119 protein-coding genes (2 of these 119 running past the window's edge) are annotated in these 111365 nt (G+C 72.2%); 61 read left to right on the top strand and 58 right to left on the bottom strand.

The window, feature by feature from the left end; genetic code table 11:
• Positions 1-291 carry the 3' portion of a hypothetical protein gene (locus tag RH861_RS04880; RefSeq protein WP_310520015.1) on the top strand. 303 nt of this gene lie to the left of the window's left edge, so only the last 291 of its 594 coding nucleotides appear in the window; its start codon lies beyond the left edge, outside the window; its stop codon occupies positions 289-291.
• Between the two features lie 72 nt (positions 292-363).
• On the opposite strand, the gene RH861_RS04875 is transcribed toward RH861_RS04880, so the two are convergent.
• A complete protein-coding gene (locus tag RH861_RS04875; protein WP_310520014.1) occupies positions 364-582 on the bottom strand; it encodes a hypothetical protein in 219 nt (72 codons plus the stop codon).
• 310 nt (positions 583-892) lie between these two features.
• Between RH861_RS04875 and RH861_RS04870 the strand changes: the two genes are divergently transcribed.
• The gene (locus RH861_RS04870; protein ID WP_310520013.1) at positions 893-1801 is read left to right on the top strand and encodes an alpha/beta fold hydrolase; all 909 of its coding nucleotides are present in this window, start codon (positions 893-895) and stop codon (positions 1799-1801) included.
• 110 nt (positions 1802-1911) lie between these two features.
• Entirely contained in the window at positions 1912-2466 is a 555-nt protein-coding gene (locus RH861_RS04865; protein WP_310520012.1) for a TetR/AcrR family transcriptional regulator, read from the top strand.
• A 64-nt stretch (positions 2467-2530) separates the two neighbouring features.
• Here RH861_RS04865 and RH861_RS04860 read toward each other — a convergent pair whose 3' ends face one another.
• Positions 2531-3955, bottom strand: a complete 1425-nt coding sequence (locus RH861_RS04860; protein WP_310520011.1) for an APC family permease — start codon at positions 3953-3955, stop codon at positions 2531-2533.
• Positions 3955-4818: a carbon-nitrogen hydrolase family protein gene (locus tag RH861_RS04855; RefSeq protein WP_310520010.1), complete on the bottom strand. Its 864-nt coding sequence runs from the start codon at positions 4816-4818 to the stop codon at positions 3955-3957. Before RH861_RS04855 ends, RH861_RS04860 begins: the two co-directional genes overlap by 1 nt.
• Before the next feature lie 86 nt (positions 4819-4904).
• Here RH861_RS04855 and RH861_RS04850 point away from each other — a divergent pair, with 86 nt between their 5' ends.
• Positions 4905-5513 carry a TetR/AcrR family transcriptional regulator gene (locus RH861_RS04850; protein WP_310520009.1) on the top strand — a complete coding sequence of 203 codons (609 nt, stop codon included), beginning with the start codon at positions 4905-4907 and terminating at the stop codon, positions 5511-5513.
• Positions 5514-5532: 19 nt separating this feature from the next.
• Here the strand turns inward: RH861_RS04850 and RH861_RS04845 are convergent, their stop codons facing one another.
• Positions 5533-5886, bottom strand: a complete 354-nt coding sequence (locus tag RH861_RS04845; RefSeq protein WP_310520008.1) for a SpoIIAA family protein — start codon at positions 5884-5886, stop codon at positions 5533-5535.
• Positions 5887-6041: 155 nt separating this feature from the next.
• Here RH861_RS04845 and RH861_RS04840 point away from each other — a divergent pair, with 155 nt between their 5' ends.
• The 3 genes from RH861_RS04840 to RH861_RS04830 all read left to right on the top strand — a co-directional run bounded on the left by RH861_RS04840 (position 6042) and on the right by RH861_RS04830 (position 8998).
• Positions 6042-6398 carry an iron chaperone gene (locus RH861_RS04840; protein ID WP_310520007.1) on the top strand — a complete coding sequence of 119 codons (357 nt, stop codon included), beginning with the start codon at positions 6042-6044 and terminating at the stop codon, positions 6396-6398.
• A gap of 239 nt (positions 6399-6637) precedes the next feature.
• The gene (locus tag RH861_RS04835) at positions 6638-7225 is read left to right on the top strand and encodes a PadR family transcriptional regulator (RefSeq protein WP_310520006.1); all 588 of its coding nucleotides are present in this window, start codon (positions 6638-6640) and stop codon (positions 7223-7225) included.
• A 39-nt stretch (positions 7226-7264) separates the two neighbouring features.
• Positions 7265-8998: an ABC1 kinase family protein gene (locus tag RH861_RS04830; RefSeq protein WP_310520005.1), complete on the top strand. Its 1734-nt coding sequence runs from the start codon at positions 7265-7267 to the stop codon at positions 8996-8998.
• Positions 8999-9254: 256 nt separating this feature from the next.
• Here the strand turns inward: RH861_RS04830 and RH861_RS04825 are convergent, their stop codons facing one another.
• The gene (locus RH861_RS04825; RefSeq protein ID WP_310520004.1) at positions 9255-10196 is read right to left on the bottom strand and encodes a LysR family transcriptional regulator; all 942 of its coding nucleotides are present in this window, start codon (positions 10194-10196) and stop codon (positions 9255-9257) included.
• 72 nt (positions 10197-10268) lie between these two features.
• Here RH861_RS04825 and RH861_RS04820 point away from each other — a divergent pair, with 72 nt between their 5' ends.
• The 5 genes from RH861_RS04820 to RH861_RS04800 all read left to right on the top strand — a co-directional run bounded on the left by RH861_RS04820 (position 10269) and on the right by RH861_RS04800 (position 14579).
• Entirely contained in the window at positions 10269-11210 is a 942-nt protein-coding gene (locus RH861_RS04820; RefSeq protein ID WP_310520003.1) for an EamA family transporter, read from the top strand.
• Entirely contained in the window at positions 11207-11572 is a 366-nt protein-coding gene (locus RH861_RS04815; RefSeq protein ID WP_310520002.1) for a cupin domain-containing protein, read from the top strand. The genes RH861_RS04820 and RH861_RS04815 overlap by 4 nt, the downstream gene beginning before the upstream one ends.
• Before the next feature lie 766 nt (positions 11573-12338).
• Entirely contained in the window at positions 12339-12905 is a 567-nt protein-coding gene (locus RH861_RS04810) for a dihydrofolate reductase family protein (RefSeq protein ID WP_310520001.1), read from the top strand.
• 13 nt (positions 12906-12918) lie between these two features.
• Positions 12919-13299 (top strand): YciI family protein, encoded by a 381-nt coding sequence (locus RH861_RS04805; RefSeq protein ID WP_310520000.1) that lies wholly within the window; start codon positions 12919-12921, stop codon positions 13297-13299.
• Positions 13281-14579, top strand: coding sequence for an RNA polymerase sigma factor (locus tag RH861_RS04800; protein WP_310519999.1), 1299 nt, complete (start codon positions 13281-13283; stop codon positions 14577-14579). The genes RH861_RS04805 and RH861_RS04800 overlap by 19 nt, the downstream gene beginning before the upstream one ends.
• 37 nt (positions 14580-14616) lie before the next feature.
• Here RH861_RS04800 and RH861_RS04795 read toward each other — a convergent pair whose 3' ends face one another.
• The 4 genes from RH861_RS04795 to RH861_RS04780 all read right to left on the bottom strand — a co-directional run bounded on the left by RH861_RS04795 (position 14617) and on the right by RH861_RS04780 (position 20022).
• Positions 14617-15459 carry an alpha/beta hydrolase gene (locus RH861_RS04795; RefSeq protein WP_310519998.1) on the bottom strand — a complete coding sequence of 281 codons (843 nt, stop codon included), beginning with the start codon at positions 15457-15459 and terminating at the stop codon, positions 14617-14619.
• Positions 15460-15501: 42 nt separating this feature from the next.
• A complete protein-coding gene (locus RH861_RS04790; protein ID WP_310519997.1) occupies positions 15502-16326 on the bottom strand; it encodes an alpha/beta fold hydrolase in 825 nt (274 codons plus the stop codon).
• 117 nt (positions 16327-16443) lie between these two features.
• Positions 16444-19194, bottom strand: a complete 2751-nt coding sequence (locus tag RH861_RS04785; RefSeq protein ID WP_310519996.1) for a LuxR C-terminal-related transcriptional regulator — start codon at positions 19192-19194, stop codon at positions 16444-16446.
• A 153-nt stretch (positions 19195-19347) separates the two neighbouring features.
• A complete protein-coding gene (locus RH861_RS04780) occupies positions 19348-20022 on the bottom strand; it encodes a LysE family translocator (RefSeq protein ID WP_310519995.1) in 675 nt (224 codons plus the stop codon).
• 81 nt (positions 20023-20103) lie between these two features.
• Between RH861_RS04780 and RH861_RS04775 the strand changes: the two genes are divergently transcribed.
• The gene (locus tag RH861_RS04775; protein ID WP_310519994.1) at positions 20104-20556 is read left to right on the top strand and encodes an Lrp/AsnC family transcriptional regulator; all 453 of its coding nucleotides are present in this window, start codon (positions 20104-20106) and stop codon (positions 20554-20556) included.
• Between the two features lie 24 nt (positions 20557-20580).
• Here the strand turns inward: RH861_RS04775 and RH861_RS04770 are convergent, their stop codons facing one another.
• The 4 genes from RH861_RS04770 to RH861_RS04755 all read right to left on the bottom strand — a co-directional run bounded on the left by RH861_RS04770 (position 20581) and on the right by RH861_RS04755 (position 22947).
• A complete protein-coding gene (locus RH861_RS04770) occupies positions 20581-20949 on the bottom strand; it encodes a nuclear transport factor 2 family protein (RefSeq protein ID WP_310519993.1) in 369 nt (122 codons plus the stop codon).
• Between the two features lie 88 nt (positions 20950-21037).
• Positions 21038-21997, bottom strand: a complete 960-nt coding sequence (locus RH861_RS04765) for an alpha/beta hydrolase (protein ID WP_310519992.1) — start codon at positions 21995-21997, stop codon at positions 21038-21040.
• Entirely contained in the window at positions 21994-22593 is a 600-nt protein-coding gene (locus RH861_RS04760; protein WP_310519991.1) for a helix-turn-helix domain-containing protein, read from the bottom strand. Before RH861_RS04760 ends, RH861_RS04765 begins: the two co-directional genes overlap by 4 nt.
• Positions 22594-22596: 3 nt before the next feature.
• Positions 22597-22947 (bottom strand): hypothetical protein, encoded by a 351-nt coding sequence (locus tag RH861_RS04755; RefSeq protein ID WP_310519990.1) that lies wholly within the window; start codon positions 22945-22947, stop codon positions 22597-22599.
• Between the two features lie 106 nt (positions 22948-23053).
• On the opposite strand from RH861_RS04755, the gene RH861_RS04750 reads away from it, so the two are divergent.
• Entirely contained in the window at positions 23054-23404 is a 351-nt protein-coding gene (locus tag RH861_RS04750; protein ID WP_310519989.1) for a Fe-S protein, read from the top strand.
• An 11-nt stretch (positions 23405-23415) separates the two neighbouring features.
• Here the strand turns inward: RH861_RS04750 and RH861_RS04745 are convergent, their stop codons facing one another.
• Together RH861_RS04745 and RH861_RS04740 are read right to left on the bottom strand one after the other, a co-directional pair.
• On the bottom strand, positions 23416-24066 hold the full coding sequence (locus RH861_RS04745; protein ID WP_310519988.1) for an SGNH/GDSL hydrolase family protein: 651 nt from the start codon (positions 24064-24066) through the stop codon (positions 23416-23418).
• Positions 24067-24107: 41 nt separating this feature from the next.
• Positions 24108-24353: a zinc-ribbon domain-containing protein gene (locus RH861_RS04740; RefSeq protein WP_310519987.1), complete on the bottom strand. Its 246-nt coding sequence runs from the start codon at positions 24351-24353 to the stop codon at positions 24108-24110.
• A gap of 154 nt (positions 24354-24507) precedes the next feature.
• Here RH861_RS04740 and RH861_RS04735 point away from each other — a divergent pair, with 154 nt between their 5' ends.
• The 8 genes from RH861_RS04735 to RH861_RS04700 all read left to right on the top strand — a co-directional run bounded on the left by RH861_RS04735 (position 24508) and on the right by RH861_RS04700 (position 30347).
• A complete protein-coding gene (locus tag RH861_RS04735; RefSeq protein ID WP_067946253.1) occupies positions 24508-24846 on the top strand; it encodes a PadR family transcriptional regulator in 339 nt (112 codons plus the stop codon).
• A 1-nt stretch (position 24847) separates the two neighbouring features.
• On the top strand, positions 24848-25216 hold the full coding sequence (locus RH861_RS04730) for a DUF1048 domain-containing protein (protein ID WP_310519986.1): 369 nt from the start codon (positions 24848-24850) through the stop codon (positions 25214-25216).
• On the top strand, positions 25213-26034 hold the full coding sequence (locus RH861_RS04725; protein WP_310519985.1) for an ABC transporter ATP-binding protein: 822 nt from the start codon (positions 25213-25215) through the stop codon (positions 26032-26034). Before RH861_RS04730 ends, RH861_RS04725 begins: the two co-directional genes overlap by 4 nt.
• On the top strand, positions 26031-26795 hold the full coding sequence (locus tag RH861_RS04720) for an ABC transporter permease (RefSeq protein ID WP_067946246.1): 765 nt from the start codon (positions 26031-26033) through the stop codon (positions 26793-26795). The genes RH861_RS04725 and RH861_RS04720 overlap by 4 nt, the downstream gene beginning before the upstream one ends.
• Positions 26796-26912: 117 nt before the next feature.
• The gene (locus RH861_RS04715; RefSeq protein WP_310519984.1) at positions 26913-27476 is read left to right on the top strand and encodes an HPP family protein; all 564 of its coding nucleotides are present in this window, start codon (positions 26913-26915) and stop codon (positions 27474-27476) included.
• 142 nt (positions 27477-27618) lie between these two features.
• Positions 27619-28644, top strand: a complete 1026-nt coding sequence (locus tag RH861_RS04710; RefSeq protein ID WP_310519983.1) for an NADPH:quinone reductase — start codon at positions 27619-27621, stop codon at positions 28642-28644.
• 45 nt (positions 28645-28689) lie between these two features.
• Complete coding sequence (locus tag RH861_RS04705) at positions 28690-29322, top strand: HD domain-containing protein (protein ID WP_310519982.1); 633 nt, start codon at positions 28690-28692, stop codon at positions 29320-29322.
• A gap of 68 nt (positions 29323-29390) precedes the next feature.
• On the top strand, positions 29391-30347 hold the full coding sequence (locus RH861_RS04700) for a hypothetical protein (protein ID WP_310519981.1): 957 nt from the start codon (positions 29391-29393) through the stop codon (positions 30345-30347).
• On the opposite strand, the gene RH861_RS04695 is transcribed toward RH861_RS04700, so the two are convergent.
• Positions 30344-31411 carry a winged helix DNA-binding domain-containing protein gene (locus RH861_RS04695; protein WP_310519980.1) on the bottom strand — a complete coding sequence of 356 codons (1068 nt, stop codon included), beginning with the start codon at positions 31409-31411 and terminating at the stop codon, positions 30344-30346. The two genes, RH861_RS04700 and RH861_RS04695, sit on opposite strands and share 4 nt — an antisense overlap.
• A gap of 142 nt (positions 31412-31553) precedes the next feature.
• Here RH861_RS04695 and RH861_RS04690 point away from each other — a divergent pair, with 142 nt between their 5' ends.
• Entirely contained in the window at positions 31554-32504 is a 951-nt protein-coding gene (locus RH861_RS04690; protein ID WP_310519979.1) for a DUF1214 domain-containing protein, read from the top strand.
• Positions 32505-32510: 6 nt separating this feature from the next.
• On the opposite strand, the gene RH861_RS04685 is transcribed toward RH861_RS04690, so the two are convergent.
• Together RH861_RS04685 and RH861_RS04680 are read right to left on the bottom strand one after the other, a co-directional pair.
• Positions 32511-33008 carry a recombinase family protein gene (locus RH861_RS04685; RefSeq protein WP_310519978.1) on the bottom strand — a complete coding sequence of 166 codons (498 nt, stop codon included), beginning with the start codon at positions 33006-33008 and terminating at the stop codon, positions 32511-32513.
• Between the two features lie 50 nt (positions 33009-33058).
• Positions 33059-33607: a CGNR zinc finger domain-containing protein gene (locus RH861_RS04680; protein WP_310519977.1), complete on the bottom strand. Its 549-nt coding sequence runs from the start codon at positions 33605-33607 to the stop codon at positions 33059-33061.
• Between the two features lie 110 nt (positions 33608-33717).
• Here RH861_RS04680 and RH861_RS04675 point away from each other — a divergent pair, with 110 nt between their 5' ends.
• Positions 33718-34551, top strand: coding sequence for an alpha/beta fold hydrolase (locus RH861_RS04675; protein WP_310519976.1), 834 nt, complete (start codon positions 33718-33720; stop codon positions 34549-34551).
• 90 nt (positions 34552-34641) lie between these two features.
• Positions 34642-35340, top strand: a complete 699-nt coding sequence (locus RH861_RS04670; protein ID WP_310519975.1) for an alpha/beta hydrolase — start codon at positions 34642-34644, stop codon at positions 35338-35340.
• Positions 35341-35387: 47 nt separating this feature from the next.
• Here the strand turns inward: RH861_RS04670 and RH861_RS04665 are convergent, their stop codons facing one another.
• Positions 35388-36263, bottom strand: a complete 876-nt coding sequence (locus RH861_RS04665; protein WP_310519974.1) for an RNA polymerase sigma-70 factor — start codon at positions 36261-36263, stop codon at positions 35388-35390.
• A gap of 10 nt (positions 36264-36273) precedes the next feature.
• Positions 36274-36861 carry a carboxymuconolactone decarboxylase family protein gene (locus tag RH861_RS04660; RefSeq protein WP_310519973.1) on the bottom strand — a complete coding sequence of 196 codons (588 nt, stop codon included), beginning with the start codon at positions 36859-36861 and terminating at the stop codon, positions 36274-36276.
• 267 nt (positions 36862-37128) lie between these two features.
• Here RH861_RS04660 and RH861_RS04655 point away from each other — a divergent pair, with 267 nt between their 5' ends.
• The 3 genes from RH861_RS04655 to ectB all read left to right on the top strand — a co-directional run bounded on the left by RH861_RS04655 (position 37129) and on the right by ectB (position 40884).
• Positions 37129-38490 carry a hemolysin family protein gene (locus RH861_RS04655; protein ID WP_310519972.1) on the top strand — a complete coding sequence of 454 codons (1362 nt, stop codon included), beginning with the start codon at positions 37129-37131 and terminating at the stop codon, positions 38488-38490.
• Positions 38487-39518, top strand: a complete 1032-nt coding sequence (locus RH861_RS04650) for a hemolysin family protein (protein WP_310519971.1) — start codon at positions 38487-38489, stop codon at positions 39516-39518. The genes RH861_RS04655 and RH861_RS04650 overlap by 4 nt, the downstream gene beginning before the upstream one ends.
• 79 nt (positions 39519-39597) lie before the next feature.
• Positions 39598-40884, top strand: coding sequence for a diaminobutyrate--2-oxoglutarate transaminase (ectB, locus tag RH861_RS04645; RefSeq protein ID WP_310519970.1), 1287 nt, complete (start codon positions 39598-39600; stop codon positions 40882-40884).
• Here ectB and RH861_RS04640 read toward each other — a convergent pair.
• Together RH861_RS04640 and RH861_RS04635 are read right to left on the bottom strand one after the other, a co-directional pair.
• Complete coding sequence (locus RH861_RS04640) at positions 40881-41510, bottom strand: GyrI-like domain-containing protein (RefSeq protein ID WP_310519969.1); 630 nt, start codon at positions 41508-41510, stop codon at positions 40881-40883. The two genes, ectB and RH861_RS04640, sit on opposite strands and share 4 nt — an antisense overlap.
• Before the next feature lie 25 nt (positions 41511-41535).
• The gene (locus tag RH861_RS04635; protein WP_310519968.1) at positions 41536-42645 is read right to left on the bottom strand and encodes a hypothetical protein; all 1110 of its coding nucleotides are present in this window, start codon (positions 42643-42645) and stop codon (positions 41536-41538) included.
• A gap of 104 nt (positions 42646-42749) precedes the next feature.
• Between RH861_RS04635 and RH861_RS04630 the strand changes: the two genes are divergently transcribed.
• The 4 genes from RH861_RS04630 to RH861_RS04615 are packed head-to-tail and all read left to right on the top strand — an operon-like array spanning position 42750 to position 45203.
• Positions 42750-43217: a VOC family protein gene (locus RH861_RS04630; protein WP_310519967.1), complete on the top strand. Its 468-nt coding sequence runs from the start codon at positions 42750-42752 to the stop codon at positions 43215-43217.
• Positions 43218-43262: 45 nt separating this feature from the next.
• Positions 43263-43898 carry an NAD(P)-dependent oxidoreductase gene (locus RH861_RS04625; protein ID WP_310519966.1) on the top strand — a complete coding sequence of 212 codons (636 nt, stop codon included), beginning with the start codon at positions 43263-43265 and terminating at the stop codon, positions 43896-43898.
• Positions 43895-44335, top strand: coding sequence for a MarR family winged helix-turn-helix transcriptional regulator (locus RH861_RS04620; RefSeq protein ID WP_310519965.1), 441 nt, complete (start codon positions 43895-43897; stop codon positions 44333-44335). Before RH861_RS04625 ends, RH861_RS04620 begins: the two co-directional genes overlap by 4 nt.
• A 7-nt stretch (positions 44336-44342) precedes the next feature.
• The gene (locus RH861_RS04615; protein ID WP_310519964.1) at positions 44343-45203 is read left to right on the top strand and encodes an SDR family oxidoreductase; all 861 of its coding nucleotides are present in this window, start codon (positions 44343-44345) and stop codon (positions 45201-45203) included.
• A gap of 213 nt (positions 45204-45416) precedes the next feature.
• Here RH861_RS04615 and RH861_RS04610 read toward each other — a convergent pair whose 3' ends face one another.
• A complete protein-coding gene (locus tag RH861_RS04610) occupies positions 45417-46094 on the bottom strand; it encodes a response regulator transcription factor (RefSeq protein WP_310519963.1) in 678 nt (225 codons plus the stop codon).
• The gene (locus tag RH861_RS04605; RefSeq protein WP_310519962.1) at positions 46087-48150 is read right to left on the bottom strand and encodes a sensor histidine kinase; all 2064 of its coding nucleotides are present in this window, start codon (positions 48148-48150) and stop codon (positions 46087-46089) included. The genes RH861_RS04610 and RH861_RS04605 overlap by 8 nt, the downstream gene beginning before the upstream one ends.
• A 193-nt stretch (positions 48151-48343) precedes the next feature.
• Here RH861_RS04605 and RH861_RS04600 point away from each other — a divergent pair, with 193 nt between their 5' ends.
• Both RH861_RS04600 and RH861_RS04595 read left to right on the top strand, forming a co-directional pair.
• Positions 48344-48814 carry a hypothetical protein gene (locus RH861_RS04600; protein ID WP_310519961.1) on the top strand — a complete coding sequence of 157 codons (471 nt, stop codon included), beginning with the start codon at positions 48344-48346 and terminating at the stop codon, positions 48812-48814.
• Positions 48798-50285: a multicopper oxidase family protein gene (locus RH861_RS04595; protein ID WP_310519960.1), complete on the top strand. Its 1488-nt coding sequence runs from the start codon at positions 48798-48800 to the stop codon at positions 50283-50285. The genes RH861_RS04600 and RH861_RS04595 overlap by 17 nt, the downstream gene beginning before the upstream one ends.
• A 10-nt stretch (positions 50286-50295) precedes the next feature.
• On the opposite strand, the gene RH861_RS04590 is transcribed toward RH861_RS04595, so the two are convergent.
• Positions 50296-50613, bottom strand: a complete 318-nt coding sequence (locus RH861_RS04590) for an ArsR/SmtB family transcription factor (RefSeq protein WP_310519959.1) — start codon at positions 50611-50613, stop codon at positions 50296-50298.
• Positions 50610-51092 carry an SRPBCC family protein gene (locus RH861_RS04585; RefSeq protein WP_310520284.1) on the bottom strand — a complete coding sequence of 161 codons (483 nt, stop codon included), beginning with the start codon at positions 51090-51092 and terminating at the stop codon, positions 50610-50612. The genes RH861_RS04590 and RH861_RS04585 overlap by 4 nt, the downstream gene beginning before the upstream one ends.
• 154 nt (positions 51093-51246) lie before the next feature.
• On the opposite strand from RH861_RS04585, the gene RH861_RS04580 reads away from it, so the two are divergent.
• Positions 51247-51732, top strand: a complete 486-nt coding sequence (locus RH861_RS04580) for an ASCH domain-containing protein (protein ID WP_310519958.1) — start codon at positions 51247-51249, stop codon at positions 51730-51732.
• A 72-nt stretch (positions 51733-51804) separates the two neighbouring features.
• Here the strand turns inward: RH861_RS04580 and RH861_RS04575 are convergent, their stop codons facing one another.
• The 4 genes from RH861_RS04575 to RH861_RS04560 all read right to left on the bottom strand — a co-directional run bounded on the left by RH861_RS04575 (position 51805) and on the right by RH861_RS04560 (position 55235).
• Positions 51805-52161, bottom strand: a complete 357-nt coding sequence (locus RH861_RS04575; protein WP_310519957.1) for a putative quinol monooxygenase — start codon at positions 52159-52161, stop codon at positions 51805-51807.
• Complete coding sequence (locus RH861_RS04570) at positions 52158-52976, bottom strand: ATP-binding cassette domain-containing protein (RefSeq protein ID WP_310519956.1); 819 nt, start codon at positions 52974-52976, stop codon at positions 52158-52160. Before RH861_RS04570 ends, RH861_RS04575 begins: the two co-directional genes overlap by 4 nt.
• Positions 52973-54013 (bottom strand): ABC transporter permease, encoded by a 1041-nt coding sequence (locus tag RH861_RS04565; protein ID WP_310519955.1) that lies wholly within the window; start codon positions 54011-54013, stop codon positions 52973-52975. Before RH861_RS04565 ends, RH861_RS04570 begins: the two co-directional genes overlap by 4 nt.
• A gap of 118 nt (positions 54014-54131) precedes the next feature.
• On the bottom strand, positions 54132-55235 hold the full coding sequence (locus RH861_RS04560) for a substrate-binding domain-containing protein (RefSeq protein ID WP_310519954.1): 1104 nt from the start codon (positions 55233-55235) through the stop codon (positions 54132-54134).
• A gap of 117 nt (positions 55236-55352) precedes the next feature.
• Here RH861_RS04560 and RH861_RS04555 point away from each other — a divergent pair, with 117 nt between their 5' ends.
• From RH861_RS04555 to RH861_RS04505, 11 genes are all read left to right on the top strand, one after another.
• Positions 55353-56414, top strand: coding sequence for a LacI family DNA-binding transcriptional regulator (locus RH861_RS04555; protein ID WP_374760946.1), 1062 nt, complete (start codon positions 55353-55355; stop codon positions 56412-56414).
• 2 nt (positions 56415-56416) lie between these two features.
• Entirely contained in the window at positions 56417-57358 is a 942-nt protein-coding gene (locus tag RH861_RS04550; protein WP_310519953.1) for a PfkB family carbohydrate kinase, read from the top strand.
• Positions 57359-57484: 126 nt separating this feature from the next.
• Positions 57485-60427, top strand: a complete 2943-nt coding sequence (locus RH861_RS04545) for a GH32 C-terminal domain-containing protein (RefSeq protein ID WP_310519952.1) — start codon at positions 57485-57487, stop codon at positions 60425-60427.
• 140 nt (positions 60428-60567) lie between these two features.
• A complete protein-coding gene (locus RH861_RS04540; protein ID WP_310519951.1) occupies positions 60568-61236 on the top strand; it encodes an HAD family hydrolase in 669 nt (222 codons plus the stop codon).
• 79 nt (positions 61237-61315) lie between these two features.
• Positions 61316-61606 carry a DUF4287 domain-containing protein gene (locus tag RH861_RS04535; RefSeq protein ID WP_310519950.1) on the top strand — a complete coding sequence of 97 codons (291 nt, stop codon included), beginning with the start codon at positions 61316-61318 and terminating at the stop codon, positions 61604-61606.
• A gap of 152 nt (positions 61607-61758) precedes the next feature.
• Positions 61759-62331, top strand: a complete 573-nt coding sequence (locus RH861_RS04530) for a TasA family protein (protein ID WP_310519949.1) — start codon at positions 61759-61761, stop codon at positions 62329-62331.
• Positions 62332-62369: 38 nt separating this feature from the next.
• Entirely contained in the window at positions 62370-62993 is a 624-nt protein-coding gene (locus RH861_RS04525) for a signal peptidase I (RefSeq protein ID WP_310519948.1), read from the top strand.
• Positions 62990-63424 (top strand): hypothetical protein, encoded by a 435-nt coding sequence (locus RH861_RS04520; protein ID WP_310519947.1) that lies wholly within the window; start codon positions 62990-62992, stop codon positions 63422-63424. The genes RH861_RS04525 and RH861_RS04520 overlap by 4 nt, the downstream gene beginning before the upstream one ends.
• A gap of 76 nt (positions 63425-63500) precedes the next feature.
• Positions 63501-65318 (top strand): Ig-like domain-containing protein, encoded by a 1818-nt coding sequence (locus RH861_RS04515; protein ID WP_310519946.1) that lies wholly within the window; start codon positions 63501-63503, stop codon positions 65316-65318.
• An 86-nt stretch (positions 65319-65404) separates the two neighbouring features.
• Positions 65405-66121 (top strand): response regulator transcription factor, encoded by a 717-nt coding sequence (locus RH861_RS04510; protein ID WP_310519945.1) that lies wholly within the window; start codon positions 65405-65407, stop codon positions 66119-66121.
• Complete coding sequence (locus RH861_RS04505; protein ID WP_310519944.1) at positions 66114-67358, top strand: histidine kinase dimerization/phospho-acceptor domain-containing protein; 1245 nt, start codon at positions 66114-66116, stop codon at positions 67356-67358. The genes RH861_RS04510 and RH861_RS04505 overlap by 8 nt, the downstream gene beginning before the upstream one ends.
• On the opposite strand, the gene RH861_RS04500 is transcribed toward RH861_RS04505, so the two are convergent.
• Complete coding sequence (locus RH861_RS04500; protein ID WP_310519943.1) at positions 67345-68100, bottom strand: 5'/3'-nucleotidase SurE; 756 nt, start codon at positions 68098-68100, stop codon at positions 67345-67347. The two genes, RH861_RS04505 and RH861_RS04500, sit on opposite strands and share 14 nt — an antisense overlap.
• Positions 68097-69077: a 1-phosphofructokinase family hexose kinase gene (locus RH861_RS04495; protein ID WP_310519942.1), complete on the bottom strand. Its 981-nt coding sequence runs from the start codon at positions 69075-69077 to the stop codon at positions 68097-68099. The genes RH861_RS04500 and RH861_RS04495 overlap by 4 nt, the downstream gene beginning before the upstream one ends.
• A gap of 175 nt (positions 69078-69252) precedes the next feature.
• Here RH861_RS04495 and RH861_RS04490 point away from each other — a divergent pair, with 175 nt between their 5' ends.
• The 3 genes from RH861_RS04490 to RH861_RS04480 all read left to right on the top strand — a co-directional run bounded on the left by RH861_RS04490 (position 69253) and on the right by RH861_RS04480 (position 72078).
• Positions 69253-69918 carry a DUF6518 family protein gene (locus tag RH861_RS04490; protein WP_310519941.1) on the top strand — a complete coding sequence of 222 codons (666 nt, stop codon included), beginning with the start codon at positions 69253-69255 and terminating at the stop codon, positions 69916-69918.
• Positions 69919-69973: 55 nt separating this feature from the next.
• Complete coding sequence (locus tag RH861_RS04485) at positions 69974-70549, top strand: GNAT family N-acetyltransferase (protein ID WP_310519940.1); 576 nt, start codon at positions 69974-69976, stop codon at positions 70547-70549.
• A 200-nt stretch (positions 70550-70749) separates the two neighbouring features.
• Positions 70750-72078: an MFS transporter gene (locus RH861_RS04480; RefSeq protein ID WP_310519939.1), complete on the top strand. Its 1329-nt coding sequence runs from the start codon at positions 70750-70752 to the stop codon at positions 72076-72078.
• An 82-nt stretch (positions 72079-72160) separates the two neighbouring features.
• On the opposite strand, the gene RH861_RS04475 is transcribed toward RH861_RS04480, so the two are convergent.
• Both RH861_RS04475 and nhaA read right to left on the bottom strand, forming a co-directional pair.
• Positions 72161-72640 (bottom strand): GNAT family N-acetyltransferase, encoded by a 480-nt coding sequence (locus RH861_RS04475; RefSeq protein WP_310519938.1) that lies wholly within the window; start codon positions 72638-72640, stop codon positions 72161-72163.
• A complete protein-coding gene (gene nhaA / locus RH861_RS04470) occupies positions 72637-74493 on the bottom strand; it encodes a Na+/H+ antiporter NhaA (RefSeq protein WP_310519937.1) in 1857 nt (618 codons plus the stop codon). The genes RH861_RS04475 and nhaA overlap by 4 nt, the downstream gene beginning before the upstream one ends.
• Before the next feature lie 93 nt (positions 74494-74586).
• On the opposite strand from nhaA, the gene RH861_RS04465 reads away from it, so the two are divergent.
• Complete coding sequence (locus RH861_RS04465) at positions 74587-74934, top strand: cupin domain-containing protein (RefSeq protein ID WP_310519936.1); 348 nt, start codon at positions 74587-74589, stop codon at positions 74932-74934.
• Between the two features lie 15 nt (positions 74935-74949).
• On the opposite strand, the gene RH861_RS04460 is transcribed toward RH861_RS04465, so the two are convergent.
• Positions 74950-75516, bottom strand: coding sequence for an NADPH-dependent FMN reductase (locus tag RH861_RS04460; RefSeq protein ID WP_067946094.1), 567 nt, complete (start codon positions 75514-75516; stop codon positions 74950-74952).
• Positions 75517-75543: 27 nt separating this feature from the next.
• Positions 75544-76491 carry an oxygenase MpaB family protein gene (locus tag RH861_RS04455; protein ID WP_310519935.1) on the bottom strand — a complete coding sequence of 316 codons (948 nt, stop codon included), beginning with the start codon at positions 76489-76491 and terminating at the stop codon, positions 75544-75546.
• 95 nt (positions 76492-76586) lie between these two features.
• Between RH861_RS04455 and RH861_RS04450 the strand changes: the two genes are divergently transcribed.
• Complete coding sequence (locus RH861_RS04450) at positions 76587-76949, top strand: CHY zinc finger protein (RefSeq protein ID WP_310519934.1); 363 nt, start codon at positions 76587-76589, stop codon at positions 76947-76949.
• 4 nt (positions 76950-76953) lie between these two features.
• Here RH861_RS04450 and RH861_RS04445 read toward each other — a convergent pair whose 3' ends face one another.
• The 9 genes from RH861_RS04445 to RH861_RS04405 all read right to left on the bottom strand — a co-directional run bounded on the left by RH861_RS04445 (position 76954) and on the right by RH861_RS04405 (position 86960).
• On the bottom strand, positions 76954-77256 hold the full coding sequence (locus RH861_RS04445) for a DUF7882 family protein (protein ID WP_310519933.1): 303 nt from the start codon (positions 77254-77256) through the stop codon (positions 76954-76956).
• A gap of 160 nt (positions 77257-77416) precedes the next feature.
• A complete protein-coding gene (locus RH861_RS04440; protein WP_310519932.1) occupies positions 77417-77836 on the bottom strand; it encodes a DUF6098 family protein in 420 nt (139 codons plus the stop codon).
• Between the two features lie 141 nt (positions 77837-77977).
• On the bottom strand, positions 77978-78778 hold the full coding sequence (locus tag RH861_RS04435) for an alpha/beta fold hydrolase (protein ID WP_310519931.1): 801 nt from the start codon (positions 78776-78778) through the stop codon (positions 77978-77980).
• Positions 78779-78798: 20 nt separating this feature from the next.
• Positions 78799-80154 (bottom strand): class I SAM-dependent methyltransferase, encoded by a 1356-nt coding sequence (locus tag RH861_RS04430; RefSeq protein ID WP_310519930.1) that lies wholly within the window; start codon positions 80152-80154, stop codon positions 78799-78801.
• Positions 80151-81530: an FAD-binding oxidoreductase gene (locus RH861_RS04425; protein ID WP_310519929.1), complete on the bottom strand. Its 1380-nt coding sequence runs from the start codon at positions 81528-81530 to the stop codon at positions 80151-80153. Before RH861_RS04425 ends, RH861_RS04430 begins: the two co-directional genes overlap by 4 nt.
• A 55-nt stretch (positions 81531-81585) precedes the next feature.
• Positions 81586-82491: a potassium channel family protein gene (locus RH861_RS04420; RefSeq protein WP_310519928.1), complete on the bottom strand. Its 906-nt coding sequence runs from the start codon at positions 82489-82491 to the stop codon at positions 81586-81588.
• A gap of 30 nt (positions 82492-82521) precedes the next feature.
• Positions 82522-83862 carry a serine hydrolase domain-containing protein gene (locus RH861_RS04415; RefSeq protein WP_310519927.1) on the bottom strand — a complete coding sequence of 447 codons (1341 nt, stop codon included), beginning with the start codon at positions 83860-83862 and terminating at the stop codon, positions 82522-82524.
• A 34-nt stretch (positions 83863-83896) separates the two neighbouring features.
• Positions 83897-84415 carry a bifunctional nuclease family protein gene (locus RH861_RS04410; RefSeq protein ID WP_310519926.1) on the bottom strand — a complete coding sequence of 173 codons (519 nt, stop codon included), beginning with the start codon at positions 84413-84415 and terminating at the stop codon, positions 83897-83899.
• A 103-nt stretch (positions 84416-84518) separates the two neighbouring features.
• Positions 84519-86960 carry a M14 family metallopeptidase gene (locus tag RH861_RS04405; protein WP_310519925.1) on the bottom strand — a complete coding sequence of 814 codons (2442 nt, stop codon included), beginning with the start codon at positions 86958-86960 and terminating at the stop codon, positions 84519-84521.
• A gap of 480 nt (positions 86961-87440) precedes the next feature.
• On the opposite strand from RH861_RS04405, the gene RH861_RS04400 reads away from it, so the two are divergent.
• Both RH861_RS04400 and RH861_RS04395 read left to right on the top strand, forming a co-directional pair.
• Positions 87441-88160 carry an IclR family transcriptional regulator gene (locus RH861_RS04400; protein WP_310519924.1) on the top strand — a complete coding sequence of 240 codons (720 nt, stop codon included), beginning with the start codon at positions 87441-87443 and terminating at the stop codon, positions 88158-88160.
• Between the two features lie 82 nt (positions 88161-88242).
• On the top strand, positions 88243-90633 hold the full coding sequence (locus tag RH861_RS04395; protein ID WP_310519923.1) for a glycoside hydrolase family 65 protein: 2391 nt from the start codon (positions 88243-88245) through the stop codon (positions 90631-90633).
• Positions 90634-90639: 6 nt separating this feature from the next.
• On the opposite strand, the gene RH861_RS04390 is transcribed toward RH861_RS04395, so the two are convergent.
• Complete coding sequence (locus RH861_RS04390; RefSeq protein ID WP_310519922.1) at positions 90640-92553, bottom strand: FAD-binding monooxygenase; 1914 nt, start codon at positions 92551-92553, stop codon at positions 90640-90642.
• A gap of 166 nt (positions 92554-92719) precedes the next feature.
• Between RH861_RS04390 and RH861_RS04385 the strand changes: the two genes are divergently transcribed.
• The 3 genes from RH861_RS04385 to RH861_RS04375 are packed head-to-tail and all read left to right on the top strand — an operon-like array spanning position 92720 to position 94422.
• The gene (locus RH861_RS04385; RefSeq protein WP_067946072.1) at positions 92720-92902 is read left to right on the top strand and encodes a hypothetical protein; all 183 of its coding nucleotides are present in this window, start codon (positions 92720-92722) and stop codon (positions 92900-92902) included.
• 38 nt (positions 92903-92940) lie between these two features.
• A complete protein-coding gene (locus RH861_RS04380; RefSeq protein ID WP_310519921.1) occupies positions 92941-93645 on the top strand; it encodes a YdeI/OmpD-associated family protein in 705 nt (234 codons plus the stop codon).
• Between the two features lie 27 nt (positions 93646-93672).
• Positions 93673-94422 (top strand): TSUP family transporter, encoded by a 750-nt coding sequence (locus tag RH861_RS04375; protein WP_310519920.1) that lies wholly within the window; start codon positions 93673-93675, stop codon positions 94420-94422.
• 62 nt (positions 94423-94484) lie between these two features.
• Here the strand turns inward: RH861_RS04375 and RH861_RS04370 are convergent, their stop codons facing one another.
• The 5 genes from RH861_RS04370 to RH861_RS04350 form a co-directional block, all read right to left on the bottom strand.
• Positions 94485-94667 carry an antitoxin gene (locus tag RH861_RS04370; RefSeq protein WP_310519919.1) on the bottom strand — a complete coding sequence of 61 codons (183 nt, stop codon included), beginning with the start codon at positions 94665-94667 and terminating at the stop codon, positions 94485-94487.
• A 56-nt stretch (positions 94668-94723) separates the two neighbouring features.
• A complete protein-coding gene (locus tag RH861_RS04365; protein WP_310519918.1) occupies positions 94724-95218 on the bottom strand; it encodes a YdeI/OmpD-associated family protein in 495 nt (164 codons plus the stop codon).
• Positions 95208-96326: a glycoside hydrolase family 5 protein gene (locus RH861_RS04360; protein WP_310519917.1), complete on the bottom strand. Its 1119-nt coding sequence runs from the start codon at positions 96324-96326 to the stop codon at positions 95208-95210. The genes RH861_RS04365 and RH861_RS04360 overlap by 11 nt, the downstream gene beginning before the upstream one ends.
• A complete protein-coding gene (locus RH861_RS04355; protein WP_310519916.1) occupies positions 96323-97375 on the bottom strand; it encodes a mechanosensitive ion channel family protein in 1053 nt (350 codons plus the stop codon). The genes RH861_RS04360 and RH861_RS04355 overlap by 4 nt, the downstream gene beginning before the upstream one ends.
• A gap of 105 nt (positions 97376-97480) precedes the next feature.
• On the bottom strand, positions 97481-100246 hold the full coding sequence (locus tag RH861_RS04350; RefSeq protein WP_310520282.1) for an ATP-binding protein: 2766 nt from the start codon (positions 100244-100246) through the stop codon (positions 97481-97483).
• A gap of 208 nt (positions 100247-100454) precedes the next feature.
• On the opposite strand from RH861_RS04350, the gene RH861_RS04345 reads away from it, so the two are divergent.
• From RH861_RS04345 to RH861_RS04335, 3 genes are read left to right on the top strand one after another with little or no spacing between them, the layout of a single operon-like run.
• Entirely contained in the window at positions 100455-101444 is a 990-nt protein-coding gene (locus tag RH861_RS04345; RefSeq protein WP_310519915.1) for an alpha/beta hydrolase, read from the top strand.
• A 15-nt stretch (positions 101445-101459) separates the two neighbouring features.
• Positions 101460-102488, top strand: a complete 1029-nt coding sequence (locus RH861_RS04340) for a bile acid:sodium symporter family protein (RefSeq protein ID WP_310519914.1) — start codon at positions 101460-101462, stop codon at positions 102486-102488.
• Entirely contained in the window at positions 102404-104119 is a 1716-nt protein-coding gene (locus RH861_RS04335; RefSeq protein ID WP_310519913.1) for a lipase family protein, read from the top strand. Before RH861_RS04340 ends, RH861_RS04335 begins: the two co-directional genes overlap by 85 nt.
• On the opposite strand, the gene speB is transcribed toward RH861_RS04335, so the two are convergent.
• Complete coding sequence (gene speB, locus RH861_RS04330; RefSeq protein ID WP_310519912.1) at positions 104103-105059, bottom strand: agmatinase; 957 nt, start codon at positions 105057-105059, stop codon at positions 104103-104105. The two genes, RH861_RS04335 and speB, sit on opposite strands and share 17 nt — an antisense overlap.
• A gap of 190 nt (positions 105060-105249) precedes the next feature.
• On the opposite strand from speB, the gene RH861_RS04325 reads away from it, so the two are divergent.
• Positions 105250-105924, top strand: coding sequence for a type 1 glutamine amidotransferase domain-containing protein (locus RH861_RS04325; RefSeq protein WP_310519911.1), 675 nt, complete (start codon positions 105250-105252; stop codon positions 105922-105924).
• 9 nt (positions 105925-105933) lie between these two features.
• Here RH861_RS04325 and RH861_RS04320 read toward each other — a convergent pair whose 3' ends face one another.
• From RH861_RS04320 to RH861_RS04305, 4 genes are all read right to left on the bottom strand, one after another.
• A complete protein-coding gene (locus RH861_RS04320; RefSeq protein ID WP_310519910.1) occupies positions 105934-106821 on the bottom strand; it encodes a LysR family transcriptional regulator in 888 nt (295 codons plus the stop codon).
• Between the two features lie 38 nt (positions 106822-106859).
• Entirely contained in the window at positions 106860-107603 is a 744-nt protein-coding gene (locus tag RH861_RS04315; protein ID WP_310519909.1) for a formylglycine-generating enzyme family protein, read from the bottom strand.
• 9 nt (positions 107604-107612) lie between these two features.
• Complete coding sequence (locus tag RH861_RS04310; protein WP_310519908.1) at positions 107613-108503, bottom strand: lytic transglycosylase domain-containing protein; 891 nt, start codon at positions 108501-108503, stop codon at positions 107613-107615.
• A 173-nt stretch (positions 108504-108676) separates the two neighbouring features.
• Complete coding sequence (locus tag RH861_RS04305) at positions 108677-109255, bottom strand: TetR/AcrR family transcriptional regulator (RefSeq protein ID WP_310519907.1); 579 nt, start codon at positions 109253-109255, stop codon at positions 108677-108679.
• A 52-nt stretch (positions 109256-109307) separates the two neighbouring features.
• On the opposite strand from RH861_RS04305, the gene RH861_RS04300 reads away from it, so the two are divergent.
• Complete coding sequence (locus RH861_RS04300; protein WP_310519906.1) at positions 109308-110297, top strand: SDR family NAD(P)-dependent oxidoreductase; 990 nt, start codon at positions 109308-109310, stop codon at positions 110295-110297.
• A gap of 33 nt (positions 110298-110330) precedes the next feature.
• On the opposite strand, the gene RH861_RS04295 is transcribed toward RH861_RS04300, so the two are convergent.
• Positions 110331-110807 carry a DNA alkylation repair protein gene (locus RH861_RS04295; protein ID WP_310519905.1) on the bottom strand — a complete coding sequence of 159 codons (477 nt, stop codon included), beginning with the start codon at positions 110805-110807 and terminating at the stop codon, positions 110331-110333.
• A gap of 43 nt (positions 110808-110850) precedes the next feature.
• Positions 110851-111365 carry the 3' portion of an aldo/keto reductase gene (locus RH861_RS04290; protein ID WP_310519904.1) on the bottom strand. The gene runs 334 nt beyond the window's last position, so the window shows 515 of its 849 coding nt (coding positions 335-849); its start codon lies off the right edge, out of view; its stop codon occupies positions 110851-110853.

The following is a 111365-nucleotide window of genomic DNA, read 5'->3' as shown; positions in this document are numbered from 1 at the left end:
ATTGCTCGTGAGCCCGGCGAAGTCTGGTACTTCGGCATCGCACGGCTTCTGTCGTCCGAATCAGAGGGTGCATCGACTATAGCGCGTTGGATCGAAAGCGAGTTCAGACTGCTCTATTCGGGCGACATGTACGACGGCAGCCAACCAGATGACCTGAGGGCTCGGCGACTTGCTGCGCCCGAGAGCCTGAACGAAGTCGTGACGACGTGGGCGCGCGATGGTGCGCTAACACCTTCGATTGAAGAGCGGCTGCGCGCGAACCTCGAGCGGATCGCCTCGCTCAGCCTCTAGCTCAGGTTCGGGTCGGCAGGGCTCCGTCCGGACCGGCTCGTCAGCGTCAAGGAATCGAACGGAAGTAGAGGACTAATCGCTCAGGGAGATGGGCAGGCCAAGGCCGCGACATCCGCTGCCGCCCCCGTTGCGTGGGCGCCGGCAAGCCGCGCCGGAGAGCAGGCACTGGGCGATCGCGACGCGGGCGTGGTGGCCGCCGGAGAGGGTGCCGATCTTCCGCTGCAGGTCGGCCTCCGAGAACTGCAGCATCGACAGGAACCGGTTCACGTTCTTCTTCGTCGCCGTGCACACCAGCGAAGCCGCGTAGGCGTCGACCGCGTGGCCGAAGCGTCGTCGAGAGATCCAGTTCGGCGTAGACCGGGTTGCGCGAGACGAACCTGACGCCCTTGGCACAACGCACGGTCCCGGCATCCGCTTCGGTCTCACCGTTCAGCACGTCGAGCAGCGTCGCGTTGCCCGACCAGCTCGAACCGCGCACCGTGACCGCTCGCCGCGCTACAGGTTTAACAAAGCGGCCCGCAACTCTGAACAGCGAGTCTGGCGAGCGCGCGCCATCCGCGGTACTATAAACGTAGTAAACCGCACCGACGAAGGAGTCGTCATGCGTGCACCTGAACCTCACCGTCACTCGATCGCCTCACCGGCTGATCTCGCACCGCCGCTGCCCGCGGCATCCGGGTTCGATCACCTCATCGTCGAGACTCCGGGCCTGCGCACCCACGTCGCCATCGTCGGCGACGGTGAACCCGTCGTCATGCTCCACGGCTTCCCGCTGCATTGGTGGCAGTGGCATCAGGTCGCGCCGCTGATCGCCGAGCAGGGCTACCGCGTGATCTGTCCAGACCTTCGCGGTGCCGGCTGGACCGAAGCCGACGACCCCGGCATCGAGCGCGAGACGCGACTGCACGACCTGCTCGCGCTCTTCGAGACGCTCGGCGTCGAACGTGCGCACGTCGTCAGTCACGACATGGGTGCGATCACCGGGATGCAGCTCGCCTACGCCCACCCCGAACGCGTGGGGAGGGCGGTTCAGCTCTCGGTGCCGCCCGGATTCATCTCGTTCAGCCCCAGGCTCGTCGCCGCCTTCCGGCACATGCCGAAGCTGCTGTGGCATCGCCCCGGGAGCTCGCTACGCGGCGTGTGGGCCGATCAGTACAACGCAAGAGGGACGCCGGAGTCGGAGATCGACGCCCACCTCGCGCCCATGCAGCGCCCCGCCATCGACCAGGCGGTCCGCACGCTCTACCGAGGCATGGTGATCCCCGAGTCGATGCGGCTGAGCCGTGGCGTGTACAAGCGGATGCGACTGACCGTCCCGACGCTCTTCGCCTTCGGGCGGGTCGACACCAGGTTCGACGAGGAGCTCATCCGCCGCCTCTGCGCGAACCCCGAGCGGTTCGCCGACGACGTCGAGTTCGCGTTCATCGACGACGGGGGCAAGCTGCTCCCCGCCGAGGCACCTGACGCGGTCGCGAACCTCACGCTCGACTGGATCCGGCGAGCCGACTGAGCCCGGCCCGCCGACCCCGACCCGGTCTGCGAATGCCACGGCGAGCGGATGCCACGGCGCCATGCGTGCGCGTGCGAAACTCGTCGACGTACGCGAGGTGAGAGGCGCCGATGGCTGCAGCAACCAGGGAGCGAGCCCTCGAGGCGGCGGTCGAGGTTCTCGGCACCGACGGCGTGCGGGCACTCAGCCATGCGCGCGTCGATCAACGGGCCGGGCTGCCCGCAGGGTCGACCTCGAACTGGTTCCGCACCCGGCGGGCACTGCTGGCCGGCATCATCGACTGGATGGCCGAACTCGAGCGCGCCGACTTCACGCCCGAGTTGCTCGAGCAGCCGACACCCGACTCGATCGCTGAGGGGCTCTGTGCCGTGCTGCTCGTGCAGACCGGCCCGGCCGCGACCCGCACCCGCGCGCGCTACGCGCTCTTCGTCGAACTCGCCGCCGACCCCGAACTCCTCGAACCGCTGCGCCGGCAGCGCCGCGAGTTCGAGGAGTGGACCGACCGGCTCGTGGCCGCGGCCGGCATCCCCGACCCCGTGCCGGCGGCGCGCGCGCTCATGGCCCTCGGCGACGGGCTGGCCCTGCACCGACTCACGGTCGACCCCGAACTCGACGTGCGCCCTGCGGTCGAGCGCGCCGTGCTCGCGCTCGCGGCGACGGGCTGAGCCGAGCAGCGAACAGCACCGGCCGGATGCCGGCTGCCGCGACATCCGACCGGCCGATGCTCACTCAGGGTGCGGTCTTCACGCCCTCCGGCAGATCGACCGCCTCGTCGGCGAGCTCTTGGTCGAGCGACGGCACCGGCCGCCGGAACCAGCGGGTCGCGAAGGCCAGGACGACCACTCCGAGCGCCAGCCACGCGCCGCCGAGCACGAACGCGATGTCGTGTAACTGCGAGAAAAGGAACAGGTCGACGGCGACACCGACCGCCGGCACCAGGCTGAGCAGCGAGGAGGCGACGGAGCTCCGACGGTCGCGCGTGCGCCAGATCCACACGAGGAACGACAGGTTGACGAGTGCGAAGGCGAGGAACGCGCCGAAGTTGATGAGCGCGGTCGCCTGCGCGATGTCGAGCAGCATGCCGATGAGGCCGATGCCGGCGATGATCAGGATGTTCACCCACGGCACCCTGAACATGTTCAGCCGCCCGAACACGGTGCGGGGCAGCACGCCGTCGCGTCCGATGACGAACAGCAGACGGCTCGACGTCGCCTGGATGGCGAGGCCCGAGCCGAACGCGGCGATGACGGCGATCAGGTTGTTGATGTTCGCGAACGTCTCGCCGCCGGCGATGACCTGCAGGGTGTACCCGGCGATGTCGGGGTTGTCGAAGTCGCCGCCCGGGTGCATGCGCTGCATGAGGAACGACATGAGCACGAAGATGCCGCCGCCGATGAGGACCACGAGCAGGATGGCGCGCGGGATGTTCCGACGGGCATCGCGGGCCTCCTCGCTCAGCGTGCTGACGGCGTCGAAGCCGAGGAACGAGTAGGCGGCCACCGCAGCGGCGGCGCCGATGGCGAGCACCGACGTGTCGCCGTTCCAGAACGCCTCGCCGGGCTCGACCGCCGGGGCGGAACCGCTCACCAGGTACCCGACGATGACGACGGCCGTGACCGCGACCGAGCCGAGCGCGACGATCGTGAACCACTTGTTCACGCGGTCGGCCAGGGTGATGCCGAGCAGGTTGATGATCGTGGTCGGCACGATGTTGATCAGCACCCATCCCCAGAGCGGGATGCCCGGGAACTGCGCGTTCAGGTAGATCGACTGGATGAGCCACGCCACCATCGGCAGGAACAGGTAGTCGAGGAGGATCACCCATCCGGCGAAGAAGCCGAGATGCCGTCCGAGGATCTTCCCGACGTAGCTGTAGGACGAACCCGCGGTCGGGTAGTTGCGAGCCAGCACCGCGTACGAGACGGCCGTGAGACCCATCGCGATCGTCGCAACCAGGTAGGCCGTCGGCGCGACGCCGCCGCTCTCGGCGGAGACGACGCCGAACGTCGAGGTGACGATCCCCGGCGCCATGTAGGCGAGCCCGAAGAAGATGAGGCCGGCGAGACCGAGGCGCGGCAGGAGGCGGCGCGCAGACGGGTGCGCCGCCCCGGATGCGGGTGGCGCCGAGGCGGATGAGGTGGACGGTGCGGACATCAGCTGTTCTCCTTCGAACGGGGGTGCCAGGTCGACGGCTCGATGCGGCCGCCGTAGAGGGGAAGCGGGATCGGGGCGTCGTCGCCCCGGAACTGCGACCAGGGGCGCGAGACCCCGGCCGTGCCGAGCGCCCGGGTCTGCGCGGTGGCGGCGAAGTCGACGACCGCGGTCAGGATCTCCTCGGACGCGTCGGGCGAGCTCGCCCGCACCGAGCCGTTCGGATCGACGACGAGGGAACGGCCGCGCCCGGTCGGGGCGGCGGCGTTGACCGACGCGATCCAGACCTGGTTCATGATCGCGTTGCCGCGAACGATCGCGAGTTCCTGTTCCCGATCGGATGTCGCGGTCTGCACGAGGTTGAGCACGAGGTCGGCGCCGAGCCACGCGAGGTGCCTCGTGTGCTCGGGGAACCAGATGTCATAGCAGATCGAGATGCCGACCCGGCCGTAGCCGGGCATCTCGAAGACCTCGAACCGGTCGCCGGGCACGGTCTGCTCGAGCGGTCGCCAGGGGAACATCTTGCGGTAGGTGGCGACCCGCTCCCCCGACGGCGAGAAGACGAGCGCCGTGTTGTGGATGGCACCGTCGTCGCCGCGTTCGTAGATCGAGCCCGGCACGAGCCACACGCCGAGTTCCCGGGCGAGCGCGGCCAGCTCGGCGACGGCGACGTCATCGATCGCGCGGGCACCCGACTCGGGGTTGTGATGGGTCGACACCGGCTCGAGGTGGAACTCGGGCAGCACCCAGAGTGCAGCGGATGGCACGCGGTGCACCAGTTCGCGCATACGGGCGCCGAACGCGGCCACATCGAACCGTTCTTCGGCGGCCGCCTGCACGAGCGCCACGATGAGGCTCTGCGTCATCACAGTGATCCATTCGTTCAACAAACTTTGAAGAAAGAATGCACGTGGATCGCGGATTCGTCAAATGAACGTGGAAGAATCGCCCCGTGGCTCGACCCAAGAACCAGGCGCTCAGGCGCGGCGAACTCGTCGCCGCGACATCCAGGCTGCTGATCGAGCGAGGCGCCGCGGGCGCGCGATTGACCGACATCGCCGAGGCCGCCGGCCTGACCCCGGCTTCGGTCTCGTACTACTACCCCGACCTCGTCGAGCTCTACGCCGAGACCCATCAGACGGCGGCGATCGAGTACATCACGGGTCGACGCGCGCGCGTCGAGGCCCGCACCGGGCCCGAGCAGCGGATGCGCGAATGCCTGCGCCTCGGCATCCCGATGGAGGGCGAGCCGTCGTTCGACGCGACCGTGCTGCTGATCGAGCTCGGAGCCCTGAGCACGCGCAACCACGGGTTCGACGCGGCCGCAGACGAGTTCGAGCGCGCGCAGGTCGAGCTGTTCGAACAGCTCGTCGACGAAGGCGTCGCGGCCGGCCTCTACACGCCGGCCACATCGACCGCCCACGTCGCCCGAACGCTGCTGGCCATCGAGGACGGCTTGGCGCTCTCGGTGATCCGAGGCCGCCTCGCACCCCACGACGCACTCGAGCTCATCTCGGATGCGGCGAGCGCGCTACTCCGTCACCGGATCGGGACCGACTGAGCCACTCCGGGCGGGGGGGTCAGCTCCGGAGCCAGGCCCAGGCGGCATCCGGATCTTCGAAGTACGCCGCCTCCCGCGCGTAGAACGGCGAAGCGAGAAGCGCCAGGCGCTCCTCCCACTTCTTGTGGCCGACGATCGCCATGCGCGCGACCTTCTCGTGGAACTCGTGACCGAAGCGCAGGTCGGCACCCCACGCCCCGACCTTTTCCCACCGGAAGTCGGTGAGATCGAGCATGAGCTTCACCTCGCCGTGCTCCTCGACCGCGGCCTCGACCGCGGGCGTCAGGACGTCGTAGTCGGCCTTCGTCACATCGCCGGACACGACGAACCCGAGGATGTCACCGCTGCTGCGGTCGGACTGCGTGATCGTCATCGGAGTACTCCGCTCTGTCGTCATGCTCATCCTCGCGCGGTGTCGCGCCGGAGTCGAGGGCGGTCGTTCCGCGAGCGCGCGGCGAGCGCGCGTCGCAGGGGTGGCGCGCGTCGCAGGGGTGGCGCGGAGGCATCCGCACTGGCACCATTCCCCTCATGACCGCCCAGAGCGTCGATGAGTACGTGGCGTCGTTCCCCGACGAGATCGCTGCGCGGCTCGCGCAGGTGCGCGCGGCGATCCGGGCCGAGGTTGCCGATCCCGAGGAGCGGATGCGCTACGGCATCGCCGCGGTGATGCTGGGCGGGCGGTACGCGCTCCACTTCGCCGGATGGAAGCGGCACATCGGGGTCTACCCGGTTCCCCCGCTGCCGGAGCCGCTCGAGTCGGAGGTGGCGCCGCACCGGTCGGGCAAGGACTCGGTCACGTTCCCGCACGCGGACCCGCTCCCTCTCGACCTGATCACGCGGATGATCCGGGCGATCGTCGCCGAGCGGCGGGGCGAGGCGGGCTGACGCGCCCCTCCGGCGCTGACGGGGAGTCGCGCACTCCTCCTCCACAGGCACCGGTTCCGGCGATTCATCCACAGTCAGAATGCCGGGCCCGAGTTCGGGGAAGTCGGTTTCGCGAAGGCGCAGGGCTTCCACAACCCGGCGCTTCTTCCCAGCGAACTCACGACCACCCCGACCGCTCACCGATATATCGTTGACATATCGTCGAGACCCGATCAGGGCCCCGGTTCAGGGAGGTCATCATGAGCGATCCATTCGGCAGCGCGTTCGGCAGCGGCTCGAGCAACTGGGGCGGCAAGGGCGGCCCCGGCCAGGGACTCTGGGATGCGATGGAGCAGCTGCGCGGCATGTTCGAGCAGAAGGTCGCGCCGCGCATGGGCAAGGGCGACGTCCGCACGGCGGTGCTCGCGCTCCTCGCCGAGAAGCCGATGCACGGCTACCAGATCATCAGCGAGATCTCCGAGCGCAGCGGCGGCGTATGGAAGCCGAGCGCGGGCTCGGTGTATCCGACGCTGCAGCTCCTCGCCGACGAGGGGCTGATCACCGCCGAGGAGGAGCGCGGCCGCAAGACGTACACGCTCACCGAGATGGGCCGGGCCGAGGCCGCGTCATCCGCCGACCGCGCGCCGTGGCCGACCGGCAGCAGCAGCGGCAGCAGCAGCAGCCGTCGCGACTTCGGCCACGCCGGGCCGCTCGCGAAGTCCGGTATGGAACTCGCCCAGGCCGCAGCCCAGGTGGGACGCACGGGCACCCCCGAGCAGGTGCAGCAGGCGGTCGACATCCTCGACGAGGCGCGTCGCCGGCTCTACTCGATCCTCGCCCAGGACTGACGCTCGGTGGCCTCGACACGTCGGCATCCGACAGGCAGGATGCCCGATGTGGGGAACACGCGCGCCCGCTACCGGAGGATCCTGCGGTTCGCCGCGCGCTACATCGTCCAGACGTGGTGGTACGAGCTCGTCCTGACCCGCTTCGGGCTGACGAAGTTCGTCGCTCGCGGGCGCACGGCACGGATGACGCGCATCGCGCAGCGCTTCCACGTGCTCGCCGTCGACCTCGGTGGGCTCATGATCAAGGTCGGCCAGTACATGTCGTCGCGGCTCGACGTGCTGCCGCCCGAGATCACGCGTGAGCTCGCCGGGCTGCAGGATGAAGTGCCGCCCGTCCCGTTCGACGACATCCGGCGCCTCGCCGAGGCCGAACTCGGGGTGCCGCTCGAGCGGGCGTACGCGTCGTTCGACCCGACGCCGCTGGCCGCGGCATCCCTCGGCCAAGCCCACCGCGCCCGGCTCGCGCCCGTCGACGCCGGCGACATGGGCTACGACGAGGCCGTCGTCAAGGTGCAGCGGCCGGGCATCGAGGTGATCGTCGACGTCGACCTCGCGGCGCTGCGCCGGGTCGCCGGATGGCTGAGCCGCGTGCGGTTCGTCGCGAGCCGCGTCGACCTGCCCGCGCTCGTCGAGGAGTTCGCCACCACGAGCCTCGAGGAGATCGACTACCTGCACGAGGCGCAGAACGCCGAGCGGTTCGCCGCGAACTTCGCCGACGACCCGCGCGTGGCCGCCCCCGAGGTCGTCTGGGAGCGCACCACCCGCCGCGTGCTCACGCTCGCCGACGTCACCGCGATCAAGATCAGCGACCGCGCGGCGCTCGTCGCGGCGGGCATCGACCCGAAGCAGGTCGCGCACCAGTTCGCGGCCGTCATGTTCGACCAGCTGTTCCGCGACGGGTACTTCCATGCCGACCCGCACCCGGGCAACATCTTCGTGACGCCGGTCGCCGGGCCCGCGGCATCCGCTTCGGCTTCGTCATCGCTCGGGGCGACGGATGCCGCGGCGCCGGCCTGGCAGCTCACCTTCATCGACTTCGGCATGATGGGCGAGGTGCCCGACGGCCTGCGCCGCGGCCTGCAGCAGCTCATGCTCGCGGTCGCCGCGCGCGACGGGAAACGCCTGGTGCAGGCCATCCAGGGCGTCGGCTTCCTGCTGCCGACCGCCGAGACGTACGAGCTCGAGCGGGCCATGACCGAGCTGTTCGCGCGGTTCGGCGGCATGGGCTTCGCCGAGCTCGCGCAGGTCGACGAGCGCGAGCTGCGCAGCTTCGCGATCGAGTTCGGCGAGGTCGTGCGGTCGCTGCCGTTCCAGCTGCCCGAGAACTTCCTGCTCATCATCCGCGCCATGTCGCTGACCTCGGGCATGTGCAGCACCCTCGACCCCGAGTTCAACCTCTGGGACGCCGTCGAGCCCTACGCCGCCCAGCTGCTGCGCGACCAGCGCGGCGGGCTCGTGCAGACCGTCGGGCGCGAGGCACTGTCGGTGGCCGGCACCGCCTGGCGACTGCCGGGCCGCCTCGAAGGGCTGGTCGACCGCGTCGAATCCGGGCGCCTCGTCGCGCAGTCACCACGCATCGAGCAGCGGATGACGCGCCTCGAGCGCGTCGCCGGCCGCATCGTGTCGGCGGTGGTGTTCGTCGGGCTGTTCGTGGGCGGCATCCTGCTGCGGGACGACGAGCCGGGGTGGGGTGCGGCGCTCGTCGTGGCATCCGTCGTGCCGTTGCTGCACGCGGTGTTCGCGGGGGTGTTCGCGCGGCGCGGGCCCGGGTGAGTCGTCGATCCGCCGATCTCCCGTTCGATGAGCGCCATGCGCCGCTCGAGAGTATGCCGAATGCACCCTTCTGGCAGCCAGACGGTGCGTTTGGCATCATCTCGTCGTCTCGGGCGACTGGGTCGCAGTCACCCCGGATCGAGCAGCGGATGGTGCGTCTCGAGCGGGCCGCCGGAAGGGTCGTCTCGGCGGCGACCGAACGGCTTCCTCATTTCGTGGCTCCACTTCTCGGAAGGGTCTGAGTGCCCCTTGGACGCTACCGAGGCGCGCCCTCGCGCGCCTGCACCGCCGCTCGCACCGCGTCGAGCACCGCCTGCAGCGCCGGCGAATCGGCCTGGCTGCGGCGGTGCACGGCAGCGATGTCGCGCACCGATGCGGGGCCGGTGGTGGGGATCGCCACGAGGTCGTCGGGCAGCGCCGACCGGCCGAGGCGCGGCACGAGCGCGACCCCGAGGCCCGCGCGAACGAGTTCGAGGTGGTTCTCGAACTCCATCGACTCGTGCACGATGCGCGGCGCGTTCGAGACGCCGTCGAACAGGCGGCGCAGCCACTGGCGGCAGATGGTCGAGTCGAAGGTCGCGATCCAGCGCTCGTCGGCGAGGTCGGCGGGCGTCAGCTCGGTGCGGTCGGCGAGCGGGTGCTCGCGTCGCAGGATCACGTCGGCGACATCCGTGAACAGGGGCGTCTCGACGAGGTGCCCGGGCATCGCGAGTGCGACGCCGCCCCAGCGGTGCACGATGCCGAGATCGCGCTGACCGGATGCCACGAGTGCGACGGTCTCCCACGGTTCGCTCTCGCGCAGCGGCACGCGCAGGTCGGGGTGCGCGTCCTGCAGGTCGGCGAGGACGTGGACGAGCAAACCGCGCACCGCGGTGGAGAACGCGCCGACGCGCACCTCGCCCGCGATCCGACGCTCCGCGCTGTCGGCGCGCGACCCGCCGGCGAGCTGCAGGTCGGCCTCGATGCGTTCGAGGTCGGCGAGCACGCTCGCGGATGACGTGACGAGCTGACGACCGGCATCCGTCAGCACGACGCCGCGACCGGCGCGCTCGAGGAGGGCGACCCGGGTGCCGCGCTCGAGGCGCTTGATCTGCTGCGACACGGCCGACGGCGTGAAGCCGAGCGCGTCGGCCGCGGCGGCGACGCTGCCGTTCGTGGCCACCGCACGAAGCGCGACCACGCCTTCGAGATCGATCATGCAGCGATGCTACCGATTCAGGTGAAGAAATCAACGCTGGTGCTTCCGGATGCGACGCGCTGGAGTAGTGCCATGACGAGACGCGACATGCTGCTGGCTGCGCTGGTGGCGACGATGTGGGGCTTCAACTTCGTCGTGATCGACTGGGGCATGGCCGGCATCCCCCCAGTGTTCTTCGTCGCCGTGCGCTTCGCCGTCGTCGCACTCGCGGTCGTGGTCGTGCCGCGCCCGCTGGCGAGCTGGCGCACCGTCGTGGGCGTCGGACTGTTCATGAGCCTCGGGCAGTTCGCGCTGCTCTACACGTCCATCGCACTCGGGCTGCAGCCCGGCATCGCCGCGCTGCTGCTGCAGGCGCAGGTGGTGCTGACCATCGTCGTCGCCGCGCTGGCGCTGCGCGAGCGGCCCACGCGACTGCAGGCCGCCGGCGTCGCGATCGGCACCGTCGGGCTCGGCGTCGTGGCGTTCGGACGCGGTGGCGACGCGCCGGCGCTGGCCGTCGTGCTGTGCCTGCTCGCCGCGCTCTCGTGGGCGGTCGGCAACGTGATCGCGCGCCGCGCTGGGCCCGTCGCACCGGCTCGACGGTTCGGGGCGTTGTCGCTCACCGTCTGGTCGGCACTCGTCGTGCCGCTTCCGGCGCTCGGCCTGTCGGCGGTCATCGAGGGCCCCGACGCGATCGCCGCCGGGATCGCGGCGTTCGGCTGGCGGCCCATCCTCTCGACGCTGTACACCGCGGGGCTCTGCACCCTCATCGGCTACGCGATCTTCAACGGGCTGCTCGCCCGCAACCGCTCGGCGTCAGTCGTGCCGTGGGTGCTGCTCGCCCCCGTCGTGGCCATGGCCTCCGCGGCGCTGCTGCTCGGCCAGGTGCCGAACGGGTGGGAGTCGGTCGGCGGCGCGGTGCTCGTGGCGGGCGTCTTCATCGCGAACGCGCCGGCCCGCCGACGGATTCGCGCCGCCGAACCCGACGCCGAGCATTGCGAACCGGCGCCGCCCCGCGCGACGATCGGACGATGAGCGCTCAGGTCCGCAACGTCTACGCCGCCCTCGACTCGTTCTCGGAGCACTGGCAGCCCCGCCGGCTCGCGAGCGTGAACGACTACGACGTCAAGGTCGTGAAGGTCCTCGGCGAGTTCACTTGGCATTCGCACCCCGACACCGACGAACTGTTCATGGTGCTGTCGGGTCAGCTCGTGATCCAACTGCGGGACGGCGACGTGCAACTCGGCCCCGGCGACGTCTACGTCGTGCCGCGCGGGGTCGAGCACTGCCCGAGGGCGGACGGCGAGGTCTCGGCGATCCTCATCGAACCGCAGGGCGTCGTGAACACCGGCGACACCCCGAGCGAGCGCACCACCGTGCTGCGCGAGCTCGACTGACCAGGCTGCTTGCCGAGTCGCTCGCACCTCTCCTCCACAGGGCCGGCCGCGGAGCCGGGCAGCACAACCAGGCTCCCTGATCAATAGCCGGGTATCTGGATTTCCATCGTCCTCGCCCTCGGGTTCGCATCGCTGGGCGTATGGGTTGCCGTGACGGGAGACCTCGTCTGGGCCCTTGGCTGCGGCGTTCTCGCTATCGGATGGGTAGTGATGGCGGTGCTCGCTCCGCGACGCACGCATCCTCGTGAGGTCAAGAGCTAGACCGGCCAGCCGGACGCCGACGGCGGTCGCCCCCCGGGTGGGGCGACCGCCGTCGGTACGTCGAACGCCCCTGAGGGACACAGCACGGCCCGATAGGTTCGGGCTTCCGACCTTGTGCGCCGTCGACTCGGATGCGAAGCGAGCCGCCGACGCGGACATGGTCGTGGGGCCAGTTGCCCGGTACTTCGGTACCGACCTCGAGGAGCGTGAGCTGCTTCCCTGCCCCGACGCGGAGACCGCGCCGGCCCGGTTCCGAGACCGGACGCCACAACTGATCCGGACGACGTCGGTCCTCACGGGTACCTGACCGAGCATGCCGTCATGGCCGGGCGGTAGCCTGGGGAACCCCGATGAGTTCGGCGGCGAGCACCGCGGCATCGGGGCGGGTCGGCGCCTCCGCCGCGACGGGGGCGCGGGAACATCAGCCCGAGCTGTCGATTCCGCTCGCCCTCGATCGTTCATCCCGTGACGGCCGCACACGGCGGCCGCGGAAGGGAACGAGACGATGGCCACGATCAGCCTGTTCGAGAGCGTGACGCTCGACGGCGTCATGCAGGCACCCGGACGACCCGACGAGGACACCCGCGGCGGCTTCGCCGACGGTGGTTGGGCGGCGCCGTACCGGGACGGGGTCGCCGAGGGCATGGCGCAGGGCGACGGCGTCCTCCTGTTCGGCCGCCGCACGTACGACGACGTGCTCGGGTACTGGACGTCGACGCCCGATCCCAACCCGTTCACGCAGGTGCTCGTCGACACGCCGAAGTACGTCGTGTCGCGGCAGCGCGACATCCGGCTCGCCCACCCGAACTCGACCCCGCTGATCGGCGAGGCCGTCGACACCGTCGCCGCGCTGCGTCGCGACCTCGACGGCGGCATCACGGTGATCGGCAGCGGCGAGCTCGTGCGCACCCTGCTCGCGGCGGGGCTCGTCGATGAGATGGTGCTGCTGCACCATCCGCTCGTGCTCGGAACCGGCACGAAGCTGTTCGGCGACCACCGGGTCGCGCTCGAGCTGGAGCGCGCCATCCCGACCACGACCGGCGTGGTCATCGGCCAGTACGCTGTGCGGTGAGCGGGGGTTCACGATGCGCTACACGCTGCTGCTGCACTACTCCGAAGGGTCGGCCGAGACGCTCGGCGACCAGGCGATCGCCGAGGGCCAGAGGCGGATGTCGGCCTACGCGGCCACGCTGCACGATGCCGGGGTGCTGCTCGGCGCCGAGGTCCTGCAGCCGAGCGAGGTGACCACGACCGTCCGGCGCGGCGGCGACCGCCTGCACGTTCAGGACGGACCGCTCGTCGACGCCAAGGAGCAGCTCGGCGGCACCATCGTCATCGACGTGCCCGACCTCGACGCCGCGCTCGAGTGGGCGTCCCAGGCGCCCGCGCTCGACTGGGGCGGTGCGGTCGAGGTCCGACCCGGCGCGGTCCACACGGTCGACGGGTCGTGGGTGCCCAACCGGTGACGGATGCCGCCGGACCGCCCGCGGACGACACCGCCCGCGCGTCCGCCCGCGCGCACGCGTACGGCGCCGCGGCGCACGCCGCTCGCGAGTCCTACGCGAAGCTGGTCGCCGTCCTCGCCGCGAGCACCGGAGACCTCGCGCTCGCCGAGGACGCGCTGGCCGACGCCTTCGCCGCTGCGCTCGAGCGGTGGCCGACGAGCGGCATCCCCGACAATCCGGAGGGCTGGCTGATCACCGTGGCTCGCAACCGGCAGCGCGACGCGTGGAAGTCCGCGGCGGCACGCACGAGTGCGCCGCTCGACGACGCGGCGGAGGCCGAGGCCGCCGCGTCGGTGACCGGACGGGGCGGTGTCCTGCTCGATCCGTTCGACGACGTCGACCCGCTCCGCATCCCCGACAAGCGCCTCGAGCTGTGCTTCGCGTGCGCGCACCCGGCCATCGACCCGGCCGCACGCACTCCCCTCATCCTGCAGGCCGTGCTCGGGTTCGATGCGGGGCGCATCGCTGCCGCGTACGCGATCCCGACCGCCACCATGGCCCAGCGGCTCACACGGGCGAAGCGTCGCATCGCGCGAGCACGTATCCCCTTCGCCGTGCCCGATCGACGCGACCTGTCCGAGCGGCTGCCCGCGGTGCTCGAAGCGGTGTACGGCTGTGCGGCGATCACCTGGCGCGACGACGCCGACTCGCTCGCCGGCGAGGCGCGGCACCTGGCGCTGACCCTCGCACGCCTGCTCGAACGCGAGCCCGAGGCGTGGGCGCTCGCCGCGCTCGTCACCCTGTCGCTCGCGCGCCGCCGATCGGGGCCGTACATCCCGATCGACGAGCAGTCGCCGACGTCGTGGGACGACCGGCTCATCGACGAGGGCGAGACCCACCTGCGGCGCGCCGCCGCCCTCCGCGGCTCGGACCGGCCGGGACGATTCGAGCTCGAGGCCGCCATCCAGGCCGCGCACCTCGACCGCCGCCGCACGGGATCGACCGACTGGGCGGCCCTCCGCACCCTCTACTCCGCCCTGCTCGTGGTCGCGCCGAGCCTCGGCGCACGGGTCGCCGCCGCTGCCGTCATCGGGCGAACGGATGGCACGTCCGCCGGGCTCGCCGCGCTACCCCCCGGCGGCGACGCGTTCCAGCCCTGGTGGGCGACGCGGGCCGACCTCCTGGGCCGGGCCGGACGGGACGCCGAGGCCGACGCCGCCTACGTCCGGGCGATCGAACTCACGCAGGAGCCCGAGCTGCGGACCTTCCTCGAGGGCCGCCGACGCACGATTCGGACGTGATCGACGACGGCGCGCCGCCGGCTCCCGCCGCAGCAGCTCACGCCGGCCGCATCGCCCGCTCACCAGCGTGCGCCAGCGCCCACTCGAGGGCGTGATCGGCGACTTCCTCCCAGCCGGGCTCCGCGCAGATCCAGTGCGACCGGCCCGGGAACTCGACGTACTCCGTGATGGCCGGCGACTTCGAGTAGTGCTTCGCGTTCGAACGGTTCACCGCCGGGGGCATGATGTGGTCCTTCTCGCCGCCGATGAACAGCAGCGGGGCACGGTCCTTCGAGTAGTCGACCCAGGTCTCCTGGTGGCCGGGCTGGAAGTTCGCGATCAGGCCGTACGCCCACACCCAGTTGCCGGGCGCGGCGATCGCGTACTTCTGCCAGACCGCGTCCGACTCCTCGCGTGTGAGCGTATTGGCGAACGCGTAGTGGAACTCCTCCGGCGTGAAGCCGACCGCCTTGTGCCGGTTCGCCGGGTTCTTCAGCGCAGGGAACAGCGACCGCGCCTGCGACAGCGGCGTCACCCGCACGCCCTCGGTGGGCGCCGAGTCGACGACGACGGCCGCCGCGCCCAGCCCGCGCGCGAGGAGCAGCTGGGTGAGCGTGCCGCCGAAGGAGTGACCCATGATGATGGGGGGCTTCGGCAGCGCCTCGATGACGCCGGCCAGATGGCCGACCGTTTCGGGCACGGTGAGCTTCGCGATGACGTCGGGGTTCTCGCGCAACGCCTCGACCTCGATCTCGAACCCGGGGTAGGCGGGGGTCAGCACGGTGAAGCCCTTGGCCTCGAAGTGCTCCTTCCAGCCCTCCCAGCTGCGAGGGGTCATCCACAGGCCGTGCACGAGCACGATCGTGTCGGGTGCGTCGGGGTCGGTGGTCCGGTCGGTCATGATCGGGGTCCTTTCGGTGGGGCGGATGCCGCGGCATCCGGTTCAGGAATCGATGAAGGCGAGCAGGTCGGCGTGCAGCCGATCCCGCTCGGCGTCGGGCAAGCCGTGGGCGCCGTTCTCGTACACGAGCAGCCGGGCGCCGGCGACCATGGCGGCGGAGCGCTGGCCGCCGACTTCGAACGGCACGATCTGGTCGTCGTCGCCGTGGATCACCAGCGTCGGCACGTCGACCTTCGCGAGGTCGTCGCGGAAGTCGGTCGCCGAGAAGGCCGCGATGCATTCGTAGGCGGCGCGGTGGCCGCAGGCCATGCTCTGCAGCCAGAACGCGTCGCGCGTGCCCGGCGAGACGTCGTTGTTGCGGTTGTTGCCGAAGAACGGTCCGTCGGCCAGGTCGCGGTACAGCTGCGACCGGTCGGACGCCTCCCCCGCGCGGATGCCGTCGAACACGTCGATCGGCAGCCCCTCGGGGTTGTCGTCGGTGCGCAGCATGAGCGGCGGCACCGCCGAGACGAGCACCAGCTTCGCGACGCGCCCGCTGCCGTGCCGGCCGAGGTAGCGGACGAGTTCGCCGCCCCCGGTCGAGTGGCCGACGAGCGTGAGGTCGGTGAGGTCGAGGTGGTCGATGAGCACGGCGAGGTCGTCGGCGTACGTGTCCATCTCGTTGCCGTGCCAGGTGCGGCTCGACCGGCCGTGGCCGCGTCGATCGTGCGCGATGGCCCGGTGTCCCTGCTCGGCGAGGAACCGAGCGGCGGCCGCCCATGCGTCCGAGTTGAGCGGCCAGCCGTGACTCAGGATCACGGGCGAGCCGTGGACGCCCCAGTCGGTGTAGAAGATCTGGGCGCCGTCGTCGGTCGTGACGTAAGGCATGCGGGCCTCCTCGTGGCGTGAACGGATGCCACGATGGTGCTGCCGCGACCCGGTTCACCGAACCACGTGGCGTGCGTAGTCGTGAGGTCCTGGCGCCGCGGCGCGGCGCGCCCGTGCTCAGCGGTCGCCGAGGCGTTCGGCGAGCTGCTTGCGCGACGTCACGCCGAGCTTCCGGAACACCTTGCGCAGGTGGTAGTCGACCGTGTTGGCGCTGATGAAGAGGGTCGCACCGATCTCGGCGTTCGTCTGTCCCTCCGCGGCCATGCGGGCGATCGTCGCCTCCTGCGGGGTGAGCGTCTCCGCGCCGTCATCGCCCGGGAGGTGGTGGGGTACGTGCTCGCCGGTCGCCTCGAGTTCGCGACGGGCGCGGGCCGCGAACGCAGGTGCCCCGACCCGGGTGAAGATGGCGAGCGCGGTCTTCAGTTCCTCGCGGGCCTCGCGTCGGCGCTTCATCCGCCGGAGCCACTCGCCGTAGACGAGATGCGCTCGGCCGAGGTCGCCGGGAGCCGTGGCGTGCTTGAGGTGTCCGATGGCCTCGAGATACCGCGGCTCGGCGTCGGCATCGTCGGCGAGCAGGGCGTGGGACCGTGCGGCGACGCCCCGCACCCACGGTGTCCCGCTCTCCGCGGCGAACCCGGCGAGGCGCTCCGCCGACGGCCGGACCACGTCCGCATGTCCGCTCCGCACCCCGGCCTCGACGAAGTCCGGCAGCTGCTGATAGGTCACCTGCAGGAAGTTCCGCGCCACCAGCGGCGCGAAGCGCTCGAACGCGTCACGGTAGTGCCCGTCGGCGATCTGGCGGATCCCGAGACCGGTCATCGCGATGGTCCACGCCCCAGCGAACCCCGTGGGCAGCACCGCGTCGGCGATCTGCGCGACCACCTCGGTCGGGGCGCCCGACCAGGCAAGGTGGGAGGCGTTGACCACCTGCTCGGCGTCGTACCCCATCGCGCGGCGCAACTCGCGCACCTGCTCGATGTAGCGCCCGGAGGACGCCGGGTCGCCGCGGACCAGCTCGATCAGCCCGAGCAGCCAGAGGGCGCTGTCGACGACTCGCAGCACACCGCCGTCCCGCGCGCCGCTGAGCATGCGCTCGAGCAGTTCGACGCAGACCTGCTCCTCCCACAGGGCCATGGTCAGCGCGACGCCGACGGAACCGAGGTCGAGGAGTTGCGCGTCGTCGAATCCGCGGATCGTCGCGACGGCCTCGCGCATGAGAGGTACCGCCTCGCCGTACGGCTGCAGGACGTGCGCGGCGAGGGCTCGCAGCTGCACCGACATCGGCCCGTCGGCGACGGTCGCGCCGTCGGCGAGCCGGCGCCCCAGCTCGGGCAGGCTCACCCCCTCGGCCGCCCACTCCGCCATGAGGACGTAGTCGAACGCGCGCAGGAGCGCCCGCTGCTCGAGTTCCGGAGATCGACCATGGAACAGTGTCGCGGCGCGCAGCATCATGGCCGAGCCGCCGACGACGCCGTCGTGGTCGGCGACGAACAGGGCGAGCATCGCGCGCAGCGTGAGCACCCGTCCGAGCCCGACCGGGTCGAGGCGGTCGTCGTCGAGCCGTGCCACCATCTCGAGCGCGAGACTGACGGCGCCGGCCGATGCGGCGGCCTCAGCGGCTGCGATGATCCGCAGGTCCCGCTCCGGCCCGTCCGTCGTCAGATCGGCCGCGCGCGTGAGCAGTCGCGCGCGGGACAGCGAGCCGCCGCGGACGCCTGCGGCATCGGCCACCTCCTCCATCCGAGCCGCCAACCCGTCGTCCGGGCCGACCGCCGCGGCCGCGCTGTGCCACACGGCGAGCTCGGCGCGTCCGCGTTCGTCGGCGATCGCGGCGAGCGCCTCGTGCGCGCGGCGGCGATCGTCGGCCGGCACGCCGTTGTAGACCGCCGAGCGAACGAGCGGATGGCGGAATTCGATCGTTCGGCGCACCGAGACGAGCCGGGCGTACTCGGCCGGTCCTGCCGCGTCCGCCGGCACTCCGAGTCGCTCGCTCGCGGCGCGGACGAGCTCACCGTCGCCGGTGGACTCGGCCGCTGCGACGAGCAGCCACCGCCGGGACTCGGGCGGGATCGCGTCGACCTGCCTCAGGTAATGCGCCTCGAGCCGCTCACCCAACGGTACGGGCGTGCGGGCGACGGAGGACTCCGTGAGCTCCTCGGCGGTGAACTCCCGCCCGAGGTCGATGAGGGCGAGCGGGTTGCCTCCGGTCTCCTCGGCGATGCGGGTCGCGAGCAGCGGGTCGACGACGCCGCGCATCGAGCCGTTCAGCAGCCGCACCGCGTCAGCCGGTTCGAGCCCGCCGAGCTCGAGCGCGGGAACGCCCGCCGCGACGAGGTGCACGCGCGGGTCGGGACGCGAACTCAACAGCAGTGCGACCCGCTCCGCTGCCAACCGCCGTGCGACGAACGCGAGCACATCGAGCGACTCCGGATCGATCAGGTGCGCGTCGTCGACCACCCACGCGATCGGCTCGACCTCGCCCGCCGCCGCGAGCAGGGACAGGAGTCCGAGGCCCACCAGGAAGCGGTCGGGCGGCAGGCCCTCGTCGATGCCGGCGGCGATCCGAAGCGCCGCGGCCTGCCGTGGCGGTACGCCGCCGAGGTGCTCCGCGAGCGGCGCGCCGAGGCGCTGCACTGCGGCGTACGGTATGGCCGACTCCGCTTCGTACCCGTCGGATCGCAGCACCCGGATGCCGCGAGCGCGGTCGACCGCGGCATCCAGCAGGGCGGTCTTGCCGATGCCCGGTTCGCCTACCACCGCCAGGCCTCCGCCGACGCCGTTCCGGGCGCTCGCGAACAGGGCACCGAGACGGTCCAGCTCGCCGGTGCGTCCGAGGATCGCGGGGGGTGCGGGGTCGATGAGGGTCACCGTACTCCGGTGCTCGCCTGCGGTCCAGCGTGCGGTGCCGGCTGCCGCCTCGTGATCTCGTTCGCACGGTGCGACCCGGTCGGCTGCGGGGACGCCCACGGTCTTCGCACGGTGCAGCGTGCCGGGCTCCCGGTGCCGCGGCGCCCCGGCGACTCACGCCACGAGGTGCGCCGCCTGCTCCACGACGAGCACCACGGCGAGCACGATCATCGCTGCCCCCGAGACGCGCGAGACGAGCCGCATCGCCGACGGGCGCAGCCGCAGCACCGTGCGGGCGCCGTAGCCGACGAGCGAGTACACCAGGGCGCAGGCGCCGACGAAGATCAGGCCGAGCACCGCGAGTTGCACCGGGATCGGCCAGGCGCCCGCGGCATCCGTGAACTGCGGCAGCAGCACCACGAGCACGAGCAGCCCCTTCGGGTTGAGCCCGCTGACGCCGGCGCCCTGCAGCACGCGCAGCCACGGTCGAGCGGATGCCGCGGGCACGTCGCCGCCGGCGGACGCGACCGCTCCCCCCATCCCTCCGGCGCCCGCGACCGCGACCGCCACGGGCGGCTGCCGCAGTACGCGCACGCCGAGGTGGGTGAGATAGATCGCCGCGGCGAACGTCAGTCCGACGATGAACCCGGGCAGGGCCGCGACGGCGGCACCCACGCCGATCGCGACTGCCGCGACCGTGGCGAGGTAGCCGAGGAGGATGCCGGCGAGCGACGGCAGCACGCTCCGCTCGCGCATGCCCGACGCGATCAGGTACGCCCAGTCGGGGCCGGGCAGCACGACCATCAGCACCATCATCACCGCGGCGGCGATCAGCAGTTGCGTGTCCACATGAGAACGGTACGGATGCCGCGGGAGAAGCCGCTGCCGGGTTCCGCTCCGCCACGCGGCATCCGTGGAAGAATTCACGTCGTGGACGCCATCGACCGGAAGATCCTTGCCGAGCTGCAGCGCGACGGCCGGCTGAGCCTGACCGAGCTCGCCGAGCGGGTGAACCTCAGCATGTCGCCGACGCACCGCCGGCTGCGGGCGCTCGAGGCGTCCGGCGCGATCACCGGGTACCGGGCGGTCATCGACCCGAACGCGGTCGGCATGGGCTTCGGCGCGCTCGTGTTCGTCACGATGGCGCAGGCCAACCGCGACACCGTGCCCGCGTTCGACGCGGCGGTCGCCGAGATCCCCGAGGTGATCCAGGCGTTGCGCCTCTTCGGCGACCCCGACTACCTGCTGCAGGTCGCGGTCGCCGACCTGCGCGCGTACGAGCGCCTGTGGGACGAGAAGCTCTCGGCGCTGCCGGGCGTCGCGCGCGTGCAGTCGACCCTGGTCATGAAGACCGTCGTCGACGACCGAGCACTGCCGCTCTGACCGAGCGGCGCCCGCGGAGCGCGATCAGCTGGGCAGTTCGATCGTGTACGACACGATCTCGGTGATGCACCCGTCGCCGTCGAAGTCGTAGAGGTCGCAGGATGCCACGATCGACACGTCGCCCGCGGCATCCGTATACCGCGCCAGGCTGTCGACCACCACGCTGTCCTCGCCGACGACGCTGCGGAACCGCTGGAACTCGGTCGTGACGTCGGCGAGCTGCGCCGCCGTGCGCTCGACGGCCTTCTTCACCTTCTTCCGCCCCACGATCGGATCGGAGCCGACGACGGTCCAGATCACGTCGTCGGCGAGGCGGGGCAGCGCGACGTCGAAGCGGTGGCTCGAGAACGCTCGGGCGATCTTCTCGGTCGATTCCTCGGTCATGACGTCCATGCAGGTCGCTCCCTCCCGTGTGATCCGCGCCTTCGCGGATGACGGATGCGATCAGCCTCGACCCGGCGGCGGCGATCGTCAAGAGCCGTCAGGCGCCGGCCGCGCCCCCGTCGGTCGCGCGGCCGCGCGCCGCGACCCACGACGAGACCCGGTCGAGCAGCTCGCGGTCCACCGGCTGCTTGACGAGCGACCGGTACGCCGCGAAGGAGGCGGTGTCGCCGGCGTCGCGTCGCAGCAGGTGCGTGAGACGCTCGGGCCGCTCGATCTCGACGGGGCCGGCGACCGTCGCGGCGATGCGGTCGAGGTCGTCGGGGTCGACCTGGAGGTCGTGGTCGCCGGTGATCGCGAGGACGGGCATCGACAGGCGCGCCAGGTCGGGTGCCGGGTCGTAGGCGATGAGCTCGCGATGCCACTTCGCGTTCATGCGGCGACCCTCGAGCCGGATCACGTCGGTCGTGCTCTGCCGGAAGCGCTCGACGTTGCGGCGCTGCTTCTCGACGAGGTCGATGCGAAGCAGCCGCAGGATGCCGCGGACCAACCTCGGCATCGTCGGCACGATCTGCCGGGTCTGCCAGGCGAGCATCCGCTCCCCCACGACCGCCGGGGCGGCGAGCAGCACGGTGCCGGCCAGATCCGGCTCGTTCGCGGCGAGGCGGGTCGCGATGATCGCGCCCTCACTGTGGCCCACCAGGACGACGGGCACCCCGGGCAGGCGCTCGCGGAGCGCGGAGAGGGCAGCCGCGGCATCCGTCGTGTTGTCGCTGAGCCCGGCGCTCAGGAAGTCGCCGCCGGACGCGCCGACGCCGCGCTTGTCGTAGCGCAGGGTCGCCACGCCGGCACCGGCGAGCGCGTGCGCGAGTTCGCGGGTGATGCCGAGGCGCATGCGCGGGTGGTCGCTGTCGCGGTCGACCGGTCCAGACCCGGGAACGAGCAGTGCGGCCGCCCGCGGGGCGCCGGCGGGAAGGGCGAGGGTGCCGGCGAGGCGCACGTCGCCGACGGCGACGTCGAAGGCGGTCTCGGTGAGGGTGGGGGTCGAGGCGGTGATCATGTCGTTCCCGTCGAGGTCGAAGAGGCGGAGGAGGTGTGCGCGGGTGCCGGGGCGGCAACCGTCGCATCGGGGATGAGCACGGTCGACAGCACGCGTCGCACCCGGCCGTCGCCCGGGCGGTTGCCGACGAAGCGGGCCGCGAGATCGCGGAGGCCGGCGATGAACTCGTCGGTCTCGTCGTCGGTCATCCACAGCGCGACCTGCCGGTAGCCGACGCGGTCGCGCTCGAAGTCGACGTCGCCGCGGGCGAGGTACCCGTCGAACCCGGCGAGCAGCCCGGCGACGTACGCGGCGAACGCGCGGCGGTGCTCCTCGGGCGTCATCGCGGCGAGGTCGTCGCCGGTGATTCGGGCGGCGTCGAGTTGCAGTTCCCACGTGCGCTCGACGGCGCCGCGGACCCGGCGTTCGTCGACGGCGACGAGCACGCCCGACTCTGCGAGGGTGGCGACCTGCCGGTAGAGCGTCGCGGTCGTCACGCCCGGCAGTTCGTCGCCGAGCTGGGCGGTCGTGAGCCGGCGCCCGCCGAGCAGGGCCTGGATGATGCGGAGCCGGACCGGGTGCAGGACCAGCTCGACGGTGTCGGTGGGGCCGGCCATCGCTCAGCGCACCGCCGCCCGGAGCCGGTCGCGGAGCGACGCGGCATCCGTCGTCGAGAGCACCAGCCGGTCGTACCGCTGCCCCGCGAGGTCGACCACGAGCGCCGGCTGCCCGGCCCGCGCGACCACGAAGGTGCGGCGACCGCGACCGCGCCACGTGCCGACGCGCGTGAGCCCGGGAATCGCGAGCCCCGGAGCCCGAAGCCCCCGGACGGCGTCGAACGCGTTCTCGACGACGGCGACGTGGCCGATGGCGGCCATCGGAACGCGGAGGTTACCGAGCAGGCCGGCGATCTTCTCGCGGCGCGTGAGTGCCACCTCGAGGCGTCCGTCGGTGAGGCGGATGTCGGCCATGGCGGAGTCCTTTCGTCGTGGATTCCATTATTCTCACTGGTGCGAACGATGTCAAACGCGCGAACGATGGACCGCGTCGCCCGCGCGTTCCCGGTAGCCTGCAGGTATGGAGACCCTTCGCGATATCGTCGTGCTCATCCACCTCGTCGGCTTCGCCGTCCTCTTCGGCGCCTGGGTCGTCGAACTGGTCAACGGCAAGCGGGGCATCACGCGGGTCATGCACTGGGGTCTCGCGATCGCCGCCGTCGCCGGCCTGGCGCTCGCCGCGCCGTGGGGACTCGACGGCGACCTGAACTACGCCAAGATCGGCACGAAACTCGTGATCCTGCTGGTCATCGGCGCGCTGCTCGGCATCGGCGCCGCCCGCCAGCGCAAGAGCGGATCGGTCTCGCCGGCGATCTTCTGGCCGATCGGCCTCCTGACGCTCACCAACGCGGCCATCGCCGTCATCTGGTAGCGGCCTGAGGCTCAGCCGGCGACGAGTTCGTCGGCGATCGCCTCGCCGAGCACGCGGGCTCCATCCTCGGACGGGTGGAGCCCGTCGAACGACAGCCCCGACCGGAACGTGCCGTCGGAGGTGCGCAGGCCTGCGGCGGCGTCGACGAAGCGCCAGCCGCGCTCATCCGCGAACTCCGCGAGCTGCTCGTTGAACTCGACGGGCCCCTGCGGGAAGGCGTCTATCGGCGGGATCGAGGAGACGACGACGTCGTCGATCCCCACCGCGTCCACGATCCGCTCCAGGTTCGCCGACGTCTCGGCGAACGGGATGCCGAACGCCACGTCGTTCGTGCCCGCGAGGACGACGAGCGTGTCCGCGTCGACCTCGGCGGCCGCGTCCGCCATGCGCGCGGTCGTCGCACCCCACTCCGCCCAGCCGCCGGCGAACACGAACCCGGCGTCGACGACGCAGGCCGCCCACGAAGCCGGGCCGATCTCACCGGCGGCGAAGTTCCGGCTGTCGGCATCCGTGATCGAGTCGCCGACCGCGGCGAACGTGCCGCCGGCGCGGTCGGGATCGTCGGTGTCGGATGCCGCAGGGCGGTCGGGCGACGCATCGGACCCGCTCGGCGCCGACCCGCTCGGCGCGCACCCGAGCAGCACCCACGCGGTGGCGGCCACGGCGAGGACTCCCCCGCGTCGCGTCATCCGCTCGCCCACGCTCAGTGCGCCCCGGTCACCGCCGCTGCGCGCATCGCCGCGTCGCGGCTGAGCTCGGTCGCCCAGCCGCAGTTCGTGCAGACCATCACGTAGGTGCGGCCGAACGTGAACAGGGGGATGAAGAACACCCAGAGGCGACTGCCCGCCTCGAGGAATCGCTGCTGCGCCACCTCGTGGCAGTGCTCGCAGCGCAGGGTGGCGGCCGCGATCTGCCGCTCACGCGGAAAGACGCCGGCGAAGAAGAACATGCCCCGATGCTAGGCGGGCCGCCTGATCGCGGGCAGGGGCTTGCGGATCCAACCGACGACCGAACGGATTCGGTATTCAGTCTTGCTATCTACCGGTACTCCGTCTTACTATCTACCAGTACCCAGTGACACCGAGTACCGAGAGGAGGCGCTGATGGGCAAGCAGATGACCGAGATGCTGAAGGGCACGCTCGAGGGCATTGTGCTCGCGCTGCTGGCCGACCGGCCGGCGTACGGCTACGAGATCACCGCTCGACTGCGCGAGCAGGGGTTCAGCGACATCGTCGAGGGCACCGTGTACGCGCTGCTCGTCCGCGTCGAACAGCGCGGACTCGTCGACGTCGAGAAGGTGCCCTCCGAGAAGGGGCCGCCCCGCAAGGTGTACTCGCTCAACCCGCAGGGGCGCGCGTACCTCGACGAGTTCTGGAGGACCTGGAGCTTCCTCGCAGAGCGCATCGGACAGCTCCACGACGACACCGAAGGAGACGACTGACATGGCCGCCAAGTGGATCGAAGCCCTCACGGGCTCGCTCGAGCAGAAGAAGCAGTACAGGCAGGCCAAGGCCCGCATCGACGGGCTTCCCGAGCCGTACCGCGGCGCCGCGCAGGCCCTGCACCGGTACTTCATGTACTACGGCGGCATCACCGAGGGCGACACGCTCGTGACGATGTTCGTCGACCTCGCCGACCTGTTCGAGCGGGCCGCGACCGACCGGATGCCGCTCCGCGAGATCGTCGGCGACGACCCCGTGGAATTCGCCGAGACCTTCGCCCAGGCCTACGGCGGCACCCGCTGGATCGACAAGGAGCGCGCTCGCCTCGTCACGGCGATCGACGACGCCGAACGGAAGGAAACGCGATGACCACCGCAACCGCCACCGCCCCCGCCATCCGTGTGCAGGGCGTCGAGAAGTCGTTCGGCGAGGTGCCGGTGCTCCGCGGCGTCGACTTCGACGTGCAGCCCGGGAGCATCTTCGCGCTGCTCGGCTCGAACGGCGCCGGCAAGACGACGCTCGTCCGAATCCTGTCGACGCTGCTGAAGCCCGACGCGGGGACCGCGTCGGTGCACGGGTTCGACGTCGGCGCGGCGCCGGGCGACGTACGCGAGTCGATCAGCCTCACCGGGCAGTTCGCCGCCGTCGACGAGGTGCTGACCGGGCGCGAGAACCTCGTGCTCGTCGCGAAGCTGCGGCACCTGAAGGACCCCGGGGCGATCGCCGACGACCTGCTCGCCCGGTTCTCGCTGACCGACGCGGGCGACCGCCGCGCCGGCACCTACTCCGGCGGCATGCGCCGCCGGCTCGACATCGCCATGAGCCTCATCGGCGACCCGCCCGTCATCTTCCTCGACGAACCGACCACCGGGCTCGACCCGCAGGCGCGCATCGAGGTGTGGCAGTCGATCACCGGGCTCGCGGCATCCGGCACCACCGTGCTCTTGACCACGCAGTACCTCGACGAGGCCGAGCAGCTCGCCGATCGGATCGCGATCCTCCACCGCGGGGTGATCATCCAGAACGGCACGCTCGCCGAGCTGAAGCGGCTGCTGCCCGCCGCGAAGGTCGAGTACGTCGAGAAGCAGCCCACGCTCGAGGAGGTGTTCCTGGCGCTCGTCGGAGAGCCGGAACCCGCCGAGCGCGCGACATCCGAGCGCGCGACATCCGAAGGAGACCCGCGATGACCACCCACGTGATCCGCGACACCGGTGTGCTCACCGGTCGGTCGCTCACCCACATCCTCCGCAGCCCCGACACGATCATCACCACCGCGGTCACGCCGATCGCGCTCATGCTGCTGTTCGTGTACGTGCTCGGCGGGGCGATCCAGACCGGCAGCGGCGAGTCGTACGTGAACTACCTGCTGCCCGGCATCCTGCTCATCACGGTCGCGTCGGGCGTCGCCTACACCGCGTACCGGCTGTTCCTCGACCTGCAGGGCGGGATCTTCGAACGGTTCCAGTCGATGCCGATCGCGCGGTCGAGCGTGCTCTGGGGGCACGTGCTCACCTCGCTCGTCGCGAACCTCGTGTCGCTCGCGATCGTCGTCGGCGTCGCGCTGATCATGGGATTCCGCACGGGAGCGTCGGTCGGGGCGTGGCTCGCGGTCGCCGGCATCCTGACGCTGTTCACGCTGGCCCTCACCTGGCTGGCCGTGATCGCGGGGCTCTCGGCGAAGACCGTCGACGGGGCGAGCGCGTTCAGCTACCCGCTGATCTTCCTGCCGTTCATCAGCTCGGCGTTCGTGCCGACCGACTCGATGCCCGGGCCGGTCGCGTGGTTCGCCGAGAACCAGCCGGTGACCGCGATCGTCGACTCGCTGCGAGCGCTGTTCGCGGGCGAACCGGTCGGCAGCGACCTGTGGGTCGCGCTGGCCTGGCTCGTCGGGATCCTCGTGGTCGCCTACGTCGGGGCGGTCGCGATCTACCGGCGGAAGATGAACTGATCCCGGAAGCCGGGCCGCGGACCACCCAGTCGATGTCGTCGTCCGAGATCGCGATCACGTGCCGATCGTCGACGCAACCCAGTGTTCCGCGGTCCGGCAGGCGCGTACCGTCCAGCCATGACTGCGAACTCGCCGGAGAGCCGACCCGTGCTCGACCGAGTGGCCGAACGAGCCGGACCCCTGGGCACCGGCGCCTACGTCGGCGTCCTGAGCCTCGTCGCGATCGCCGCGGCCGGGGCCATCGGCCTCGCCCTGCGCAGCCCGTGGCTGTTCCCGAGCCTCGGTCCGACGGTGATGCTCATCTTCGCGTCGCCCAGGGATTCGTCGTCGCGCCCGATCAACGCGATCGTCGGTCACGCCGTCGCGATCGGCGCCGGCGTGCTGTGCCTGCTCGCGTTCGGCATGTACGGTCAGCCCTCAGCACCCGATCAAGGCCTCACCGTCGGGTACCTGCTCGCGGCGGCGTGCTCGGTCGCGATCACGGCGTTCGCACTCGGTGCGCTGAGACTGCCGCACCTGCCGGCGGGTGCGACGACGCTCATCATCAGTCTCGGCGTGATCGCCGACCCGGTCGGCATCCTCTCGATGGCGGCGGCCCTCGCGTTCACGATCGCGGCGGCCTGGGGCATGAACGTGCTGCTGCGCACCCACCCCGCACCTCGCACCGAGAACGCGAAATGATGCCATCCGCACCGCTGGGGGCGGACAGCGGTGCACATGGCGTGCACTCGCAGGCGGCGAGCGCGCGCTGCGCCGCGGGCGCGCCGGGGCGTCCGCTGCCCGCGCTCGGAAGGATCCCCGCGCGTCGCACGTTTCACCACGCATGAGAGCGATCGCCTATTCCGAGACCGGCCCGTCGTCCGTACTTCGGCTCGTCGAGCGCGACCTGCCGCAGCCCGCCGCCGGCGAGGTGCGCGTGCGCGTCGTCGTCTCGGGCGTGAACCCGACCGACTGGAAGGCGCGCGGGGGCGCGTCGCCCGGCCGGTCGACGCCGTTCGACGAGGTCGTGCCCAATCAGGACGGCGCGGGCGTCGTCGATGCGGTCGGCGACGGGGTGACGGGCTTCGCGGAGGGCGACCGGGTGTGGGTGTTCCTCGCGGCGCACCAGCGTCCGACGGGCACGGCGCAGGAGTTCACGGTGCTGCCCGCGAGTCGCCTGGTGCACCTGCCGGATGCCGCGGGCTTCGACCTGGGCGCGTCGCTGGGGGTTCCGGCGATGACGGCGCACCGGGCGCTGACCGTGCACGAGGGTGGGCCGTCGCGGCTCGCGCCGGGCGCGCTCGAGGGGCGCACGGTGCTCGTCGCGGGTGGGGCGGGCGCAGTGGGGCACGCTGCCATCCAGCTCGCACGGTGGGCGGGCGCCCGCGTGATCACGACGGTGAGCTCCCCCGAGAAGGCGGCGCTCGCGACCGCGGCGGGTGCTCACCATGTCGTGAACTACCGAACGGATGACGCGGCGCGCGCCATCCGCGCCATCGCCCCCGACGGGGTCGACCAGGTGGTCGAGGTCTCCCCCGCCCGCAATGCGGCGTTGAACGCGCAGGTGCTCGCGAACCACGGCTCGGTCGCGGTGTACGCGACGGATGGCGGCGGGGAGATGTCGCTCGACGTGCGGCATCACTTCGCGCTGAACGTGCGGTACCAGTTCCTGCTCCTGTACACGGTCGGCGATGCGGCGCTTGCGGCGGCGGCCGAGGATGTCTCCGCCGCCGTCGCGGACGGGGCGTTGCCCGTCGGCGAGGAGGCGGGGCTGCCGATCACGCGCTTCCCGTTCGAGCGCGCGGCAGAGGCACACGACGCGGTCGAGGCGGGCACGGTCGGCAAGGTGCTCATCGATGTGGCGGACTGATCCCATCCTGATCGCCTGGGTGGAACTCGACGCGACGACGACACCGTGACGCAACCTCGCTCCGACGCAACCTTCGGCGCCGCCCTGCTCGACATCGCCCGGCACGCGCCGACGCCATCCGAGGCGCTCCGCGCCGCCGGGATCATCGACGCCGTCCCCGAGCTCGCGGCACTCGCGACCACGCCGCAGGACCCCGTCTGGCACCCCGAAGGCGACGTGCTCGTGCATTCGCTCTGGGCGGCCGACCTCGCCGCGATCGACGCCGACGACCGCGGACTCGACGCCGACCGGCGAGCGCTCCTCGTGCTGGCCACGATGCTGCACGACCTCGGCAAGCCCGACAGCACGCAGACGCGTGACGGGCGCATCATCTCCCACGGCCACGCCGAGCGCGGCGCCGAGCTGATCCGGTCGCTGGGCGAGCGACTCGAGCTGCCGGGCTCGCTCGTGCGGGCGGTCGCGGCGATCGCAGAGACCCACATGGCGCACGTATCGGTGCGCGGCGAACCGTCGCGCCGCGCCGTCCGCCGGTTGCGCGACCGCCTCGAGGCGGCGGGCACCTCGCTCGACGACTGGGGCGTCGTGGTCCGGTGCGACGGCGAGGCGCGCGGTGCGGCGGCGCGGCCCGACGCCTCCGTGCCGTGGCGCCGCGTGGCGCGCCACCTCGACAGCCGCTGAAGCGCAGCACTGAGCGACGGATGCCGCGGCTCCGCCGCCATGTCGGTGGCCTCGGGCACGATGCTCGAATGGACGACGGAGTCATCGACTGGCTGCTCGACGCCGACCCGGCGATCACCTGGCAGGTGCGACGCGACCTGCCCGACGAACCGGCCGACGCGGTTGCCGCCGACCGCGCGCGCGTCGCGACCGAGGGCTGGGGCGCCGACCTGCTCGCGCTGCAGGCCGCCGACGGGTACTGGGGTGGCGCGGTCTACGGCGAACGCCTCGAACGCGACTCGGTGATGTGGACCCTGCAGGTGCTCACCCGGTTCGGCATCGACCCCGAGGCATCCGCCGTCGTCGAGGCGATCGCGAGGGTGCGCGACGGCGTGCGCTGGCCCGACGACGTCGGGGGCCGGCCCTTCTTCGACGGCGAGGTCGAGGAGTGCGTGAACGGCGGCGTCCTGACGTTCGGCGCCTACTTCGGCGTGCTCGGCGAGGGCGCCGACCACATGGTCGAACGCCTGATCTCGCAGCGGCGCGGCGACGGCGGATGGAACTGCGCCGAACCCCGGCCCACTACGCGCTCGTCGTTCGACAGCACCCTGTGCGTGCTCGAGGGCCTGCGCGCGTACCAGCGCGCCACCGGGTCGACGGATGCCGCACTCGCCGACGTCATCCGCACCGGCGAGGAGTACCTGCTCGACCGGCACCTCCACCTGCGCAAGTCGACCGGCGAAGTCGCGAACGAGCGATACACCGACTTCGCGTTCCCCACCTACTGGTACTACGACGTCCTCCGCGCGCTCGAGCACTTCCGCGGCAACGGCGTGCCGGCCGACCCTCGGCTCGACCCCGCCCTCGACCTGCTCCGGTCACGGCGAGCGCCGGACGGACGATGGCCCGCCGGTCCGCAACGCCCCGCCCTGCGCGGCTGGGTGCTCGAGGAGGCCAAGGGCGACCCGAGCCGGTGGACGACGCTGCGCGCGCTCCGGGTGCTGCGCTGGGCCGGCGCCGACGCCGACGCCGCGGAGGGGCGCTAACCCTCGACGACCACGCGCGGCTCCAACCCGAGGTAGGCGCCGTAGCGGCCCGCCGCCGCGTCGAGCGCCGCGCGCTCCGACGACCGCAGGGGCCGGAGCGGGCGCAGCGTGAACGTGACGGACTTCGCGCCGACCGTGCGCCGCATGTCCGCCACGAACTGCCCGTCGACGAGCGCCATGCCGATGGCCGTCTCCCGCCCGCGGCTGAGGAGCCGGTCGGCGTCGATCACGAGGCGCGAGTCCTGGTACCCGCGGTACATCTCGTCGAGCAGTTGCAGCAGGTGCCCCGCCGGCTCCGCCGTCGTCGGCACCGCTCCGCCGACGTGCCGGTACGTGCGGTCGTCGTGCTCGAAGGACTCGAGCCGGTCGCTCGCCTCCGCGATCCCGCGCCGCACGTCGGTGAGGGTCAGCGTGGCCCAGTACGCGAGGTCGCGCTCGGTGGCCGGACCATGGGAGGTGAAGTAGCGCACCGCCAGCTCGGCGAGCGCCTCGTCGCGATCCAGCCGCCGGGGGTTCGGCACGCGGTCGGCGAACAGCGCGTACGTGTGCTCGCCGTCGCGCGGGGCGCCGCTGCAGATCAGGGCCCGCAGCTCGAGGCCGGCGAGGAGCAGCATCAACTCCATGCCGACGAGCTCGAATCCGCGCGCGGCGAGTTCCGCGGCGAGGTCACCGCGGGTGCGGTCGGGCGTGCCGGCGAGGATCGACGTGACCGCGTCGGTGAGCTGCGTCATCCGCTCGCCGTGCGCTCGCAATTGCGCATCGACCACCGGCAGGACTCGCGGGGCGGTGAGGTCGAGCAGCCAGGCCGCGTCATCCGCGTCGACGTAGTGCCAGGTCGGCCGCAGCACGTGCGTGCGCAGCACGCGTCCGGCGGCGAGCTCGTCGGCGAGGTCCTCCTGCCGCGGGTTCGTCGTACGCGTGGCGACCGCCCACGCCGACTGCGACGGGTTCTCGGCCTGCACGCCCAGCAGCCGCGACACCACCTGCCGGGCGCCGTCGACCGGGGCGGCGAGCAGCTGCGAATGCAGCCGCCATCGGGCGAGGTCGCGATCGCTGGTCACCACCCTCGTCACCATAGCGATCAGGCCCGGCGCCGGACACCGCCCGGTCCGCGAGCCCGCGTCGAGGGGGTTCCGGCGACGGCCGCCGGTTGGAACACTGGTTCCGGTGGCCGCGACCGGCGGCGGACCGAGGGGGAAGACGCCGATGTCGAACAAGGTCACGTCCAGGAACTTCGTGCAGGCCGAGACCGCGCACAGATTCCGAGCCCAGCTCGGGCGCGCGCCCGTCAACGCGTTCCACCACGACCGGGTGCCGGTCCACGAGGCCCACCCGGGCGCCGTCCGTCCCAACGTCGACGTGCTCTACTCCCACGCGGTCGTCGACGTGAGCGAGGCGGCCACGTTCGCGCTCGAGCCGTCCGACGAGTTCCAGGTCGACCAGGTCATCGACGAGCAGCACTACGTCGTCGGCGTCGTCTACCCGGGCGAGCGGCTGACCCTCACGCGAGCCGACCTGTCGAGCGGCACGCACGTCTACGTGCTCGGCCGCACCTCGCTGGCCGGTGGGCGCGACCGCGCCCACCGCCTGCAGGACCTGCGGCGCGTCGAGGCGCTCACCGCGAACGCGTACCGCCCCGTCGACTACGACGACGCGAGCCGCCGCACCGTGGGCACGAAGCTCGCGCGCCGGGCCGGCGCCGCGCCCGACCTCAGCCGGGCGTTCGGCACGCCCGCGACGACGGATGCCGAGCAGCACCTGCTCGGCACGCGCCTCGGCTGGGGCGGGCTGCCGCCCGAGCACGGCCAGTACCACGAGGGCGTGGCCACGAGCAGCGGATGCGACATCTGGACGTTCGACGTGCCGCCGGTCGATCCCGAGCGCGGGTTCTACTCGGTCGTCAAGTACGACCAACGCGGTCGCGCCGGCGGCGACCACACCGCGATCGACGGGACCGAGATGATGCGCAACGGCGACGGGACCGTCAGCGTCTACTTCGGCGACGACACGTGCGTGGCCACGGGCAACGTCATCCGCACCGGCCCGCGCGAGCGGTTCCGCTACGCGATGCGCGTGTACCGGCCGCGCGACGTCGACGAGACCCGGCAGTACCTCGCGCGGCTCGACGCGCGGGGGCTGGAGACCGTGCTGCGCTGACGCGGCTCAGCCGACCGCGGCCTCGCCCCGGGCGTCCTCGAGGTGGGGCGCGCCATGGCTCAGCACCTTCACCACGAGGTCGTGCCGTCGCAGCGTGCGGATGGTGCGGGCCACCTCGTCGGGTGTGCGCCCGAGGGCGCGCTCGTTGACGACGACGAGCACGTCGCCCGCGCGGAGCGTCTCGAAGAGGCGCGCGAGCCGCTGCTCCCACGACTCGGGCGCGTCGGGCGTCGGGTAGCGGAAGTCGAGGATCTGCACGCCGAACCGGGTCAGGTCGGTGCGCTGCTCGAGGATGGGCGGCATGTCGTCGCGCGGAACGACGAGCCCGACGAGCCGCGACCCCTCGGGGCGGGCCTTCCACCAGTCGCGGTTGCGCTGCAGCTCCTCGAAGCACTCGGGGCAGCCGATCGCGTGGTGGCCGGGCTCGTGCGCGAGCCGCGCGGCGCCGGTCGCGGCGGGTGTCGCCGCGGCATCCGTCGTCGAACCGCTCGTGTGGTCAGCCATGTCGAACCCCTTCGTGTCGGGTTCCATTCTCGCCGACGCGCCGGCGCACCTCACGCGCCCCGGGTGCGCGCGTAGTGCCGACGGGCCTTCGCGCGGTTGCCGCAGGTCTCCATCGAGTGCCACTGGCGCGTGTTCGCGCGGCTCGTGTCGATGAAGAAGTGCTGGCAGTCGGATGCCGCGCACGGGCGGATGCGCGACCCCTCGGGGCCCTGCAGGCTCGCCCACTCGAGCATCGCTCGTGCGCCGATGCGGCGGCCGGGGTCGAGGTCGTCGTGCCATTCGAGGCCGCCGGGACCGAGGGCGGGGCGGCGGGTCACGGCGCCGACCCACGGCGCGAGCTCGTCGACGGGGCGCTCGCCGCGCAGCACGTCGACGAGCAGCGGGCGCACCGCACGCGCGTCGGCGATCTCGGCGGGGTCGCCCGTGCCGCCGTGCGCGATGAGCCAGGCGGATGCCGCGGCGTCGTCGCCCAGCTCGTCGTCGACCCGGTCGGGGTAGCGGAGGCGCGAGTTGACGAGGTCGAGCAGCAGCGAGTGCTCGGCGAGGGCGCGCGCGGCATCCGTCGTCATCTGGTCACCCCCGTGTTGCTGGATCGTCATCGGATTCTAACCCCCTTGGAATACTTTCGCGGTTGGTTGCGCTACAGTCGACAACGCCCTAACCATCACGAACATTTCATCCGGTTAGGCACCTCGATGAAGGAGCACGCATGCCGTACATCACCGTCGGAACCGAGAACTCGGCGAACATCGACCTCTACTACGAGGACCACGGCGCGGGGCAGCCCGTGCTGCTCATCCACGGCTACCCGCTGAGCGGCGAGTCGTGGGAGAAGCAGTCCGCCGCACTGCTCGACGCGGGCCACCGCGTCATCACGTACGACCGCCGCGGCTTCGGCCGCTCGTCGAAGCCCACCGTCGGCTACGACTACGACACCTTCGCCGCCGACCTGAAGGTCGTGCTCGACACCCTCGACCTGAACGACGTGATCCTCGTCGGCTTCTCGATGGGCACCGGCGAGGTCGGCCGCTACCTCGGCACCTACGGCAGCGCCCGCGTCGCCAAGGCCGCGTTCCTCGCCTCGCTCGAGCCGTTCCTGCTGCAGACCGACGACAACCCCACGGGCGTGCCCGCCGACGTGTTCGCCGGCATCGAGCAGTCCGCGAAGTCGGACCGCTACGCCTGGTTCGACCAGTTCTTCCAGGACTTCTACAACCTCGACGAGAACCTCGGCACCCGCATCGGCGAGGCCGCGGTCCGCGCGAGCTGGAACACCGCGGCATCCGCCGGCTCGTTCGCCTCGTCGGCCGTCGTCCAGTCGTGGCTCACCGACTTCCGCGGCGACATCGAGAAGGTCGACGTGCCGTCGCTGATCCTCCACGGCACCGCCGACCGCATCCTGCCGATCGACGCCACCGCACGCGAGTTCGCGAAGCGCCTGCCGTCGGCCGAGTACGTCGAGATCGAGGGCGCGCCGCACGGCCTGCTCTGGACCCACGCCGACGAGGTCACCCGCGCCCTGCTCGCCTTCGTGCAGAAGTAGGCGCGCTTCGGCACATCACGGTTCCGAACGAGGGGCCCGGGGCGACCCGGGCCCCTCGTCGCATCCGCGCGCCTTCGCTACCATCGCGGGATGCCGGACCTCGTGCTCCTCGGGAGCGTCTTCCTCCCGGCCGCGGCGTTCGACCCGCTCGCCGAGGTGCTCGAGAATCGTGGACACGCGGTGCGCATCACCGACCCCGGCCCGGCGGCCACGGCCGAAGACGTCCTGTCCGCCCACCGCGCCGCCATCGGCGAGCGCGGCGACGTCATCGGCGTCGCGCACTCGAACGCGGGCACCTACGTGCCGGCGCTCGTGGCGGACGGCGCGCCGACCTCGATCGTGTTCATGGATGCCGTCCTCCCCGCTCCGACCGGCGGGGTCGTGCCCGCCGTACGCCCGGACCTCGGCGGGCTGCTCCGCCCGCTCGTCGTCGACGACGCCCTCTCCCGCTGGACCGAGTGGTGGCCGCCGGAGACCGTCCGCGCCCTGTTCCCGGACGAGGCGACGTTCGAACGGGTGCACGCGGCGACGCCGCGCGTGCCGGCGTCGTACCTCGGCGCGGCCGTGGACGTGCTGGCCGGATGGACGGACGGGCTCCGGGCGGCGTACCTCGCCTTCGGCGACGCCTATGCCGACGAGCGGCTGCTGGCCGAATCGCTCGGCTGGGCCACGCAGACCATGGAGCTCGCGCACCTCGGCCACCTGCAGCGCCCCGCGGAGGTCGCCGACGCCCTCGAGGTCTTCATCGAGGCGGCGGGCAGCGGCGGATTGCCGCCGCGGCGACCATGAGCGGATGACGCAGCCCACCGTCGCCGGCGGCGGCGGCGCGGCATCCGTCAGCGCGCGAGCGCCGCCTCGGCGTCCAGCCGCGCCAGCTTGTCGGGGTTCGCGACCGAGTAGATGCGGGTCACGAGCCCGCCCTCGATGGTGACGCTGAGCGCCCCGACGAGCTGCCCGTCGACCTCGACGAGCGCGCCCGGTCCGCCGTTCACCCACGCGGGCACCGCCCGGTACGCCACCGCGTACTTGCGGATGGAGCCCGCGAGGTAGGCGACGAGCTTCTCCGCGCCGACGATCGGCCGCCGCGCCGCGCCGCGCACCTTGCCGCCGCTGTCGGCGACCGACACCACGTCGGGTGCGAGCACGTCCATGAGTCCCTGCAGGTCGCCCGTGTTGAACGCGTCGAGGAACCGTTCGAGCACGCGCTCCTGCTCCGCCCGCTCCACCTCGACGCGGGGCCGGCGGGCGGCGACGTGCTGCTTGGCCCGGTGCGCGATCTGGCGCACCGCCGCGGGCGTCTTGTCGACGGCATCCGCGATCTCGTCGTACGGCACGTCGAACACCTCGCGCAGCACGAACACCGCCCGCTCGGCGGGGCCGAGGGTCTCGAGCACCGTGAGGGTCGCCATCGACAGCGACTCGGCGAGCTCGACGTCGTCGGCGACATCCGGGCTCGTCAGCACCGGTTCGGGCAGCCACTCCCCGACGTAGTCCTCGCGGCGGCGCGAGAGCGCGCGCAGGTGGTTCAGCGCCTGGCGGGTGACGATGCGCACGAGGTAGGCGCGCGCGTCGCGCACCTCGGCGCGATCGACGCGCGACCAGCGCAGCCACGACTCCTGCAGCACGTCCTCCGCGTCGGCGGCCGACCCGAGCAGCTCGTACGCGACCGTGAACAGCAGGTTCCGGTGCGTGACGAACGGGTCGGCGCTCATGCGCGTCACCCTACGCCGCCCCCGCCACGACCGGGCGCTCCGCGAGCGGCGGCAGGCCGCACGCGTCGGCGTAGTGGTCCGAGCGGATGCCGAGCGCGAGGTTCATGCGCGCCGTCGCGTTCATGAGCGCGACCTTTGCCGCGAGCTCGAGCAGCGCCGCCGGACCGAGGTCGGCGAGCAGGGCGTCGGACAGCTCGTCGGTCACGGCCGGCGGGCTCTGGCACATCGCCTCGGCGTACTCCATCACGCGCCGCTCGAGCGGGCTGAAGACGGACACCTCCCGCCATCCGGGCACCTGGCGCACCTTCTCCTCGTCGAGGCCGCGGTGGTGCGCCATGAAGTAGTTGAAGTCGAGGCAGAAGCTGCAGCCGACCTCGGCCGCCGCGGCCATGCGGGCGAACACGGCGAGGTGCTCGTCGAGCGCGTCCCAGCGCTCCGACTTCCGGCCGATGCCCATCAGGTCGGTGAACACCCGCGGGTTGTGCCAGAGCACTCCGATCGAGTCGGGCACGTCGCCGACCATGCGCCGCATCGCCATCTTCACCAACGCGCCGTACGGCCCGGTGACCTCGGTCGCGGGAATCCTCGTGGTGGTCATGTCTCCTCCTACGTTCGTTCGTCGTGACATGGAGACACCGGCCGCGCACCCGTCGTGACATCCCTCGGACGATCACCGCTCGGTCCGTACAGGCGCCTTCAAGCGTCCGCTCCTACGCTGGACCGCACACCGTATTGGAGGCGACGAGCACACCGTGCCCACCACCACCGAGGGTCCCGCCGCGACGTGCGGACCCGCGACCGCTGACACACCCCCGGCCGACGATCCCAGCCATAGATCCGAGCACGGGTCTCCGGCGGTGACGCGATGATCACCGCGCTGCTGCTCCTGCTGCTGGGACTCCTGCTCACCGCTGCGATCATCGCGGCGAACGGCTACTTCGTCGCCCAGGAGTTCGCGTACATGTCCGTCGATCGAGCCCGGCTCCGCGCTCGGGCCGAGGCCGGCGACGCTCAGGCCGCGCGTGCCCTCGCGGTGACGAAGCGCACGTCGTTCATGCTGTCGGGGGCGCAGCTCGGCATCACGGTCACCGGCCTGCTCGTCGGGTACGTCGCCGAGCCGTTCATCGGCGAGTCGCTGGGCGTGCTGCTCGGCGGGGTCGGCGTTCCGACCGCCGCGGGCATCGCCGTGGGCACGGTGTTCGCCCTCGCGCTCGCCACCGTGGTGCAGATGATCTTCGGCGAGCTCTACCCGAAGAACCTGGCGATCGCGAATCCGGAACCCCTCGCTCGCGCGCTCGCGCGATCCACGCAGGCCTACCTCGCGGTGTTCGGATGGCTCATCGCCCTGTTCGACCGCGCCTCGAACGCGGTGCTCCGGCTGATCCGGGTCGAGCCCGTCCACGACATCGACATCAGCGCGACCGCGGCCGACCTCGAGCACATCATCGACGATTCGCGCGCGAGCGGCGACCTGCCCGCGGAGTTGTCGATCCTCCTCGACCGCGTCCTCGACTTCCCCGACCGCGACGTCGAGCACGCCATGATCCCACGCGTGCGAGTCGACGTGGCCGGACCGGAGACGACGATCGCGCAGATCCGCACGCGCATGGTGAGCGGGCACACGCGCTACCCCGTGCTGGGCGAACGCGAGGAGCCGGTGGGCGTCGTGCATCTCGCCGACGTGCTCGCCGCCGAGCGCGACGACATGCGCCCGGTCACCGCCGTCATGCGCGAACCGCTCGTGGTGCCCACGCTAATGCCGCTGCCCGACGCACTCGCCGCGCTCACCGGAACGCGAAACGAACTGGCCTGCGTCATCGACGAGTACGGCGGCTTCAGCGGCATCGTGACCATCGAGGACCTCGCCGAGGAGCTCATCGGCGAGATCGACGACGAGCACGACACCCCCGCCGGGGTCGGCGCGGAACTCGACGCCGACGGCGCCTGGGTGATGGATGGCGACCTGCACCTCGACGAGGTCGAGCGCATCATCGACCGCGACCTGCCGCGCGGCGACTACGAGACGATGGCGGGCCTCATCATCGCGCAGGAAGGCAGCCTTCCCGATGTCGGCGAGACCGTGCGCGTCGACCTGCCGACGACCGGTGCCGAGCTCGCGGAGGACGAGCCCGGGCGCCGCCACCTCCTCATCGAGGTCGCGGAGGTCGACCGTCACGTGCCCTCCGTCATCAAGGCGAGGGTCGTCGAAGAGGAGGGCGAGCGATGAGCGCCGGGGCCGTCGTCGCGATCACGATCGCGCTCATCGCGCTCAGCGCGTTCTTCGTCGTCATCGAGTTCTCGCTCATGGGGGCACGCCGCCACTGCCTCGAACAGGAGGCCTCGGGCAGCCGATCCGCGCGGGCGGCGCTGCGCGGCATGAACGAGCTGACCATCATGCTCGCCGGCGCGCAGCTCGGCATCACGGCATGCACGTTCGCGCTCGGCGCGGTCACGAAACCCGCAGTCGACGGATGGCTCGGCCCGGTGTTCGCCTCGTGGGGCGTGCCCGACTGGCTGGCCGGCAGCGCAGCGTTCGCGCTGTCGCTCCTGTTCGTGACCTTCCTCCACCTCGTGATCGGCGAGATGGCGCCCAAGTCGTGGGCCATCGCCCATCCGGAGCTCGCCGCGAAGGCGATCGCCCTGCCGTCGCGGGGCTTCATCTGGGTCTTCCGCCCGTTCCTCGTCTGGGTCAATCGCATCGCCAACCGCCTCGTCGCCCGCTCTGGCGTCGAGCCGGTCGATCGCGCCGCCGTGGGCGGTCGGGATGCCGACACCATCCGACAGCTCGTCGAGCATTCGACCCAGGCGGGCGTCCTCGAGCCCGAGCTGCGCACGCAGATCACCGAGGTCATCGGATTGCAGGAGCTCACCGTCGGGGAGATCGCGAACCCGGACGCCGAGCCCGCCGCGGTCGGGGCGGACGCCACGGTCGCCGACGTCCGCGCGGCCGCGCTGGCCTCGGGGCATCTGCGCATCCTCGTCCGCGACCCCGACGGTCGCGTGACGCGGTTCGTCCACGTCCGCGACACGCTGCAGGCGGCCAATGGCACGCGGGTCGACACGTTCGCGAGGCCGGCGTACCGGGTCGACGCGGCGACCCCGGTGTACGAGCTCCTCCGCGAGCTGCGCGAGCAGCGGGTCCAACTCGCGGTCGTGGAGCGCGCGGGCACGCTGCTCGGCATCGTCACGCTGACGGATGTCGTTTCGCGGCTGCTTCCCGTAGTGACGGCTGAGGCGGAGTTGCGCCCCCGCTGACCCCCTCCCACACCGCACTCCCGGACTGAGGCCGTAGGGTCGATGCACCGCCCCCTTCCTCGAGAGGAGACCGCCTGCCATGAGCAGCGTCACGACCAGCGCCACCGACCTGGACGTCTTCGACCGCCGCGAGTCGGAGGTGCGCGGATACGTGCGTGCGTTCCCGACCGTGTTCGACCGCGCGACGGGCTCGACCCTCGTCGACGCCGACGGCCGCGAGTACCTCGACTTCTTCGCGGGCGCGGGCGTGCTGAACTACGGGCACAACAACCCGGCGTTCACGCGGGCACTCATCGAGTACCTCGAGCGCGACGGCATCATCCACGGCCTCGACATGGCCACCTCGGCCAAGCGGGCGTTCATCGAGGCGTTCGAGCGGTTCATCCTCGAGCCGCGGGGCCTCGACCACAAGCTGCAGTTCACCGGTCCGACCGGCGCGAACTCCGTCGAGGCGGCGCTGAAGGTCGCCCGCCAGGCGACGGGCCGGTCGACGGTGGTCGCGTTCACGAACGCCTTCCACGGGCTGAGCATGGGTGCGCTCGCGGTCACCGGCAACAGCCACTACCGTTCGGCGGCGGGCGTCGGCCTCGACGACGTCGCGCGCATGCCGTACGACGGCTACCTCGGTGCCGACGTCGACACGCTCGACCTGCTCGAGAAGCAGCTCGACGACCCGGGCTCGGGTCTCGACCTCCCGGCGGCGGTCATCGTCGAGGCCGTGCAGGGCGAGGGCGGCATCAACGTGGCCCGCGTGGAATGGCTCCAGCGGCTCCGCGCGATCACCGAGGCCCGCGGCATCCTGCTGATCCTCGACGAGATCCAGGCGGGCGTCGGCCGCACCGGCCGCTTCTTCGCGTTCGAGCACGCCGGCATCGTGCCCGACATCGTCACGGTCTCGAAGTCGATCTCCGGTTCCGGACTGCCGATGTCGCTCGTGCTCCTCCGTCCGGGCGTCGACGTGTGGAAGCCCGGCCAGCACACGGGCACGTTCCGCGGCAACAACCTCGCATTCGTGTCGGCCCGGGTCGCGCTCGAGACGTACTGGGCGGATGCCGCCTTCGCCGAGGCGGTCACCGCCAAGGGCGAGCTGCTGCGCACCGAGCTGGAGCGGATCGCCGACGAGCACCCCGACCTCGACTTCGTCGTCCGCGGGCGCGGCCTCATGATGGGCATCGCCTGCGACGCCGACCGCACCCTCGCGGGCCGCGTGTCGAAGGCGGCGTTCGAGCGTGGACTCGTCATCGAGACGTCGGGTGCGCACGACGAGGTGCTGAAGTTCCTGCCCGCGCTCACGATCACCGAGGACGAGCTGCGTCGCGGGCTGGCCATCGTGCGGGAGAGCCTCGCGGCGGTGCGCGCCGCCTAGGCCGGCTTCACCGGCTGGCGCAGCACGGTGCGGAGCTTGTCGGGCGCCGTGCGGCGGGCGTCGCTCAGGTAGATCTCGTGGTGCGCACCGTTGAAGGTGAGCCCGTGCTGCGGCATCCACTCGTCGTGGAGCCGCGCGAGGGTCGGCGCCTCCTCGTCGTACGAGCCGACGTGCAGGATCTGCACGGACCGGCCCTCGTGGCGGCGCTCGAGCCGGAGCCGGTCCAGCGCGGGGTTCGGCGTCTTCGCGCGCGCGACCTCGATCGCGGCGGCGACCGCGTCGTCGTCGATCCAGTCGGGTTGGGCGATGAGCATCGTCCAGCTCCACGCGGCCTTGTCGCGCGCGGTGAACGCGGTCGGGTCCTCGGCCCACCAGAGTCCCTCGAGCGGCGCGACCACGAAGTCGCGCGCGAGGCGGCGCTTGCTCGCGAACTTCGTGGCGTACGCGACGCCGAAGAGCGCTTCGACCGCCTCCCGGTAGGCGGCCGCCGAGTTGGGGTCGCCGTGCCCGTCGACGGCGAGGAACCGCAGCGGCGGCACGTCGACGAACGAGAAGTCGCGAGCGGATGGCGCGTACAGTTCGGCGTGCTCGCGCTTGAGGTCGTACTTGTCCCCTGCACCCGCCATGCGGCGAGCGTACTCCGGGCCGCGGTCATCCCGACTGGGTGACGATCGCGCGGACGACCCCCTCCACGCGCTGGCCGCGCACGTGGTACAGCGCATCGCCCACGGCGACGACGGCGACCGCCGCCGGGTCCTCCGCGGGCCGTTCGACCACGGCGGAGGCCTCGACGCCGGCCGGCGCCCCGTCGAGCGGGAGCACGTCGAACGCGACGTCGGCGTCGGGGGCGCGGAAGGCGTCCATGAGCGGCCCGAACTCGGGCGCGGCGGTCACGGTCACCACCGTTCCGCCGTCGACCCGCAGTTCGCAGTCGAAGGTGCGCGCGGCGGCGTGCACGGCGGCCGCGAAGTCGCGGGGCGGCTCCGCGGCGGCATCCGTCACCAGGTACTCGACGGTCGTGCCGGTCCGCAGCTGCGCCGCATCGACGATGCCGTCGCGGTCGAGCGCGCCGGTGCACGCGGCATCCGTTGCACGCAGCTCGACCGTGGGCCGCTCGAGCTGGTCGGGCGTCGCAGCGCCCAGCGTCGCGAACGCCGCCTCGGCGACGTCGGCGAGGCGGTCGAGCATCCGCTCGGCATCGATGCCGTCGAACCGGCTGCCGGTGCCGGCGAGGCCGGCGGCGGTGATGGACGCGACCGCCCAGTCCTCCCCCACCGGCGCCGACAGGAACCAGCCCGCATCACCTGCTGCGACGGAGGCCGCGACGCCCGCCACCTCCCGGGTGTCGGGTGACGGCGTATCGCCGAGCTGCAGCGGGATCCAGTCGCCCGCGGCATCCGGAAGCACGTCGAATCGCAGGTAGGCCCAGTCGCTCGGCGCCTGGTACTCGGGCATGCCGGAACCGACGCGCCAGGAGCAGGCGAACCCGCCCACTCCCTCGAGCAGCACGCCGGTGAACGCGTCGGTGCCGTTCGCCGCGGGAACCGGGTCGACCGGGTCGCCGTCCGCGCCGGCGAGGGCGGCGGCCACGAGTTCACCGGAGACGAGGTCGTCGCAGGACAGCGGCCCCGAGGCATCCGCCGACGGCGACGGACTCGCGCCCGCCGTGGGCGTCTGCCCGGCCTGCGGCTCGCCGGCGCATCCCGAGAGGGCCGCGGCCAGCGCGGCCGCGGACGCGAGCCACCCGAGCTTCGCCCCCACGGCTCGACTCTAGCCACGCACGGCGCGTTCCCGAAGACCCGCGCGGATGGGACGCGGGAGGCGTACCGTGGCCCCGAGCACCGTTCCGAACGAGGGGGTTCCCGATGGCCGAGCTCGCACCGATCCAACCGTGCCTGTGGTTCGAGGACCAGGCGCGCGCGGCGATGGACTACTACGTCGACGTCTTCCCGAACTCGCGCATCGTCGAAGTCGTCGAGTATCCCGCCGAATCGCTCGACGAGCACTTCCGGGGCATGGCGGGCAAGGTGGTGAACGGGCGGTTCGTCCTGAACGGCGTCGAGTTCACCTGCCTCGACGGCGGTCCGCTCTTCACGTTCAACGAGTCGATCTCGTTCATCGTCTCGTGCGCCGACCAGGCCGAGATCGACCATTACTGGTCGCGCCTCTCGCACGTGCCCGACGCCGAGCAGTGCGGGTGGTGCAAGGACCAGTTCGGCGTCAGCTGGCAGATCCTGCCCGCGAACATGAACGAGCTCACCCGGCGGCCCGAGCAGATCCAGGTGATGATGCAGCAGAAGAAGGTCGTCATCGCCGAACTCGAGCAGGCCTGATGAGCGGATGCCGCAGGCAGTTGCTTTAGCGGCTAAACTGTCTGCATGACCACCCTCGCTCTCTTCGGCGCGACCGGGAAGACCGGTCGCCGCGTCCTCGACCGAGCCCTCGCCGAGGGCTTCGACGTCCGCGCCCTCGTGCGCGACCCCGCCCGCCTGGCGGTGCAGCACGAGCGGCTCACCGTCATCCGCGGCGATGTGCTCGACGCCGCCGCGGTCGACGAGACCGTCGCCGGGTCGGACGCCGTGCTCAGCCTGTTCGGCCACGTGAAGGGGTCGCCCGCGTCGCTGCAGGCCGACGGCACCCGCCACATCGTCGCGGCCATGCAGCGCCACGGCGTCAGCCGCATCGTGTCCCTCTCGGGCGGCGGCCTGCGTGCCGAGCAGCACGATCGCCCCAAGGCGGCCGACCGGGTCATGCGCCTGCTGCTCAAGACCCTCGCCGGCGACGTCCTCGCCGACGCCGAGGCCCACCTCCAGGTGCTCCGCGGCAGCGGCCTCGACTGGACCATCGTCCGCGGCCCGCGACTGCTCGAGACGCCCGGCACGGGCACGTACCGGGTCGGCTGGGTCGGCGTCGGCACGGGCATGCAGATTAGCCGCGACGACCTGGCCGACTTCATCCTGAGCCAGGTCGAGGACCGCACCTACGTGCACGAACTGCCGTTCGTCAGCGCATGAGCGACGGCTCCTCGCGCCGCGAGCACGTCGCCCGCGTCATCGAGCGGACGGTCGCCCTCGGTCGTTCGCTCCGCAGCGGACGGCGCACGCCCTTCCACGGTCGGGTGCTCACCGGCTCGCAGCTCGAGGCCCTGTTCCACCTCGCCCACGGCCCTGCACCGGTCACCCCGAGCGCCCTCGCCGCGGCGCTCACCCTGACCCCCGGCGCGGTCACGCAGCTCGTCGACGGCCTCCGCGCGGAGGGCCTGGTCGAATCGGCGCCGCACCCCGACGACGCCCGGTCCCGCGTCATCCGCCTCAGCCCGGAGGCCGCGAAGCAGGTCGACGCCTTCGAGCAGGAGCTCGTCGCGCACGCCCTGCCGACGTTCGACGCCCTCGACGATGCCGAGCTCGAGACGCTCGCCTCGCTCCTCGACCGGGTCGGCCGGCGACCGTGAGCGCGCGATGAGGAGCGACGCCGTCTTCGTCACGGGCGCCACCGGGATCGTCGGGTCGGCCGTGGTCGACCACCTGCTCGAGCGCGGCGAGCCGGTCGTGGCGGGCGTGCGAACCGAGGCGGATGCGGCGCAGTTGCCACGCGGCATCCGTCACCGCCACTTCGACTTCGGCATGCCCGCGCACCGGCTCGATGCGGTGCTCGACGGATGCGACCGGCTCTTCCTGATGCGCCCGCCGCCCATCGCCGACGTGGAGCGGTACCTGTTCCCGCTGATCGACGCGGCGATGCGCCGCGGCATCCGCCAGATCGTGTTCCTCTCGCTGCAGGGCGTGCAGGCGAACCGCTCGACCCCGCACCACGTCGAGCGGTACCTGCGCGAGGTCGATGCGCCGTTCACCTTCCTGCGGCCGAACTTCTTCATGCAGAACCTCGCGACGACGTATCGGGACGACATCCGCGACCACGACGAGATCTTCGTACCGGCCGGCCGATCGCGCACGGCCTTCATCGATGCGCGCGACATCGGCCGGGTCGCGGCGGCGGTGTTCACCGTGCCGGGCCACCTCCGGGCGGCGTACACCCTGTCGGGCGAGCAGAGCCTCACGTACCGCCGGGTGGCCCGGATCCTCTCCGACGTGCTCGGCCGGGAGATCCGTTACGCGCGCCCGAGCGAGCGGGAGTACCTCGCGCGTCTCGCCGCGTACGGGGCGCCCGAGGACTACCTCGCCGTGCAGCGCATGATCCACCGCGTCGTCCGCTGGAACGTCTCGGCCCTGCCCAACCGCGCGGTGCGCCGGTTGACCGGCCGGCCGGCGACGACGTTCGCCGAGTTCGCGGCGCGGGAGCGCGCCGCCTGGGAGCGCTGAGCGCCCCGGCCGACGTGAGCCGGCACGCCACGGCCCTCGCGGAGGAGGCCATCGGCATCGTCGAAGTCGTCGCCGATGTCGCCCGTCGCCGCGTCGAGGATGGTGCCGATCGAGCTGCTCATACCTCGATCCAAGCAGCACCCACCGACACCCCACGGGGCCCGACGGGAACCCGGAAACGGCCGGACAGCGGCCGTTTCCACCGGCCGCCGACTACCCCTCGGCGCTCCTCAGGAACGCCAGCACCGCGGCCACCCGGCGGTGCACGCCCGACTCCGGCAGCCGCAGCTTGGTGAAGATCGCGTTGACGTGCTTCTCGACGGTCGACGACGACAGGAACAGCGCCTGCTCGATGCCCGCGTTCGTCTTGCCCGCCGCCATCTCGCGCAGCACCTCGAGCTCGCGCGGCGACAACGCGGCGAGCGGACTCGCGGCGTTCGCGCTCCGCCGGCGCACGAGCGTGTCGACGATCTGCGGATCGATGACCGATCCGCCCGCGCGCACCTCGCGCAACGCGTGCACGAGGTCCTCGAGGTCGCCGATCCGGTCCTTCAGCAGGTAGCCGAGGCCGGCCGACCCGTCGGCGAACAGCGCGAGCGCGTAGCTCTCGTCGGCGTGCTGCGAGAGCACGACGACCCCGGTCGAGGCCGCCGTCGCACGGACGGCGTGCGCGGCCTCGATCCCCTCCATGTGGTGGCCCGGCGGCATCCGGATGTCGGTGAGCACCGCGTCGGGACCGAACCGTCGCACGGCGTCGAGCAGTTCGGTCGCGTTGCCCACCGAGGCGAGGACCTCGACCTCCCCCGAATCCTCCAGCAGCCGACGGAGCCCCTCCCGCACGAGGTAGTTGTCCTCGGCGATGACGACGCGCAGCGCGCTCCCGTCAGCCACCCGACGCTCCCGCCGTGCCGAGTGGCAGGTCGACGACCACGGTGGTCCCCGTCGGCGACCCGGGCGACACCTGCACCGTGCCGCGGAGCGCCGCCACCCGGTCGCGGATGTTCGCGAGTCCCCCGCTCGTCGCCGACGCGGGCGACACGTCGCCGATGCCGCATCCGTCGTCGCTGATCGAGATGCGCAGGTGCCCGTCGTCGCGCACGAGCCCCACCGTGGCGCGCGACGCGTGGGCGTGCTTCGCGGTGTTCGCGAGCGCCTCGCGCACGACGTAGTACGCGGTCGTCTCGACGTCGTCGGGGTAGCGCTCGGCACGCACCGCGGCATCCGCGTCGACCGTCAACGGGATCGGGTACCGGGCCACACCCGATTCGACCGCCGCGACCAGCCCGTTGTCGCTCAGCACCGGCGGGTGGATGCCGCGGGCGAGCTCGCGCAGGTCGGTGAGCGTCTCCCGGGCCTGGTCCTGCAGCTCCGCCAGCACGTCGGCGGTGAGCTCGCCGCGCTCCAGGCGGTTCCGGGCGAGGCGAAGCCCGGCGATCTGCGCGACGACGTCCTGCTGGATGCCGTCGTGCAGGTCGCGCTCGAGGCGGCGCCGCTCGTCGTCCTGCGCGGCGACGAGCCGTTCGCGCGAGGCGGTGAGTTCGTCGAGCCGCGCGGCGAGCCGGGCGGTGAGGCGCAGGTTGGCGACGGATGCCGCAGCCTGGCCCGCCACGGTGCGGAGCATCGTCCGCTCCTCGGCGGAGTACTCGCCGCGGCGTCGGCGTCCGAGTTCGATCCGGCCGAGGGTCTCGTCGGCGTGCACCAGGTCGACCGACTCGACCGGCTCGCTGCCGGCGGTCTCGCCGGCGATCGCGGCGACGCCCGCGGGAGCGTCGACGAGCGCGCCATCCGTCGCCGCCAGCCGGATGCGGACCCACGTCGCGTCGAGCCCGGCCCGCACCGCCTCGGCGAGCCGGGTGAGCAGCTCGCGCGGCTCGCCCGCCTGCTCGAGGCGCGAGCCGAGCTCGCTCAGCATGCCGAACTGGCGGTCGCGGTCGCCGAAGAGCGCGCGGTGCAGGCGCCGCAGCATCCAGGCCCGGACGGGCAGCAGCACGACCGCGACGAGCGTCGTGAGGAGGATCGCGGGGACCACCCGGAGCGGCGGTGCGAGCAGCAGTGCCGGCGTGGCGACGCCGACCGCGTACACGACCGTGATGAGCAGGTTGGACGACACCTCGACGCTGGAGCTGCGATCGCCCGGGTCGATGTCGAACGCGCCGTAGCGGAGGATCCCGTGGATCGCCGCGACGACGATCGCGAGCATCGACCCGTACACGAGCAGTTCGATGCCCGGCAGTGCCGGCAGGAAGGTCCACAGGCCGAACGCCACCATGGCAGCGCCGACCGTCAGGGCCATCACGCGGGTCCGGGCGCGGACCGCCGGCGCGCCGAACGCCGCCCGGGAGACCAGTACCGCGAGCCCCAGCGCGACGGCCGGCCACGACTGGGTGATCAGGTACTGCACCGGCACCGCGGCCCACTCGAGCCACGGCACCGCGAACGGGTTGGGGATGGTCTCGCCGCTGATGCCGATGTACGGCGACATGACGACGTGGGGCGTGGTCAGCAGGGTGAGCGGTCCGACGAGCACCGGCGTCCACAGGAAGACGACCGCGATCCGCTCCCAGCGCCGCTCGGGCGTGCCGTCGGGGAAGGTCGCGAACACGATGAGCAGCGCCGACGTGGCGATCGCGTCGGCGGTGATGCCGAGGAGGTTGAACAGCGGGAACCACGGCTGCGCGAGCAGGTCGAGGTTCTGGTGCACGACCGTCTCGTAGGCCGAGCCGACGAGCATCGCGGTCGCCCCGAGCGCGATGAGGAGCGCGATGCGCGACGACGACACCGTGAGCAGCCACATGCCGAAGACGAACAGCGGCAGGATACCGAGCAGCGGCCAGGCGAGCCCGTGGTCGGCGTCCGCCTCGACGAAGCCCCGCACGATGACGACGTAGACCAGGGACGCGACCCCGATGGGGCCGAACGTCGCGAGGCACACCCACCTGCGGTCCACGGTTCCATGGTGCTCCTGTCGCGGCGATCGCGGGAGGGGGCGAACCGGGACGCCCCTTGGCGGCTGGCCTCCATCACGCGTCCGGCGCTCCGCCATGCGGCATCCGGCGGGCTGCGTTCCGGCGCGGGCGGCGCCGGGCGAACGTGGGGTCGAGCGGATGCCGCGACGAGGCGCCGCAGGAGGAGAAGGCATCATGCGCACCCTGTACACCGGGCTCGCCTGGACCGTCGCCGGCGCGGTCGTCGTCCAGGCCGCCGCGATCGCGTTCGCGTTCAGCGGCATGCTGAACCTCGTCTCCGAGGGGGGCGTGGTCGACAAGGCGCTGCTCGAGGGCTTCCAGGCGGCCGGCGTCGGCGAGGCCGGGTTCCTGGTCCACGGGCTCGTCGGCGGCGTCGTGATCCCGCTCGTCGCGGTCGCGCTGCTCATCGTGTCGTTCTTCGTCCGCGAGCGCGGCAGCACCATGTGGGCGGCGATCGTCCTCGGCCTCGTCGCGCTGCAGGTCACCCTCGGCTTCTCGGTCACCGACCTGCCCTACCTCGGGCTCGTGCACGGCGCGAACGCGCTCGCGGTCGTCGCGGCGGCGTCCGTCGCCGCCCTGCGGATGCGGCGCAGCCGCGGCGAGTCCGCCACGGAGGAGGCGACCTCGCGTGCGGTCGCGGCGTGAACTGCTGCGCCGCGTCGCCGTCGGCGTCGCGGTCGCGACCGGGCTCGGCGCGGCGGGGCTCGCGTGGAGTTCCACGCTGCTCGGCGAGTACTCGGTCATGGACCTCGGCGCCGAGCAGGCGGGGCACGGCGCGCACGCGGCAGGCGGAGCGGCATCCGTCGCCGGCGGCCCGGGCACGACCGACGTGACCGCGCTGACCGCCGACCCGGATCGGCCGGCCGACGTGCGGGTCGAGTTCGTGGCGCGGCAGGAGCGCATCGACGTTCCCGGCGGACGCACGGTCGACGGCTACACCGTGAACGGCACGTCGCCGGGGCCGGAGTTGCGCGCCCGGCAGGGCGACCTCGTCGAGGTGACGTTCGTGAACGAGTCGGTGGTCGACGGCGCGACGCTGCACTGGCACGGCATCGACGTGCCGAACGCGGCCGACGGCGTCGCGGGCATCACGCAGGACGCCGTGCCCGTGGGCGGGCGCCACGTGTACCGCTTCGAGGCGACGGATGCCGGCACGTACTGGTACCACTCCCATCAGGTGTCGCACGTGCAGGTCGAGCGCGGGCTGCTCGGCGCCATCGTGATCGAACCCGCCGACCCCCCGGAGGTCGCGGCCGACGCCGAGGCCACCGCGCTGCTGCACGTGTACGGCGGGCGGCACACGGTGAACGGCCGCGCCGAGGACGCCCGTGTCGCCGCCGAACCCGGCACGACGGTGCGCGTGCGCGTGATCAACACCGACCAGGGCACCGCCGCCGTGTGGTCGGCGATGCCGTTCCGGGTCGTCGCGACCGACGGGCACGACGTGCACGAGCCGACTCCCATCGACGGCGAGCGCGTGCTCATCCCCGCCGGCGGTCGAGCGGATGTCGCGGTCCGGGCACCCGACGACGGCTCCGCCGTGCGCCTGCACACCGGCGGGCGCAGCGTGATCGTCGGCGGCCCCGCGGCATCCGCGCCCCCGCCCGCCGCGCAGCCCTCGCGGACCCTCGACCTGCTCGCGTACGGCAGCCCCGAGCCGCTCGCGTTCGGCACCGACGACCCGGACCGCGAGTTCGACTACGTCATCGCCCGCCGCTTCGGCATCGTCGACGGCCGGCCCGGCAACTTCTGGACCGTCAACGGGCGCATGTTCCCCGACATGCCGATGTTCCACGTGCGCGAGGGCGACGTGGTCGTCATGCACGTCCGCAACGACTCCGGCGACGTGCACCCGATGCACCTGCACGGGCACCACGTCGTGGTCCTCTCGCGGGACGGAATCGCGGCATCCGGCAGCCCGTGGATCGTCGACTCGCTCGACGTGCACCCCGGCGAGGCGTACGACGTGGCATTCGTCGCCGACAACCCGGGCATCTGGAGCGACCACTGCCACACGCTGCGGCACGCGGTCGACGGACTCGTCGCCCACGTCATGTACGAGGGCGTCACGACCCCGTTCACGATCGACGGTGAGGCGGGCAACCGCCCCGAGTGAGCGCTCGCGCTCAGAGCCCCTCGGCGATCCGCTTGATCGCGGCGAGGCGGCGGTCCCACTCGGCCCCGATGGCGTCGAGGCGACGGGCGGCGTCGCTCAGCTGCGCGCCGAGCACCCGGTAGCGCACCTCGCGGCCGACCCGCTCGGACTCGACGAGGCCGACCTCCTGCAGCACGGCGAGGTGCTTCATGATGGCCTGCCGCGTCACGGGCAGGCGTCCGGCGAGGGCCGACGCCGAGGCGTCGCCCTCGCCGAGTGCCGCCAGGATGCTCCACCGGGTCTCGTCGCCGAGCGCGGCGAACACCGGAACCAGCGTTCCGGCGGTCACGCGCCGCCCTCGGCACGTTCGAGCACGGCGACGAGCTTGTCGAGCTCGGAGACCCAGCCATCGCCGTGGGACGCGAGGTTCGCGGCCGGGTCGGACGTGCGGTCGAAGCCGGTCTCGACGACGGTGAGCCGCGTGCCGTCGGCCACCGTCTCGAGGGTGAACGTGAAGACGGTCGAGGTCTCGTCGTCGACGGTGTCGGGCAGGTGGCCGAGGGCATCATCGTTGCCCCAGCGATACGTCACGGTGTGCGGGGCATCCATCGCCTCGACGCGGATCGGCACGGCGCCGTAGTCGGGGAACGTCATGGTGCCCTGCGCGCCCGCGCCGGAGCCGTCGAGCACGGTTCGCCCGAACCACTGCGACATGTGCTCGGGTTCGGTGACGGCGCGCCACACGCGCTCGATGGGCGCGGCGATGCGGATGGTACGGCGCACGGTGTACGTGCCCTCGTCGATGACGGATGCCGGGTTGTCGGTCATGGTCACGATGATCTCTCCTTCTCGGGCTGCTGACGTGGAACGGGATGCCGCAGCATCCGCGTCTTGCAACCATAGGATTGCATTTCCACGGCTTTAGCGCAACTACTTGGTTGCACTAGCTGAGGCGGCAGCAGCACGCTGCCAGACTGAGCGCATGCCGAACGCACCCGTCGACCACGCCGCCGCGAACGCCCTCTGGGAGGCCTACCGGAGTGCGCACCCCGACCGCGCGACCGACCCCGAGCCGCCGTCCGTCGAGGTGTTCGGCGATCACCCCGAACTCACCGACGAGCTGCTCGGCCTCGTGCTCGACGGCACCAAGCGGGCGACTGCAGCCCTCGTCGCGGAGTTCGCGGCCGAGGGGCAGCCGCTCCCCCGCATCGGCGGCCACTGGATCGCCTGCGACTCGACCGGCCGGCCACGCGTCATCCTGCGCAGCACCGAACTGCGCCTTGCCGCCTTCGACGAGGTCGACGACCGGTTCGCGTACGACGAGGGCGAAGACGACCGCTCGCTCGCGTCATGGCGCGAGAACCACCGCCGCTACTGGCAGCGGGTCACGGCGACCCTCGGCTTCGAGTGGACCGAGCAGCACGAGATCGTGCTCGAACGGTTCGAGGTGGCCTGGCGCGCCGACTGATGGGCGCGGCTGCGCGCCGCGCCACGGAAGCGCGGCCGCCGCCCGACCGAGCCGGACGGCGGCCGCATCCGCTCACACCACTCGACGCAGGAACCGCAGTTCGGAGCCGTTCGCCTCGGCGATGAGCGGCCCAAGGGCGGCGTTGAAGACCGCACCGTGCGGCTGGGCCAGGTGCTCCGCGAAGGCGGCCGCGTTGCGGTACGCCTCGACGACGACGAAGCGGGTCCCGACCGCCGTCCAAGCGGGGTCCGCTTCGGCGACGGCCGGTGGATCGGTCAGGACGTAGGCGTCGAACACGAGGCATCCGGGTTCGGCCCGCACCGCGATCGTGAGATCGCGCAGCAGCCTCTCCACCTCGTCCTCGCAGCCGGGCAGCGCGGTGAATTCGGCGACGAGTTCCACCGCGGTCGAGGTCTCGGTCAGGGTCATCCGGCGCTCGCTCCCGTCATGATCGCGACCGCGTCGGTCATCGAGTGCGACTGCGGCGTGATCGTCGCGGCGCGCTTGCCGAGCCGCTGCACGTGGATCCGGTCGGCGACCTCGAACACGTGCGGCATGTTGTGCGAGATCAGGATGACGGGGATGCCCCGATCGCGAAGGCTCATGATGAGCTCGAGCACCTGATTCGACTCTCGTACGCCCAGCGCGGCGGTCGGCTCGTCGAGCACGACGACCTTCGAGCCGAAGGCCGCCGCCCGGGCCACCGCGACCGCCTGGCGCTGGCCGCCCGAGAGGTTCTCGACGGCGACGGTGACGTCCTGCAGGGTCGAGATGCCGAGTGCGTTGAGCTCGTCCCGGGCGCGCTGGCGCATGCCCTTCTGGTCGACCATGCGGAACACCGAGCCGAGTACGCCCTTCCGGCGCACCTCGCGCCCGAGGAACAGGTTCGACGCGATGTCGAGCGCCGGCGAGACCGCGAGGCCCTGGTAGACCGTCTCGATCCCCGCAGCCCGCGCATCCTGCGGTCGCTTGAAGTGCACCGGCCTGCCCTCGAGCCAGATCTCGCCCTCGTCGGGGATCTCCGCACCGGTGAGGCACTTGATGAGCGTCGACTTGCCCGCACCGTTGTCGCCGATGACGGCGAGGACCTCGCCCGGGTAGAGCTCGAGGCTCGCCCCGTCGAGGCCGACGACGCGACCGTAGGTCTTCACGAGGCGGCGGGCCCGGAGGATCGGCTCCCGACCGTCGGCCGAGGTGACCGGCGCCGGGGCAGCGGTCGTGGCCGTGGCGTCGTTGGGGGTCATGCGCGTACCTTCCTGATCCACTGGTCGACCGAGACGGCGATGATGATGAGCACGCCGACGGCGAATGTCTGCCACAGCACGTCGAGTCCGGCGAGCGCGAGGCCGTTGCGGAACACGCCCACGATGAGCGCGCCCAGGAGCGTCCCCCAGACCATGCCGCGACCGCCGAACAGGCTGGTGCCGCCGATCACGACCGCGGTGATCGAGTCCAGGTTGAGGTCGGCGCCCGCGTTCGGCGATGCGGCGTTGGAGCGGCCGATCTGGATCCACGCGCCGAGGGCGATGATCGCACCGGCCGCGAGGTACACGCTCATCAGCACGCGGTTGACGCTGATACCCGCGAGGCGCGCGGACTCCCGGTCGTCGCCGACGGCGTAGACGTGCCGACCCCAGGCCGTCTTCTGGAGGATGAAGGCGACCGCCACGTAGAGCAGGAGCATCATCACGACACCCACCGTGAAGTTCACGCCGAACACGGGGAACGTCGCGCCCGTCCAGGTGAGCAGCTCGGGCATCTCCCGTCCGCGCACCGTCGCCCCGCCGGAGTACAGCAGCGTGAGGGCGAGGAAGATGCTCAACGTGCCGAGCGTGACGATGAACGGCGGCAGCTTCAGCCGGGTGACGAGTGCGCCGTTGAGGGCGCCCGCGGCGAGGCCCACGGCCAGGCCGGCGGCGAGCCCCAGCACGGCGGGCAGGCCGGCCTGCACCGTGGACTGGGCGATGACCATCGAGCTGAGGACCATGACCGCGCCGACGGACAGGTCGATGCCGGCGGTCAGGATGATGAGGGTCTGGGCGACGGCGAGTGTGCCGACGACGGCGACCTGCTGGGTGATGAGCGAGAGGTTCGCGGGGTTGAGGAATCGCTCGTTGAGCAGCCCGAACACGATGACGGCGACGACGAGCACGATGGCCGGGCTGATCGCGGGGTACCGGTGCAGCGTGTTGCGGATGCGGCTGAGCGGGGTGGTTCGGTCGAGGAACTCCTCGGCCAGGTCGAGCGCCGAGGTCGGCGGCTCGGTCGTGTGCTGAGTCACGTGGGCTCCGTTCGGAAATGGCGGTTCGGGTGCGATCCGGGCATGAGCAGGGCGGGTGGTCGAGACGACCGGGCACGAGTCATCCGTGGCGGCCCGCCCCGCTCATGGGGTCACCGGATCAGCCCCAGCAGATCTCGCTCGCCTCGGCGGTGTCGATCGACTCGACGCCATCCTGAGGCTCGTCGGTCACGAGCGCGACGCCGGTGTTGTAGAAGTCGAGCCCCTCGCTGACCTCGGGGGTCTCGCCGGTGGTGACGAGATCGTGGATGGCCTGGACGCCGAGCTCGGCCATCTTCAGCGGGTACTGCTGGCTGGTGGCGCCGATGACGCCGTCGGTCACGGCCTCGATGCCGGCACAGCCGCCGTCGACCGAGACGACGACGAGGTCGTCGGTCGCGCCGGCCGCCTTGAAGGCCTCGTACGCGCCGTATGCGGCCGGCTCGTTGATCGTGTAGACGACGTTGATGTCCGGGTTCTTCGACAGGAGCGTCTCGGCGGCGGTGCGGCCACCGTCCTCGGCACCCTGCGATGCCTCGTTGCCGACGATCTCGTACTCGCCGCCCGAGTACTCGCCCGTCTTCGCCTCATCGCCGTTCTTCGCCTCGTCGGCGAGGTCGATGCCCATGCCGTCGAGGAAGCCCTGGTCGCGCGCGACATCGACCGAGACGATCTTGTCGTCGAAGAGGTCGATCATGGCGATGGTGGCCTTCTCGCCGTCGAGCTTGGCCGCGGCCCACTTGCCGATCTCCTGACCGGCCAGGTAGTTGTCGGTCGCGAAGGTGATGTCGACCGACTCCGGGTCGCCGGGCGGGGTGTCGAGCGCGATGACGTACAGGCCCGCGTCCCGGGCCTTGATGAGCGCATCCTCGACGGCCGGGCCGTTCGGGGTGATCAGGATCCCCGCGTCACCGCGCGAGATCGCATTCTCGACGGCCTGGATCTGGGTGTCCTCGTCGCCGTCCTCCTTGCCTGCGGCGAGCGTGATCTCCACGCCGAGGTCCTCGGCGGCCGTCTTGGCGCCCTCCTGCATCGCGACGAAGAACGGGTTGGTGTCGGTCTTCGTGATGAGCGAGACGCTGATGCTCTCGCCCTCGGCGCCGCTCGCGCTCTCGCCGGAAGCGCCCGACGAGGCGCATCCGGTGAAGGCGAGCGCCGCGCTCGCCATGAGCGAGCCGGTCAGGACCAGTCGGCGGCGGATCGCGCCAGGGCTTTCGTGATTCATCCGGGAATCTCCTCTTGGTGTGGGGCATCGTCACCCTCGGTGACAACGATGTCACGGAAGGTCTAGTGCATGCCGATGTGTATAGTCAAGACACAACCCGTCGATGGAGATACAAACGTGACACCGTTGTCAAACGGCGGCGCGGCGCCCGAGGCCGCCCGCGCACGGCCGACCATGCGGCATGTCGCCGCGCTTGCCGGCGTCGGCGTGAAGACCGTCTCGCGCGTCATCAACGGCGAGCCCAACGTGTCCCCGGCGACCACGGCGAAGGTGCTCGCCGCAGCGCGCTCCCTGGACTACGAGCCCGACCTGCACGCGGGCAACCTGAGGCGCTCCGACGGCCGGTCGCGAACGCTCGGCCTGCTCGTCGGCAGTGTCGACAACCCGTTCGCCGGGGCAGTGCACCGGGCGGTCGAAGACGTGGCTCTCGGCCGGGGCGTCGCGGTGTTCGCCTCGAGCCTCGACGACGACCCGGCGCGCGAACAGGCCGCCGTATCGGCGTTCCTCCGTCGCCGCGTCGACGGCCTCATCCTCACCACGGTCTCCGAGAGCCAGTCCTACCTCGCGCCCGAGCTGCGTCGCGGCACGCCCGTGGTCTTCGTCGACCGGGAGCCCGCCGGCGTCACCTCCGACACCGTCGTGAGCGACAATCGCGACGGCGCCGCCATGGCCACCCGGCACCTACTCGAGCGCGGACACCGCCGATTCGCCTACTTCGGGGACCGTTCGACGATTCGCACCGCTCAGGAACGCCGGCGCGGATTCCTCGACGAGCTCGGGTCCGCCGGGGTGGCCACTCGCGACATCCCTGTCGTGGAGGACCTCCACGACGAAGCGGCCGCCCAACGCGCCGCGATCGAGCTCTTCACCCGCCCGGACCCGCCGACGGCGATCTTCTCCAGTCAGAACCTCGTCACGATCGGCGTGATCCGGGCGCTCCGCGAACTCGGCCGACACCGCGACACCGCGCTCGTCGGCTTCGACGACGTGCCGCTCGCCGACCTGCTCGAGCCGGGGATCACCGTGGTCGCGCAGAACCCCCAGGAGATCGGGCGGATCGCTGCGGAGCGCGTCTTCGCGCGCCTCGACGGCGACGACTCGCCCGCTGGGCGCTCGGTCGTGCGAACCCGCCTCATCGCGCGCGGCTCCGGCGAGATCACACCCCGACACGAAGGATGACCGTGCCAGCCACCTCCCCCGCCCTCACCCCCGCCCGGATCACCGTCGTCGGCGACGCCCTGATCGACGAGCTCCGCGACGCCACCGGCTCCCGCGAATTCGTCGGTGGTGCCGCGTTGAACGTCGCGGTGGGACTCGCGGTCCTCGGACACCGCCCGACGCTCATCACGATGCTGGGCGACGACGAACCCGCCAGCCGGATCCGGACGTTCCTGAACGACCACGGCGTCCGGCTGGTCGAGTGCGGCTCCGCGCACGGCACCGCGCGCGCGATCTCCGACCGCACCGACGGCGAGCCCAGGTACGAGTTCAACCACGCGGCACGTCATCGCCGGTTCCGGTTCGACGATGCGGCACGCGCAGCGCTCGACGAGGCCGATGTCGTCGCCGTGAGCTGCTTCCCGTTCGACGACGACCACCAGGTCGCCGACCTCCTGGAGGCGATCCGCGATCCCGAGCAGCGGCTGGTCGTGGACGGCAATCCCCGCTCGGGCATGCTCCACGACCGTGCCCGCTTCCAGTCGAACTTCGAACGCATCGCCGCCCGCTCGCTGCTCGTGAAGGTCGGCGACGAGGACGCGGCGCTGCTGCTGGACGCGTCGCTCGGAGAGCTCGTCTCCCGGCTCCGCCCCGGCTCGGCAGCGCCGCCCGCTCACGAGACCGCCGTCCTCGCGACGGCGGGCCGCGACGGCGCCGCCGTGCACCACGGCCGGCTCGAGGTGCAGGCCGGGATCGTGGACCTGCCGGGACCCGTGATCGACACGATGGGCGCGGGCGACGCGACGCTCGCGGCCGTGATCGACGAAATCGTCCGAAACGGGATGCCCGGTACCGCGGACGCATGGTCGTCGGCCCTCGCAGGAGCGATGACCGTCGCCGCGGCGACCGTGCGCCACGAGGGCGCGCTGCTGCGCACGGCGACCGACCAGCCTCGGGTCGCCTGACGCGGAATGTTCATCCCGCGTGCGGGGTGGTTGATTTGTCCGCTGGACACTGCGTAGCATCGCCCGCGTTCTGACAACGATGTCACCCGTGAGGCGTGACCCGCGCAACGAAGGGCGAACCAGTCGATGACGACGGTATCAAGATGGAGAACGATCGCGATCGTCGCCGCCACGGCGACAGCCACCACGCTCGGGGGCGTTCCGCCCGCCGCGGCGGCGGATCCCGAGGTGCACCCGGCGGACGAGCCGTACCGGCCCGCCCTGCACTTCTCCCCGCAGGAGAACTGGATGAACGACCCGAACGGAATGGTGTACGACGACGGCACCTGGCACCTGTTCTTCCAGCACAACCCGTACGGCACCCGCTGGGGCAACATGAGCTGGGGCCACGCGACGAGCACCGACCTCGTGCACTGGGAGGAGCAGCCGATCGCCATCCCGCAGACCTTCGATGAGGACGGGACCGCCATCGAGGACATCTTCTCGGGGTCCGCCGTGATCGATGAGGGCAACACGAGCGGGTTCGGCACGGCCGAGGACCCGGCCATGGTCGCGATCTACACGAGCGCCTACACGCCTGCGCACCCGACGCACGCGGGCAAGCAGGCGCAGTCGCTTGCTTACAGCACCGACGGCGGCATGACGTGGACCAAGTACGAGGGCAATCCGGTGCTCGACCGCGACTCGGCGAACTTCCGCGACCCCAAGGTGTTCCGGTACGAGGACCCGGAGACGGGCGAGTCGTACTGGGTCATGGTCGCCGTCGAGGCGCTCGACTACAAGGTCGTGATCTACCGCAGCGACGACCTGAAGAACTGGACCCACCTCAGCGACTTCGGCCCCGCGAATGCGACAGGCGGCATCTGGGAGTGCCCCGACCTCTTCCCCCTGGCGGTCGACGGTGACCCGTCGAACGTGAAGTGGGTGATGGTCGTGAACCTCAATCCCGGCTCGGTGGCGGGCGGGTCCGGCGGCCAGTACTTCGTCGGCGACTTCGACGGCACGACGTTCACGTCCGAGAGCACCGTATCGGATGACGCGCTGCCGGCCGGCGAGCTCTTCGCCGGCTTCGACGACGGCACGTACGAGGGCTGGAGCGTCGCGAACGAGCCCGGCAACTGGGCGAACGGCCCGTGGACCGACGCGCCGGCGACGGGCACGCTGCCCGGCCAGAACCCGGTGACGGGATTCATCGGCGCCGGTCTCGTGAACGGCTTCGCCGATCACGACTGGCCGGTCGGCACGATGGAATCGCCGACGTTCACCGTCGACGAGCGCCGCATCAACCTGTTGGTCGGCGGCGGCAACCACCCGCACGTCGAGGGGACGCAGCTCGGCAACGAGCCGCCGGCGGGCCGCTTGCTGTTCGACGGCTTCGAGTTCGCCGACGGCACCACGCTCGCCGACACCGGCTGGGAGCTGACGGGCGACTTCGCGACCGACCCCGCGCGCAACCCGTCGACGGCCGGCGGCGACTACTACCTCGGCGCGAAGCGCCTCAACACGTGGGAGGGCGGCCCGAAGGGCGACGACAACCTCGGCGACCTGACGTCCCCGGCCTTCACGATCGAGCCGGGCGAGGATCACCTGTCGTTCCTCGTCGGCGGCGGCAAGCGCCTCAACGGCACTCTCGAGGTGCGCCTCCTCGTCGACGGCGAGGTCGTGCGCACGGCCACGGGCCCCGAGGCCGGTCAGCTGAATTGGCAGTCGTGGGACGTCTCGGAGTTCGCCGGGGACGAGGTGCGCTTCCAGGTGCACGACGACGCGACCGGCGGCTGGGGGCACCTCACGGTCGACCACCTCGTGCTCGGCGCGGAGCCCGCGACGCCCCGCTCGGACGAGACCTCCGTCAACCTCGTGGTCGATGGTGAGGTCGTGCGCAGCGCCACGGGCCGCAACAGCGAGAACCTCGACTGGGTCAGCTGGGATGTCGCCGAGTTCGCCGGGCAGGACGCCACGATCAGGATCATCGACAACAACCGGTTCGGCTGGGGTCACATCCTCGTCGACCAGGTCATGTTCTCGGACGTCGCCGCCGCACCCCGGCTCGAGGGATACGACTGGCTCGACTGGGGCCGCGACTACTATGCGACCGTGTCGTTCGCGAACGCGCCCGACGACCGCCGGGTGATGCTCGGGTGGATGAACAACTGGGACTACGCGAACGACATCCCCACCGGGACCTGGCGCAGCGCGATGACCCTCCCCCGCGATGTCGAGCTCGTGAGCACCGATCGCGGGCCGCGCCTCGCGCAGCGAGTGGTCCCGGAGTTCGCCGAACTCGAACGACCCGACGTGGCGTTCACGGATGGCGGGCGCGACATCGTCGAGGGCGCGGAGACGCTGCCCGTTTCGGGCGACGTGGTGCGCATCGACGTGGTCCTCGACCCGGGCGATGCCGACGCGGTGGGCCTCAGCGTGCTGGGCGACGACGAGTCGGCGACGCGGATCGGCTGGGACGCGGCATCCGCTCGCCTCTACGTCGATCGTCGCGATTCGGGGAACACGGCCTTCCATCCGGCGTTCGCGTCGTTCGACGACGCGCCGATGGAGCTCGAGGACGGCCGGCTCGCCCTCACGGTCTACGTCGATCGCGCCTCGGTCGAGGTGTTCGCCGACGACGGGCGCACGACCATCACCGACCAGGTGTTCCCGAACGCGGGCGCCGACGCCATCGGCCTGTGGGCCGAGGGGGGTGACGCGCGGCTCGACTCGCTCACGGTGACGCCGATGCACGGCGCGATGTACCGCGAGGCCGGTGCCGACGGCGCGACGGCCGCGCCGTCCGCGGCAGAGGTCACGGCGCTCACCGGCCCCCGCAAGACGCCCGACGCCGACGGGGATTACGAGATCAAGGTGAAGGTCGGCAAGGGCGAGCCGACCACGGTGGTCCGGCTCCTCGAGGACGACCGGGTGATCGACCGCGTGTACCGCACCGCCGATTCGGAGCGGACATTCGCGTTCCGGGTCACGGGCGCGGCGCCGGGCGAGCACCGCTACCGGGTCGACGTCGAGAACTCGGCCGGGGTCACACAGGGAACCGAGTTCCTCGTCACGGTCGCCGGGTGAGCCGCGCGGGTGGGGTGCGGCGATGCTGAGCGCCGCATCCCACCCGCGACCGGACGCATCGCCTCCGAGGGCGTCACCGCGTCGTTCACCATCGGCGCGGTCTCGGGCAACCGGCCGGAATGAGGCGTAGAACGGGACGCATGACGCCCACGGCCCGACCGAGCACCATCCTGTTCGACATCGACGGAACGCTCGTCGACTCCAACTTCCTGCACGTCGACGCATGGCAGCGCGCGTTCGCCTTGCAGGGCGTCCACGCCGACGCCTGGCGGATCCACCGCGCCATCGGACAGGACGCCTCCAGGCTCGTGACGGAACTCGCGGGCGAACGCGACGAGGCGTGGACGGCGGAGGCAAAGCAAGGGCACTCCCTCTTCTACCGCGAGCTCGCCCCGCGGCTGCGGGCCTTCGACGGCGCCACGGACCTGCTCCGCGCGGTCGCCGACCGTGGCATGCGCGCCGTGCTGGCCACCTCCGCCCCCGACGAGGAACTCGAACTGCTGCTGCGGGCGCTCGACGCCGGCGACGCCGTGCACGCCACGACGTCGGCCGACGACGTCGACCGCGCCAAGCCGGACCCCGACATCCTCGCCGTCGCGCTCGAGCGCGCGGGCACGGACGCCGCCGACGCCGCCTTCGTCGGCGACTCGACCTGGGACATGATCGCCGCCGCACGTGCCGGAGTCATCGCCTACGGCGTGCGATCGGGCGGCACCTCGGCCGGGGAACTGCGCGAGGCCGGGGCGCGCGAGGTGTTCGACGATCCGGCCGACCTGCTCGCCCGCCTCGACGAGCTCGTGCTCGGCTAGACCTCCGACCGCATCCACGCGTCCGACACCATCGTCCAGATCTGGGCCGACGGGCCCGCCGACCGCTGAGGAGCAGCGCATGTCCTTCCAGGCGTATCTCGACAACATCGAGGCCAAGACCGGCCTCACCCCGCGGCAGTTCATCGAGCTCGCGACCGAGCGGGGCTACGGCCCGGGCACGAAGGCGACGCCGATCATCGCCTGGCTCGCCGAGGACTACGGCCTCGGCCGCGGCCACGCCATGGCGCTCGTGCACGTCATCACCAAGGGGCCGCAGATCAGCGCGAACCACGTCGAGAGCGGCGGCGCCCACAGCGACCCCGCCGACACGCTGTGGCTCGACGGCGCGGCCACGAACCCGAACGGATGACGCGACTCCGGGTTTCCATACCGTTGCATTGATCCCCAGTTGTGGCCCAGACCTGTCCGGACGGTGGATCGGGCGTGGGGTTCCTGTTGCCGACGCCTCCATAGCGTTGCCATCACAGACGTTCACACGAACAGAACAGGAACCCCATCCCCATGGACGCCATCACCCCCCAGGCCCCCCGGGCCACGGAGAAGCCCCGCTCGCGCAAGCGCATCCTGGTCCCGCTCGCCGGCCTCCTGGTCGCCGCCGCGGTCACCGCCGGATCGGGTGCGGACTTCATCTCCAACTCGGTCAACTCGGCCAACGCGTTCAACGCGGGCACGCTGACACAGTCGAACTCGAAGGCCGGCAACGCGATCTTCAACGTGAGCAACCTCAAGCCGGGCGACGTCGTCAACGGCAAGGTCACCATCACCAACACCGGCTCGCTCGCCTCGAACATGAAGCTCACCGAGGACGCGGTCAACAACTTCGTCACCAAGTCGAACCTCACGCTCGTCATCACCCAGACCGGCTCGCAGACCCCCGTGTGGTCCGGCACCTTCGGCGCGCTCACCACCTCGGGCCCGATCGACCTCGGCACCTTCGCCGCCGGCGAGGCGCGCGAGTACACCTTCAGCGTCACGCTCGCCCAGGCCGCGACCAACGCCGAGCAGGGCAAGACCGCGACGGCCACGTACACCTGGAACGGCACGCAGACCGCCGCCACCACCTACGACCAGTGACGACCTGACGACCACGAGACAGGGACGGGAGCAGCAGCATGAGCGCCACGCGCACGGCGAAGACCATCGGCAACGCGATGATCACGGCGGTCGCCCTCATCGCCACCGCCATCGCAGCGCTCATGCTGCTCCCCGGCCTGCTCGGGCTGGACCGCTACGTGATCACGGGCGGCTCCATGTCGGGCACCTTCGAACGCGGCGCCCTCGTGTTCGAACGCCAGGTGCCGGTCGCCGACCTCCGCGTCGGCGACGTCATCACCTACCTTCCCCCCGCCGAGTCCGGCATCACCGAGCTCGTCACCCACCGGATCATCTCCATCGAGCCCGCCCCCGCCGGCACCGACTCCCCGATCTTCCAGACCCAGGGCGACGCCAACGAGAGCGCCGACCCGTGGACCTTCGCCCTCGAGGATGCGGTGCAGCCCCGGGTCGAGGGCTGGCTGCCCGAGGTCGGCTGGATCTTCATCGGCCTCGCCGAACCGCTCACCAGGGTCCTCGTGATCGGCATCCCCGCCGGCATCGTCGCCCTCCTCTGCCTCCGCGACGTGATCAGCGCGCTCCGCGGCTCCAAGACCACCGGGACGCCTGTTCCCCCCGACCCGAACGCGGGCGTCCCGGTTCTCACTCCCGCCCCCACCCCCTCCGGGCAGGTCGTCACGTGACCACCGCGCCCACTTCCCCCCGGCGACGCCGCCCACTCCGGTGGGCGGCGGTCGCCGCGCTCACCGCCCTGTCGCTCCTGCACCTGGCGATCGGCCCGATCGGCGAGATCACGGTCGACCCCTACCTCCTGCTGTCGGTGCTGCTCGGCCTGATCGGGCTCGGCGCTGCCGCCAGGTTCGGCACGGCGGGCTGCATCGAGTCCCGCGTCGGCATGGCGATCGTCGCCGGCGCCTCGCTGCTCGGGGCGGGACTCGCGCACCTCATCGGTCTGCCCGGCGGTGCACCCCAGCCCTGGTCCGCCCGCGACATCGCGATCGTGGTTCTCGCCACGGGCCTCCTCGTCGCCCTCCGCGTCGGGCTCAGCAGCGAATGCGAGCCGGCGCCCACCCGCGCCGGCGTGGGCGAACGGGAGCGTTTGTTGCGCCGGTGAGGTGCTCTCGTGGGGTGGCTGTAACCCACTGCCGCGTAGCGTCGGAACCGACCCCCGCCCCTGAAGGGACCACCCCATGATCCACGCTGCCGCCCGCATCGCGATCGGCGCCGCACTCGCGGTGCTGCTCGTCGCCGGCGTCGGCGCGAACGGACCGGGATTCTCCTCGGCGGCGTTCACCTCCCAGACCTCGAACGGATCGAGCGCCGTCGGCGCCGCCGTCGACTGGACGCCGCCCACCGTCTCGATCCAGAACCCGGGCACCGGCCTGAAGGACACCGTGTCCATCACGGCCGCCGCGTCCGATGCCGAGACCGGCATCCGCGACGTCGTCGTCCAGGTGCAGGCCGCGGGCGCGACCACCTGGACCACGCTGTGCACCGCGACCGCGTCGCCGTACCGCTGCAGCTGGGACACGCGGACCGTCCCGGACGGCAGCTACGACCTTCGCGCGATCGCGACCGACAACGCCGGGTACGCCACCACCTCCGCCCTCGTCCGCACCACCGTGGCCAACGCGTTCGCGGTGCTCCTCGCCGACCCGGGCGACGTGGTCCGCGGCACGGTGCCGCTCGCGACGACCCTCCAGAACGCCGGGACCGGTACCTACTCGGTCCGTGTCGAGTACGCCGCCGCCGGCTCCGGCACCTGGCGGACGCTGTGCAGCAACCTCACGGCGCCGTACACCTGCAACTGGAACACCGCGTCGTTCGCCAACGACTACTTCGACCTCCGATCGGTCGCCACGCTCAACGGCATCACGATGACCTCGGCCGTCGTCGCCGACGTGCTGGTGGACAACGTCGCGCCGAGCGTGACCATGACCGACCCCGGCACGCCGCTGAGCGGCACGGTCACGCTCGCGGCATCCGCCTCGGACGCCCACTCGGGCGTGAACCGGGTCGTGATCCAGTACACGCCCACCGGCACCACCGCCTGGAAGGACGCGTGCACCGTCACCGCGCCGCCGTACTCGTGCCGCTTCGACACCACGACGGTCGCCGACGGCGTCTACGCCTTCCGGGCGGTGGCGACGGATGACGCCGGCAACTCGGCCACCTCGACCACGGTGTCGAGCCGCACGGTCGACAACAGCGTCATCTCCATCTCGATGGAGGACCCGGGCGCCTTCCTCAGCGGCACCGTCACGCTGTCGGCCGCCGCGAACTCCAGCGCCGGCGTCAAGTCCATCGTCATCCAGCGGGCCCAGAGCGGCACCGGCACGTGGACCGCCGTCTGCACCATCACGACCGCGCCGTACAGCTGCGCGTGGGACACCCGGACGGTCGCCGACGGGCTCGTCGACTTCCGCGCGATCCTCACCGACAACGCCAACAAGCAGGTCACCTCCAACACGGTGAGCGGCCGGCGCGTCGACAACACCCCCGTGCGCGGCTTCGACGTGCAGACCGCCAACGGCGGCGCCGCCCCGGGCAAGGTCGACACCGGTGACACCATGACGTTCACCTACAGCGAGCAGATGAACCCGGCGAGCATCGTGGCCGGATGGAACGGATCGGCGCTGCCGGTCACCCTCCGCCTCCGCGACGGCAACCTGCTCGGACTCGGCAACGCCGGGGACACCGTCGACATCCTCCGCTCGGGCGCCGCCGTCAACCTCGGATCCGTGAACCTCAAGCAGGACTACATCAAGACGAGCAAGACGTCGAACTTCAACGCGACCCTCACCGCGAGCACCGCCACCGTGAACGGCATGCCCGTGACGGTCGTCCAGGTCACCGTAGGGTCGCTGCTGAACGGCGGCGCGCTGCGAACGGTGAACACCGCCTCCGCGATGGTGTGGAGCCCCGCGGCCGCGGCCACGGACATGGCCGGCAACCCCTGCTCGACCGCTCCGGTGACGGAGTCCGGCGCACTGGACCGGGAGTTCTGAGCGTGGGCGAGCCGGGGCGACGAGATGCCGACACTCGGGGTCGGGCGCCCCGGGAAGACGAGGGCGACGTCGATAGCATCGACGTCGTGGGGCGGCAGATCCTTGTGGTGGAAGACGATGACGGCATCGCGCTGCCGTTGGTTCGAACCCTCTCGCGGGAGGGCTACGAGGTGCTGCGCGTCGCCGAGGGGCGCGCCGCGATCGAACAGGCGACCGCGGGCGAGGTCGAACTCGTGGTGCTCGACCTGGGGCTCCCCGACATGGACGGCCTGGACGTGTGCCGCCGGCTCCGCGACCTCGGCTACGACGGCGGCATCGTGATCCTCACCGCCCGCGACGGCGAACTCGACCGGGTCGTCGGCCTCGATGTCGGCGCCGACGACTACATCGCCAAGCCCTTCGCGCTCGCCGAGCTCCTCGCCCGCCTGCGGGCCCTGCTCCGCCGCAGCAGCTCCCGGCCGATCTCCGCCGAGCCCGGCGCGAACGCCCCGGCCGCGGCATCCGCCACGCCCCTGACCGTCGACCCCGCCTCGCGTCGCGCCCACGCCGGCGACCGGGAGGTGCAGCTCAGCACCAAGGAGTTCGACCTGCTCGCCCAGCTCGACCGCCACCGCGGTGCGGTCGTCACGCGCGAGCAGCTCATGGACGAGGTGTGGGACGAGAACTGGTTCGGCTCGACCAAGACGCTCGACGTGACCATGGCGCGACTGCGGCAGAAGCTCGACGACGCCGGCGCCGACGTGCGCATCACGACGATCCGAGGCGTCGGATTCCGCCTCGACGAGGGGCGCGCGGATGCGTGAACGGCTCGTCATCGCGTTCGTCGCGCTGGCGGTCGGGATCATCGCGCTGTACGGCATCCCGCGCGCGTACATGGTCGCCGACCTCGTGCAGTCGAGCGAAGAACGACGGGTCGTCCGCCTCGCCGACTTCCTCGCCGTGCTCATGACCGAGCGCGAGGCCGGCAACGAGGTCACCGAGGAGTTCCTGGAGCCGCTCGTCATCGAGGGCGAGCGCATCACGTTCACCGCCGCCGACGGCCGCGTCGTGACCGCGGGCGTCGACCCGGAACCCGACGACATCACCGCGATCGCGGAACTCGCCGACGGGGGCACGGTCGAGTTCAGCCGCTCGAGCGAAGTCATCGGCGAGCGTGTGCAGGAGGCGCTCATGCCGGTCGTCGTCATCGGCATCGGCCTGCTGCTCGCCTCGGCCATCGTCGGCGTGCTGCTCGCCGGCCGCCTCTCCGACCCGTTCGTGCGCCTCGCCGGCACGGCGCGCGAGCTCGGCCGCGGCCGCCTCTCCGCGCCCGGCGACGACCTCCGGATCCCCGAGGCGCGCGCCATCGACCAGGCCCTCCGCACGAGCGCGGCGACGCTCGAGGACCGGATCCGTCGGGAGCACGAGTTCGCGGCGAACGCCTCGCACCAGCTCCGCACGCCCATCACCGCCATGCGCCTCGAACTCGAAGACCTGTCGCTGTGGAAGGAGACCACGCCCGAGCAGCGCGACCAGCTCGAGCACGCCATCCAGGAGATCGACCGGCTCTCCGACGCCATCGGGCACCTGCTCGACCTCGCCCGCGGCGGGACGCCCGGCGCCGACGAGTGGTCGCCGGTCGACGAGCTCCTGGAGGACGCCGCGGACCGCTGGAGTGCGCACGCCGACGCACGCGACCGCACTATCGAGGTCGTGACGACGAGGGAACTCGCCGATGCTGCCGCTCCCGCACCGGCGGGGCAGATCCTCGACGTGCTGATCCACAACGCGCTCCAGCACGGACGCGGCGACGTGACCGTGTCGGCCTCGACCGCGAGCGCCTACGTCACCGTCCGCGTCGCCGACGAGGGCGAACGTCCGAGCGGCAACACCGTCTTCCAGCGCACGCCCGGGCGGAGCGCCAACGGCGGCGAGGGCATCGGCCTCGCCCTCGCGGCCGAACTGGCCGAGGCACTCGGCGGGCACCTGCTGCTCGACTCCGCGCCCACGACCACCTTCTCGCTGATCCTGCCGCGCGAGCAGGAGCTCACGACCGGCTGAGTCCGGCCGGCAGCGCCGTCTCGCCCACCGCGGTGATCGCGGTGAGCGTCGCCCGGCCGGCCGCGAGCAGCGACGCGTCGCTCCGCTCGTCGTGCTCGCCTTCGAGGTCGGCCACCGTCAGGCGCACGCCGCCCTCGCCGGCTTCGGCGGCGGTGGTCTGCACGATGCCGAACGGGGCGAGGGTGGCCGGTTCCGGGCGCAGGTCGGCGGCATCCGCTCGGTTGGGCACGTTGAGGTTCAGCACCGTTCCGGGCGCCGCGGTGAGCAGTGGGCGCAGGATGCCGCGGGCGAGCGCCGCCGCGGCTGCCCACTCGTGCGCGACCGGGTGCATGCCCACGTCGAGCGAGACCGCGAGTCCGCGACCCCCGCTCGATCCGCCCGTGAGCGCGGCGCCGACGGTGCCCGAGTGGAGCACCGCATGCCCGATGTTCGCGCCGCGGTTGATCCCGGAGAGCACCGCATCGGGGACGTCGCCGAACGCGCCGTGCGCGGCGATGAGCGCGATCAGGGCCGGCGCCGCGCGGACCGCGTAGCACGGCACGTCGAGCCCCGCGATCTCGCGGTGGGACATGTGCACGTGCCCGTCATGGTCGGCGCCGATGATCGAGGCGCTCGACCCGCTCGCCTCGGAGGCGGGCGCCGCCACGATCACCTCGAGCCCCTCGTCGATCGCCACCGCCGCGAGCGCGTGCAGCCCGGGCGAGTCGATGCCGTCGTCGTTGGTGATCAGCACGGTGCTCATCGGTCGTCCACCTCCGCACGCGCCGCGAGCTGGTCGGGTGTGACCACCTGCGCGTCGTCGTCGCCGACCTCCTCGATCGTGACGCGCGCCCGGAGGCGGTGGATGGCCTCGGGGTCGCCCGTGCCGAGGCCGTGCCTCGTGACGTTGAGCGCCCCGGCCGCCGCGCCCAAGGCGATCGCCTCGAGCAGGGGTCGGTCCTCGGCGAGCGCGCTCACGACCGCGGCGAGGAGCGAGTCGCCGGCGCCGTTCGGGTCGACCTCCTGCATGCGCGGCACGTGCACCAGGCGGGCGTGCTCGCCGTCGATGAGCACGAGCGGTTCGCCGGCGCGCGTGATGACGACGCTGCGGGCTCCGGCGTCGCGGAGGCGGCGGCCCGCCGCGACGACCTCGTCGACCGAGTCGCCGCGGATCTCCAGGGCCTCGCGCAGTTCGGCGTCGCTCACCTTGGCGAGGGTGACCCCGCCGGCGAGCGCGGCCTCGAGGCGGGCGCCGGCGAGATCGACGACGACCGGCACGCCCTCGGCACGTAGGTCGGCGGCGAGCCTCCGGTACACGTCGTCGGGCAGGATGCCCTCGTCGGCCGGGCCGCTGAGGATCACGATGCGGGCGGCCATGGCCTCGCGGAGCACCGCGGCGTACAGCTCGTCGAGGTCGTGCCGCGAGAGCGGGTCGCCGGCGAGTTCGGCGACGACGGTCCGCCGGCCGGTGCGCCGGTCGTGCACGTACGCCGGTCCACGGCCGGTGCGCACGACGGGGTGCACCTCGATGCCCTCGTCGCCGAGCAGGTGCTGCACGACGCGACCGGACTCGCCGGTGAACGATCCGACGATGGTCACGGTGCGGCCGAGGGTGCGCAGCATCCGCGCCTGCCAGACGCCCTGCCCGCCCGAGTGCACGTGCAGGTCGCCGCCGGGATGGTCGCCCTCGAGCGTCACGGTCAGCAGCGGCGCGGGAGCGAAGATCAGCACGTCGGTCATGGTCCTCACCTCGTCGGGTCGGTTCCGTCGGCCTCGCGCGCCACGATAGGGGCGGCGAACGGATGCCACGAGGGCCTTGCATCGCGCGGTCGTCGCCGTTCCACGGCCTCCCCCGTGAGGATGACATCGTCCGCCGACCGGCCGGGGGCGGGCCGGAGCCGAGCAGAATCGTCGGGTGACCTCGACCAGCACCGCCCCTCCGCCCTCGCGACTCGCCGACGACCGGTTCTTCGTGCCCATCCGTCCGGCCGCGCTGCGGGTCGCGGCCGTCACCGCCGTCGCGTTCGTGCTCGGCGGGGCGACGTCGTTCGGGCAGGCCTTCCTGCCCGCGGAGCTCGCGTCGCTCGCCAATTCGGCGTCGGGCTGGACGATGCCGACCGCGGTCCTGGTGTTCCTCAGCGCCCGCCGCCGACCCGAGGCCGCCCTCACGGGTGCGCTCGCCTTCGTGGCGTTGACGGTGGGCTATGCGGTCGTCTCCGGATGGCGCGGCTTCCCGTTCGATCCCGTGGTCTGGGGGGTCATCGGCATCGTGACGGGACCGGTCGTCGGCGTCGCCGCGCACGCCCTGCGCCGGCGCCCGATGGAGGCCGCCGTCGGCGCGGGGGTGCTCGCCGGGATCCTGATCGGCGAGGGCGCCTACGGTCTGGTCGTCGTCGCCGAGACCACGAGCCCCGTGTACTGGTGGGCGGTGATCGTCCTGGGCGCCGTGCTCGTGGTCGCCATGGCGGTGCGCCTGCGCTCGGCCGTGCCCGTCGCGCTGATGGGCTTCACCACGGCGGTCGTGGCCGGGGGGTTCATCCTGGCCTTCCTCGCGCTGCCGCTGGTGTTCGCCGCGCTCTGAACCGGCCGTCCGCTGTGTCGTCGGCGATGTCGGATGCCGCTGGCATGCTCGGGGCATGGCGATCGAGGTACGCGCGGCATCCGTCTTCGACGACGTCGCCGCGGTGCTCGGGCCGAAGCGGCCCGATGCGAACGTGTGCTGGTGCCTGAGCTACCGGCTCACCTCCTCGAAGGAGAACCTGGCGCTGCGCGGCTGGGCGCGCGGCGAGCGCGTGCGCGAGCTCGTCGCCCAGGACCCGCCGCCCGGGGTGATCGCGTACGACGGCGACGAGCCGGTCGGCTGGGCGGCCGTGCACCCGCGGGCCGACACGAGCTTCGCCACGAACCGGAAGATCCCGCACGTCGACGACCTCGACGTGTGGTCGGTGTGGTGCATCCGGGTGCGGCCGGGCCACCGCGGTCAGGGACTCTCCCATCGGCTGCTCGCCGGCGCCGTCGCGTTCGCGCGCGAGCATGGTGCGGCAGCCGTCGAGGGGTACCCGGTCGACAACGGCGGGGCGAAGGTCGACCTGACCATGGCGTACGTGGGCACGCGCGCGCTGTACGAGGCCGCGGGCTTCACGAAGGCGTCCGACACGGAGTCGGTGATCAACGGGTTCCCGCGCGTGCTGATGCGGCTCGACCTGCGGTAGCCGCCGTTCGTCGCGCCAGGGCGACCGTTCATCGCAGGGGGTTTCGGTGAACGACCTGCGTGCGCTATGGTCTGCTTTACATACCGAACGATCGGTCAGCAAAACGACCGGCGTCCGGCCTGCATCCGCAACGGCGCACCCACCCCCCGCGCCGCGGACAACCCGACCCACCCGAACCTGCACAGAACAACGGAGTTCGCATGACGACGACGTCACAGATCCACGAGGAAGCCGAGCGCACCGGCCGCATGCCGAAGGAGGAGCGCAAGGTCCTCGCCGGCACCCTGGTCGGCACCTCCATCGAGTGGTACGACTTCTTCATCTACGCCCAGGCCGCCGGCCTCGTGCTCGCCCCGCTCTTCCTCGCGCCCGTCGCCGAGTCGAACCCGGCGCTCGCGCAGATCCTCGCCTTCGCGACCATCGGCATCTCGTTCCTCTTCCGCCCGCTCGGCGCGGTCGTCGCCGGCTACCTCGGCGACAAGCTCGGACGCAAGAAGATGCTGGTCTTCACGCTCATCATGATGGGCGTCTCGACCTCGCTCATCGGCTTCCTGCCGACGTACGCCGCCATCGGCATCGCCGCGCCCATCCTGCTGATCACCCTGCGCATCCTGCAGGGCTTCTCGGCGGGCGGCGAGTGGGGCGGCGCGGCCCTCATGGCCGTCGAGCACGCACCCAACCAGAAGCGCGGCTTCTTCGGGGCGTTCCCGCAGATCGGCGTCCCGGTCGGCATGATCCTCGCCACGTTCACGCTCTGGGTGATCACCTCCACCATGTCCCAGGAGGCGTTCGTCGAGTGGGGCTGGCGCATCCCGTTCCTGCTGTCGATCGTCCTGATCGTCGTCGGCTACCTCATCCGCCGTGCCGTCGAGGAGAGCCCGGTCTTCCAGGACCTGCAGCGCCGCAAGCAGGAGTCGTCGGCGCCGCTCGGCCAGCTCTTCCGCCACAACACGAAGAACGTCGTCCTCACCGCGCTCGTCTTCATCGCCAACAACGCGGCCGGGTACCTGCTCATCGCGTTCTTCGCCACCTACGCCGTGACCGCGCTCGGCATGGACCGCCCGACGGTCCTCCTCGCGACGGTGCTCGCCTCGTTCGGCTGGCTCGGCTTCACGATGTTCGGCGGCCGCCTCTCCGACCGCCTCGGCCGGATCCGCACGTTCCAGATCGGCTACGCCTTCCTCGCGCTGTGGGCGGTGCCGATGTGGTTCCTCATCGACACCGGCAACATCGTCTGGTACTTCGTGGCGCTGTTCGTGATGACGTTCGGCCTCGGCCTCTCGTACGGCCCGCAGGCGGCGCTCTACGCCGAGCTGTTCCCGGCGAACGTGCGCTACTCCGGCGTCTCGATCGGCTACGCGCTCGGCGCGATCCTCGGTGGCGCGTTCGCCCCGATGATCGCGGAGGCGCTGCTCACCGCGACCGGCAACTCCTGGACCATCGGCGTCTACATCGCCATCGCCTCGGTCATCTCGCTGGTCGCCGTCTCGCTCATCAAGGAGACGAAGGGCACCGACCTGCACGTGTAGGGGGCGCGTGCAGCGCGCGGTGGGGTCCGCGCGAACGACGGGGGCGGGTGTCGCAGGACATCCGCCCCCGTTCCCTGTGCCGTCAGCCCGGTCCCCGGAGCACGCGGCTCATGGCGAAGTTCTCGAAGACGACGCCGTTGCGCACCGGGTGGCGCACCGCGTCGACAATGAATCCGTGGGCCTCGAAGAAGGGCCTCGCCGTGATGCTGGCGTGCGTCCGCACGACCTCGGGGCCCGCGCGGCTCGCCTCCTCGAGCGCCCAGGCGAGCAGGGCGCGACCCACGCCCCGGCCGCCGACGGACGGATCGACGTACATCATGTCGAGGTAGCCGGTGGCGTCGACATCGGTGAACCCGACCACCCGGCCGTCCACCTCGGCGACCACCGTGTTCCGTTCCGCGCGCCGCGCAGCCCATGCTGCGGGGTCGAGGTCGTCCGGCGCCCACGCCGCGACCTGCTCCGGCCCGTAGTCGGCCGCCGCGGTCAGGCGAACGGCGCGCCGGAACACCTCGAGCGTCGGCGCCGCATCGGCCGGCCCGTACGGGCGGAGGCGGACCGTCATCCGATCGACCGCGGCGTCTCGACCGACCGCTCGAGGGCGCGGATGAGCGAGCGCGAGTCCCACGGACCGGTGTGGCGGACGCCGCCGACGAAGAACGTCGGCGTGGAGTGCAGGTCCATCACCTCGGCGTCGAGCTGGTCGTCCTCCACGCGCCGCACCACCTTCGGCGAGTGCAGGTCGTCGAGGAAGCGCTCGACGTCGAGGCCGATCTCGGCGGCGTACCGGCACAGGTCGTCGGTCTCGAGCGCGTCCTGGTTCGCGAACATCAGGCGGGCCAGCTCGAGGTGGCGACCCTGCAGCGCCGCGGCCTCGTACGCCTGGGCCGCATCCTTCGCGTGCGCGTGCACGCCCTCGAGCGGCAGGTGGCGCCACACCCAGCAGACGTCGTCGCCGAAGTGCTCGAGGACCGCGTCGATCGACCCCGTCGCACGGCTGCAGAACGGGCATTCGAAGTCGCCGTACTCGACGATCTGGTACGGCGCGTCGGTTCGCCCGCGGTAGTGGTCGCGGGTCGGGTCGAACGGGCGCACGAGCACCTTGCCGACCGGCTGCGGCGGCCAGAGCCGGTCGCCGACGGTGAACACGGCCCATCCGAGGAGGAAGGCGATGACGGATGCCGCGAGCACGCCGACGCGTCCGAGGTCGCGGAGTTCGGGGTCGGTGAAGGCGAGCGACACGATGAACAGCGAGATCGTGAACCCGATGCCCGACAGCGCGGCCCCGCCGGCGATGCGCGGCATCCGCAGACCGGGTGCCAGCCGGCCGAGTCCCGTGGCGGTGACGACGGCGACCGCGCCGGTGATGCCGACGAACTTGCCGACGACGAGCCCGGCGACGATGCCCCAGACGAGCGGCGACACGACGGCGGCGCCGATGGTCTCGGCATTCAGGTGCACGCCCGCGTTCGCGAGCGCGAAGATCGGCAGGACGAGGAACGAGATGTACGGCCCCCACGCCCCCTGCAGCCGGTCGTTGATCGAGATCGACTCGCGCAGGCTCCGGTTGACGGCGGCGGCGTAGGCGGCGTTCGGCGACTCGCGGAACGCCTGGGTGAGCTCGGCGGTGCGCTCCACGTCGGACCGCGCCGGCGGGAACACGGGGATGAGCAGGGCGACGGCGACCCCGGCGAGGGTCGGGTGGATGCCGGCGGCGAGCACCGCGAACCAGAGCGCGATGCCGAGCACGGCGTAGGCGATGCCGCGGCCCGCGCGGAGGAACCGGACGAGCGCGATCGCGACCATGAGCACCACCGCGATGGCGAGCGGCGCGGGATCGAACCCGGTGTTGTAGAACACGGCGATGACCAGCAGCGCGCCGATGTCGTCGACGACCGCGAGGGTGAGCAGGAACGCCCGCAGCCGCGCCGGGAACTTGGGGCCGATGATCGCGAGCGCCCCGAGCAGGAACGCGGTGTCCATCGAGATGACGATCCCCCACGCGTGCGCCTGCCCGGTCGGCCAGGCGATCGCGAGGAAGATCAGCGCGGGGACGATGAGTCCGGCGATCGCGCCCACCACGGGGACGATCGCGCGCGACCGGTCGGTGAGCTCGCCGAGGGTGAACTCGCGCTTGACCTCGAGGCCGACGACGAAGAAGAACAGCGTCATGAGCGCGTCGTTCACGAAGTGGTGCAGGTCGGTGCGCAGGACCACCTCCCCGACGCCGAGCTCGATCGGCAGGCCCCAGAACGCCTCGTACGTCTCACCCCAGGGCGAGTTGGCCCACGCGATCGCGAGCACGGTGGCCAGCAGCAGCAGTGCCGCGGCGGCGCGGTCGCCGGTGCCGAGGTGCAGCCGGGGGCGCCGACGACCGCCCTCGGTCGTGGCTGCCGGAGCGGGGGCGGGGGCGCTCATGCGCCCATGCTAGGGGCGGATGCCGCGGCGGGGGCAGTGGGCGAGGGCGCCGGTTGGCATACTGGACGACATCCCGTCGGACGGAGGATCCCCATGGCCGACCTGACTGATCGTGCCCGCGTCCACCTCGCCGCCGCGCTCGAGGACGAGCACGGCCGGAGCGCCGAGCTGATCCTCCGCGATGGACCCATGCGGCAGACCATCATCGCGCTGCGATCCGGAGCGGCACTGGCAGAGCACAACTCCCCCGCCGCGGCGAGCGTGCAGGTGCTCTCCGGCCGGATCCGGGTCACGGGCCAGCAGGTGGCGGAGATCCCGGCCGGCCGGCTCGACGTGCTGAGCCACGACCGTCACTCGGTGCTGGCGCTCGAGGACTCGGTGTTCCTGCTCACCACGGTCACGGGGATCGACGGCACCGATGGTCCCGAGCGGGCACGCTGATCCCGCCGCCGGCGCTCAGCGCGGCAGCACCGTGAGCACCCGCTCCATGTAGTCGCGGAACTCCGCCATGAACTCGGTGAGGAACTGCTCGGTGCCCTCGTCGGCGATCGAGCCGTCGTCGCCGTACACCTCGGGCTTGAACGTGATGTACCCCTCCGGGGCCGTCATCTGCCGCGCGTTGCAGAAGCTGAGGACGGCGCGGAGGCTCTGCTGGGCGACCGCGGTGCCGATCTGCCCGGGCGACGCGCCGATGACGGCGGCGGGGATGTGGTCGAACGAGTTCTGCCCCCACGGCCGCGACGCCCAGTCGATCGCGTTCTTCAGGGCCCCGGGGATCGACCGGTTGTACTCCGGCGTGACGAACAGCACCGCATCGGATGCCGCGATCGCCTCCTTCAGCGCGGTCGCCTCGGGCGGGTAGGCGTCGTCGAAGTCGGGACTGTAGAGCGGGAGGTTCCCGATCGGGATCTCCGTGAACTCGAGGTCGTCGGGTGCGACGCGCATCAGCGCCTTCGCGAGCGTGCGATTGATGGATGTGGAGGACAGGCTGCCGATGAAGGTTCCGACCCGGTACGTTCGCATGATGCTCCTCTCGGTCGGGGAGCCACGCTACGCGGCCGCGGACCTTCCCGGGGAGGGGTTGCGCGACCCCTCCCCCGGCTGACGGCCTGCCGCGTCGAGGCGAGCGATGCGCGCTCGCGCGTTCCGCTCGCTGGGCGACATCCGCCCCAGCACGCGCGTCGCCGACCACAGCAGGACGCGCGTCATCGTGATCGCGGGCCAGCGCGGGCGGCGCAGCCCGAGCAGCTCGCGATGGCGCGGCTCGAGCGAGGCGACCGCACCGCCGAAGAGGATCGGGTACAGGCGTCCCGTGAGGCCCGGCAGGCCCGGACTGCGGATGAACCGCACCGCCTCGGCGACCCGGTCGTCCGGCTTCGCGTCGGCGAGGAACGCGTCGAGCTCCTGCCGGAGCTCGGCCCTCGAGGCCGGCGGGTCGGGCAGGCCCATGAGTCGACCCGCCTGCGCCCATTCGCGCACGTACGCGTCCGCACCGCCCGGGATCGGCCCGCCCCAGATCTCGTGCGCCCCGATGAAGGCCTCGGTGAACGCGTCGTGCACCCAGCGCAGCAGCTCCACGTCGTTCGCGGCGTACGGACGTTCGACGCCGCGCGCGTCGACGTAGGTTCCAGTGACCCGGTCGTGGAGCCTCGTCACGAACGTGCAGGCGGCCGCGGCGGCCCGGCGATCGCCGAACGTCGTCGTCGCCACCCAGCGGATGGTGCCGTCGAGGCGGCCGAGCGGGTCGTCGCGGTATCGCGAGTGGTCGTGCACGCCGGCCATGGCGCCCGGGTGGAGGGTCTGCAGCAGCAGCGCACGGATGCCGGCGACGAGGGTCGGCAGCGCACCGTGCACCGCCCACACCGCACTGCCCGGCCCGAACCAGCCGGCGTCGTCGCCCTCGGCGAGCGCGCGCGTCCAGGCGGGCGGCTCCGCACCGGGGCGCCGGACGGGCGCGGGGCGGGCGCTCGAGCCCCGTGCGTGCGCGCGTCCGTCCATGTGATCGACCGTAGGCGCCGACGCGACCCCGGGGCTGCGGATCCTCTGCGAAGCCGCTGGGAGGGAGGGGCAGCGCGGCCTGCGATCATGGACCGGTGACCGAACGCCCCGCCCGCCGGCCCGTGACCGCCGGCGATCGGCCGCGCGTGCTCGGCCCGGTCGTGGACGAGGCGACCAGGTGCGTGCACTACCGCACCGAGGTCGACATCGTCGCCATCCGCTTCGCGTGCTGCGGCGAGTACTACCCGTGCCACCGGTGTCACGAGGAGACCGCCGACCACCCTGCCGAGCAATGGCCGGTGGCCGAGCGCGACCGTACGGCGGTGCTGTGCGGTGAGTGCGGCACCGAACTCACGATCGCGGCCTACCTCGAGGCGACCGGGTGTCCGGCGTGCGGCTCGCGGTTCAACGAGCGTTGCCGGCTGCATACGCACCTGTACTTCCAGGTGGAGGGCTGACGCGCTAGGCGGGAACCGGCTTGGCGGCGTCGGGTGCCGCGACGAGGTGCGCCGGGTCGTCGGCCAGGCGCAGGCCGAGATTGCTGTTCGCGGCGATCATCATGCGCTCGGCGCGGCGGCGGTCGATCGAGGTGTCGGCGCCGGGCGTGTGCCGGGCGACGATGGTCGCGTGCGGATGCAGCCAGGCCTGGGCGGGGCTGCCGGCGGGATCGGTCCAGGAGACGAGCATCGGCTCGTTGCGGCGGAGCTTGGCGAAGACGACGAGCGCGACGTGCGCGAGGAGGTCGTCGTCGAGTTCGATGCGCATCCAGCCATCGACCTCGAGGGCGGAATCGGTTGACGGTCGGGCGAGTGATTCACGTTGTCGCATCGGCCCCACGGTTGCAGCGCGATCGCGGGGCGGCAAGCGCGCACCGGCCTTTCACAGGCGCTGCACCTTCGTTTGGACGGCGATGAAGGGTGCACGCTTACGATTCGTCGTCGCCCGGTCCGCGGCCGGCGTGGAATCGCTCGCGGTATCGCCGCGTCGCCTCCTCGAGCAGGTCGTCCGACAGGCGCGCGACCGGTCGGAACGGGCGGATCAGCGGCTCGCAGTCCGGACCGCGCCCGACGACGGGTCCGGCCAGCACCCAGGCGAACCGCGCGGGCTCCTTCCGCCTGAGGTGCTCGTACTGGCACACCTGCCGTGCGAGCCAGTCCTCCACTGGCCGCGTCCACCACGACTCCGGGCGCAGCGGGTTGGCCGACAGTCCGGGCAGTTCGAGTCCGCTCTCGGTGTCGCGGCTGCCGCTGGAACGGTCATCGTCCGGTCCCTCGGAGTAGCGCACGTACAACTCCTCGCCGCTGATGGCCTCGCCGAGCTCGTGCAGCGTCGTGATCTCCCGCATGGCCCCTCCCTCGTCGCCACCGCCGGCCCGCCCGATGCGTTCCGTCCCGGGATCATGCCCACGCGGTGCACGCCGACGGAAGGGTGTTGACTTCCGGCGTCCGCTTCTCCCGCGAGGCGGTGCCCGCGGTCAGGTGCGTGATCAGGAGCCCTGCGTGAAGAAGTCCGCCGCCGCCTGCCGGAACACCCGCGAACCCGGCGCGTTGAAGTGGTGCCGGCCGGGCAGCTCGACGAAGGTGCCGTCGGGCGTGGCATCCGCCAACTGCCGCGACTGCGCGAGGATCGCGTCGTCGCTGCCCGTCGCGAACAGGATCGGCTGGCGGGGCGGGTTCGCGGGATCGGGGTCGGCGTCGCCCAGGCGCATGCCCTCGGCGAGCGCGACGAGCGCGTTCAGGTCGTTGCCCGGCACGCGTTCGGCGAGGGTGACGTAGTTCCGCGTGACCGGATCGTCGACGGGCGTGCGGTCCGCGGCGTACGCCTTCGCCTGCTCGATCTGCATGCGTGCGAGCGGGCGACCGTCGGGGATGCCGCCGAGGACCGCTCGTTCGATGCGGTCGGGCGCCTGCACGGCGACCTGCCAGCCCACGCGCGCGCCGAGGGAGTACCCGGCGTAGCGGACGGTGTCGAGCAGGTAGGTGTCGAGCACCGTCAGGAGGTCGTCGACGAGCGCGTCCATCCCGTACGCGCTGGCCTCGTGCGGCTTGTCGCTCTGCCCGTGGCCGCGCTGGTCCACCCCGAGGACGCGGAAGCCGGCGCGCGTGAGGTCGCGCACCCATCCCGTGTTCACCCAGTTGTCGCGGCAGCTGGACGCGAACCCGTGCACGCACAGCACCGTGGGTGCGTCCTCGTCGCCCCAGAGGTAGGTCGCGATGCGGCGCCCCTCCCCCGACATCACGAACTGCGGCGACGGCATCTCCGTCAGGGCGGGCAGCGGGGCATCCATGCGCCCCATTCTGCCGGTCGCTACGGCGTCCACCACGGCCGGAGCGGCAGGTCGCCGACACCGCCGTCGTCATGGGGACGCACGGCCAGCACCTGGTGCAGCTGGATGCCGCCCTGCTCGAACGCGAGCCGCGAGCCGGCCATGTACAGTCCCCAGATCTTGGCGGTCGGCAGGCCCACCTCGGCGACGGCCTCGTCCCAGTGCGCCACGAGGTTCGCGCACCAGTCGCGCAGGGTCATCGCGTAGTGCGGGCGCAGGTTCTCCTCGTGCAGCACCTCGAAGCCGGCATCCTGTGCGGCGCTGATGATGCGCCCCGAGCCGGTGAGCTCGCCGTCGGGGAAGACGTAGCGGTCGATGAACCCGTGGGCGGCGGGGTCGGTGCGGTTCTCAGGGCGCGTGATGCAGTGGTTGAGCAGCATTCCGCCGGGACGGAGGCGCGAGCGCAGGAACTCGAAATAGGAGGGGTAGTTGCGCACGCCGATGTGCTCGAGCAGCCCGATCGAGGACACCGCGTCGAAGCCGGACTCCGCGACGTCGCGGTAGTCGGCGAACCGCACCTCGGCGAGGTCGTCGAGGCCCTCGTCGGCGATCGCCCGGGCGGCCCACGCCGCCTGCTGCTCGGAGAGGGTGACACCCACGGCCCGGACGCCGCGACGGGCGGCGTGGCGCACCATCCCGCCCCAGCCGCAGCCGACGTCGAGGAGCCGGTCGCCCGGCGACAGGCGCAGCTTGTCGAACACGAGCCGGTACTTGTTCTCCTGCGCCTCGTCGAGGGTGGCGTCCGGCCTCGGGTAGCACGCGCACGTGTACGTCATCGACGGACCGAGCACCCACTCGTAGAAGGTGTTCGAGACGTCGTAGTGGTGGTGGATGGCCTCGGCGTCGCGGGCCCTGCTGTGCCGGAGTCCGGCGGCGACGCGGCGCCAGCGGGGTCGCGCCTCCTGCGGCGGCGGCGCGATCGGCCGGAGGTGCCGTACGCCCACCGAACGCACGAGCTTCGCCATCATCGCCGGGGACGGCCGGGTGAACACGAGGTCGTCGGCGAGGGCCCGGAGCAGCTCGTACGGGTCGCCGGGGTGCACGCCGTGCGCCTCGAGGTCGCCGGCGATGTAGGCGCGGGCGAGCCCGAGGTCGCCGCGTCCGGTCGCGAGGTAGGTGGTGCCGCGCGGCGAGACGAGGTCGAGTCGGAACCGGGCGTCGGGCGGGCCCGCGGAACTGCCGTCGTAGGCGGTGAAGCGGATGGGCAGCCTGCCGCCCGCGAGGGTCTCGAGGATGCCGGCGAGCGTGAGCCGGCCGCCGGGCTCCGGCGCTCCGGCATCCGACGCCGTCGCCCGGTCCTGCTGCGTCGTCGCCGCGTCGTCCTTGAACGAGGTCATCGTCGTTGCACCGCCTTCGCGTAGAGGTCGAGGAGCCGGGAGTCGGGGTCGTACCGTCGCTTCACCGCCCGGTAGGCGGTCCCGCCGTAGAGCCGGTCGAACTCGTCGGGCGGGTAGTAGGCGTCGGAGTAGAGCGACTTGTGCCCGTCGAGCGCGGCGACCTCGCGTTCGATGCGCCGGTTCGCCTCGCCCTCGGTCGCGCCGACCGGCACCGTCGACCAGAAGCCGACGTTGACGTAGGTGCGGTGCGGCTCCAGCGGGTACAGCGGCCAGCCGTCGTCGTCGCGCAGGCGCAGCGGGCACAGCCAGATCGGCGCGATGGGCACGTTCGCGAGGAACCAGGCGAGGAACTCGGCGGTGCGCTCGATCGGCACCTCGATGTCCTGGATCACGCGTTCGCGCGGCGGGCGCCCCTTGAGCCGTTCCAGCCGGTTGCCGAGGTCGTAGCGGCGCTCGAGCCGCATGAGCGTCGCGTACGAGCGGCTGCGGCGGTACCGCCGCGGCCAGACGCGGCGAACGAGCGGATGCTGCGCGCCGAACGCCGCCGAGCACCAGAACCAGTCGGCATCCCAGCGCCACAGGTAGTCGTTCGTCGTGAGCCGGTCGTGCGCGGCGCCCTCGTCGTGCCGGATGGAGCGGTAGTAGATGCGTTGCCCGGTGTAGTCGCTGACGGGTCCGGATGCCGCGGTGCGGACGCCGAGGCACAGGTACCCCTCGTCGGCGCCGAAGACCACGCCGTCGAGGTGGTCGACGGGCGCACCATCGTGGCGGCCGGTCGCGACGATCGCGTCCATCGCCGCGACGAGTTCGGGCAGCGAGTGGAAGCGGAGGTGCGTGAGCGCGACGAACGGCTCGACCGGCTCCAGCTCGATGCGGAGCCGCACGGCGTACCCGAGCGTGCCGTACGAGTTCGGGAACGCGCGGAACAGGTCGGCGTGCTCGTGCGGCGACGCGGTGACGAGCTCGCCGGCGCCGGTGAGCACGTCCAGGTCGAGGACCGATTCGTGCGGCAGCCCGTTGCGGAACGACGTCGATTCGATGCCGAGTCCGGTCACCGCCCCGCCGAGCGTGATCGTCTTCAGCTGCGGCACCACGAGCGGCGCGAGGCCGTGGGGCAGGGTGGCGGCGACGAGGTCCTCGTAGGTGCACATGCCCTGGACGTCGGCCGTGCGCGCATCGGGGTCGACCGCGATGACGCCCGTCAGGCCCGAGGTGTCGAGCCCCGCGGCATCCGTTCGCACGCGTGACCGGAACAGGTTCGACGTGCGCTTGGCGAGCCGGACCGGGGCCCCCGCCGGGATGTCCCGCGCGCTCCGCAGCAGGCGCTCGACACCCTCGGCGTGAGCGGCCCGAGCGTCGATCGCCGGAGCGGACACGTTCTCACGCTAGTCCGACCCGTGCCGTGGCGCACCCGTCGGCGCGCGGTCGGCATCAGTCGGACGCGCGCTCCGTCGACTCGTCGATCTCGACAGGACGCTGGCGGTGCTGCCGAGCGTACTCGCGGAGGATCTCATCGGTGCCCTCGACGCGCAGGGCGAAGCGTTCTCGGACGAGGTCGGCGAAGTCGTCGATCGCCTCCTCGAGCATCTGGCCGCTGTTGCGCACGGTGCGATCGGAGGACCGCCGCGCCACGCGCGCGAGGTGCAGGCCGTACGGCAGCTGGGCGGCGAGCGAGGTCTCCGGTGCGTCCTCGGTGAAGTAGTAGGTCTCGGCGTTCTGCCACAGGTCGACGCGGACCTGCGCGAGCGCCCCGGTGATCGAGTCGAGCAGCCCGCTCGAGGTCGACGACTCCATATCGAGGAGGTGGCCCGACGTGTCGGCGCGACCCATGAGCGCGAGTCGCAGGGCGAGGGCACGGCGGCGGCCGAGCCCCGGGTAGAGCTCGAGGAACCACGCGACCGCCGCGGTGAGCAGCGCGAAGCCCATCAGTGCCTGCAGTGGCGAGAACACCCGCAGCCACGGCTCGATCGGGTAGACGTCGCCGAGGCCGAGGGTCGACATGCTGACCACCGAGAAGTAGAACGCCTCGACGATCGGCGGGTAGTCCTCGGGGCGGATGTCGCTGCCGTACGAGAACCCGTCCGGCACGAACGGCAGGTACACGAGCGACCAGCCGACGAGCTGCAGGGCCGCCCAGCTGCCGATCACCGCGACCGCGGCGAGCGGGCCCGCCAGGGTGCGGCCCCGTCGGCCCATGCGCGACGACAGGCTCCAGGTGGTGCTCGCTGCATAATACGAGAGACGACCCCGGCCGGTCGGATGCAGCAGCGTGTGGAACACCTCGTTGAGCCCGAGCGCGATGAGGACGACGCCTGCGACCACCCAGAGCCATTCCACCCCGCCATCGTACGTGGCGGGTCGGGCGGCTCAGCCGAGCGCCGTGATGGCCTCCTCGACCAGGGCGACGACCGACGGGTCGTCGTCGGCCTCCGGGGTGAAGCCGAGCCGCACGACCACGAGCTGCTCGGACGGGACGATGATCAGCTTCTGCCCGTCGTGTCCGCTGGCGTAGTACGTGTCCTCGGGCAGCTCGGGCCAGCGCGCTTCGCCGAACAGCACCTCGTTGCCGCGCCAGCTCGCCCCGAGTCCCGGGTCGTCGGTCTCCGCGACCGCGTCGACCTCGAGGCTCTGCGCCATCCAGCCCTCGGGCAGCATCCGCTCGCCGTTCCACTCGCCGCCCTGCAGCGCGAACTGCCCGATCGCGGCCCAGTCGCGCGGCGTCGCCCACAGGTACGACGAGCACACGGGCGTTCCCGCGGCATCCGGTTCGAGCACCGCCGAGGTCAGGCCGAGCGGCCCCAGCAGCACCTGCCGCGGCAGGTCGGCACCGAGACCGGTGCGCTCGGCGAGCACCGAGCACAGCAGGTTGGTGTTGCCGCTCGAGTACTGCTGCACGGTGCCCGGCTCGTGCGCGAGCGGTTGCCCGGCGACGTACCGCCCCATGTCGGGTTCGAGGTAGAGCATGCGGGTGATGGGCGTGCCGAGGTCGTAGGTCTCGTCCCACTCGAGTCCGCTGGTCTGCCGCAGCAGCTGGTCGATGGTGATGTCGGCGCGTTCGTCGGTCCACTCCGGCCGGAGCCCGTCGTCGTCGAGCGCCACGACGCCCTGTTCGACGAGCACGCCCGTGAGGAGGTTCGCGACGCTCTTCGACATCGACCAGCCGAGCTGCGGGGTGTCGGCGTCGAACCCGTCGGCGTAGCGCTCGGCGACGAGCTCGCCGTCCTTCACGATGACGACCGCGCGCGTGCCGAGCGCCGCCGCGACGTGGTCGGGCAGGTCGTCGCCGAACGCACGGGCGACGGCCTCGTCGAGGGCCGGGTCGGCGTCGGGCGCCGGCGCGTCGGTGAACGGGTTGGCACCGGGCTCGATGACGGATGCCGCGCCGAGCCCCGGCCGCTCATCGGCCAGCGTGCACCCGAACCCCTCGGCGTACCAGGCGCGCTGCGTGGCGATGGCGCCCGGCAGCGCGCCCGTCGTCGGGTCGCCGGCGCCGTCGACCCGCAGGTACGGCACGAGCGGGTTCGACGGCAGGTCGGAGGCGGGGTCGTCACGCCCCGCGAGCTCGGTCACGGCGCAGGCGTTGTGGGCGGCGTAGCCGGTGCCGGTGAGCAGGATCGGCTGCTGCCAGAGCGAGACGCCCGTGAAGGCGACGATCAGCAGGAGGGCGAGGACGGCGACGACGGCGACCGTACGGCGGAGGATGCGCACGCTGGATCGTAACAGCGGCCGTGGACCTCGCCGGTCAGCCTTGGAAGTCCTCCGGATCGACGTCCTCGAGGAACTTCTTGAACTCCTCGAGCTTCTCGTCGGCCGACTCCTCGGACTCCTCCTCGTCGGAGCGCGACTCGACCATCTCGGCGGGGATGCCGGCCTGCTCGAGCACCTCGTCGGCCACGAACAGGGGCGCGTCGGTGCGCGAGGCGAGTGCGACGGAGTCGGACGGCCTCGCGTCGATCACGTACGGGCCGGTCGGGGTCATGATCGTGAGCTCGGCGTAGAACGTGCCGTCCTCGATGCGCGTGACGTCCACGCGCTCGATGTTCGAGCCGACCGCCTCGAGCAGCAGCTTCATCAGGTCGTGCGACAACGGCCGCGGGGCCTGCTCGCCCTGCACCGCGATGAGGATCGACGTGGCCTCCTGCGCGCCGATCCAGATCGGGAGAACGCGGCCGCGGCCCTCGTCCTCGCCGAGCGGCTTCAGCAGGATGATGTGCTGGCCGGACTGGTCGAGCGCGACCCCGAGGACCCGGACCTGGACCATGACGCCTCCCGTCGGACGATGGGCGTGGTCCTCCATCGTAGGCACAGGCCGCGGCCGCGGCATCCGTTCGCCGGATGCCGCGGCCGCAGCTCTCATCGACGGATCACTGGGGGGCGGTGACCGTCAGCTTGTTGTGGTTGGTGGACTTGCCGTCGGGACGGTAGTTCTTCTCGACGTTGCCGGCCGAGTCGACGGAGAACCAGTGGATCTTCGTGCCGACCGGGACGGTGATGGTCTCGCCGCCCTCGCGGATCCCGGCGCTCGCGTAGAGCGTCGAGTCGTAGGTGGGCTTCGAGCCGTCGAGCGTGTAGAACACCGACGCCGCCTCGGTCGCGTTGAACTTCACGTCGACCATGCCCGCCTGCGTGCTCTTCGACACCGCGACGGTGCTCTCGGGGCGCTGCTTGTCACGGTCGAAGTCGTACGCGACCCGGAACAGCTCCATGAGGCCGTTGGCGTACTCCTGCGACTCCGCATGCGCCGAGGCGCCGTTGGGGTTCGCGTTGGAGAACGGCGGCTGGAAGGTGGTGCCGACCTCGAAGTTCCACGCGTAGATCCCGTACTTGTACCAGAGCATGTCACCGGAGTTGCCGGCCGCCGAGTACAGCACGTCCGAGATCGGGCCGGTGCGGGCCGGCGTCACCGACATGCCGCGGTAGCGCTTGATCTCGGTGAGGATCCGCGACGAGCTGCCCCAGAAGTAGCCCTCCTGCTCGAGCGTCGGGCGCGGTGCCGAGATGCGACCCGGGGTGATGTACGCACCCGGCGACCACATGAAGTAGTTGCCCGAGCTGTGCAGGTTCATCGCGAACCTGATGTTCTCGTTGTTCGCGGCGATCCAGTCGATGTTCGCGCTCTCGGGCTCGCTCAGCTCGCTCGGTCCGGCATAGGTGTCGCTCGTGCACGAGGCCGACGCACCGTTGTACCCGTCGAACAGGCTGTAGGTGTCGTAGTTGCGGTTGTTGTCGACACCCCACGTGTTGCGCGCCAGGAAGTCGGCGTTGCCGGTCCGCGGGCAGTGGTTGGTCATGTTCCGTCGCTGCGAGTTGAAGTCGTAGAACGAGTAGTGACCGCCGTCGGGGTTGACCGAGGGCACGATCCAGATGTCGAGGTTGTTCACCAGCTGCTTGGTCCTGCCGTCGAGCTCGTAGTTGCGCAGGAGTCGCTCGGCGGCCTCGATGGTGACCAGCGGCGGCACCCATTCGCGTGCGTGCTCCTGGGCGTAGGCGAGCACGCCCGGCTTCGAGCCGTCGCGCACCTTGCCGATGCGGATCGCGTAGACGGTCTGCGGGTCGCGCGATACGGAGGCGGGCGCGTTGAGCCCGTCGCTGAGCGCGGTGAACCCGGCCGCCGCCACGACGCCCGTGCCGGTGCTGCCGCGGTAGGTGTAGGCCGAGACCAGGGCGGATGCCGCGGGGTCCGCGTTGATCGCCGCGACCACCTGGGCGGCCGTGCTCGTCAGCGCGCCGGCGCTGTTCGTGGCGAGCGACACGGTGATGTCGTCGCCCGTGACGTTCACCGACAGCGGCGAGTTCGCCGCCCCGGGGTTGAGGGCGCGGATGCGGATGCCGTTGCCGCCCTCGTGGCCCCATGCCCTGGAGTCGATGGCGACGCGGCTGGCGTTGGCGCTGCCGAGCACGGCCTGCGCCAGGCGGCGGTAGCCGTTCGTCTGCTTCGGGAGCTCGACGATCTCCGCGATCTGCGGGAACTCCGCCGCGAGCGCGTGGATGCGGTCGTACAGCTCGGTCGGGGTGAGGTACGAGGTGATGAAGTCCGACTGGTAGTCGGGGCTGACCTCGGGCTCGCCCTCGATCGGCAGCCAGTCGGTGACCTTGGCGGTGGCGACGTCGCCGGTCGGGCTCGTGATCTGGACGGTGTCGGGCCGGGTCTGGACGACGGCCGCACCGCGGTGGTAGAGGTAGACGCTCGCGTCGACGAAGCGGCTGATGCTCTGGGTTCCGCCGGAGCCCATTGCGGTGCCTGGGCCGCTGTCGCGCTGGACGGTGAGCGCGTTGGTCGCCGTCTGGCCGTTCGCCCACTTCGCCTCGACGTTGAGGTAGCCGACGCCGAACGAGGTGTAGTAGTCGGCGCGGATGATCTTGACGTCCGACACGGTGGCGGCCTCGGCGGCCTCGGCGAACGCCGCGTTCTCCTCGGCGGCGGCGGTCCGCATGGCGTCGCGCTCGGCGAGGACGGCCTCGGTGTCGTCCTCGTCGTGGACGGTCTTGCCGACCGCGAAGCCGCGCGCCCGGAGACCCTCGGCCTCGCCCTCGCTGATGACCGCGTGCGCCGTGATGGTGCCGTCGGGGTTCAGGTGGGCGGCGTGGTCGAGGTCGACGCCCAGGTCGACGAGCCGGTCGAGTTCGGTCTGGTCGGGGAGGACCACCTCCACGACGCCGACCTCTTCGTGGGCGTCGTGGGTGAGTTCCGGCAGTTGCTCCGTGCCGGCAGCGGGGCTGATCGGCGTCATGCCGGTCAGCAGCAGCCCGGCGAGCGCGGCTGCCGCCGCCGTCCCGCCGAGCGCTCGTCGTGTCACCGTGTGCATCAAGCGTTCCCTTTCGTGGGTGGTGCTTCATCAATTGCGGTGGTGCGTTCGGTTCGGACGGCAGCCGCCTCCGCCGCTGCGGAAAGCGGTACCCGGGGCACCGTGGCTTCTGTCTAGCCCACGCGCACTTCGTGCGTCAATAGCGGGTTTCCCTCGCGAAATCAGCGCGAAACACGCGGTCGGCGCACCTTCTCTTCGCACGACGCGCTGATGACGCCGTGCGGCCGTTCCGGCATGGACAGATGGCACCGCGGATCGTGGAAGCGTTTCCGGAGGCCGTCCTCCGCCGCAGGGCGGGGACTCGGCGTATCGGCGCCGCATGCCGCCCGGCGCATGCGGGGCGGTTCGAGCCGTCTCGCGGGGTCAGTCCCGTGCCCGGCGTGCCGAATGTCCCACGTCTCGATGTTCTAAAGTCGAACGCAACGTTCGACTGCCGAGCGCCGTCGAACGCGGTCCACTCCCCCGATCCGAGGAGATCCGATGCCCGCCGCCGACGAGGGCAGCACCGCCGCCCCCCACTCCCAGACGCTCTCGCGCGGCATCCGCATCCTCGAGATCCTCGCCGACGCACGCGAGCCGCTCTCGATCGACGAACTCGCCCAGCGGCTCGGCGTCCACCGATCCGTCGCGTACCGGCTCCTGCGCACCCTCGAGCACCACCGCCTGACGGTGCGCGACCCGCGCGGGCGCATCACGCTCGGCGCACGACTCGCGGCGCTCGCCGCAGGCGTCGCGCACGACCTGCAGGCGGAGGCCCTGCCCGAGCTCACGAGCGCCGCGAACGAGTTGGCCATGACCTGCTTCCTGGCCGTCCTCGACGCCGACGAGATCGTGACCCTCACGAGCGTCGAGCCCCGGCACGCGGTCGCGTCGGTCGCGCAGCGGCCGGGCACGCGGCACCCGATGGGCATCGGCGCGCCCGGCAAGGCGATCCTCGCCTCGCTGCCTCCGGGCGAGGTGCCCGAGCCGACGGATGCCGTACGGCGGGCGGAGCTCGACGAGGTGCGCCGACGCGGCTGGGCGATCAGTCACGACGAGGTGATCCCCGGGGTGCGTTCGACCGCCGTCCCGCTCCGGCTCCCGAACGGACAGCCGGCCGCGCTCGCGGTCGTCTACGTCTCCAGTCCCCACCCGGACGCCGAGATCGCCGAGCGGCTGACGGCCGCATCGACGTCCATCCGCGAGGCGCTCGGGGGCTGACGGCGGCCGGCGAAACCATGCGAGCGCTGGGCATCCGACGCGCCGCCGGGCGGGGGCGCGGCATCGCGACTAGGTTGTCGCCGTGAGCGACGACCGACACGATCCCGACCGCCGCCCCCTGCGCTTCGACGACGACCGGTGGGGCCTCGGCCTCCGGGGCCTCGACGCCGACCGACTGCCCCACCGGGAGTCCGTGTTCGCCCTGTCGAACGGCTGCATCGGCTGGCGCGGCCTCCTCGACGAGGGCGAGCCCGTGGGCATCGCCGGATGCTACGCGAACGGCGTCTTCGAGACGCATCCGATGCCGTACTCCGAACCCGCCTACGGGTACCCCACGGAAGGGCAGAGCATCGTCAACGTGCCCGACGGACAGGTGATCCGGCTCCTCGTCGACGGCGAGCCGTTCGACGTCCGGACCGGCGTGCTGGAACGCCACGAGCAGCGGCTCGACTTCCGCGCGGGCACGTTGCACCGCGAGGTCGACTGGGTCTCGCCGTCGGGGTCACGGGTGCGCGTGACGTCGACGCGACTGGTCTCCTACGACCGCCCGTCGGTCGCGGCCGTCCGGTACTCGGTCGAGGCCACGGACACCGCGGTGGAGGTGACCGTGCAGTCGGAGCTCCTCGCGAACGTGCCGGTGCCCGAGGGCACGCACCCGGACGAGCGCATCCAGCGGATGCTCGAGCGACCGCTCGCCCCCGTCGGCGACCACGTCCTCGGCACAGCCGCCACGCTCGTCCACCGGCTGCGCCGACGCCGCCTGCGCATCGCTGCGGCCATGGACCACCTCGTCGACGCACCCGGCGGGGCGCGCGTCGACACCGAGACGTCGCCGGACCTCGCCCGCACCACCGTCGGCGTCCGGCTCGGGCCGGACGAACGGCTGCAGCTGATGAAGGCCGTGGCCTACGAGTGGGCGGACGATGCCACCGCCGGCGGGCTGCGCGACCGGGCCGACTCCGAGGTGGCCGAAGCGCTCCGCGAAGGCTGGGACGCCCTCGCGGACGCGCAGCGCCGCCGCCTCGATCGGTTCTGGCACGCCGCCGACGTGGTCGTCGAGGGCGAGCCCCGGCTGCAGCAGGCGGTGCGATTCGCGCTGTTCCAGGTGTTCCAGTCCGCGGTCCGCCTCGACGGGCGGTCGGTGCCGGGCAAGGGGCTCACGGGCGCGGGCTACCAGGGCCACACCTTCTGGGACTTCGAGGGGTTCGTGCTGCCGGTCCTCACCTCGACCCTCCCCGAGTCGGCCCGCGAGGCACTGCGATGGCGGCATGCGACGCTCCACCTCGCGCGCGACCGCGCGCGGGAGCTGCACCTGGCCGGTGCGGCGTTCCCCTGGCGCACGCTGGACGGCACGGAGAGCTCGGGCTACTGGCCCGCGAGCACGATCGGGTGGCACGTGCAGGCGGCGATCGCCGCCGCGGTCATCCACTTCCACCGGGGCACACGGGACGAGACGTTCCTGCGCGAGTGCGGCGCCGAACTCCTCATCGAGACGGCACGGCTCTGGATGTCCCTCGCCCGTCGGGACGAGGACGGCGGGGTGCACTTCGACGGCGTGACGGGGCCCGACGAGTACAGCGCGATGGTCGACGACAACGCGTACACGAACCTCATGGCCGCGCAGAACCTCCGCGCCGCGGCATCCGCTGCTCGGAGCGTGCCGGACGTCGCCGAGCGGCTCGGCGCCGGCGCCGACGAGGTCGACGGATGGCGCGACGCCGCGGCCCGGATCGTCGTGCCCTACGACGAGCGCCGAGGCGTGCACCAGCAGGCCGCGGGGTTCACCGAGTACGCCCGCTGGGACTTCGAGGGCACCCCGGCCGAGCACTACCCGCTGCACGACCACTACCCGTACTTCTCGCTCTACCGAAGCCAGGTCGTCAAGCAGGCCGACCTCGTGCTCGCGCTGTACTTCGCGTACGACGCCTTCACGCCCGAGGAGACCGAGCGGGCCTTCCGCTACTCCGAGGCCATCACGGTGCGCGACTCGTCGCTGTCGGCCTGCATCCAGGCGGTCATCGCCGCGCAGGTCGGGCAGCTCGAACTCGCGGCCGACTACCTCGCCGAGGCCGCGACCCTCGACCTCGACGACGTGCAGGGCGATACCGAGGACGGCGTGCACCTCGCCTCGCTCGCCGGGATCTGGACGGCGCTCGTCGCCGGCTTCGGCGGGTTCCGCGACAGCGAGACCGAGGTGCGGTTCGCTCCGCGGCTACCGCCGCAGCTCACGCGTCTCGCGTTCGGCATCCGGTTCTGCGGCCGGGTCCTCCGCGTCGACGCGTCGACGGATGCCACGACGTACACCCTCGTCGAGGGCGAACCCGTGACGGTGCGCCACTTCGACGAGGCGGTCGAGCTCGAGGTCCACCGGCCGACGACCCGCGCGACCCCGCCCCTGCCCGATCCGGGCCCGCGACCCACGCAGCCGAAGGGCCGCGCCCCCCGACCCTTCGGCGAGGCGTTCGGCCGATGACGGCCGTCAGGCGGTCGCGGGCTGGCGCTCGCCCGACCGGAGGATCGGCGCGAAGAACGAGGCCAGCTCGGCCATCGCGGTGAGCGGCAGCACGTGCGACACGTACTGGTCGGGTCGCACCACGACGATCGCTCCGGCTCGGTCGATGCCGCGCACCTCGAAGATGTCGTCGGCCGGGTCGGCCGCGTACACCTTCTCGTAGTCGACGAGGCCGAACGGGCCGACGTGCGGCAGGAACACCGACGGCACGCTGCCGAGGTCGACCTCGGTGTGCGGCTGCTGGGTGACGAGCTTCACGTCGAACCACGCGTCGCGGTCGAGGCCCTCGGGCGTCGCGGCGAGGGGCGACTCGGGCGAGGAGGCGAGCCAGTCCGCGAGCTCCGCGGCCGCCGACCCGTCGCGGACGGGGGCGGCGTCGGCGAAGACGTAGATGCGCCAGCGCCCGTCGGCCGTCGCGTGGTGCCCGAGGTGCACCGGGTTGCCGTCGCACACGCGCGTCACGGGCGCCGACTTGAACCGCTTGCCCACGGGGAACCCGGTCGCGAGGTCCTGGTGGGCGGCCTCGCCGACGATGAGCGACGGCGTGTACTGGGTCATGAAGCCCGCGGGGAACTCGTGGGTCTGCACGTAGAAGTCCTCGAGCTCGGAGGGACTCGCGAACTCCTCGGGCTTCTTCGCCATCATCGTCGACCACTCCTTGTCGAAGTCGATGAGGTTCTGCGCGACGACCTGGCGCTCGGCCGAGTACGTCGCGAGCAGGCTCTCGGGGCTGCGGCCCTCGAGCACGTGGCCGAGCTTCCACGCGAGGTTCCAGCCGTCCTGCATCGACACGTTCATGCCCTGGCCGGCCTTCGCGCTGTGCGTGTGGCAGGCGTCGCCGGCGATGAACACGCGCGGGGTGCGGGTGCCCGCGGCATCCGTCGGCACGTCGTCGAACCGGTCGGTGAGCCGGTGGCCCACCTCGTAGACGCTGTGCCACGCCACGTTCTTCACGTCGAGCGTGTACGGGTGCAGGATCGCGTTGGCCTTGGCGATGACCTGGTCGAGCGTGGTCTGGCGCACCCGGCCGGCGTCGTCGGGCGCGACCTCGCCGAGGTCGACGTACATGCGGAACAGGTGCCCGCCCTCGCGCGGGATGAGCAGGATGTTGCCCGCCTCGGACTGGATCGAGCACTTGGTGCGGATGTCGGGGAAGTCGGTCACCGCGAGGGCGTCCATGACGCCCCAGGCGTGGTTGGCCTTGTCGCCCTTCATCGTGCAACCGATCGCGGCGCGCACTCGACTGTGCGCGCCGTCCGCTCCGAGCACGTACTTGGCCCGCACGACGCGTTGCTGCCCTTCGCGCTCGCCCGAGGTGTGCGCGAGGGTGACCGCCACCGGGTACTCGGCGCCCTCTGCCTCGTCGGCGATCTCGAGGCCGACGAACTCGTAGCCGTAGTCGGGCACCGAGCGGGTGGGACCGTTCGCGGCGACCTCGGCGAAGTAGTCGAGCACGCGCGCCTGGTTGACGATGAGGTGCGGGAACTCGCTGATGCCGGTCGGGTCGTCGGCCGGACGGGCGGTGCGGACGATCTTCGACGGGTCGGCGGGGTCGGGCTTCCAGAAGCACATCTCGGTGATCCGGTAGGCCTCGGCGATGATGCGCTCCGCGAACCCGAAGGCCTGGAAGGTCTCGACGCTGCGCGCCTGGATGCCGTCGGCCTGCCCGATCGCGAGGCGGCCCGGGCGGCGCTCGACCATGCGGGTCACGACGTTCGGGAACTGCGCGAGCTGCGCGGCGGCGATCATGCCCGCCGGGCCGGAGCCGACGATGAGCACGTCGACCTCGTCGGGCAGCTCGGCGGGGCGGTCGAGGCCGACTCCCGCGGCGGGCTTCACCCGGGGGTCGCCCGAGACGTATCCGTGGTGGTGGAACTGCACGGGTGCTCCTTCACATCGTCGTGATCGCTGCGCTTCGCGGGACTGTTCGATAATCGAACGTGTCATTCACATATCGCTCAGTCGATGGTAAACGGATGTCGCGGCCTCGGCAACCTGCGAGAATCGGAACTCCAGCCCAGCCGCCTCTCGACCGAAGGACCACGCGATGACGCTGTACCGCCCGAGCTCCCCCGAACGGCAGGACCAGCAGCCGCGGGGCCACGAGTCGAAGGTCTCCCTCTTCGGCGCCGCGCTCATGCTCGGCATCGCCCTCGTCGTCATCGGCACCGGCGCCATCCTGAGCTTCGCCGCGGTCGCGCTCGGCGGAACGGCGCTCGAGCTGCCCTGACCCCCACGCCCGTCGGTGGCGGGTGGCAGACTCGCCCCATGGGCGGGAACGCGACGATCGGCACGCCGGGCGGCACGCCCGAGCGCCCGGCGCTGTTCTTCTCCGGGCCGGAGGAATTCCGCGCCTGGCTCGAGGCGAACCACGAGACCGAGACCGAGCTCTGGATGGGGCTCTACAAGAAGCACGTGCCCGACCGCGGCCTGACCTGGGAGCAGGCGGTGCCCGAGGCGCTGTGCTTCGGGTGGATCGACTCCGTCTCCCAGCGCATCGACGACGACGCCCGCCGCCAGCGCTGGACTCCGCGCAAGCCGTCGAGCATCTGGTCGGCCGTGAACATCGCGCTCGTCGAGCAGCTGACGGCCGAGGGCCGCATGCGACCGGCCGGCATCGCGGCGTTCGAGCGTCGCCGCGACGACCGGTCCGCCGTGTACTCCCACGAGAACCCCGAGCAGGCCCTTCCGCCCGAGTACGCCTCACGGCTCGAAGCGGACGCCGCGGCATCCGCCTTCTGGGAGGCCGCGACCCCGACCTACCGGCGCCAGGCCGTGCACTGGGTGCTGACCGCCAAGCAGGAGGCGACCCGCGAACGCCGCCTCGCCCAGCTCATCGACGACAGTGCTGCCGGTCGACTCGCGCCGCCGTTCCGCTTCGGCGAGACCCCGAAGTGGGCGGTGCGAGCGGCCGAGGCGGCGCAGGCCGAAGCGGTCGACGGCGACCCGCCCGCGTCATCCGACCGGGACTGACCGACCCGACGTGCGAAGGTGGGCTGCGTGCCCGAATTCACCGCGCTCGAGTGGCTCGTCCTCGCGATCGCCGCGTGCGCGGTCGGGCTCTCGAAGAGCGGCATCCCGGCGTTCGGGCCGATCCCCACGGCGCTGTTCGCGGCCGTGCTGCCGGCCAGGGCGTCGACCGGCGCCGTGCTCGGCCTGCTGCTCGTCGGCGACCTCATCGCGGTGCGGATGTACCACGCCCACGCCGACTGGGGCGTCCTCCGACAGCTCGTCCCCTCCGTCGTCGTCGGCGTGCTGCTCGGCGTGGTCGTGCTGTGGTACGCCGACGACACCGCGGTCCGTCGCATCATCGGCGCCATTCTCGTGCTGCTGGTGGTGCTCCGCCTCGGGCTCATCGGACGACAGCGGCGGTCCGGATCCGAGGCCCGCCCGATCGCACGAGGGTGGGGTCACGTCTTCGGACCCCTCGGCGGCTTCACCACGATGATCGCGAACGCCGCCGGACCGGTCATGTCGCTCTATTTCGTGGCCTCCCGGCTGCCGGTGCAGGCCGTGCTCGGCACCGCGGCGTGGTTCTTCCTCGTCGTGAACGCGTTCAAGGTGCCGTTCTCGGTCGGGCTCGGCCTCATGACGACGGAGTCGCTGCTGCTCAACCTCGTGCTCGTGCCGGCCCTGGTCGTGGGCGCGCTGGTCGGATGGCGAATCGCCCGCCGGATCTCGGCGACGTGGTTCGAGCGGATCGTGCTCGTGCTCACATTCGCCTCGGGCGTGTACCTGCTCGTGGTGTGACCGCGCCCGGACGCAAAGCGGCGCCGCCGGGGACGAGATCCCCAGCGGCGCCGTGAACCGCGCTACTGCCCGAACCTGCGGTCGCCCGCGTCGCGAGCGGCGTCGGTCTGCTCGTCGAACTTCCCGCCCGAGACCGTGTCGGCCGCGTCGTCCGCGCGGTCGAGGCCCTGATCGGTGAGGTCCTCGCCCTTCTCGCTGTCGGCGAAGTCCTTCGCCTTGTCACCGAGGTTTCCGAAGTCAGCCATGATGGCCCCCTCTCATTGCCGTGCCGCCAAACCTAGGCACGGCCGCCGCCGCGGCGTCAGGGGTTGACGCGGGGTGCCGCCGGAGTCGACCCACCGTCGAGCTCCTCGACCAGCGCCCGGATGCGTCGGACTCGGGTCTCCGGCCGGGCGGCCGACTCGATCGGGTACAGCCGCCGCCGTCGGTCCGCGGGCGGCAGCCCCTCCCACCGTTGGAGCACGCCCCGAGCGGCGAGCTCCGCCGCGACATCCGCCGGCACCGGCACGTCGTCGTCATGTGCCGGCCGCAGCCGGCACTCGACGGGCGCCCCGGCCTCGGCGCCCAGGCGGCGCAGCAGCGAGCGCCCGGCCCACACGAACGGGCCGTCGACGACGGGCGCCCGGGTCACCGCGAGGTTCACGGGCACGCCGTCGATCGTCCCCTCGAGGCGACGCGTCCCCGCGTCGCGCGCGGCGTCGGCGAGTTCCTCGGGGATGCGGATGACGGTGTAGGTGCTTCGCCCCCAGGCCACCGGCTCCACCGGCGCGACGAACGCCGTCTCGTCAGGCGGCATCCGACGCCTCGCCGGACGCGCCCTCGAGGCGGCGCGGGAAGTAGCCCGCCTCGGTGGCGCGGAGGAAGTCCCACACGTCGAGCTCGGGCGTGTCGACGTGCATCCGCCAGCTCCAGTACGTCCATGCGGTCGCGGGCTCGAACGCGGCGAGGTGCGCCTCGGCGATGGTGCGGTTGTACGGTCGCCGCTCGTCGTCGCCCATCTCGGCAAGCGCCGCCTGCTTCGTGTCGAGGCACCACTCCCCCACGATCACGGGGAACCGGCGGGTCGCCTCGGCGAGGGTGTCGCCGAAGGTGGTCGCGATGTACTCGAGGTACCCGTCGAGGTCGCGCTGGCCGGCCATCATCACGTACATGTGGGTGTCGACCGCGAAGTTCTCGAACCCCTCGCCGTCGAACCAGTCGAGCCACTCGCGCATGCGGAACCCGTCGTGGAAGACGACCCGAGCGCCGGGCGCCGCCGCCCGGATGCGCCGGTACGCGTCGCGGTAGAACGACTGGAGGAACGCGGTCGGCACGCCCTCCGATCCGGCGGCGCGCTCGGGGTCGACGGCCGGATACCGCTTCGGCACGTCGAGCAGCGCCCACAGTTCGGGCGAGATCGGCTCGTTCAGCACCTCGATGCCCCACAGCCCCGGCCGGTCGCCGTAGCGTGCGGCGAGTCGCTCGAGCACGGTGAGCGCGAACTCGACGTGCTCGGGATGCTGGTGGAAACGGCACACCCCGCAGATCCCGCCGTTGTCGAACCCGTTCTGGCTCTCGGGCACGGTGTGCAGGTCGAGGAGTACCTGGATGCCGTACCGCTCGGCCCAGTCGAAGGCGCGGTCGACGTACTCGATGCAGCCGACGAAGGGCGGCACGTCGCCGAAGACGAAGTACGGCACGGGCAGTCGCACGAGCCGCACGCCGCGGCCGGCGAGGTAGGCGAAGTCGCGGCCGGTGATCCACGTGTCGCGATGCACCGTGAACCGCTCGCGCCGCGCGGTGTCGTCGAGGGCGTGGGTGAGGTGCCACTCGTCCTCGGCGTCGGTGCCCGCGAACAGCTCGGGCGCCATCCACTTCTCGAGGACGAGCCAGTTGCCGAGGTTCACGCCGGTCAGCTCGGTCATGTCGATCCCTTCTGCGCGGATGTCTCGATGCGCTCCTGCCGCACGCGCGGCAGGGCGTCGCGATGGTGGGCGGCGAGGAAGCCAGTGAGCGCCTCGCGCACCTCGAACCGGAGCAGTTCGACGGTGTCGCCGGCGGCGCTGAACTGGGCGAGGAGCACCACCCCGTCGGGCGAGGTGTCGCCCACGCGGAGCTCGGCAACGCGTCCGTCCCAGTACGGGCTCGCCGTGACCGCGCGCCTCAGCTCGTCGCGGAGCGCGCCGACCGGCACCTCCCATGCGGCCGTCAGCTGCACCTCGCCGATCGCCGTGTCACCCGAGTGCGACCAGTTCTCGAACGGCGTCGTGATGAACCACGTGCACGGCAGGATCAGGCTCGTCTCGTTCCAGACCTCGACGACGACGTAGGTCAGCGTGATCTCCTCGATGCGGCCCTGGCGTCCGTCGATCACGACGATGTCGCCGACGCGGATGCCGTCGGTGAACGCGATCTGGATGCCGGCGAACACGTTCGCGAGGATGGTCTGCGCGGCGAGTCCCGCGACGATCGACAGCACGCCCGCCGACGCCAGCAGCGTCACGCCGACGGCGCGGACCGACGGGAACGTCCAGAGGATGGCGCCGACGGCGAGCGTGCCGATCACGGCGATGGCCACACGTTCGAGAAGCGCGATCTTGGTGCGCAGGTGACGCGACCGTTCGTCGCGCAGACCGGTCTCCGGATGCCTGGCGAGCGCGCCCTTCGCCGCGGTGCGGACGAGCACGATCGCCAGCCACGCCACGGCGCAGATCTGCGCGATGACCAGTACCTGCGCGAGCCCGGACGCCCAGCGGCGGTCGAGTTCCTGCACCACCGGCTGGATCGCGGCGAGCATGACGATCGCGACGACCGGCGATTGCCAGAGCCGGCCCGAGAGCACGGTGACGTTCCAGCGCCTCGCGAGCCGCCGGAGCAGGAGCACCACGAGGACGCCGAGCGCGAACGCGATCGTGAGGGCGGCGGCGGCCGCGACGAGAATTTCCGTCAGCGTCGCTTCGGCCAGGTCGATCATCGTGCGGGGCCTCGCCTTCCTGATCCCGGATCCCGTTGGTCGGGTGACGATGCTCCGACGGTACGTTCGCCGCGCCGCGCTGCGCACCACGCGATCGCGTAGTCGTCAGCGGTCGGATGCCGCCGCCCGGTGCTCGGCGTCGGCGTCGCGTTCGGCGAGCGCGAGGTGCAGTCGGGCGCGCGAGGAGATGCCGAGCTTCCGGAACGCCTTGCGCAGGTGGTAGTCGACCGTGCTCGGGCTGAGGTGCAGGCGCGTGGCGATCGCGGCGTTCGACAGGCCTTCGCTCGCGAGGCGGGCCACCGCGATCTCCTGCTGCGACAGTTCCCCCGACTCCGTCGCGGAGGCCGACGCGCTGCCGAGCGCGGCGATCTCGGCGCTCGTGCGGCGGGCGAACGCGCGGGCCCCCATCTCGGTGAACACCGCGAGCGCGCGGTCGAGGTGCATCCGCGCGTCGCCGCGACGGCGCTGCCGGCGCAACCACTCCCCGTAGAGCAGGTGGGCACGGGCCTGCTCCGCGAGGAGGCCAGTGCGAGCGAGGTGGTCGAGCGCGTCGACGTGGAGGCGCTCGGCCTCCTCGGGCTCGACCGCCAGCAGGGCTGCCGAGCGGGCGTACACGCCGCGCGCCCAGTCCGTGCCCGCGGCATCCGTCGACACGCGCAGGCGTCGCAGGGCGTCCTCGGCCGCCGCGCGGTCGTCGCCGCGCGAGCCGGCTTCGACGGCCTCGACGAGTCCCCACGTCGCGTACACGATCACGAGCGGGTACCGCGCCGCGGCGATCGCGTGCGGCAGCGCCTCGTCGTATCGCATGCCGCCGACGGCATGCAGCGCTCGCGCCCAGTGCACGAGGGGTTGCACCATGCCCTCGCCGCGCTGTCGGCCGTCCTCGAGCGCACGGTCGAGGAGCTCGACGCCGTCGGGTTCGCCCTCCCAGGCGGCGATGGCGCCCCTGCCGTACGCGGCGCGCGGGATGGCGATCGAGTCCCAGATCTCGAGCGCCTCGTCGGCGAGCGCCCGCGCGTGCGCGCCACGCCCCCGGAAGAGCTCGAGGGACACGCCCGTGGTGATGGTCGCGGCGACCGCGGTCAGGGCGCCCGCGGACCGCGCGGTGGCGACGCCCTCGTCGATGAAGTCGGCCCAGCGGCGGTCGTCCCACCCGATGGCGGCGAGGCGGCTCGCGATCCAGAGCCAGCGTGCGCGGAGGCCGGGTTCCTCCGCGGCATCCGAGAACTCGCGCAGGTGCCGACCGAGCGCGGGCAGCGACTCGGTGGGCTCGGCGACGGCGAGGTCGCGCATCACCTCGAGCAGACGGTCGATCGTCCGCTCGCCATCGGCGGCGGCCGGCGGGGCGTCGCGCGTGCGCTCGGCGGTCGAGCGGATGTCGCGGCCGTCCTCGCCGGACGCCGCGAGTGTGGCCGCCGAGAGGGCGTCGAGATAGGCCTCCCGCGCGGCGGCGGGGTCCCGCGCGGCGAGGGTCTCCGCCGCGGAGAGGAACAGGTCGACGGGTCGTTCGCTCCGCTCGAGCGTGAAGAGCAGCCGGCCCCGGACCACGTCGAGACGGGCCCGGTCGGCGGGATCCTCGGCATCCCACCGTGCTTCCCGGAGCATGCGCAGTGCGCGCTGTTGGGCTCCGGCGAGCTCGAGCGCGGTCGCGCCCGCGACGGCGCAGCGCAGCCGGGTCGCGGGCGACTCGGCGACGTGCATGGCCCGCTCGTAGAACGCGGCCGCGGCGAGGAAGCCGCCGCGCGCACCGGCACGACCGGCGGACTGCTCGAGCGCGGACGCGACCGACTCCGACAGCCCGAACGTGCCGAGCGCCTGGTGCCAGGCCCGGCGGTCGGGGTCGCGCTGCCGGTCCGTGGCCTCGGCGAGGGCCGCGTGCGCGTGTCGCAGCTCCTCGGCGGTGGCGCGCCCGTAGGCCGCCGAACGCACGAGCGGATGCTCGAACGTCAGCCGCTGCCCGACGCGCACGAGCCCCACCGCCTCCGCTTCCGCGAGGTCGTCGATCGAGCAGCCGACGACGGTCGCGGCCCGGGCGATCAGCCGGGGATCGCCGGTCGGGTCCGCGGCCGCCAGGAGCAGCACGCGCGCCGCGTGCCCGGGGAGCCGGGCGATCCGCGACGCGAAGGCGCGCTCCAGCCGGTTGACCATCGGCACCGCGACGCCGTCCGAGCCGAGCGGCAGGGGAGCTCCGTGCAGGAGGCTCGCCTTGGTGCCCTCGCGGATCATGAGCGGGTTGCCGCCCGACTCGGCGAGGATCCGCGAGACGACCTCCTCGTCGAGCGGGCCGCCGGCGACGGAGCGCAGCAGCATCCTCGCGTCGGCCTCGTCGAGTCCGCCGACGAAGAGGGCCGGGATGCCGTCGACGCCCTCGACGTCGAGGCCCGCGCGCTTCGCGAAGAGCACCGCCACCGGCATCCGCTCGAGCCGTCGGGCGACGAAGCCCAGCACCTGCACGCTCGACGCGTCGAGCCAGTGCACGTCGTCGACCGCGCACAGCACGGGGCGGTCGCGCGCCGCCTCGGTCAGGAGCCCGAGCACGGCCATGCCGAGGAGGAACGGCCGCGGCGCCGGCAGGTCGGCGTGCCCGAGCGCGACGCGGATCGCCTGCGCCTGTGGTTCAGGGAGCCGGTCGGTGGCATCCGGGATCGCGCTCAGCACCTGCTGCAGCCCGGCGAACGGCAGCTCGCGCTCGGCCTGCACGCCGGTGGCGGTCGCGATGCGGAAGCCCGACGCCGCCGCGACGCCGTGGTCGAGGAGGGCGGTCTTGCCGATGCCGGGGTCGCCCGTGATGACGAGCGCCCCGCCGGCACCGTCGCGGGTGCGGGCCACCAGCGCGTCGAGGGCGGATCGCTCGCGGGCGCGGCCGAGCATGCGCACCACCCCCGGGAGCCTCGTCCGTGCGGCCCGGCCGATGCGATCCGGGCCTTGGGCAGAAGACTACGCATTCCCGGGATTCGCCGACACCCTCGGCTCCCTACCGTTGGCGGTGAGACATCGGCCGTCGGGAACCGGGGAGGAACCATGCCGATCGACACGCTGCCGCTGGTCGCGGCGACCCGCTCCGGAAGCTGAGTCCGCCGTGCATCGCTGGACACCTGACGTGCTCGGGCCGCCGTACGAGCGGCTCGAGCTCGAGCTGGCCCCCGACGCCGAGGGTCCGGTGATCGCGACGCTCGTCCGCCGGGTGCGCGACGAGGTGATCGACGGTCCGGGGCGGTTCGACGTGCTGTACGTGCACGGCTGGTCGGACTACTTCTTCCAGCGGGAGCTCGCCGAATACTGGGTCCGTCGCGGCGGTCGCTTCCACGCCCTCGACCTGCGCAAGTACGGGCGCAGCCTCCGGCCGCACCAGACGCCGGGGTACGTCGACGACCTGTCCGCGTACGACGAGGAGATCGACGCGGCGATCGAGGTGATCCGCACGCGCGCCGTCGAACCGCTCGTGCTCATGGGCCACTCGACCGGCGGCCTGACGCTGAGCCTCTGGACCTCGCGGCATCCGGAGGTCGCGGACGGGCTCGTGCTGAACGCGCCGTGGCTGGAATTCCAGACGCGGGCCGTCGGTCGCGCGCTGCTCGAGCCGGTCGTCCAGGTCGGCGCCGCGGTCCATCCGCACGCGCCGTTCCCCGAGGTCGACCTCGGCTTCTACAGCCGCACCGTCTCCGCCGAGCTCGGCGGCGAGTGGACCTACGAGCGGGAGTGGCGGCCGGAGCACGGGTTCCGCACGAATCGCGGATGGCTCAACGCCGTGCTGCGTGGCCATGCGACCGTGGCCAAGGGCCTCGGCATCCGCATCCCCATCTTTGTGCTGCTCTCCGCGCGCAGCATGCTGCAGCCGATCTGGTCCGAGCAGATGCGGTTCGCCGACACCGCGATCGACGTGGGCGGCGTCGCCCGGCGTGCCGCCGACCTCGGGTTGGACGTCTCGATCCGCCGCATCGAGGGCGCGCTGCACGACGTGACGCTGTCGTCGGCGCCGGTGCGCGCGGCGGTGTGGGAGTCGCTCGACCGGTGGTTGCCCGCGGTGGTGCGCACCGCATCGCCGGCGAGCTCGGGCGTCACGGGCTAGCGGGAGGGGTCGCGCATGGACATCCTGTCGATCGTCTCGACGACGATCCAGGTCACGGTCGCGTTGACGGTGTTCGGCTACGGGCTCTCGGCCCGGCCCGACGACCTGCTGTCGGTGCTGCGCCGTCCCCGCGTCCTGTTCCTCTCGATCGTGGCGATGTTCGTGGTGATGCCGGTCATCGCGCTCGCGGCGCACGTGTACCTCGACTTCCCGCATGCCGCTGAGGTGGCGCTCGTGGTGATCGCGCTGACCCCGATCCCGGCGCTCCTTCCCCGGACCGAGATCGGCTCGGGCGGTCGCGCGACGTACGCCTACGGCCTGGCCTTCGCGGTCGCGCTGCTGTCCCCGGTGCTGATCCCGCTGCTGTCCGACCTCATCGGCCGGCTCATGGACCGCCCGTTCGGCCTGTCGCCGTTCACGATCGCCGGGGCGATGCTCGTGCAGGTGCTGCTGCCGCTGGCACTGGGCTTCGTGGTCGGCCGTCTCTGGCCGGGCGTCGCCGAGCGGTTCGGCAACCGGATGGTCGCCATCGCGAACAGCGTGATGCTCGTCGCCCTGCTGGCCCTGCTCGTGCTGGTCCTCCCGGCCGTGCTCAGCGCGCTGTCGCTCGCGACCCTGCTCGTCATGTTCGGCTTCACGGCCGCGGGCCTCGCCGTCGGGCACGCGCTCGGCGGTCCGGACCGCACCGATGCGGTCGTGCTCGCGATCGCGTGCGCGAACCGGAACCCCGGCCTCGCGATCGGCCTGGCCGCCTCGATCTTCCCCGCCGAGAGCTTCGCGGGCACCGCGATCATCTACGCCCTCGTCTCGAACATCGCCGTGACGCTGTACACCCGCCTGCAACGCCGCCGCGCCGCGGAGACCGGCGAACCGGCGCCCACCTCGGAGGAGCACGCATCACCAGGATCGACACGTGGTTCGCCCGCCTGCCGCGATGGGTCCGCGCCGTCATCGGCGTGGTGTCGATCATCGTCGGCGCCGTCATCCTCACGCGGCCGACGACGTCGCTCGGCGTGCTGGCGATCCTCATCGGCGTCGGATTGATCCTGAGCGGCATCCTCGAGCTCGCGGGCGGCGGCGAACCCGACGATGGCGAACGGATGCCGCGGTGGCGGCTCGTCACGGCGATCCTGTGGATCGCGGCCGGCGTGTTCGTCCTCGTCTTCCCGGGACTCACGGTGAGGACGGTCGCCGCGGTGGTGGCCGTCGCGCTCCTCGTGAACGGCGCACTGTCGCTGCTCGCGGCGTTCCGGCGGGGCGCGACGTGGGATGCCCGGGCGTCCGCGGCGCTGCTCGGCGTCGCCGGCATCGTGTTCGGTCTCCTGGCGCTGCTGTGGCCGGACATCACCCTGCTCGTGGTCGCGGTCGTCTTCGGGGCGCGGCTGATCATCGTGGGGCTGCTGCTCACATGGCACGCCCTCCGCGGCACCGCACCGGAGCGCCGGCCGGCCGCGGAGCCGAGGGGCGTGCGGCGGTGGGCGCGCACCATCGCGGCCGTGGTCGCCGTGCTCCTGGCCGTCGGCGCGGCATCCCTCAGCGCGACCCTGCGGGGCGGGTCGCCCGTCGTCGACGAGTTCTACGCCGCGCCCCGCGACGTGCCGGACGAGCCGGGCCGGCTCGTCCGCGCGGAACCGTTCGAGCGCGGCGTGCCCGACGACGCGGTCGGCTGGCGGATCCTCTACACGACCACCGATCACGCGGGCGACCCCGCGGTCGCGAGCGGGCTCGTCGTGGTGCCCGCCGAGGGCGAGGACTTCCCCGTGATCGACTGGACGCACGGCACCACCGGCTTCGCCGAGCCGTGCGCGCCGTCGCTGGCGGAGGAGCCCTTCGAGTCGGGCGCCCTGTTCCTGCTGCCCGACATCCTCGACAACGGCTGGGCGCTCGTGGCGACCGACTACCTCGGCCTCGGCACGCCGGGACCGCACCCGTACCTCATCGGCCGGCCGAGCGCGCACGCGGCGCTCGACGCCCGGCGCGCGGCATCCGAGCTGGAGGAGGCGAAGCTCGGCGAGCAGACCGTCGTCTGGGGCCACTCGCAGGGCGGCGGCGCCGCGCTCTGGACCGGCGCGCTGGCCGACGCGTACGCGCCCGAGCTCGACCTGGCGGGCGTCGCGGCCCTCGCGCCCGCGTCGAACCTCACCGGCCTCATCGAGAACCTGCCGAACGTCACCGGCGGGTCGATCTTCGAGGCGTTCGTGATCGCCGCGTACACCGGGATCTACCCGGATGTCACGTACCGGGAGTACGTGCGCCCGGGCGCCGAGGTCACCGTGCGGCAGATGGCCGAACGCTGCCTGGCCGAACCGAGCAGCTTCGTGTCGGTTCTCGACGTGCTGGGCCTCTCGCGCGACCCGGACATCAGGGCCGCCGACCCGACCACCGGCCCGTTCGGCGAGCGCCTCGAGGAGAACACGCCGCCGCCCACGATCAGCGCCCCGCTGCTGCTCGGCCAGGGCGCGGCCGACCAGCTCGTGGTGCGGCCCGCGCAGGACGCGTACGTCGAGGACCTCTGCGCGGCCGGCCAGCAGGTCGACTACCGCGTGTACGAGGGCCGCGACCACGTCCCCCTCGTCGAGCCCGACTCGCCGCTCGTGCCCGAGCTGATCGAGTGGACCGCCGCGCGTTTCGCCGGCGATCCGGTCGAGCCGGGCTGCGTCACGTCCGAGCGCTGAGGCCCATCAGCGTCAGCAGTTCCCACGCGGTGTGCGCAGCGGCGAGGCCCGTGATACCGGCGTGGTCGTACGCCGGCGCGACCTCGACCACGTCGCCGCCGACGATGGGCAGGCCCGCGAGACCGCGGAGCACGGCGAACAGTTCGCGCGTGGTGATGCCCGCGACCTCGGGCGTGCCCGTGCCGGGCGCGTGCGACGGGTCGAGCACGTCGATGTCGATCGACACGTAGACCGGGCCGGAGCCGACCCGCCGGCGGACCTGCTCGGCGATCTCCTCCATGGGACGCCGCTGGAACTCGTCGCTGCGGATGAGCTCGAAGCCCGCGCGCCGATCGTCGTCGAACTCGTCCGGCCCGTAGACGCCGCTGCGGATGCCCACGTGCTGGCAGTGCTCGAGATCGAGCAGGCCCTCCTCGGCCGCGCGACGGAAGGGCGAGCCGTGCCAGAGGCTCGCGCCGTGCAGCACGTCCCACGTGTCGAGGTGGGCATCGAAGTGGATGACGGCGAGCGGGCCGTGCGCCGCGGCCGCCGCCCGGAGCAGCGGCAGCGCGACCGTGTGGTCGCCGCCGAGCGCGAGCACCTTCGTGCCCTGCCGCACGAGCCGGGACGCCTCGGCGTGGATGCGCTCGACCGCCTGCGCGAGGTCGTACGGCCCGACCGCGACGTCGCCCGCGTCGACGACCTGCTGGTCGCGGAACGGGTACGTCTCGTGGACCTGGTGGTACGGGTGCAGCTGGCGCGAGTGCTCCCGGATGTGCGCCGGACCGAACCGGGCGCCGGGCCGGAAGCTCGTGCCCGAGTCGAGCGGCATCCCGAGCACCGCCAGGTCGGCGTGCTCCACCTCGTCCGGGCGGGGCAGCAGCGCGAACGTCGCGATGCCCGCGTACCTCGGCACGGCCGGGTCGTCCCGTTGGCCGATGATCTCGCGTTCCTCGTTCACCGCGTCGCCTCCTCGCGTCATCGGATGGCCGGTCCGCCGCATCGCGGGCCGCCCCCGGCATCGTGCCATACCCCGCCCGGGCGATCGGAATCCCGATGGCGGGCATCGCCCGACCGGTTGGTTCCGGATGCCGCCGCCTCCGTACCGTCGAGTCGTCCATCGAGAACGACGCAACCGAGGAGATCCACCGATGACCGAGAAGCGAGTGCTGCTGGTGCTCACGAGCCACGACGACCTGGGCGGCCTCCGCCCGACCGGGTACCACGCCGGCGAGGCGGCCCACCCCTGGGAGGAGTTCGCGACGGCCGGCTTCCGCGTCGACCTCGCCTCGATCGCGGGCGGCGTGCCCCCGCAGGTCGGCCGCGACGAGACGGATGCCGCGCAGAACGCGTTCTTCGCCGACCCGTCGATCGCCGCGCAGCTGGCCGACACCCCGAAGCTCGCCGACGTCGACGCGTCGCGCTACGACGCCGTGCTCTTCGTCGGCGGCCACGGCACCATGTGGGACTTCCCGGACAACCCGGCCGTGAACGCGGTCGGCCGCGCCGTGTACGAGCAGGGCGGCGTCGTCGCCGCGGTGTGCCACGGCCCGTCCGCGCTCGTGGGCATCACGCTCGCCGACGGCACGCCGCTCGTGGCGGGCAAGCGCGTGGCGGTGTTCACGAACGCCGAGGAGGCCGCGGTCGAGCTCACCGACGTGGTGCCGTTCCTCCTCGCCGACGCCCTCGAGGCGAAGGGCGCGACGCACGTGCCCGGTCCGGACTTCACCGAGCAGGTCGTGGTCGACGGGCGGCTCGTCACCGGCCAGAACCCCCAGTCGGCGACGCGCGTCGGCCGCGAGGTCGTGGCGCTCCTGTCGGCCTGACCGGGCGGGTCAGGCGCGCAGCAGCGCGTGCAGTCGCTCGGCCGCGGCATCCGTCGCGGGGTTCGCGCCGGGCCGCGAGCGGCGCCGGGCGAGGTACACGGTGTTCAGCGGCGGGTCGGCCGGGTCGACGGGATCGACCAGCCGGCCCGCCGCCAGGTACGGCTCGGCCAAGTAGGTCGGCAGCACGGTCATCCCGACGCCGTCGGCCGCGAGGCCGGCGAGCACCCGCAGGTCGGGCACGATCGCGACCGCGCGGAGTCCGGCGGGCCGCCGACCGAAGACCGACCGCCAGTAGCGGCGGATGATCGGCAGCTGGTCGCCGTACGCCACGACGGGCACCGAATCGGGGTCGCGGCGGAACGCGTCGAGCAGCGCCGGCGCGACGACGAGCACGAACTGCTCGTCCACGAGCGGCGCGAACTCGATCCCGCGCATGCGCGGCTGCGTCGTGCTCACCACGAGGTCGAGCTCGGATGCCTCGAGGCCGGTCAGGAGCTCGGGCGTCTCGCCGAACCGCACCCGCACGTCCAGGTCCGCGCCCGCCCACTCGCGCAGCCGCGGCAGCACGACCGTGGAGAGGAACTCCGCCGGGCCGCCCAGGAACACCGTGTGCTCGGCCGCGCCGGCACCCGTCGCCTCCGCGACCGCGTCGACCGCGGCGTCCATCGCCCCGCCGATGCGGGCGAGCAGCGCCCGGCCGCGGCTCGTCGGCGTGACGCCGCGCGACGTGCGATCGAAGACGCGGTACCCCAGCTCGCGCTCGAGCGCCTGCAACTGCGCCGAGACCGTCGACTGGGTGAGGCCCAGCTCGTCGGCCCCGCCGGTCACCGAGCCCGCGCGGGCCACGGCGACGAACGCGGCGAGCGCGTCGAGCGACGTCCTCCTCGTGGGCGGCATGTCATGATCCTACGACCGGGCGGGCCGCCTGGCCCGGCTCAGCGCCGCGGCGTCCAGCCGAACGGCAGCGGGCCGTCCACGGCGGCTCGCTCGAGGTCCGCCTGCGCGGACCAGCCCTGCGCGGCATCCGTCGTCTCGAAGCCGCCGCGAGCCACCCGGAAGCCGACGTCCTCGTGGTGCATGCGCGGTGCGCCGCCGCGCCGCGTCGAGGCGCGCACGCTCCACGCGTCGTCGGCGAACCCGCCGCCGCGGAACACCCGGTAGTCGTCGTACCTGGCCGGATCGAGCAGGTCCCAGCACCACTCCCACACGTTGCCGAGCGTGTCGAAGAGGCCGTTGAGGTTCGGCAGCTTGCCGCCGACCTCCTGCGGCGCGCTCACGCCGTCGGCGCTCGTCCACGCGATCTCCGTCAGCGGGCCGTAGTCCGGACCGGTCGAGCCCGCGCGGCACGCGAACTCCCACTCCGCCTCCGTCGGCAGCCGGTACCCGTCGGCCTCGACGTGCCAGGCGACCTCCTCGCCGTCGAACGTGTACGCCGGGTCGAGGCCCTCCCACTGCGATGCGGCGTTGCAGAAGCGGATGGCGCGCAGCCAGCTCACCCCGGTCGCCGGTCGCCGCGGGTGCGAGGCCGTCTCGCCGATCATCTCCGCGAGCTGCTCCTGCGTCACCGGGTAGACGCCGATCTCGAACGGCTCGAGGTCGACGCTCCAGCGCACCTTGCGGCGTGCGTCGTGGAGGGCGACGGTGCCGCCGGCGATGCGGGCCAGCTCGATGTCGGACACCGGGCGGGCCTAGCCGACCGCGGCCGCGTACTCGTTCGCCACGCGGGCGACGGCGTCGACGTAGTCGCCGTCGCGGTTGTAGGAGAAGATCGCTGCACGCCAGCCCTCGAGGCTCCGCATCGACCCGGATGCGCACAGGTACCGCGCGGTGGTCTCGGCCGCGTCGTCGATCTGGTGCGGGTCGGCGACCCCGTCGCCGTCGGCGTCGCTCGCCCACCGGGCCCAGGTCGACGGGATGAACTGCATCGGCCCGACCGCCCGGTCCCAGGTGGTGTCGCCGTCGAGTCGTCCGCCGTCGGTGTCGGTGATCGTGGCGACGCCGTTGCCGTCGAGCGCCCGCCCGATGATCTCGGGCAGCGCCCGGCCGCGGTCGTCGAGGCTCGCCCCGCCATGGCGGCCGTGGTTCGACTCGATCGCGCCGATCGCCGCGATCGTCGCCCAGTCCACGCCGCACTCCGCGTCCTCACGCGCGACCACGCCGTGGGCCTGCGCGTAGGCGGCGAGGGCGCGCTGCGGAATGCCCGTGGCCTCCGCGGTGCGCGCCGTCCAGTCCCGGTCGATGGGCCCGGTCTCCGAACCCGATACGGCGGGCGGGCCGGTGAGGCCGTCGACGGTGCCCTCCGACGGCGCGTCCGCCTCCGCGGCGTCCTCCGGCTCGGCCGTCGCGGCCATGGGCGGCAGTGCGACGCGGGGCACGTGCGCCTGCGTCGACACGGAGCCGGCCGGGTTGCTGCCGAGCCCGAGCACGCCGGGGAGCATGACCGCGGCGACGAGCAGCGCGATCACGCCGACGACGAGCCCGACGTAGCCGGCGGCCCGGCCCGCGATCTGCCATCTGGTCGCGCGGGGGCCGGGATGGCGCTCGCCGAAACCGGCGAAGGAATCGTCATCCCAGGACATCGCTCGGTCGCTCCCGGTTCGGCACGGGTTCCGAGGGTCGGCATCGGTCGCGCCGATCCTCGACGGGATGCGGGGGCACCCCGATGTTTCAGGCTACCCCCGCTCGGCGGGCGGCGCACCGGGTCGCCCGCTGGACGCGGGGGTGGCCGGCGCCGCGCGGGACGGACCCGACCTCAGCTCGGGACGGGCCGGTTCATGGCGTCGGCGATCTTCGGGAAGCGGCGTTCGACGTGGTCGCGGAGCGAGCGGCCGTCGTCGTCCTGACCCTCGAGCCACTCGTGCAGCGCGCCCGTGAAGAGCGCGAAGCCGATCGCGGCGAGGATCTCGGCGTCGTCGCGATCGAATCCGCGCTCGAGCAGCGCGTCGACGACGGCGTGCTGCCAGCGTGCCTGCTTCGCGAGCTCCCGCCCGGTCAGGCCGACATCCTGCTCGATGATGCGCTGCCGCTGCCGCAGCCGCGGGCGGCCGGGCTCCATGCGGTCGGCGAGGGCGCCCAGGGCGGCGCGCATCATCCCGCCGGAGTCGGCGGCGGTGCTGCCTGCGATCGACTCGACGAGGTGGGGCAGCAGCTCGTCGTCGTCGGCGAAGAGCACCTCGTCCTTGTCGCGGAAGTGGCGGAAGAAGGTGCGCGAGGTCGCCCGGGCACGCGTCGCGATCTGCTCGACGGTCGTGCCCGCGTAGCCCTGCTCGACGAACATGCCGAACGCGGCGTCGACGAGTCGCGCTCTGGTGTTCTCGGGCCAGCGGGGCATGCAGCGATCCTACTCTTGTGTCACATTGTGACATCAGCGTATCGTGGAAGTCATGACACAAACTGACATCACTTCCCCGACCGTGTTGCTCACCGGCCCGACGAGCGGCATCGGCGCCGGCATGCTGCGCCACCTCGTGCGTCATCCGTCCCGCCCTCGGCTCGTCCTGCTCGGCCGCGACGCGGTGCGAACGAATGCCGCGACCGCCGTCGCCCGCGACGCCGGCCTCACCGCCCACACCGTGCATACGGACCTCGCCGACCTCGACTCCGTCGCGGCCGCGCTCGAGGACGTGCGCGCCCTCCAGGCGGACGGACAGGTCGGCTCGATCGACGCGGCGGTCCTCAACGCCGGCACGCAGTTCACCGACCGGCGCCGCCGCGGCGCGCAGGGGTGGGAGCTGACGTTCACGGTGAACGTCATCGCGCAGCACCTGCTGCTCCGCGGCATCCGCCCGCTGCTCGCGCCCGACGGCCACGTCGTGCTGCTGGGGTCGTCGACGCATCGCGGCAAGCGCGCCTCGTTCAACCTCGTCCCCGACCCCGTCTGGCAGGCGCCCGCCGACCTCGCCACCGCCGCGCCGCCCGCGACCGGCGAGGAGCGGTTCGCCGACGAGCGCGAACAGGGCGGCATCGCGTACGCGTCGAGCAAGCTCGCCCTCGTGACGCTCTCGAACCCGTGGGCCGCGCAGCTGGCCGCCGACGGCCGGCGACTCAACACCTACGACCCCGGGCTCGTCGCCGGCACGGGACTCGGCCGCGACATGCCCGGCTACATGTACTGGGTGTGGCGGCGGCTCATGCCCGCCATGAGCCTGCTGCCCGGAGCGACGACGCCGAACATCACCGCCCGGCACGCGGTCGAGCTCGCGCTCGGCGACGCGCACCGCGACCTGCACGGCGGGTACGTGGAGATCGGCCGCGTCACGCAGGCGGCGCCGAGCACGCGCATCGGGTCGCGCCAGGACGAGCTGTGGTCATGGCTCGAGCAGGCGACGGCGCCGTTCGTGCCGGCGTGGGCGGGCGACGAGTTGGCGAGGTGATCGCCGTCGGGGCGGGCGCACCGCTCCGCGCGGTCACTGCATCGCGGCCGCCCGCCGCAGCTGCGGATCCTCCGCTTCGGCCCATCGGTCGATGATCCGCCGCGCGCGGTCGGCGTCGACGCCCGACATCCGTTCGACCAAGGCACGCACGACGTCACGAGCGAGCGGGTCGACGAGCTGGTCGACGCGCGCATCGCGGAGGAAGCCCTCGAGCCGGGTCAGGTCGCCCGCGCGGAGCAGGCCGACGTTCGACTGCAGCAGCACGACGGCGGCGAGCCGGCGTTCGTAGACCGGCTCCGACCAGAGCTCCGAGGCGAGCGCGGTGACCTCGTCATGCGTCATCCCCCGATGCCGCCGCAGCGCGTCGCGCACCGTACCCCGCACCGCGCCGACCGAGGCGCCGGTGAACGGCAGGCCGGCGCCGATGCGCCGCGCCGCCTCCTCGGCGCGCTCGTCCGAGCCTTCGGCCTCCAGCGTGCGATCGATGAACTCGGCGGCCGGTGTGGGCATGCGTCGATCCTGCGGCATCGTGATGGCGAGCGGATGCCGCGGCCTACGCTCCGAGCCCGACGTCCCGCGATCGCAGGTCGTCGGCGAACGCTCGGCGCAGTTCGTCGTCGACCGCGAGCTCGGCCGCGGCGATGGAGTCGAGCACCGACTCGACGCGCGTCGAGCCGATGACGGGCCACGCGCCCGGCATGGCGTCGAGCATCGCGGCGAGCGCGGATCGGTGCACCGATACACCCAGGTTCCGGGCGATCGCGGCGACGCGGGGCACGTGCGTCGCGAGCGGATCTGCACGGGGGCCGCCGAACGGCGCGTACGCGAGGAACGGGATGCCGGCGTCGACGCAGTAGCGGTACTCGGTCGCGCGATCGATCCCGAGTGCGAAGCGGTTCTCGACGGCGTCGAGGGTCGTGATCGAGCGGGCGCGGTCGAGCTGCTCGATCGACGCGTTCGACAGGCCGATCGCCTCGACGACCCCCTCCTCGCGCAGGGCTGCGAGCTCACGGACGGACGCCTCGAGGTCCTCCACGCGGTCGGCGCGATGCAGCAGCAGGAGCGAGG

The sequence above is a fragment of the Agromyces indicus genome, assembly GCF_031432295.1.
GTDB classification, from domain to species: Bacteria; Actinomycetota; Actinomycetes; order Actinomycetales; family Microbacteriaceae; genus Agromyces; species Agromyces indicus.
This window is presented reverse-complemented; position numbering and strand designations above follow the sequence as displayed.

Bases quoted from the DNA above. Each gene is read 5' to 3' on its own strand.
- RH861_RS04870 (WP_310520013.1), top strand. From the start codon at position 893: ATGCGTGCACCTGAACCTCACCGTCACTCGATCGCCTCACCGGCTGAT.
- RH861_RS04865 (WP_310520012.1), top strand. From the start codon at position 1,912: ATGGCTGCAGCAACCAGGGAGCGAGCCCTCGAGGCGGCGGTCGAGGTT.
- RH861_RS04860 (WP_310520011.1), bottom strand. From the start codon at position 3,955: ATGTCCGCACCGTCCACCTCATCCGCCTCGGCGCCACCCGCATCCGGG.
- RH861_RS04855 (WP_310520010.1), bottom strand. From the start codon at position 4,818: ATGACGCAGAGCCTCATCGTGGCGCTCGTGCAGGCGGCCGCCGAAGAA.
- RH861_RS04845 (WP_310520008.1), bottom strand. From the start codon at position 5,886: ATGACGATCACGCAGTCCGACCGCAGCAGCGGTGACATCCTCGGGTTC.
- RH861_RS04840 (WP_310520007.1), top strand. From the start codon at position 6,042: ATGACCGCCCAGAGCGTCGATGAGTACGTGGCGTCGTTCCCCGACGAG.
- RH861_RS04835 (WP_310520006.1), top strand. From the start codon at position 6,638: ATGAGCGATCCATTCGGCAGCGCGTTCGGCAGCGGCTCGAGCAACTGG.
- RH861_RS04830 (WP_310520005.1), top strand. From the start codon at position 7,265: ATGCCCGATGTGGGGAACACGCGCGCCCGCTACCGGAGGATCCTGCGG.
- RH861_RS04825 (WP_310520004.1), bottom strand. From the start codon at position 10,196: ATGATCGATCTCGAAGGCGTGGTCGCGCTTCGTGCGGTGGCCACGAAC.
- RH861_RS04820 (WP_310520003.1), top strand. From the start codon at position 10,269: ATGACGAGACGCGACATGCTGCTGGCTGCGCTGGTGGCGACGATGTGG.
- RH861_RS04815 (WP_310520002.1), top strand. From the start codon at position 11,207: ATGAGCGCTCAGGTCCGCAACGTCTACGCCGCCCTCGACTCGTTCTCG.
- RH861_RS04810 (WP_310520001.1), top strand. From the start codon at position 12,339: ATGGCCACGATCAGCCTGTTCGAGAGCGTGACGCTCGACGGCGTCATG.
- RH861_RS04805 (WP_310520000.1), top strand. From the start codon at position 12,919: ATGCGCTACACGCTGCTGCTGCACTACTCCGAAGGGTCGGCCGAGACG.
- RH861_RS04795 (WP_310519998.1), bottom strand. From the start codon at position 15,459: ATGACCGACCGGACCACCGACCCCGACGCACCCGACACGATCGTGCTC.
- RH861_RS04790 (WP_310519997.1), bottom strand. From the start codon at position 16,326: ATGCCTTACGTCACGACCGACGACGGCGCCCAGATCTTCTACACCGAC.
- RH861_RS04770 (WP_310519993.1), bottom strand. From the start codon at position 20,949: ATGGACGTCATGACCGAGGAATCGACCGAGAAGATCGCCCGAGCGTTC.
- RH861_RS04765 (WP_310519992.1), bottom strand. From the start codon at position 21,997: ATGATCACCGCCTCGACCCCCACCCTCACCGAGACCGCCTTCGACGTC.
- RH861_RS04760 (WP_310519991.1), bottom strand. From the start codon at position 22,593: ATGGCCGGCCCCACCGACACCGTCGAGCTGGTCCTGCACCCGGTCCGG.
- RH861_RS04755 (WP_310519990.1), bottom strand. From the start codon at position 22,947: ATGGCCGACATCCGCCTCACCGACGGACGCCTCGAGGTGGCACTCACG.
- RH861_RS04750 (WP_310519989.1), top strand. From the start codon at position 23,054: ATGGAGACCCTTCGCGATATCGTCGTGCTCATCCACCTCGTCGGCTTC.
- RH861_RS04740 (WP_310519987.1), bottom strand. From the start codon at position 24,353: ATGTTCTTCTTCGCCGGCGTCTTTCCGCGTGAGCGGCAGATCGCGGCC.
- RH861_RS04735 (WP_067946253.1), top strand. From the start codon at position 24,508: ATGGGCAAGCAGATGACCGAGATGCTGAAGGGCACGCTCGAGGGCATT.
- RH861_RS04730 (WP_310519986.1), top strand. From the start codon at position 24,848: ATGGCCGCCAAGTGGATCGAAGCCCTCACGGGCTCGCTCGAGCAGAAG.
- RH861_RS04725 (WP_310519985.1), top strand. From the start codon at position 25,213: ATGACCACCGCAACCGCCACCGCCCCCGCCATCCGTGTGCAGGGCGTC.
- RH861_RS04720 (WP_067946246.1), top strand. From the start codon at position 26,031: ATGACCACCCACGTGATCCGCGACACCGGTGTGCTCACCGGTCGGTCG.
- RH861_RS04715 (WP_310519984.1), top strand. From the start codon at position 26,913: ATGACTGCGAACTCGCCGGAGAGCCGACCCGTGCTCGACCGAGTGGCC.
- RH861_RS04710 (WP_310519983.1), top strand. From the start codon at position 27,619: ATGAGAGCGATCGCCTATTCCGAGACCGGCCCGTCGTCCGTACTTCGG.
- RH861_RS04700 (WP_310519981.1), top strand. From the start codon at position 29,391: ATGGACGACGGAGTCATCGACTGGCTGCTCGACGCCGACCCGGCGATC.
- RH861_RS04690 (WP_310519979.1), top strand. From the start codon at position 31,554: ATGTCGAACAAGGTCACGTCCAGGAACTTCGTGCAGGCCGAGACCGCG.
- RH861_RS04685 (WP_310519978.1), bottom strand. From the start codon at position 33,008: ATGGCTGACCACACGAGCGGTTCGACGACGGATGCCGCGGCGACACCC.
- RH861_RS04680 (WP_310519977.1), bottom strand. From the start codon at position 33,607: ATGACGATCCAGCAACACGGGGGTGACCAGATGACGACGGATGCCGCG.
- RH861_RS04675 (WP_310519976.1), top strand. From the start codon at position 33,718: ATGCCGTACATCACCGTCGGAACCGAGAACTCGGCGAACATCGACCTC.
- RH861_RS04670 (WP_310519975.1), top strand. From the start codon at position 34,642: ATGCCGGACCTCGTGCTCCTCGGGAGCGTCTTCCTCCCGGCCGCGGCG.
- RH861_RS04665 (WP_310519974.1), bottom strand. From the start codon at position 36,263: ATGAGCGCCGACCCGTTCGTCACGCACCGGAACCTGCTGTTCACGGTC.
- RH861_RS04660 (WP_310519973.1), bottom strand. From the start codon at position 36,861: ATGACCACCACGAGGATTCCCGCGACCGAGGTCACCGGGCCGTACGGC.
- RH861_RS04655 (WP_310519972.1), top strand. From the start codon at position 37,129: ATGATCACCGCGCTGCTGCTCCTGCTGCTGGGACTCCTGCTCACCGCT.
- RH861_RS04650 (WP_310519971.1), top strand. From the start codon at position 38,487: ATGAGCGCCGGGGCCGTCGTCGCGATCACGATCGCGCTCATCGCGCTC.
- ectB (WP_310519970.1), top strand. From the start codon at position 39,598: ATGAGCAGCGTCACGACCAGCGCCACCGACCTGGACGTCTTCGACCGC.
- RH861_RS04640 (WP_310519969.1), bottom strand. From the start codon at position 41,510: ATGGCGGGTGCAGGGGACAAGTACGACCTCAAGCGCGAGCACGCCGAA.
- RH861_RS04630 (WP_310519967.1), top strand. From the start codon at position 42,750: ATGGCCGAGCTCGCACCGATCCAACCGTGCCTGTGGTTCGAGGACCAG.
- RH861_RS04625 (WP_310519966.1), top strand. From the start codon at position 43,263: ATGACCACCCTCGCTCTCTTCGGCGCGACCGGGAAGACCGGTCGCCGC.
- RH861_RS04620 (WP_310519965.1), top strand. From the start codon at position 43,895: ATGAGCGACGGCTCCTCGCGCCGCGAGCACGTCGCCCGCGTCATCGAG.
- RH861_RS04615 (WP_310519964.1), top strand. From the start codon at position 44,343: ATGAGGAGCGACGCCGTCTTCGTCACGGGCGCCACCGGGATCGTCGGG.
- RH861_RS04600 (WP_310519961.1), top strand. From the start codon at position 48,344: ATGCGCACCCTGTACACCGGGCTCGCCTGGACCGTCGCCGGCGCGGTC.
- RH861_RS04585 (WP_310520284.1), bottom strand. From the start codon at position 51,092: ATGACCGACAACCCGGCATCCGTCATCGACGAGGGCACGTACACCGTG.
- RH861_RS04580 (WP_310519958.1), top strand. From the start codon at position 51,247: ATGCCGAACGCACCCGTCGACCACGCCGCCGCGAACGCCCTCTGGGAG.
- RH861_RS04575 (WP_310519957.1), bottom strand. From the start codon at position 52,161: ATGACCCTGACCGAGACCTCGACCGCGGTGGAACTCGTCGCCGAATTC.
- RH861_RS04570 (WP_310519956.1), bottom strand. From the start codon at position 52,976: ATGACCCCCAACGACGCCACGGCCACGACCGCTGCCCCGGCGCCGGTC.
- RH861_RS04560 (WP_310519954.1), bottom strand. From the start codon at position 55,235: ATGAATCACGAAAGCCCTGGCGCGATCCGCCGCCGACTGGTCCTGACC.
- RH861_RS04545 (WP_310519952.1), top strand. From the start codon at position 57,485: ATGACGACGGTATCAAGATGGAGAACGATCGCGATCGTCGCCGCCACG.
- RH861_RS04540 (WP_310519951.1), top strand. From the start codon at position 60,568: ATGACGCCCACGGCCCGACCGAGCACCATCCTGTTCGACATCGACGGA.
- RH861_RS04535 (WP_310519950.1), top strand. From the start codon at position 61,316: ATGTCCTTCCAGGCGTATCTCGACAACATCGAGGCCAAGACCGGCCTC.
- RH861_RS04530 (WP_310519949.1), top strand. From the start codon at position 61,759: ATGGACGCCATCACCCCCCAGGCCCCCCGGGCCACGGAGAAGCCCCGC.
- RH861_RS04525 (WP_310519948.1), top strand. From the start codon at position 62,370: ATGAGCGCCACGCGCACGGCGAAGACCATCGGCAACGCGATGATCACG.
- RH861_RS04515 (WP_310519946.1), top strand. From the start codon at position 63,501: ATGATCCACGCTGCCGCCCGCATCGCGATCGGCGCCGCACTCGCGGTG.
- RH861_RS04505 (WP_310519944.1), top strand. From the start codon at position 66,114: ATGCGTGAACGGCTCGTCATCGCGTTCGTCGCGCTGGCGGTCGGGATC.
- RH861_RS04500 (WP_310519943.1), bottom strand. From the start codon at position 68,100: ATGAGCACCGTGCTGATCACCAACGACGACGGCATCGACTCGCCCGGG.
- RH861_RS04495 (WP_310519942.1), bottom strand. From the start codon at position 69,077: ATGACCGACGTGCTGATCTTCGCTCCCGCGCCGCTGCTGACCGTGACG.
- RH861_RS04485 (WP_310519940.1), top strand. From the start codon at position 69,974: ATGGCGATCGAGGTACGCGCGGCATCCGTCTTCGACGACGTCGCCGCG.
- RH861_RS04480 (WP_310519939.1), top strand. From the start codon at position 70,750: ATGACGACGACGTCACAGATCCACGAGGAAGCCGAGCGCACCGGCCGC.
- RH861_RS04475 (WP_310519938.1), bottom strand. From the start codon at position 72,640: ATGACGGTCCGCCTCCGCCCGTACGGGCCGGCCGATGCGGCGCCGACG.
- nhaA (WP_310519937.1), bottom strand. From the start codon at position 74,493: ATGAGCGCCCCCGCCCCCGCTCCGGCAGCCACGACCGAGGGCGGTCGT.
- RH861_RS04465 (WP_310519936.1), top strand. From the start codon at position 74,587: ATGGCCGACCTGACTGATCGTGCCCGCGTCCACCTCGCCGCCGCGCTC.
- RH861_RS04460 (WP_067946094.1), bottom strand. From the start codon at position 75,516: ATGCGAACGTACCGGGTCGGAACCTTCATCGGCAGCCTGTCCTCCACA.
- RH861_RS04455 (WP_310519935.1), bottom strand. From the start codon at position 76,491: ATGGACGGACGCGCGCACGCACGGGGCTCGAGCGCCCGCCCCGCGCCC.
- RH861_RS04445 (WP_310519933.1), bottom strand. From the start codon at position 77,256: ATGCGCATCGAACTCGACGACGACCTCCTCGCGCACGTCGCGCTCGTC.
- RH861_RS04440 (WP_310519932.1), bottom strand. From the start codon at position 77,836: ATGCGGGAGATCACGACGCTGCACGAGCTCGGCGAGGCCATCAGCGGC.
- RH861_RS04435 (WP_310519931.1), bottom strand. From the start codon at position 78,778: ATGGATGCCCCGCTGCCCGCCCTGACGGAGATGCCGTCGCCGCAGTTC.
- RH861_RS04430 (WP_310519930.1), bottom strand. From the start codon at position 80,154: ATGACCTCGTTCAAGGACGACGCGGCGACGACGCAGCAGGACCGGGCG.
- RH861_RS04410 (WP_310519926.1), bottom strand. From the start codon at position 84,415: ATGGTCCAGGTCCGGGTCCTCGGGGTCGCGCTCGACCAGTCCGGCCAG.
- RH861_RS04405 (WP_310519925.1), bottom strand. From the start codon at position 86,960: ATGCACACGGTGACACGACGAGCGCTCGGCGGGACGGCGGCGGCAGCC.
- RH861_RS04400 (WP_310519924.1), top strand. From the start codon at position 87,441: ATGCCCGCCGCCGACGAGGGCAGCACCGCCGCCCCCCACTCCCAGACG.
- RH861_RS04385 (WP_067946072.1), top strand. From the start codon at position 92,720: ATGACGCTGTACCGCCCGAGCTCCCCCGAACGGCAGGACCAGCAGCCG.
- RH861_RS04380 (WP_310519921.1), top strand. From the start codon at position 92,941: ATGGGCGGGAACGCGACGATCGGCACGCCGGGCGGCACGCCCGAGCGC.
- RH861_RS04370 (WP_310519919.1), bottom strand. From the start codon at position 94,667: ATGGCTGACTTCGGAAACCTCGGTGACAAGGCGAAGGACTTCGCCGAC.
- RH861_RS04365 (WP_310519918.1), bottom strand. From the start codon at position 95,218: ATGCCGCCTGACGAGACGGCGTTCGTCGCGCCGGTGGAGCCGGTGGCC.
- RH861_RS04360 (WP_310519917.1), bottom strand. From the start codon at position 96,326: ATGACCGAGCTGACCGGCGTGAACCTCGGCAACTGGCTCGTCCTCGAG.
- RH861_RS04355 (WP_310519916.1), bottom strand. From the start codon at position 97,375: ATGATCGACCTGGCCGAAGCGACGCTGACGGAAATTCTCGTCGCGGCC.
- RH861_RS04350 (WP_310520282.1), bottom strand. From the start codon at position 100,246: ATGCTCGGCCGCGCCCGCGAGCGATCCGCCCTCGACGCGCTGGTGGCC.
- RH861_RS04340 (WP_310519914.1), top strand. From the start codon at position 101,460: ATGGACATCCTGTCGATCGTCTCGACGACGATCCAGGTCACGGTCGCG.
- RH861_RS04325 (WP_310519911.1), top strand. From the start codon at position 105,250: ATGACCGAGAAGCGAGTGCTGCTGGTGCTCACGAGCCACGACGACCTG.
- RH861_RS04320 (WP_310519910.1), bottom strand. From the start codon at position 106,821: ATGCCGCCCACGAGGAGGACGTCGCTCGACGCGCTCGCCGCGTTCGTC.
- RH861_RS04310 (WP_310519908.1), bottom strand. From the start codon at position 108,503: ATGTCCTGGGATGACGATTCCTTCGCCGGTTTCGGCGAGCGCCATCCC.
- RH861_RS04305 (WP_310519907.1), bottom strand. From the start codon at position 109,255: ATGCCCCGCTGGCCCGAGAACACCAGAGCGCGACTCGTCGACGCCGCG.
- RH861_RS04300 (WP_310519906.1), top strand. From the start codon at position 109,308: ATGACACAAACTGACATCACTTCCCCGACCGTGTTGCTCACCGGCCCG.
- RH861_RS04295 (WP_310519905.1), bottom strand. From the start codon at position 110,807: ATGCCCACACCGGCCGCCGAGTTCATCGATCGCACGCTGGAGGCCGAA.